Annotated in this window: 107 protein-coding genes, 1 tRNA gene and 2 pseudogenes (2 of these 110 running past the window's edge); 34 read left to right on the plus strand and 76 right to left on the minus strand. The window is 57.7% G+C overall.

Annotation, left to right across the window (positions count from 1 at the left end; all coding sequences use genetic code 11):
* Nucleotides 1-41: the 5' portion of a hypothetical protein gene (locus SIAM614_RS10915; protein ID WP_006934491.1), read on the minus strand. 688 nt of this gene lie to the left of the window's left edge; 41 of the gene's 729 nt are visible here — the first part of the coding sequence; it begins with the start codon at nt 39-41; the stop codon falls past the left edge of the window.
* Nucleotides 42-355: 314 nt separating this feature from the next.
* On the opposite strand from SIAM614_RS10915, the gene SIAM614_RS10920 reads away from it, so the two are divergent.
* Nucleotides 356-1,780 carry an ISNCY family transposase gene (locus SIAM614_RS10920; protein ID WP_040439895.1) on the plus strand — a complete coding sequence of 475 codons (1,425 nt, stop codon included), beginning with the start codon at nt 356-358 and terminating at the stop codon, nt 1,778-1,780.
* Nucleotides 1,781-2,064: 284 nt separating this feature from the next.
* On the opposite strand, the gene SIAM614_RS10925 is transcribed toward SIAM614_RS10920, so the two are convergent.
* Both SIAM614_RS10925 and SIAM614_RS10930 read right to left on the minus strand, forming a co-directional pair.
* Complete coding sequence (locus SIAM614_RS10925; protein WP_040439896.1) at nt 2,065-2,607, minus strand: AAA family ATPase; 543 nt, start codon at nt 2,605-2,607, stop codon at nt 2,065-2,067.
* Nucleotides 2,608-2,705: 98 nt separating this feature from the next.
* Complete coding sequence (locus tag SIAM614_RS10930) at nt 2,706-3,569, minus strand: aminoglycoside phosphotransferase family protein (RefSeq protein WP_157139797.1); 864 nt, start codon at nt 3,567-3,569, stop codon at nt 2,706-2,708.
* Nucleotides 3,570-3,775: 206 nt separating this feature from the next.
* On the opposite strand from SIAM614_RS10930, the gene SIAM614_RS10935 reads away from it, so the two are divergent.
* Nucleotides 3,776-4,276 (plus strand): GNAT family N-acetyltransferase, encoded by a 501-nt coding sequence (locus SIAM614_RS10935; RefSeq protein ID WP_006934499.1) that lies wholly within the window; start codon nt 3,776-3,778, stop codon nt 4,274-4,276.
* An 88-nt stretch (nt 4,277-4,364) separates the two neighbouring features.
* On the opposite strand, the gene SIAM614_RS10940 is transcribed toward SIAM614_RS10935, so the two are convergent.
* Nucleotides 4,365-5,186, minus strand: a complete 822-nt coding sequence (locus SIAM614_RS10940; protein ID WP_006934503.1) for a class I SAM-dependent methyltransferase — start codon at nt 5,184-5,186, stop codon at nt 4,365-4,367.
* Nucleotides 5,187-5,450: 264 nt separating this feature from the next.
* Between SIAM614_RS10940 and SIAM614_RS10945 the strand changes: the two genes are divergently transcribed.
* Nucleotides 5,451-6,527, plus strand: a complete 1,077-nt coding sequence (locus SIAM614_RS10945) for a D-alanine--D-alanine ligase family protein (protein ID WP_006934504.1) — start codon at nt 5,451-5,453, stop codon at nt 6,525-6,527.
* Between the two features lie 152 nt (nt 6,528-6,679).
* Here SIAM614_RS10945 and arfB read toward each other — a convergent pair whose 3' ends face one another.
* Both arfB and SIAM614_RS10955 read right to left on the minus strand, forming a co-directional pair.
* Complete coding sequence (gene arfB / locus SIAM614_RS10950; protein ID WP_006934505.1) at nt 6,680-7,141, minus strand: alternative ribosome rescue aminoacyl-tRNA hydrolase ArfB; 462 nt, start codon at nt 7,139-7,141, stop codon at nt 6,680-6,682.
* Nucleotides 7,138-7,818, minus strand: a complete 681-nt coding sequence (locus SIAM614_RS10955) for a TetR family transcriptional regulator C-terminal domain-containing protein (protein WP_006934506.1) — start codon at nt 7,816-7,818, stop codon at nt 7,138-7,140. The genes arfB and SIAM614_RS10955 overlap by 4 nt, the downstream gene beginning before the upstream one ends.
* A gap of 481 nt (nt 7,819-8,299) precedes the next feature.
* On the opposite strand from SIAM614_RS10955, the gene SIAM614_RS10960 reads away from it, so the two are divergent.
* The 8 genes from SIAM614_RS10960 to mazG all read left to right on the plus strand — a co-directional run bounded on the left by SIAM614_RS10960 (nt 8,300) and on the right by mazG (nt 17,355).
* Entirely contained in the window at nt 8,300-9,628 is a 1,329-nt protein-coding gene (locus SIAM614_RS10960) for an aspartate aminotransferase family protein (protein ID WP_006934507.1), read from the plus strand.
* 59 nt (nt 9,629-9,687) lie between these two features.
* Nucleotides 9,688-10,944 (plus strand): Zn-dependent hydrolase, encoded by a 1,257-nt coding sequence (locus SIAM614_RS10965; protein ID WP_006934508.1) that lies wholly within the window; start codon nt 9,688-9,690, stop codon nt 10,942-10,944.
* A gap of 100 nt (nt 10,945-11,044) precedes the next feature.
* Complete coding sequence (locus SIAM614_RS10970) at nt 11,045-11,815, plus strand: endo alpha-1,4 polygalactosaminidase (protein WP_006934509.1); 771 nt, start codon at nt 11,045-11,047, stop codon at nt 11,813-11,815.
* Nucleotides 11,816-11,883: 68 nt separating this feature from the next.
* Nucleotides 11,884-13,341 (plus strand): dihydropyrimidinase, encoded by a 1,458-nt coding sequence (gene hydA / locus SIAM614_RS10975; protein WP_006934510.1) that lies wholly within the window; start codon nt 11,884-11,886, stop codon nt 13,339-13,341.
* Between the two features lie 121 nt (nt 13,342-13,462).
* Nucleotides 13,463-14,269: an ABC transporter ATP-binding protein gene (locus SIAM614_RS10980; protein ID WP_050789371.1), complete on the plus strand. Its 807-nt coding sequence runs from the start codon at nt 13,463-13,465 to the stop codon at nt 14,267-14,269.
* Nucleotides 14,270-14,422: 153 nt separating this feature from the next.
* Complete coding sequence (locus tag SIAM614_RS10985) at nt 14,423-15,313, plus strand: ABC transporter permease (RefSeq protein WP_006934512.1); 891 nt, start codon at nt 14,423-14,425, stop codon at nt 15,311-15,313.
* Complete coding sequence (locus SIAM614_RS10990) at nt 15,310-16,455, plus strand: ABC transporter permease (RefSeq protein ID WP_006934513.1); 1,146 nt, start codon at nt 15,310-15,312, stop codon at nt 16,453-16,455. Before SIAM614_RS10985 ends, SIAM614_RS10990 begins: the two co-directional genes overlap by 4 nt.
* 78 nt (nt 16,456-16,533) lie before the next feature.
* A complete protein-coding gene (mazG, locus tag SIAM614_RS10995) occupies nt 16,534-17,355 on the plus strand; it encodes a nucleoside triphosphate pyrophosphohydrolase (RefSeq protein WP_040439963.1) in 822 nt (273 codons plus the stop codon).
* A gap of 146 nt (nt 17,356-17,501) precedes the next feature.
* Here the strand turns inward: mazG and hflX are convergent, their stop codons facing one another.
* The 9 genes from hflX to dusB all read right to left on the minus strand — a co-directional run bounded on the left by hflX (nt 17,502) and on the right by dusB (nt 29,320).
* Nucleotides 17,502-18,827 (minus strand): GTPase HflX, encoded by a 1,326-nt coding sequence (gene hflX, locus SIAM614_RS11000; protein ID WP_456153876.1) that lies wholly within the window; start codon nt 18,825-18,827, stop codon nt 17,502-17,504.
* A 75-nt stretch (nt 18,828-18,902) separates the two neighbouring features.
* The gene (hfq, locus tag SIAM614_RS11005; protein WP_173006241.1) at nt 18,903-19,160 is read right to left on the minus strand and encodes an RNA chaperone Hfq; all 258 of its coding nucleotides are present in this window, start codon (nt 19,158-19,160) and stop codon (nt 18,903-18,905) included.
* A 187-nt stretch (nt 19,161-19,347) separates the two neighbouring features.
* A complete protein-coding gene (locus SIAM614_RS11010; RefSeq protein WP_006934517.1) occupies nt 19,348-20,211 on the minus strand; it encodes a D-amino-acid transaminase in 864 nt (287 codons plus the stop codon).
* Nucleotides 20,212-20,314: 103 nt separating this feature from the next.
* A complete protein-coding gene (trkA, locus tag SIAM614_RS11015; RefSeq protein WP_006934518.1) occupies nt 20,315-21,691 on the minus strand; it encodes a Trk system potassium transporter TrkA in 1,377 nt (458 codons plus the stop codon).
* A 49-nt stretch (nt 21,692-21,740) separates the two neighbouring features.
* Nucleotides 21,741-23,108 (minus strand): nitrogen assimilation response regulator NtrX, encoded by a 1,368-nt coding sequence (gene ntrX, locus SIAM614_RS11020; RefSeq protein ID WP_006934519.1) that lies wholly within the window; start codon nt 23,106-23,108, stop codon nt 21,741-21,743.
* Entirely contained in the window at nt 23,098-25,359 is a 2,262-nt protein-coding gene (locus SIAM614_RS11025) for a sensor histidine kinase NtrY-like (RefSeq protein ID WP_006934520.1), read from the minus strand. Before SIAM614_RS11025 ends, ntrX begins: the two co-directional genes overlap by 11 nt.
* 366 nt (nt 25,360-25,725) lie before the next feature.
* A complete protein-coding gene (ntrC, locus tag SIAM614_RS11030) occupies nt 25,726-27,165 on the minus strand; it encodes a nitrogen regulation protein NR(I) (RefSeq protein ID WP_006934521.1) in 1,440 nt (479 codons plus the stop codon).
* A gap of 2 nt (nt 27,166-27,167) precedes the next feature.
* Nucleotides 27,168-28,307 (minus strand): two-component system sensor histidine kinase NtrB, encoded by a 1,140-nt coding sequence (locus SIAM614_RS11035; RefSeq protein ID WP_050789367.1) that lies wholly within the window; start codon nt 28,305-28,307, stop codon nt 27,168-27,170.
* An 8-nt stretch (nt 28,308-28,315) separates the two neighbouring features.
* Complete coding sequence (gene dusB, locus SIAM614_RS11040; protein ID WP_006934523.1) at nt 28,316-29,320, minus strand: tRNA dihydrouridine synthase DusB; 1,005 nt, start codon at nt 29,318-29,320, stop codon at nt 28,316-28,318.
* A gap of 170 nt (nt 29,321-29,490) precedes the next feature.
* Between dusB and SIAM614_RS11045 the strand changes: the two genes are divergently transcribed.
* The 5 genes from SIAM614_RS11045 (at nt 29,491) to SIAM614_RS11065 (ending at nt 33,011) form a co-directional block, all read left to right on the plus strand.
* Nucleotides 29,491-30,744, plus strand: coding sequence for a bifunctional 2-C-methyl-D-erythritol 4-phosphate cytidylyltransferase/2-C-methyl-D-erythritol 2,4-cyclodiphosphate synthase (locus tag SIAM614_RS11045; protein ID WP_006934524.1), 1,254 nt, complete (start codon nt 29,491-29,493; stop codon nt 30,742-30,744).
* Between the two features lie 6 nt (nt 30,745-30,750).
* Nucleotides 30,751-31,260: a CinA family protein gene (locus tag SIAM614_RS11050; protein WP_006934525.1), complete on the plus strand. Its 510-nt coding sequence runs from the start codon at nt 30,751-30,753 to the stop codon at nt 31,258-31,260.
* A 104-nt stretch (nt 31,261-31,364) separates the two neighbouring features.
* Nucleotides 31,365-31,829: a hypothetical protein gene (locus SIAM614_RS11055; protein WP_006934527.1), complete on the plus strand. Its 465-nt coding sequence runs from the start codon at nt 31,365-31,367 to the stop codon at nt 31,827-31,829.
* Nucleotides 31,830-32,000: 171 nt separating this feature from the next.
* Entirely contained in the window at nt 32,001-32,477 is a 477-nt protein-coding gene (locus SIAM614_RS11060) for a hypothetical protein (RefSeq protein ID WP_006934529.1), read from the plus strand.
* Between the two features lie 99 nt (nt 32,478-32,576).
* Nucleotides 32,577-33,011, plus strand: coding sequence for a hypothetical protein (locus SIAM614_RS11065; protein WP_006934535.1), 435 nt, complete (start codon nt 32,577-32,579; stop codon nt 33,009-33,011).
* Nucleotides 33,012-33,029: 18 nt separating this feature from the next.
* Here the strand turns inward: SIAM614_RS11065 and SIAM614_RS11070 are convergent, their stop codons facing one another.
* The 11 genes and pseudogenes from SIAM614_RS11070 to SIAM614_RS11115 form a co-directional block, all read right to left on the minus strand.
* Complete coding sequence (locus SIAM614_RS11070) at nt 33,030-33,482, minus strand: type II toxin-antitoxin system RatA family toxin (RefSeq protein ID WP_006934536.1); 453 nt, start codon at nt 33,480-33,482, stop codon at nt 33,030-33,032.
* A 29-nt stretch (nt 33,483-33,511) separates the two neighbouring features.
* Nucleotides 33,512-34,486 carry a lipoyl synthase gene (gene lipA, locus SIAM614_RS11075; protein ID WP_006934538.1) on the minus strand — a complete coding sequence of 325 codons (975 nt, stop codon included), beginning with the start codon at nt 34,484-34,486 and terminating at the stop codon, nt 33,512-33,514.
* A gap of 56 nt (nt 34,487-34,542) precedes the next feature.
* Nucleotides 34,543-34,983 (minus strand): acyl-CoA thioesterase, encoded by a 441-nt coding sequence (locus tag SIAM614_RS11080; RefSeq protein WP_006934539.1) that lies wholly within the window; start codon nt 34,981-34,983, stop codon nt 34,543-34,545.
* On the minus strand, nt 34,980-35,219 hold the full coding sequence (locus tag SIAM614_RS11085; RefSeq protein ID WP_006934540.1) for a GlsB/YeaQ/YmgE family stress response membrane protein: 240 nt from the start codon (nt 35,217-35,219) through the stop codon (nt 34,980-34,982). Before SIAM614_RS11085 ends, SIAM614_RS11080 begins: the two co-directional genes overlap by 4 nt.
* A 31-nt stretch (nt 35,220-35,250) precedes the next feature.
* Complete coding sequence (locus SIAM614_RS11090) at nt 35,251-35,499, minus strand: GlsB/YeaQ/YmgE family stress response membrane protein (protein ID WP_006934541.1); 249 nt, start codon at nt 35,497-35,499, stop codon at nt 35,251-35,253.
* 178 nt (nt 35,500-35,677) lie between these two features.
* Nucleotides 35,678-37,126 (minus strand): dihydrolipoyl dehydrogenase, encoded by a 1,449-nt coding sequence (gene lpdA / locus SIAM614_RS11095; protein ID WP_006934542.1) that lies wholly within the window; start codon nt 37,124-37,126, stop codon nt 35,678-35,680.
* A 72-nt stretch (nt 37,127-37,198) separates the two neighbouring features.
* Nucleotides 37,199-38,542, minus strand: a complete 1,344-nt coding sequence (locus tag SIAM614_RS11100) for a pyruvate dehydrogenase complex dihydrolipoamide acetyltransferase (protein WP_040439897.1) — start codon at nt 38,540-38,542, stop codon at nt 37,199-37,201.
* A 16-nt stretch (nt 38,543-38,558) separates the two neighbouring features.
* A pseudogene (locus tag SIAM614_RS11105) lies at nt 38,559-39,599 on the minus strand (pyruvate dehydrogenase complex E1 component subunit beta); the annotation flags it as partial.
* A 112-nt stretch (nt 39,600-39,711) separates the two neighbouring features.
* Nucleotides 39,712-39,967: pseudogene (locus tag SIAM614_RS33530) on the minus strand (biotin/lipoyl-containing protein); the annotation flags it as partial.
* 14 nt (nt 39,968-39,981) lie between these two features.
* Nucleotides 39,982-41,031, minus strand: a complete 1,050-nt coding sequence (gene pdhA / locus SIAM614_RS11110; protein ID WP_006934546.1) for a pyruvate dehydrogenase (acetyl-transferring) E1 component subunit alpha — start codon at nt 41,029-41,031, stop codon at nt 39,982-39,984.
* A 175-nt stretch (nt 41,032-41,206) separates the two neighbouring features.
* Nucleotides 41,207-41,548 (minus strand): FtsB family cell division protein, encoded by a 342-nt coding sequence (locus tag SIAM614_RS11115; protein WP_157139798.1) that lies wholly within the window; start codon nt 41,546-41,548, stop codon nt 41,207-41,209.
* A gap of 124 nt (nt 41,549-41,672) precedes the next feature.
* Here SIAM614_RS11115 and SIAM614_RS11120 point away from each other — a divergent pair, with 124 nt between their 5' ends.
* Nucleotides 41,673-42,329 (plus strand): protein-L-isoaspartate(D-aspartate) O-methyltransferase, encoded by a 657-nt coding sequence (locus SIAM614_RS11120; RefSeq protein ID WP_006934548.1) that lies wholly within the window; start codon nt 41,673-41,675, stop codon nt 42,327-42,329.
* Nucleotides 42,330-42,475: 146 nt separating this feature from the next.
* Here the strand turns inward: SIAM614_RS11120 and mfd are convergent, their stop codons facing one another.
* Complete coding sequence (gene mfd / locus SIAM614_RS11125) at nt 42,476-45,961, minus strand: transcription-repair coupling factor (protein WP_006934549.1); 3,486 nt, start codon at nt 45,959-45,961, stop codon at nt 42,476-42,478.
* Between the two features lie 17 nt (nt 45,962-45,978).
* The gene (locus tag SIAM614_RS11130; RefSeq protein ID WP_040439968.1) at nt 45,979-46,287 is read right to left on the minus strand and encodes an FAD assembly factor SdhE; all 309 of its coding nucleotides are present in this window, start codon (nt 46,285-46,287) and stop codon (nt 45,979-45,981) included.
* A gap of 238 nt (nt 46,288-46,525) precedes the next feature.
* Here SIAM614_RS11130 and recG point away from each other — a divergent pair, with 238 nt between their 5' ends.
* A complete protein-coding gene (gene recG / locus SIAM614_RS11135; RefSeq protein ID WP_006934551.1) occupies nt 46,526-48,628 on the plus strand; it encodes an ATP-dependent DNA helicase RecG in 2,103 nt (700 codons plus the stop codon).
* A gap of 175 nt (nt 48,629-48,803) precedes the next feature.
* On the opposite strand, the gene SIAM614_RS11140 is transcribed toward recG, so the two are convergent.
* On the minus strand, nt 48,804-49,541 hold the full coding sequence (locus tag SIAM614_RS11140) for a DUF502 domain-containing protein (RefSeq protein ID WP_006934552.1): 738 nt from the start codon (nt 49,539-49,541) through the stop codon (nt 48,804-48,806).
* A 143-nt stretch (nt 49,542-49,684) separates the two neighbouring features.
* Between SIAM614_RS11140 and SIAM614_RS11145 the strand changes: the two genes are divergently transcribed.
* A complete protein-coding gene (locus SIAM614_RS11145) occupies nt 49,685-50,083 on the plus strand; it encodes a YbaN family protein (RefSeq protein WP_157139799.1) in 399 nt (132 codons plus the stop codon).
* Nucleotides 50,084-50,100: 17 nt separating this feature from the next.
* On the opposite strand, the gene SIAM614_RS11150 is transcribed toward SIAM614_RS11145, so the two are convergent.
* The 3 genes from SIAM614_RS11150 to glmU all read right to left on the minus strand — a co-directional run bounded on the left by SIAM614_RS11150 (nt 50,101) and on the right by glmU (nt 53,850).
* On the minus strand, nt 50,101-50,547 hold the full coding sequence (locus SIAM614_RS11150; RefSeq protein ID WP_006934554.1) for a GNAT family acetyltransferase: 447 nt from the start codon (nt 50,545-50,547) through the stop codon (nt 50,101-50,103).
* Between the two features lie 3 nt (nt 50,548-50,550).
* Nucleotides 50,551-52,377: a glutamine--fructose-6-phosphate transaminase (isomerizing) gene (glmS, locus tag SIAM614_RS11155; protein WP_006934555.1), complete on the minus strand. Its 1,827-nt coding sequence runs from the start codon at nt 52,375-52,377 to the stop codon at nt 50,551-50,553.
* A gap of 117 nt (nt 52,378-52,494) precedes the next feature.
* Complete coding sequence (gene glmU / locus SIAM614_RS11160; protein ID WP_006934556.1) at nt 52,495-53,850, minus strand: bifunctional UDP-N-acetylglucosamine diphosphorylase/glucosamine-1-phosphate N-acetyltransferase GlmU; 1,356 nt, start codon at nt 53,848-53,850, stop codon at nt 52,495-52,497.
* An 878-nt stretch (nt 53,851-54,728) separates the two neighbouring features.
* Between glmU and SIAM614_RS31970 the strand changes: the two genes are divergently transcribed.
* Nucleotides 54,729-55,301 carry a hypothetical protein gene (locus tag SIAM614_RS31970; RefSeq protein ID WP_157139800.1) on the plus strand — a complete coding sequence of 191 codons (573 nt, stop codon included), beginning with the start codon at nt 54,729-54,731 and terminating at the stop codon, nt 55,299-55,301.
* A gap of 76 nt (nt 55,302-55,377) precedes the next feature.
* Here the strand turns inward: SIAM614_RS31970 and SIAM614_RS11170 are convergent, their stop codons facing one another.
* The 3 genes from SIAM614_RS11170 to SIAM614_RS11180 form a co-directional block, all read right to left on the minus strand.
* Nucleotides 55,378-56,118, minus strand: coding sequence for a cytochrome c biogenesis CcdA family protein (locus SIAM614_RS11170; RefSeq protein ID WP_040439898.1), 741 nt, complete (start codon nt 56,116-56,118; stop codon nt 55,378-55,380).
* Between the two features lie 126 nt (nt 56,119-56,244).
* Nucleotides 56,245-57,243, minus strand: coding sequence for a TAXI family TRAP transporter solute-binding subunit (locus SIAM614_RS11175; protein WP_006934560.1), 999 nt, complete (start codon nt 57,241-57,243; stop codon nt 56,245-56,247).
* Nucleotides 57,244-57,654: 411 nt separating this feature from the next.
* Nucleotides 57,655-57,948, minus strand: coding sequence for a hypothetical protein (locus tag SIAM614_RS11180; RefSeq protein WP_006934562.1), 294 nt, complete (start codon nt 57,946-57,948; stop codon nt 57,655-57,657).
* A 371-nt stretch (nt 57,949-58,319) separates the two neighbouring features.
* Here SIAM614_RS11180 and SIAM614_RS11185 point away from each other — a divergent pair.
* Nucleotides 58,320-58,395, plus strand: a tRNA-Lys gene (locus SIAM614_RS11185).
* Between the two features lie 240 nt (nt 58,396-58,635).
* On the opposite strand, the gene SIAM614_RS11190 is transcribed toward SIAM614_RS11185, so the two are convergent.
* From SIAM614_RS11190 to tpiA, 6 genes are all read right to left on the minus strand, one after another.
* Complete coding sequence (locus SIAM614_RS11190; protein ID WP_006934565.1) at nt 58,636-61,791, minus strand: efflux RND transporter permease subunit; 3,156 nt, start codon at nt 61,789-61,791, stop codon at nt 58,636-58,638.
* On the minus strand, nt 61,792-62,952 hold the full coding sequence (locus SIAM614_RS11195; RefSeq protein ID WP_040439899.1) for an efflux RND transporter periplasmic adaptor subunit: 1,161 nt from the start codon (nt 62,950-62,952) through the stop codon (nt 61,792-61,794).
* Nucleotides 62,953-63,237: 285 nt separating this feature from the next.
* Nucleotides 63,238-64,059 carry a VOC family protein gene (locus SIAM614_RS11200; RefSeq protein ID WP_006934570.1) on the minus strand — a complete coding sequence of 274 codons (822 nt, stop codon included), beginning with the start codon at nt 64,057-64,059 and terminating at the stop codon, nt 63,238-63,240.
* Nucleotides 64,060-64,087: 28 nt separating this feature from the next.
* The gene (locus SIAM614_RS11205) at nt 64,088-65,716 is read right to left on the minus strand and encodes a CTP synthase (protein ID WP_040439900.1); all 1,629 of its coding nucleotides are present in this window, start codon (nt 65,714-65,716) and stop codon (nt 64,088-64,090) included.
* Nucleotides 65,717-65,849: 133 nt separating this feature from the next.
* A complete protein-coding gene (gene secG / locus SIAM614_RS11210) occupies nt 65,850-66,233 on the minus strand; it encodes a preprotein translocase subunit SecG (RefSeq protein ID WP_006934575.1) in 384 nt (127 codons plus the stop codon).
* Between the two features lie 125 nt (nt 66,234-66,358).
* Entirely contained in the window at nt 66,359-67,117 is a 759-nt protein-coding gene (gene tpiA, locus SIAM614_RS11215; RefSeq protein ID WP_040439979.1) for a triose-phosphate isomerase, read from the minus strand.
* A 231-nt stretch (nt 67,118-67,348) separates the two neighbouring features.
* Between tpiA and SIAM614_RS11220 the strand changes: the two genes are divergently transcribed.
* Genes SIAM614_RS11220 through SIAM614_RS11240 form a run of 5 tightly spaced genes read left to right on the plus strand, consistent with a single transcriptional unit; the run spans nt 67,349 to nt 72,819 of the window.
* Complete coding sequence (locus tag SIAM614_RS11220) at nt 67,349-69,241, plus strand: SurA N-terminal domain-containing protein (RefSeq protein WP_006934577.1); 1,893 nt, start codon at nt 67,349-67,351, stop codon at nt 69,239-69,241.
* Nucleotides 69,242-69,265: 24 nt separating this feature from the next.
* Nucleotides 69,266-70,279 carry an anthranilate phosphoribosyltransferase gene (trpD, locus tag SIAM614_RS11225; RefSeq protein WP_006934578.1) on the plus strand — a complete coding sequence of 338 codons (1,014 nt, stop codon included), beginning with the start codon at nt 69,266-69,268 and terminating at the stop codon, nt 70,277-70,279.
* A 3-nt stretch (nt 70,280-70,282) separates the two neighbouring features.
* Entirely contained in the window at nt 70,283-71,095 is an 813-nt protein-coding gene (gene trpC, locus SIAM614_RS11230) for an indole-3-glycerol phosphate synthase TrpC (RefSeq protein ID WP_006934579.1), read from the plus strand.
* Between the two features lie 6 nt (nt 71,096-71,101).
* A complete protein-coding gene (moaC, locus tag SIAM614_RS11235; RefSeq protein ID WP_006934580.1) occupies nt 71,102-71,614 on the plus strand; it encodes a cyclic pyranopterin monophosphate synthase MoaC in 513 nt (170 codons plus the stop codon).
* Nucleotides 71,614-72,819, plus strand: a complete 1,206-nt coding sequence (locus SIAM614_RS11240) for a molybdopterin molybdotransferase MoeA (protein WP_006934581.1) — start codon at nt 71,614-71,616, stop codon at nt 72,817-72,819. Before moaC ends, SIAM614_RS11240 begins: the two co-directional genes overlap by 1 nt.
* Before the next feature lie 131 nt (nt 72,820-72,950).
* Here SIAM614_RS11240 and SIAM614_RS11245 read toward each other — a convergent pair whose 3' ends face one another.
* The 11 genes from SIAM614_RS11245 to SIAM614_RS11295 form a co-directional block, all read right to left on the minus strand.
* Nucleotides 72,951-73,748: an FAD binding domain-containing protein gene (locus SIAM614_RS11245; protein ID WP_006934582.1), complete on the minus strand. Its 798-nt coding sequence runs from the start codon at nt 73,746-73,748 to the stop codon at nt 72,951-72,953.
* Nucleotides 73,749-73,821: 73 nt separating this feature from the next.
* Nucleotides 73,822-76,182 (minus strand): xanthine dehydrogenase family protein molybdopterin-binding subunit, encoded by a 2,361-nt coding sequence (locus SIAM614_RS11250; protein ID WP_006934583.1) that lies wholly within the window; start codon nt 76,180-76,182, stop codon nt 73,822-73,824.
* 217 nt (nt 76,183-76,399) lie between these two features.
* Nucleotides 76,400-76,891, minus strand: coding sequence for a (2Fe-2S)-binding protein (locus tag SIAM614_RS11255; RefSeq protein WP_040439901.1), 492 nt, complete (start codon nt 76,889-76,891; stop codon nt 76,400-76,402).
* A gap of 234 nt (nt 76,892-77,125) precedes the next feature.
* Nucleotides 77,126-77,830, minus strand: coding sequence for an SRPBCC family protein (locus SIAM614_RS11260; protein ID WP_006934585.1), 705 nt, complete (start codon nt 77,828-77,830; stop codon nt 77,126-77,128).
* Between the two features lie 277 nt (nt 77,831-78,107).
* Complete coding sequence (locus SIAM614_RS11265) at nt 78,108-80,345, minus strand: bifunctional diguanylate cyclase/phosphodiesterase (protein WP_208983958.1); 2,238 nt, start codon at nt 80,343-80,345, stop codon at nt 78,108-78,110.
* A gap of 7 nt (nt 80,346-80,352) precedes the next feature.
* Nucleotides 80,353-81,930, minus strand: a complete 1,578-nt coding sequence (locus SIAM614_RS11270) for a sensor histidine kinase (protein ID WP_208983959.1) — start codon at nt 81,928-81,930, stop codon at nt 80,353-80,355.
* A 464-nt stretch (nt 81,931-82,394) separates the two neighbouring features.
* Nucleotides 82,395-83,168 (minus strand): response regulator transcription factor, encoded by a 774-nt coding sequence (locus tag SIAM614_RS11275; protein ID WP_006934588.1) that lies wholly within the window; start codon nt 83,166-83,168, stop codon nt 82,395-82,397.
* 328 nt (nt 83,169-83,496) lie between these two features.
* Complete coding sequence (locus SIAM614_RS11280; RefSeq protein ID WP_006934589.1) at nt 83,497-84,843, minus strand: FliI/YscN family ATPase; 1,347 nt, start codon at nt 84,841-84,843, stop codon at nt 83,497-83,499.
* Complete coding sequence (locus SIAM614_RS30535) at nt 84,812-85,603, minus strand: hypothetical protein (protein WP_006934590.1); 792 nt, start codon at nt 85,601-85,603, stop codon at nt 84,812-84,814. Before SIAM614_RS30535 ends, SIAM614_RS11280 begins: the two co-directional genes overlap by 32 nt.
* Nucleotides 85,600-86,331 carry a flagellar basal-body rod protein FlgF gene (gene flgF, locus SIAM614_RS11290; RefSeq protein WP_006934591.1) on the minus strand — a complete coding sequence of 244 codons (732 nt, stop codon included), beginning with the start codon at nt 86,329-86,331 and terminating at the stop codon, nt 85,600-85,602. Before flgF ends, SIAM614_RS30535 begins: the two co-directional genes overlap by 4 nt.
* Before the next feature lie 3 nt (nt 86,332-86,334).
* Nucleotides 86,335-87,123 (minus strand): DUF1217 domain-containing protein, encoded by a 789-nt coding sequence (locus tag SIAM614_RS11295; RefSeq protein ID WP_006934592.1) that lies wholly within the window; start codon nt 87,121-87,123, stop codon nt 86,335-86,337.
* A 184-nt stretch (nt 87,124-87,307) separates the two neighbouring features.
* Here SIAM614_RS11295 and motA point away from each other — a divergent pair, with 184 nt between their 5' ends.
* The 8 genes from motA to SIAM614_RS11335 all read left to right on the plus strand — a co-directional run bounded on the left by motA (nt 87,308) and on the right by SIAM614_RS11335 (nt 93,327).
* The gene (gene motA / locus SIAM614_RS11300; protein WP_006934595.1) at nt 87,308-88,204 is read left to right on the plus strand and encodes a flagellar motor stator protein MotA; all 897 of its coding nucleotides are present in this window, start codon (nt 87,308-87,310) and stop codon (nt 88,202-88,204) included.
* A gap of 3 nt (nt 88,205-88,207) precedes the next feature.
* A complete protein-coding gene (locus SIAM614_RS11305; protein WP_006934597.1) occupies nt 88,208-89,167 on the plus strand; it encodes a flagellar motor switch protein FliM in 960 nt (319 codons plus the stop codon).
* Nucleotides 89,148-89,717 (plus strand): hypothetical protein, encoded by a 570-nt coding sequence (locus tag SIAM614_RS11310; protein WP_006934598.1) that lies wholly within the window; start codon nt 89,148-89,150, stop codon nt 89,715-89,717. Before SIAM614_RS11305 ends, SIAM614_RS11310 begins: the two co-directional genes overlap by 20 nt.
* Nucleotides 89,717-90,109 carry a flagellar motor switch protein FliN gene (fliN, locus tag SIAM614_RS11315; RefSeq protein ID WP_006934599.1) on the plus strand — a complete coding sequence of 131 codons (393 nt, stop codon included), beginning with the start codon at nt 89,717-89,719 and terminating at the stop codon, nt 90,107-90,109. Before SIAM614_RS11310 ends, fliN begins: the two co-directional genes overlap by 1 nt.
* 68 nt (nt 90,110-90,177) lie before the next feature.
* A complete protein-coding gene (locus SIAM614_RS11320; RefSeq protein ID WP_006934600.1) occupies nt 90,178-91,242 on the plus strand; it encodes a flagellar motor switch protein FliG in 1,065 nt (354 codons plus the stop codon).
* A 52-nt stretch (nt 91,243-91,294) separates the two neighbouring features.
* Nucleotides 91,295-92,368, plus strand: a complete 1,074-nt coding sequence (gene flhB / locus SIAM614_RS11325) for a flagellar biosynthesis protein FlhB (protein WP_006934601.1) — start codon at nt 91,295-91,297, stop codon at nt 92,366-92,368.
* Between the two features lie 25 nt (nt 92,369-92,393).
* On the plus strand, nt 92,394-92,840 hold the full coding sequence (locus SIAM614_RS11330; RefSeq protein WP_157139801.1) for a hypothetical protein: 447 nt from the start codon (nt 92,394-92,396) through the stop codon (nt 92,838-92,840).
* Between the two features lie 229 nt (nt 92,841-93,069).
* Nucleotides 93,070-93,327, plus strand: a complete 258-nt coding sequence (locus SIAM614_RS11335; RefSeq protein WP_157139802.1) for a hypothetical protein — start codon at nt 93,070-93,072, stop codon at nt 93,325-93,327.
* A 75-nt stretch (nt 93,328-93,402) separates the two neighbouring features.
* Here the strand turns inward: SIAM614_RS11335 and SIAM614_RS11340 are convergent, their stop codons facing one another.
* The 24 genes from SIAM614_RS11340 to flgH all read right to left on the minus strand — a co-directional run.
* Entirely contained in the window at nt 93,403-93,627 is a 225-nt protein-coding gene (locus SIAM614_RS11340; protein ID WP_006934604.1) for a hypothetical protein, read from the minus strand.
* Between the two features lie 174 nt (nt 93,628-93,801).
* Nucleotides 93,802-94,257, minus strand: coding sequence for a hypothetical protein (locus SIAM614_RS11345; protein ID WP_006934605.1), 456 nt, complete (start codon nt 94,255-94,257; stop codon nt 93,802-93,804).
* Nucleotides 94,254-94,682 carry a hypothetical protein gene (locus tag SIAM614_RS11350; protein WP_006934606.1) on the minus strand — a complete coding sequence of 143 codons (429 nt, stop codon included), beginning with the start codon at nt 94,680-94,682 and terminating at the stop codon, nt 94,254-94,256. The genes SIAM614_RS11345 and SIAM614_RS11350 overlap by 4 nt, the downstream gene beginning before the upstream one ends.
* Entirely contained in the window at nt 94,682-95,104 is a 423-nt protein-coding gene (locus SIAM614_RS11355; protein ID WP_006934607.1) for a rod-binding protein, read from the minus strand. The genes SIAM614_RS11350 and SIAM614_RS11355 overlap by 1 nt, the downstream gene beginning before the upstream one ends.
* Nucleotides 95,105-95,285: 181 nt before the next feature.
* Nucleotides 95,286-95,666 carry a hypothetical protein gene (locus tag SIAM614_RS11360; protein ID WP_006934608.1) on the minus strand — a complete coding sequence of 127 codons (381 nt, stop codon included), beginning with the start codon at nt 95,664-95,666 and terminating at the stop codon, nt 95,286-95,288.
* Between the two features lie 30 nt (nt 95,667-95,696).
* Nucleotides 95,697-96,473 (minus strand): flagellar biosynthesis protein FliR, encoded by a 777-nt coding sequence (gene fliR, locus SIAM614_RS11365; RefSeq protein ID WP_006934609.1) that lies wholly within the window; start codon nt 96,471-96,473, stop codon nt 95,697-95,699.
* Nucleotides 96,470-98,560, minus strand: coding sequence for a flagellar biosynthesis protein FlhA (gene flhA / locus SIAM614_RS11370; protein WP_040439904.1), 2,091 nt, complete (start codon nt 98,558-98,560; stop codon nt 96,470-96,472). Before flhA ends, fliR begins: the two co-directional genes overlap by 4 nt.
* A gap of 350 nt (nt 98,561-98,910) precedes the next feature.
* Nucleotides 98,911-99,177, minus strand: a complete 267-nt coding sequence (fliQ, locus tag SIAM614_RS11375; RefSeq protein WP_006934616.1) for a flagellar biosynthesis protein FliQ — start codon at nt 99,175-99,177, stop codon at nt 98,911-98,913.
* Nucleotides 99,178-99,191: 14 nt separating this feature from the next.
* Nucleotides 99,192-99,587 (minus strand): flagellar hook assembly protein FlgD, encoded by a 396-nt coding sequence (flgD, locus tag SIAM614_RS11380; RefSeq protein ID WP_006934617.1) that lies wholly within the window; start codon nt 99,585-99,587, stop codon nt 99,192-99,194.
* A gap of 11 nt (nt 99,588-99,598) precedes the next feature.
* Nucleotides 99,599-100,072, minus strand: coding sequence for a flagellar biosynthesis repressor FlbT (flbT, locus tag SIAM614_RS11385; protein ID WP_006934619.1), 474 nt, complete (start codon nt 100,070-100,072; stop codon nt 99,599-99,601).
* Between the two features lie 4 nt (nt 100,073-100,076).
* Nucleotides 100,077-100,427: a flagellar biosynthesis regulator FlaF gene (gene flaF, locus SIAM614_RS11390; protein WP_006934621.1), complete on the minus strand. Its 351-nt coding sequence runs from the start codon at nt 100,425-100,427 to the stop codon at nt 100,077-100,079.
* A gap of 51 nt (nt 100,428-100,478) precedes the next feature.
* A complete protein-coding gene (locus tag SIAM614_RS11395) occupies nt 100,479-101,525 on the minus strand; it encodes a flagellar hook-associated family protein (protein WP_006934622.1) in 1,047 nt (348 codons plus the stop codon).
* Between the two features lie 5 nt (nt 101,526-101,530).
* Nucleotides 101,531-103,021 carry a flagellar hook-associated protein FlgK gene (gene flgK / locus SIAM614_RS11400; RefSeq protein ID WP_040439907.1) on the minus strand — a complete coding sequence of 497 codons (1,491 nt, stop codon included), beginning with the start codon at nt 103,019-103,021 and terminating at the stop codon, nt 101,531-101,533.
* Nucleotides 103,022-103,054: 33 nt separating this feature from the next.
* Nucleotides 103,055-104,329 carry a flagellar hook protein FlgE gene (locus SIAM614_RS11405; RefSeq protein ID WP_006934625.1) on the minus strand — a complete coding sequence of 425 codons (1,275 nt, stop codon included), beginning with the start codon at nt 104,327-104,329 and terminating at the stop codon, nt 103,055-103,057.
* A gap of 170 nt (nt 104,330-104,499) precedes the next feature.
* Nucleotides 104,500-105,075 carry a transglycosylase SLT domain-containing protein gene (locus SIAM614_RS11410; protein WP_081455229.1) on the minus strand — a complete coding sequence of 192 codons (576 nt, stop codon included), beginning with the start codon at nt 105,073-105,075 and terminating at the stop codon, nt 104,500-104,502.
* Nucleotides 105,029-106,318, minus strand: coding sequence for a flagellar hook-length control protein FliK (gene fliK, locus SIAM614_RS11415; RefSeq protein WP_006934627.1), 1,290 nt, complete (start codon nt 106,316-106,318; stop codon nt 105,029-105,031). Before fliK ends, SIAM614_RS11410 begins: the two co-directional genes overlap by 47 nt.
* Nucleotides 106,308-107,543 (minus strand): hypothetical protein, encoded by a 1,236-nt coding sequence (locus SIAM614_RS11420; RefSeq protein WP_006934628.1) that lies wholly within the window; start codon nt 107,541-107,543, stop codon nt 106,308-106,310. Before SIAM614_RS11420 ends, fliK begins: the two co-directional genes overlap by 11 nt.
* A complete protein-coding gene (locus tag SIAM614_RS11425) occupies nt 107,543-109,045 on the minus strand; it encodes a MotB family protein (protein ID WP_006934629.1) in 1,503 nt (500 codons plus the stop codon). Before SIAM614_RS11425 ends, SIAM614_RS11420 begins: the two co-directional genes overlap by 1 nt.
* Nucleotides 109,045-109,683, minus strand: a complete 639-nt coding sequence (locus tag SIAM614_RS11430) for a hypothetical protein (RefSeq protein ID WP_006934630.1) — start codon at nt 109,681-109,683, stop codon at nt 109,045-109,047. The genes SIAM614_RS11425 and SIAM614_RS11430 overlap by 1 nt, the downstream gene beginning before the upstream one ends.
* On the minus strand, nt 109,683-111,329 hold the full coding sequence (fliF, locus tag SIAM614_RS11435) for a flagellar basal-body MS-ring/collar protein FliF (RefSeq protein ID WP_006934631.1): 1,647 nt from the start codon (nt 111,327-111,329) through the stop codon (nt 109,683-109,685). The genes SIAM614_RS11430 and fliF overlap by 1 nt, the downstream gene beginning before the upstream one ends.
* Nucleotides 111,330-111,495: 166 nt before the next feature.
* Nucleotides 111,496-112,398 carry a flagellin N-terminal helical domain-containing protein gene (locus tag SIAM614_RS11440; protein ID WP_040439908.1) on the minus strand — a complete coding sequence of 301 codons (903 nt, stop codon included), beginning with the start codon at nt 112,396-112,398 and terminating at the stop codon, nt 111,496-111,498.
* A gap of 309 nt (nt 112,399-112,707) precedes the next feature.
* Complete coding sequence (gene fliP, locus SIAM614_RS11445; protein ID WP_006934633.1) at nt 112,708-113,451, minus strand: flagellar type III secretion system pore protein FliP; 744 nt, start codon at nt 113,449-113,451, stop codon at nt 112,708-112,710.
* Nucleotides 113,448-113,948: a flagellar basal body-associated FliL family protein gene (locus SIAM614_RS11450; protein ID WP_006934634.1), complete on the minus strand. Its 501-nt coding sequence runs from the start codon at nt 113,946-113,948 to the stop codon at nt 113,448-113,450. The genes fliP and SIAM614_RS11450 overlap by 4 nt, the downstream gene beginning before the upstream one ends.
* A 30-nt stretch (nt 113,949-113,978) precedes the next feature.
* Nucleotides 113,979-114,357: the 3' portion of a flagellar basal body L-ring protein FlgH gene (flgH, locus tag SIAM614_RS11455; RefSeq protein WP_040439910.1), read on the minus strand. It continues 326 nt past the right edge of the window; the window shows 379 of its 705 coding nt (coding positions 327-705); its start codon lies beyond the right edge, outside the window — the gene reads right to left on this strand; its stop codon occupies nt 113,979-113,981.

A 114,357-nucleotide genomic window follows, 5' to 3' on the forward strand; every position in this document is an offset into this window, starting at 1 on the left:
GCGAGATCAATATCTGAGCGCAGGGAGATCATTGGGTCCATGGCATCACGCTAGGGTGCCCAGAAGCTCCAATCAATCCCCTGCCCGCAAGGCTTCCCCGACCTGCGATATGTGGGGTCTCCGGGCGGTCAGCCTTGCTCCTGCCCTGCCCGGTTCACCGCCCTGTTTGTGACCGTTCTGCCCGGCACAAATCGTGACCATTCTCGCTAGTGACAACAACATGTATAGCAGCCATTTAGTAATGCGACACTTGGGCCAGTTAGAGATGCGACACTTCCCGTCCGTCTAACGCTGGTCAATGTCAACGTTGGGAGGAAGACTGGCCCCGACACGCCTGAGTGCTGACGGAGCCGCCATGTCTTTGATCACCATGTCGCAACATGAATTGAACCGGCTGGAAGCCATCCAGAAGATCCGCAATCGAAGATTGAGTGTCGTTGACGCTGCCAGGCTGCTGAGCCTCAGTCGAAGCCAGGTTCATCGTCTCTTGCAGGCTTACGAGCGTGACGGTGCCGCTGGTCTTGTTTCCGGCAAGCGTGGTCGACCCAGCAACCGGCGTCACAGTGAAGAGTTTCGCAATGCCGTCCTTGATCTGGTGCGAGAGCGGTATCACGACTTCGGTCCGACTCTGGCCCGTGAGAAGCTGCTCGAGCTTCATCAGATTGCCGTCGGCAAAGAGACCTTGCGCCAATGGATGACCGAAGCCGGTATTTGGACATCGCGGCGCGAACGCAAGCAGCGGCTCTTTCAGCCACGCGGCCGGCGTGATTGCTTCGGCGAGCTGATCCAGATCGATGGTTCGCATCACTGGTGGTTCGAGAACCGCGGTCCCAAATGTGCCTTGCTCGTCTACATCGACGACGCGACCGGCAAGCTGCTACATCTGCGGTTTGCGTTATCCGAGAACACCTTCGACTACCTCCAGGCAACCAAGGCCTATCTGGAACAATGGGGAAAGCCGCTTGCATTCTACAGCGACAAGCATGGGGTTTTCCGGACTACACATGCATCCGAGACGGACCGGACGAGCGGGCTGACGCAATTCGGCCGTGCGCTTTACGAACTCAACATCGACATCATCTGCGCCAATACCCCGCAGGCCAAAGGCCGGGTCGAGCGCGCCAACCGGACCCTTCAGGACCGGCTGGTGAAGGAACTGCGATTGCGCGGTATCAACATGCTTGAAGAGGCCAACGCTTTCGCACCGGAGTTCATTGCGGATTTCAATGGCCGTTTTGGCAAGGAACCGCGCAATCCCAAGGACATGCACCGGCCCTTGGCTGCTCATGAGAACCTGGATGGTGCAATGTGTCGGAAGGAGGTCCGCACGGTGTCGCAGGCCCTGACGCTGCGCTATGAGAAGGTGATTTTCATTCTGGATCCTACGGATTACGCCAAGACGCTGCCCCGCCAGAAGGTGATCGTCTGTGACTATCCCGATGGCCGCCTGGAGATCGTGCACGAAGGCACCCTTCTGCCATACAGAACCTTCGATACCTTGCGCTCCGTTCACAGAACCAGAGTGGTTGAGAACAAGCGATTGGGCGACATCCTGTCGGTCGTGGCGGCGATGCAGGAAGGCCGGGAGCAGAACCGGCGTCGGCACGGCCCTTCTCGTGCCGGTCAGAAGGATCACATGTTCGGCATCCCGGACGGCAGCGTGAGCAACGGATATCAGAAGCGCGGCCGCAAGCCCGGACGCCGAACGGATTTCACCAACGACCCTGAAGTGAACGCAAGACGGCAGAAAGCGCTCGCTAGGATGCAGGCTGCTGAATAATCCGGATGTGGCATAAACCCGCCCCCTCACCTCCCTTGCAACCCGGCCCAGCCGGTCGGATCGGGTGCTGACCGCTTCAGCGAGCGGCAAAGTCTGAGTGTCGCATTTCTATCGGGCCGACGATGTCGCGTCCCTAATCAGCTTTGACAACATGTGAGCAACCGACCGGATCCGTAAGTTCCCTCAGGCTTAGCGTTGGGAACACGACATCTCCGCCGGTTTTCTCAAATCCGGTGACAGGCTATGCCGACAAAAGACCGAACGCCGAATTTGAACCTCTGCAGTCAGCACAAACGTTTCAGAACGAAGTCCGCACGGCTTTTGACGTCAATCTTTGGCAAAATGATTGTGTGATAACCTAACTGCTCGAAAGCCTCGAGCAAGCGCTGATATTCTGCAAGAGCCTCGTCAAAATGATGCTGACGTTCGCTGTCCGTCTCGTAGATCTCCGGCCAAGGCGGAGTAAGAAAAACCTGGCGATGAAACCGGCCCGTTTTGCTCAGACTATCTGATGCGGCTGTCCCGGTTGCGTGCTCCAGCGCGACGGCTGCATCGATAAGGCCACGGTCGAAAAAGACCCAGCGATCCGCACTGGAAAAACGCTCCCTGTCTCGGGATGACATGTCGATAGCTCGCCGCGCGAAAGCCTCAAGATCGATCCACGGAAGCGCCTTGCCTTCGCCGCGCTGTTCTTCCGCGACAATCCTGCGGCCCGGCTCTGGGACAGTCTGAAAGCCGCGGCTGGCAAGTTCCGCCAAAAGCGTCGATTTTCCTCCACCAGAACATCCGGAAAGAACGACGTGCCGGCTGAAAGTGTAACTTTGCATCAAAATTTCCTGTTGGATAAGATCTGCCCCCACGACATCGAATTGCCGCTCAAAACACGCCTACAAGCCCTTGTTGAACAACGATCATTTATGGGGAGCTATGTGTCATTGCAGATTGCCTGCAAGGCTCTGGCTTGCGTCCCATCGGTGTCGGGACTTGAAAGACCAGACAGGCAAACCAGAGCTTTCCAGAGCGCCCACGCTCTCGCCCTCTGCCAGGTCTGCTTGTCTGTTGCGCAAGCATCTCGGAAGGCTTTTCGGCCCTCGTCCCCGAAATAGGTCCAGGCCATAACGAAGTCACAGGCCGGGTCGCCAATGCCGCAGCATCCGAAATCTATGAGCGCTTTAACGGAGTTATCGGCGACGATGACATTGCCAACCGCAACGTCTCCATGAAACCAGACCGGCCTGTCTGTCCAGGCCGATGTCATACCCTGTTGCCAGATGTCGAGGCATCTCGCCTTGTCGACTTTTCCTTCAAGGATGTCCAGGCTCTGTTGCACTTCGTCTCCATAGACGCTTGGGTGGCACCCTCGATAAAACGAGTGCCTCCCCGCAAGCGGGCCATTCCCTGCCTCGATGGCTCTCAATTCACAAAGAACGCGGCCGAGAGACGTCGCAAACGCCTCCTGATCTACGTCTTCGGCGGATTCCAGGGTTTCTCCGACGATCCAACGCCGGATCGACCAAGGCAGGGGAAAAGCGTCGGACGGCGCACCGACAGCAACCACACTCGGCACTTCTGCAGACAGATGATCGCCGAGAACCGCCAAGGCTTCTGCTTCCTTCCTCACGGCAACGGCATAGGACGCATTGCTCGGCAAGCGCACAGAAAGCGCTTCGCCAAGCCTGAAGGTGACATTGTCCCAGCCCTGCTTCCTGACGGGCTCAATCGGTAAATGGCTCAGATGAGGAAACTGCTGATGAAGGAGCTTCGCCACCGTGTTTTCGTCAATTTCCATTTGCGTTTCCAGCACCGGCATTCAAGACGTCACCTCACGGAAAACCTGGCGGTGCTCCAATGCCCTATGACACGTGCCTCGCGAACATCCTCAAGTTATTGTTCTTGAATTGCAGTTGCATCACACAGCTTGGACTTCGGGAAAGTTGCGCGATGTGACGGGCACAAAGCCGTCCTGCATCGGTAATCATATGATATGTAACGTCCATGTCTGAGACTGATCGCTACGCTTTCCGAAAGGTGACTCCAGCCGATTTTGGTCTGCTGACCGGGTGGCAGTCCCAGCCGCATGTGCGGAAATGGTGGGACACGGTTGAGCCCTACACCGAGCAAAAACTCAAAGACCCGCGGGTAAGACGATGGATTGTCTCTATCGCTGAGCGCCCCTTTGCCTACATTCAGGACTACATGGTCCATGGTTGGGAAGATCATCATTTTTACGAGCTTCCAAAAGGCGCTCGTGGCATCGACCAGTATATTGGAGAGCCTGACCTGACCGGCAATGGTCATGGCCCGGCTTTCATTTCGCAGCACTTGAGGACACTGTTTGAAGAAGGCGCCCCGGTCGTTGCAACCGATCCTCACCCGGATAACTCTCGTGCCATCTCGGCGTACAGGAAGGCAGGATTTCGGGAGTTCGGGCAGCCTCAGGAAACACCTTGGGGCCTGATACGCCCCATGATGATAGGTGCGAAACACTCAGCATAGTGTTTTCCAGAGCCCCCCCTCTCCTCCCGGTCCGTTCCAGGTTGAACTGGCGTTACAAAACGCGTCTGTTGTGTCTGCCGGTACACAATCAGTCGGTTCGTGGCATCTGTCCCTTTGCAGCAACCAGACTGTATGTCATGGGCACCTGAGCCTCGCGGTTTTCATAAAGGTCGTATTCCGGCTCACGAATTGAATGCCCGCATTCTTTCAATTCAATGATTTGCAGCCCGGACACTGCGGCGGCACTGACAATTTCACCGAGTGAATGAATGAACCAATAACCGGTTTCCCCCTTGCCGTGGTTCTTGCCATCGTAACTGATGGCGTCGGATACCGGTTGAGGCCGACGGTCGAAATAACTGAATGCAGGTTCGTATGGCGTCTTGCTGTCCGGATCGAACATTTCGAGAAACGGATGCGTCTCGTAGATCACCAGTGCCCCACCAGGTGTCAGGAGATCGGCCAAAATGCGGAAAAAGCCAATTAGATCAGGCATCCAGTTCAATACACCGATGGTGATAAGGGCCAAATCGTAACTGCCAACATCTTCCGGTAAATCGTAGATATCGGCTTCCAGGAAGCGAGGTGCCAAATCGGCTGCGGCAGCGAGCTGGCGGGCTTGCGCCAGAAACTCACCGGATTGATCAATCCCCAGTACCGGCCGAATGCCAAGGGACGCAAGTGACAACAACTCGCGGGCGTTGTTGCAACCAATTTGAACGGCTGTTTTTCCTCTCGGATCCAAACGTTTCAAAGTCGCTGTCAGGTGCTCGTCCAGCAGGTTGAACCCGGGTTTCGAAGCCTTCTCCAGCAAAAGGTTCCAATGCTCTCCACTGCCGTGAAGCGATGCTGAAGCATTCCAGGCCGCCTTGTTTGCTGAGGTATATGTTTTACGAAGATCGGTTTTCATTTCACGAATTTCTTGAGAAGATTTTTGGTGTCAGAAGGTCTGATTCAAAGACCGTGACAGCATGACTATTGAATCGATTCAAAAGCAACGGATGCGAAACAACCAATACCATACGGTCAACATCCGACATTCATTTCCACCGCGAGCAGCATCCAGCCTGGTAAAATCCTTGCATCAGCGGACGTCAGACTTTGCGGCACCATATTATCGCGCTATCGCTGATGAGAAGTTCAATTTTCTTATGCGATTCTACTGGAGACGTTTTTGGCCCCTCAATCTCAGAAGCTCCGTGTTGCCATCCTCTTCGGTGGCCGCTCTGCCGAACACGAAGTCTCGGTTCTTTCCGCCACCAACGTCATGCATGCGCTTGATCCTTCCAAGTACGATGCCGTGCCCATCTATGTCACCCTGGAGGGGCAATGGCTGGTGAGCCGGTTTGAAAATGGAAAGCTGACCCGGCCCTCTACTGGCACTGAAATCTGCCTTGTTCCGGGCGGCATGGGTCGGGTGGTTGCACTGGACGAAGGTGGCCGCTCCCATGATCTTGCAAACCTCGATGCACTGTTTCCGGTTCTCCACGGTCTCCACGGTGAAGATGGCGCGGTTCAAGGGCTTGCTGAGGTGGCACGGGTGCCTCTTGTTGGATGCGGTATTGCCGGGTCGGCGAACGCGCTCGACAAGGATCTGGCCAAACGGCTCCTGATCGAGGCCGGCCTCCCGGCTGCCCGGTCGATAACCATCCACCCGCATGAAGTTCCCGCTTTCGAGACTCTGAAGAAGGACCTTGGCCTGCCGATTTTCATCAAGCCTGCACGGCAGGGCTCCTCGGTGGGTGTCAGCAAGGTTATGACCGCGGCCGACTTTAAGGCCGCCGTACAGGAAGGGTTCAAGCACGACAACAAGCTTCTGGCCGAGGAATTTGTCCTTGGGAGAGAGATCGAGTTTGCGGTTCTGGAAGAATGCGATGGTACGCTGTTTGTCTCCCGGCCTGGAGAAATCGTACCTGCCGAAAGCCACGGCTTTTATACCTACGACGCAAAATATGTCGACGAGGACGGCGCAGCCTTGAAAGTGCCGGCGGAACTGCCCGGCGAGGTAGAGAACCGGATGAAAGATCTCGCGGCAAAAGCCTTTCGGGCGCTCGGTTGCGATGGAATGGCCCGTGTGGATTTTTTCCTGACGCAGGACATGAATGTCCTCATCAACGAACTCAACACCATCCCGGGCTTCACGAATATCAGCATGTACTCCAAAGCGATGGCGGCAAGCGGTATCAACTATCCGGAAATCATCGATCGCCTGATTGCCCATGGCATCGCTCGATCCAGGCGGGATATCTGAGAGACTACCAGCACGCGTTCAAGGCAGAGATAGGCGCTCTATCTTGTCCTAAATGAAATGAAACACGAGCGGATATGAAGCACGTTCAGCAGCGCATATGCATATCTGTTGCAATGAGTGGTGCCGCTGAAGAAGCAATCAGTTCAGGCTTGCTAACCGTCGTAACCCGCTGAACGGCCGCGCATCTTCTTGATCTGGCCACGCTGTTTCTTGGCATCAAGACGGCGTTTTTTGGACCCGAGGGTTGGTTTCGTCGCCTTGCGCGGCTTGGGTTTTTCCGTCGCCTTTCGAAGCAAGTCCAGCAGACGCTCCAGCGCGTCTTCCCGGTTCCGTTCGCGTGTCCGGAACCGGTCTGCCTGCAAGACAATCTCGCCGCCGAGTGTCAACCGGCTTCCGGCAAGCCTTGCAGCCCGCGCCTTGACGTCCTCAGGCAGCGTGTCATTACCAGCAAGGTCAAACCGGAGCTGAACGGCCGTCGACACCTTGTTGACGTTCTGCCCACCTGGCCCGGACGCGCGTATGAAATCTTCGGTGAGATCCTCCTTGAGGATGAACAGCCGTCCGGTCACCGCAATCTTTGATGCAGCATAAGGATCATCAGTCCTGTCGCTCATGCCGCCGAACCGCCTTCAGTTGGCAAACTCAGGCCGACACCGTTCAGGATAAGCGTCGTCACAGCGGTTTCCGTTTCGGCCTGGAAGTCTGCGTCCGAGAGATCCTTTCCGGTCAGCGCCTTTATCTGTACCGAAAAATCGGCGTAATGCTGCGTGGTCGCCCAGATCGTGAAAATGAGATGCACGGGATCGACACTGCGCATCTTGCCCGCCGCAATCCAGTCTTCGATCACCTGGCTTTTCTCGGCAACAAGTCGCTTGAGGTCCGTTTGCAGGATCGGCAAAATCTGTGGTGCACCCTGCATCACCTCGTTGGCGAACAGCCGCGATGCCTCTGGAAATCTCGCCGACATCTCAATCTTCTGACGGATATAGGCAGCCAGTTCCTGCGCCGGCTCTCCGTCCGGATTAAGCGTCTTCAGGGGCGCCAGCCACACTTCCAGAATATGAGCCAGTGTCGCGTTGTAGATCGCTTCCTTGGACGAGAAATAATAAAGCAGATTGGACTTGGACATCCCCGCATCCGCGGCAATCCGCTCAACCGTCGCACCGGAAAATCCCTTCATGGAAAACTCGCCGAGAGCGGCCTCCAGAATCAGGGACCGGTTCTTTTCCTGGATCCGGCTCAGTCCGCCTGATTTAAAAGATGCCTGTGATTGCCCGCCCAAATCCGCCATCTACCGTTCCGCTTCCTGCCCCGAAGGATCCCAGCCCTGTTACCAGTTCATATCGGCATAATTTCTTGAAATTAAGCCGCTTCAACGCTTGGCAAGTGCGGCATCGGAAGGAATGACCAGAAATTAGTCATGACGACCGGATTTGCATCTTGACCATTTGGTCAAATCCCTCCTAGGGTAAATTGACCAGATGGTCAGAAGGCTAGTCGATTGATCCGTCCCTCGCAATGGGGATGTCTTGAACAAACGGCAGCCTCCGGCCACTCCATAAATCCGGGCAAACCCGGACAGGCTGCAAGGCCAGACAGAGGATTACGGCGCACGGGAAAGAGGCAAAAGCCCATCCGGAACGCCAGGGAACAGTGTGGGGAGAGGACCAGCGCAGTCAGCACTGCCGTTGACGCAGTGCGCGTGCTATTCCTTCCATCACAAATTAGCAACAGTCGGCCGCTTCCATCACGAAGGGTCGCAAGGAGGACGTATGTCAGCATCGAGCCAGGCTGCCACCAATAATCTCGAAGCTTTCTGGATGCCGTTCACGGCCAACCGGCAGTTCAAACAGGCCCCGCGCATGTTCGTTTCGGCCAAGGACATGCACTACACCACCGCCGACGGCCGCCAGGTGCTCGACGGCACGGCGGGTCTCTGGTGCTGCAATGCCGGGCACTCTCGGCCCAAGGTGGTTGAAGCGGTCCAGAAGCAGATTGCCGAGCTTGATTATGCGCCCGCTTTTCAGATGGGTCATCCCAAGGCCTTTGAACTGGCAGCCCGTCTCGCGGCGATGATGCCCTCTCCGCTGGATCATGTCTTTTTCACCAACTCCGGGTCGGAAAGTGTCGACACCGCACTGAAGATCGCGCTCGCCTATCAGCGCGCCATCGGTCAGGGCACCCGTACCCGGTTGATTGGCCGCGAGCGCGGGTATCATGGTGTCGGCTTTGGCGGCATCTCGGTCGGCGGCATCGTTTCCAACCGCAAGACCTTCGGCACAATGCTCACCGGCGTTGACCACATGCGCCACACGCACGATCCCGAGCGCAACGCATTCTCCCGCGGCATGCCGGAAAACGGCGCCGAATATGCCGAAGAGCTGATCCGCATCATCCAGCTCCACGACCCGTCGACAATCGCCGCAGTCATCGTCGAACCCGTTGCCGGTTCGACCGGCGTTCTGATTCCGCCGAAGGGGTATCTGGAGCGCCTGCGCGAAATCTGCTCGCAGCACGGCATTCTGCTGATTTTCGATGAGGTCATCACCGGTTTCGGCCGTCTGGGATCGCCATTCGCGACAGATTTCTTCGGCGTCACACCAGATCTCGTCACCACGGCGAAGGGCCTGACCTCCGGCGTCGTTCCCATGGGAGCCGTGTTCTGTACCTCGGACATCTATCATACGTTCATGACCGGTCCGGAACATATTATCGAACTGTTCCACGGCTACACCTACTCCGCGCATCCCCTCGCCTGCGCCGCTGCACTTGCCACGCTCGACACCTATGAGGAAGAAGGCCTGCTGACACGCGCCGCCGACCTTGCACAATACTGGGAAGACGGCCTGCATTCGCTGAAGGATTGTCCGAATGTCATCGACATTCGCAATCTCGGCCTGATTGGCGCAATCGAGCTGACACCGATTGCCGGCGAGCCGACCAAGCGGGCGTTCTCGGCCTTCCTGAAGGCTTATGACGACGGACTGTTGATCCGGACCACCGGCGATATCATCGCCCTGTCCCCGCCCCTGATTATTTCGAAGGAACAGATCGACGAACTGTTCGGCAAGCTGCGCAGCGTGCTGAACGCCATCGACTGATATGCGGGACTGATATCCGGCAAGACCAGAGACAAAGACACGTTTTAGGAGACACAAACATGGCAGCCCCCGGCGAAAACCTGAGGATCAACGCAGAACGCCTCTGGGACAGTCTGATGGAGATGGCCAAGGTCGGCCCGGGTGTTGCCGGCGGTAACAATCGCCAGACCCTGACGGACGCCGACGCCGAGGGCCGCAAGCTGTTCCAGAAATGGTGCGAGGAAGCCGGCATGACCATGGCTGTCGACACCATGGGCAACATGTTCATGACGCGTCCGGGAACAGACCCGGACGCCCTGCCTGTCTATGTCGGCTCCCACCTCGATACACAGCCGACCGGCGGTAAATACGACGGCGTTCTGGGCGTGCTCGGCGGGTTGGAAGTCATCCGCACCATGAATGACCTCGGCATCAAGACAAAGCACCCGATCGTGGTCACCAACTGGACCAACGAGGAAGGCACCCGCTTTGCTCCGGCAATGCTTGCGTCCGGTGTCTTCGCCGGAGTTCACACCCAGGATTGGGCCTATGACCGGACCGACCACGAAGGCCTGAAATTCGGCGATGAACTGAAACGCATCGGCTGGGTTGGTGATGAAGAGGTCGGTGCCCGCAAGACCAAGATGCACGCCATGTTCGAACTGCACATCGAGCAGGGCCCGATCCTGGAAGCCGAAGGCAAGGACATCGGCGTTGTAACCCATGGCCAGGGCCTCTCCTGGACCCAGGTGACGGTTACGGGCAAGGATAGCCATACAGGCTCCACACCTATGCCCATGCGCAAGAATGCCGGCCTCGGCATGGCCCGCATCCTGCAGCTGGTCGACGAGATCGCCTGGTCGCACGCGCCGCATGCGGTTGGCGCTGCCGGTCATATCGACGTTTACCCGAACTCTCGAAACGTGATCCCCGGCAAGGTCGTCTTTACAGTAGATTTCCGCTCTCCCGACATTGCCGTCATCAAGGATATGGAAGACCGCCTGAAGACAGGCGCCCAGAAAATCTGCGACGACATGGGACTGGAGGTCGAGTTCGAAAAAGTCGGAGGGTTCGACCCTGTAGAATTCGACAAGGGGTGCGTCGAAGCCGTCCGCAACGCAGCTGAGCGCCTTGGCTATTCCCACCAGAACATCATTTCCGGTGCCGGACACGACGCCTGCTGGATCAACAAGGTCGCACCGACCGCGATGATCATGTGCCCCTGCGTCGACGGCCTGTCACACAACGAGGCGGAAGAGATCTCCAGGGATTGGGCAAAAGCCGGTGCGGACGTCCTGTTCCATGCGGTCGTCGAGACGGCAGAGATCGTGGAATAACAACAGATCGGCAGACCAGCGTCAGATGACCGCCGATCCTGCCCAGGTACCAAGCTGTCCCGAACAGGTCCCGGGACCAAAACCAAGGAATGGCAAATAGATGCAGGCAAACGGAAAGGCATTGGCAATGTTCTGCGGCCAGTTCTTGGTCGCGGCACCTGCCTGTGCCTTCTCTGTTGGCGACACCTGGGATTGGCAGCTCACCGAACCGGTCGATCTCGACAGACAGGTCAGGGTAATGGACCTGCATCCCGATCTGGTGACATCGGAAGACCTGGCTGCTCTCAGGCAGAGGGGTGTCCGCACCATATGCTACGTCAGCATCGGCACGCTGGAAAAAGGCTCCGCGGATACCAGGGCATTTCCGGACGACGTGCTGGGCAAGACGTATGAGGACTGGCCAGACGAGCGATTTCTGGATGTCCGCCGTCTCGATATCCTGCTTCCGATCATGAAGGCGCGGTTCGAAGCCTGCAAGGACCAGGGTTTCGACGCTATCGAGCCCGACAACATGGACGTTCATGATAACGACAGCGGGTTTCCGATTACCGCGGACGACATCGTTGCCTATGTCGCACGGTTGGCGGCCATCGCACATTCTCTCGATCTCGCCATAGGGCAGAAGAACGTACCCGATCTGACAGCCGACCTGATCGGACACATGGACTTCCTGATCGCCGAAAGCTGTTATCAGGACAAATGGTGCGCGGATGTCGGCGCCTATGTCCGCGAAGACAAACCAATTTTCGATGCTGAGTACACGGACCGGCCAATAGACTTTCCAGAAGCCTGCAAGGCCGCCGCTCAACAGAACATCACCATGATCCTGAAAGACAGGGATCTGACGGCGCCGGTAGAATTTTGTCCGTGAGGCGGGCGACCGCCAAGGTTTCGGGCAATTACCGCCGGGCAAGTGAACAAACCAGAAGGGGACCACAAATGGCCAGCAAAGTGATCAAGGGCGGAACGGTTGTCACCGCCGATCTGTCCTACGAAGCCGATGTGAAAATCGAAGACGGCAGGATTGTCGAAATCGGACCCAACCTGTCCGGCGACGAAACCCTGGATGCGACCGGCTGTTACATCATGCCGGGCGGTATCGATCCGCACACGCACCTGGAAATGCCCTTCATGGGCACCTTCTCTTCAGACAATTTCGACAGCGGTACGCGCGCAGCGCTGGCAGGCGGCACCACCATGGTCGTCGATTTTGCCCTGCCCTCGCCCGGCCAGTCCCTGCTGGAAGCTTTGCAGATGTGGGACAACAAGTCGTCGATGGCCCACTGCGACTATTCCTTCCACATGGCGATCACCTGGTGGGGCGAACAGGTCTTCAATGACATGCAGACCGTCGTCCAGCAAAAGGGCATCAACACCTTCAAGCACTTCATGGCCTACAAGGGCGCGCTGATGGTGAATGATGACGAAATGTTCGCTTCGTTCTCGCGCTGTGCCGAACTCGGCGCTCTGCCGCTGGTACACGCGGAAAACGGCGATGTGGTCGCCACTTTGCAGCAAAAGCTGCTTGCGGAAGGCAACAACGGCCCGGAAGCCCATGCCTATTCCCGTCCGCCGGAAGTGGAAGGCGAAGCCACCAACCGTGCAATCATGATCGCGGACATGGCCGGCGTGCCGGTCTATATCGTTCATACGTCTTCCGAGCAGGCACATGAAGCCATTCGCCGAGCCCGCCAGAATGGCATCCGGGCCTATGGTGAACCGCTTATCCAGCACCTGACGCTCGATGACAGCGAATACAAGCACGCCGATTGGGACCACGCTGCCCGCCGGGTGATGTCGCCTCCCTTCCGCGACAAGAAACACCAGGACAGTCTCTGGGCAGGTCTTGCCTCCGGCTCGCTGCAAGTGGTTGCGACCGACCATTGCGCCTTCACGACTGATCAGAAACGCACCGGTGTCGGCGATTTCACCAAGATCCCGAACGGCACCGGTGGTCTGGAAGACCGCATGCCGATGCTGTGGACCTATGGGGTGAACACTGGCCGGTTGACGCCGAACGAGTTCGTCGCGGTGACTTCAACCAATATCGCAAAGATCCTGAATATCTATCCGAAAAAAGGTGCAATTCTGGTTGGAGCAGATGCGGATCTTGTTGTCTGGGACCCGGAGAAATCCAAAACCATCTCCGCGTCCAGCCAGCAGTCGGCCATCGACTACAACGTCTTCGAAGGCAAGGCCGTCAAAGGGCTGCCGCGCTATACGCTGACCCGTGGCCGCGTGGCCGTGGAAGATGGCACGGTCAATCACAGCCAGGGACACGGCGAGTTCGTCGCGCGCAAACCCTATCAGGCCGTCAACAAGGCGCTTAGCACGTGGAAGGAACTGACGGCACCGCGTAAAGTGGAACGCACCGGCATTCCCGCGAGCGGCGTCTGATCCAATCCGCCCCCGCCCGTCAGACGGGCGGGGGCTTTCAAGAAACGAATGTGTCGAACCGGACGTGACTCGTGCCGCGAGGAACTTGATGACTGCACTTGCCAGCGCAAAGGACACCGAAATGGTGGTAAACAAACAAAGCGCCAGCCCGAACCGGGTGATCGATATCGAGAACCTCTCGCTGACCTTCGAGACCAACGACGGACCGGTTAACGCGCTTTCGGACATCGATCTGAAGATCGAGGAAGGCGATTTCGTTTCCTTCATCGGACCGTCGGGTTGTGGCAAGACCACCTTGCTCAGGGTCATCGCCGATCTTGAAAAACCGACAGCCGGCTCCATCTCGGTCAACGGTGTCTCTCCGGAACAGGCCCGTCTCAACCGGGCTTATGGCTATGTCTTCCAGGCTGCAGCCCTTTACCCCTGGCGAACGATTGCCAAGAATGTCGCGTTGCCACTCGAAATCATGGGGCTTTCGAAAGCCGAGCAGCAACAGCGCATTTCCCGCAACATGGAGCTGGTGAACCTGACCGGCTTTGAAAAGAAGTATCCCTGGCAGCTCTCCGGCGGCATGCAGCAGCGCGCGTCCATCGCCCGTGCCCTTGCGGTCGAGCCGGATCTGCTCCTGATGGACGAGCCATTCGGCGCTCTCGACGAGATCGTCCGTGACCACCTCAACGAGCAACTCCTGCAGCTCTGGGCCAAGACCAACAAGACCGTGGTTTTCGTTACCCACTCGATCCCCGAGGCCGTGTTCCTGTCGACAAAGATCGTCGTGCTGTGTCCTCGCCCCGGGCGTATCTACGACGTGATCGAAAGCGACCTTCCGCGCGAACGCAGTCTTGATATCCGCGAAACGCCAGAGTTCCTCAAGGTCGCACACCGGGTCCGCGAAGGCCTGAAGGCGGGGCACTCCTATGAAGACTAGAAGGAACCGACCTGCGACATTTGTAGACCTCGCGCCCGACCAAGCACTCCATGTCTTTGATGGGTCTCACAGCCAGGTCTGGGCAATGCCTGAGCGCCACAACGGGAAAGGCACGGATACATGACCGACGCCTCTCTATCACAGACCCGTAGCATGAACCCCTTTGCCGGCCTGATGTCCGGCACCATCGGCCCGGTCACCGTGGTGGTGCTGGCCATCATAGCGCTTTGGTACATCTCCGCCGTCGCACTCAACACGCAGTTCCAGCAGGACATATACGCGCGCGCCGGACAAAGCGATGTCAGCTTTTCACAGCTTGTCACGGACACGCTTTTCCAGGAACGCCCGGTCCTGCCTGCACCGCACCAGGTGCTCGTCGAAATCTGGGACACGACGGTCAACAAGAAGATCACATCCAAACGGTCGCTGGTCTACCATACCGGCATCACGCTCTCCTCAACGCTCCTCGGGTTTCTGATCGGCACAACGCTCGGCATTCTCCTGGCGATTGGCATCGTGCATTCACGTGTGCTCGACAAGTCATTGATGCCGTGGGTGATTTCCTCGCAGACCATCCCCATTCTCGCCATCGCCCCCATGATCATCGTGGTCCTGAACGCGGTCGGCATCTCCGGCTTGCTGCCGAAAGCCATGATTTCCACCTACCTGTCCTTTTTCCCCGTCACGGTTGGCATGGTGAAAGGATTGCGGTCGCCGGAAGTCATCCACATGGACCTGATGCACACCTATTCGGCAACGCGCATCCAGGCCTTCTGGAAATTGCGCCTGCCCTATGCGGTCCCCTATCTTTTCACCTCCATGAAAATCGGCATGGCGGCCTCCCTTGTTGGCGCCATCGTCGGTGAATTGCCGACAGGTGCCGTTGCCGGTCTCGGCGCGCGACTGCTTGCCGGGTCCTACTATGGCCAGACCGTGCAGATCTGGTCGGCCCTTCTGATGGCCGCCTTCCTGGCAGGGTCTCTGGTTGCGCTGATTGGCGTGATCGAAAAGCGCACGCTGAAACGCATGGGGATGGCCGGATGAGCACCATGACAGAGAAAAAAAGCCGCCTGGATATGCCGGCTCTGTTGGCCTGGTTCATCGTCGCCATGGTGGTCGTCGGCCTGTTCAGCCCGATCTTTGGCCCTGACTACGGCGTCATGGACGTTCCACGGCTCGCCCTTTGCCTCGTTATCCTGGCGATTGCCGGGGTGCGCTACGAGCTTGGCTTCATGCGCAATCCCCTGGGCGATATTATCCTGGGTATCGTCACCGCGATCGCCGCCTGGCTTCTGATCGCGACCTCTTCCCAACATGCCGGACAAGCCACGCTCGGTTTCTGGGCTCTTGTAGCGGCAACCTGGGCGGCGTCCTGGCTGTTCGTCGAACGGCTTGCCACGTGGCGCCACCTGTCGCCACTCGCGACCAGGCTCATCAATCTCGCCATTCCGGCACTCTTTGGGATTACCCTCCTGGCGCTATGGCAGGTCATCGTGACCGGCGCCGGCATTCCGAAGGTTCTGCTGCCGGCACCTTCCGAAATCTGGGTTCGCCTGACCAATTCCGGTCCAACGCTGTGGGCTGATTTCCGCCAGACGTTCCTGAAGGCCGTTCTGGCCGGCTATGCCATCGGCTGCGGTTCTGCCTTCATCACCGCAATTCTGGTGGACCGGGTGCCGTTCCTGCGCCGGGGCCTGCTGCCGATCGGCAATCTGGTGTCCGCCCTGCCGATCATCGGCGTTGCCCCCATCATGGTGATGTGGTTTGGCTTCGACTGGCCGTCCAAGGCCGCTGTCGTGATCATCATGACCTTCTTCCCGATGCTGGTGAACACCGTCTCTGGTCTCGCCGCGTCAGATGCCATGCAACGCGACCTGATGCGCACCTACGCCTCCAACTACTGGCAGACGCTCTTCAAGCTGCGCTTGCCGATGGCCATGCCCTTCATCTTCAACGCGCTGAAGATCAATTCGACGCTGGCCCTGATCGGGGCCATTGTGGCCGAATTTTTCGGGACGCCAATCGTCGGCATGGGCTTCCGCATTTCCACGGAAGTCGGCCGGATGAACGTTGATATGGTCTGGGCGGAAATCGCCGTCGCGGCCCTCGCCGGCTCGCTCTTCTACGGCCTCGTCGCACTTCTGGAACGCGCAGTCACTTTCTGGCATCCGTCTGTCAGGGGGTGAATTCTCTCTCCACTTGTGATCCTGGATATGCCAAAAGGCGTCATCCAGGATCACAAGAAGACAGGATGCTTTCCCTCCATGACTCCCAGCCGAGATATCTCCCGCCTGATTGAAATCATGGCCGCGCTCAGAACGCCTGTGACCGGTTGCCCCTGGGATCTGGAACAGACCTTCGCAACCATCGCGCCCTATACGCTGGAAGAGGCCTACGAAGTCGCGGATGCCATCGCCAAGAACGATCTGGTGGAGCTTCGCGAGGAGCTCGGCGATCTGCTGCTGCAGGTGGTCTACCATGCACGGATGGCGGAAGAAGAAGACCACTTTGACTTTGGCGATGTGGTGCAAGCCATCACGAAAAAACTGATCCGCCGGCACCCTCATGTTTTTGGTGACGAGAATGGTGAGAAGGCGGAGCATGTCAAAGGGATCTGGGAACGAATCAAGGCCGAAGAACGGGCAGAAAAGCGCGCAGCCAAGCAGGCACTCGGTATTGAGGAAGAACAACAGGGCTTTCTCGATGACATACCAACTGCCTTCCCTGCCCTTCAGGAGGCCGAAAAGCTGCAGCGGCGCGCGTCAAAGGTAGGTTTCGACTGGAACGACGCCAGACTTGTCCTCGACAAGATCCGAGAAGAAACACACGAGTTGGACGAGGAACTCGCCAAGCCCTCCCCAGACAAGGACCGGATCTCCGATGAACTCGGCGATACGTTGTTTGCCCTCGCCAACCTTGCCCGGCACCTGGACATTGATCCGGAAGAAGCTCTTCGCCGCACCAACCGGAAGTTCCGCAAGCGCTTTGCGGCCATTGAAGACCAAGCGGTACAGACGGGCACAACGCTTGCAGCGATGATGCTGGACGAAATGGAAGCGGCCTGGCAAGCCGCGAAGACCAAATAATCCTCCCGGCTCATACCGATTTTGACCGCTTTTGCCTGACGAGAGCATGTCGCATTTTATCGGATTCACTTTTCATCGTCTGAAATCAGAGATTTCAGCGCAAAAACCGATAAAAGATTTATTCACTTAAACGCGACACGCTCTGGCTAAAGATAAGCCGCATAAAGCTCGCGGAACGGGCCGCGCTGCTTGTCGGAAACGCGCACTTCCGCCGTCACGAAGTCCTCGGCATCTGTGCGTTCCAGCACTTCGGCCATCTGATAGAGTTTCGCCAGCAGCGCGCCGTCAGCCACAGGTATCTTCACGGTCAGAATGTCGTCATGCTGCGCCATGAAGGTATCGACACGGGTATAAAGCTGCTCTATGCCCTCGCCCGTCAACGCGGAAAGGGCGATCGGCCCCTCATCGCCCGCGTCCTCCAGCAACTTTTCGCGGTAGGCCGGATCGAGACAATCGATCTTGTTCCACACTTCGATGATCGGCGCGCCCGTCAAGGCATCGACACCAAGATCCGTCAGCGTCTTCTTGACGTCCTCGGCCTGTGCTTCAGTATCTGGATGCGAAATGTCCCGCACATGCAGAATGAGATCCGCTTCCAGAACCTCTTCCAGTGTCGCCCGGAAAGCAGCCACCAGATGGGTCGGAAGGTCAGAAATGAAGCCGACCGTGTCCGACAGGATAATTTCCTTGCCATGGGGCAAGGCGACCTTGCGCAACGTCGGATCGAGCGTCGCAAACAGGAGATCCTTGGCAAAAACGTCGGACTCGGTCATCCGGTTGAACAGCGTCGATTTTCCGGCGTTGGTATAACCAACCAGCGCGACAACCGGCTGCGGGATCTTCTTGCGCTTCTTGCGGTGCAGGTCACGCGTCCGGCGAACCTGTTCAAGCTGCTTCTGCAGCGCAATGATACGATCCTGAATCTGGCGGCGGTCAGCCTCGATCTGAGTTTCGCCGGGACCGCCCATGAACCCTGCCCCGCCACGCTGACGTTCAAGGTGGGTCCAGGACCGCACGAGACGGCTTTTCTGCCAGGTCAGATGCGCGAGATCGACCTGAAGCCGACCTTCCTTGGTGCGCGCCCGGTCACCGAAGATTTCCAGGATCAGACCGGTGCGGTCGATCACTTTCGTCTTGAGACGGCGTTCAAGGTTGCGCTGCTGAACAGGAGTGAGAGGATGGTCGATGACGACGAGATCGAGATCCTCGCTCGCGACGATACCGGCGAGTTCGGCGACCTTGCCGTCTCCGAACAGCGTCGCAGGCTTGGGGCTATTGACCCGGACAACACCGGAATGGGCGATATTGAGATTGATGGCGGCGCTCAGACCGAGCGCTTCTTCCAGACGTGCTTCCGGACTGCGGTTACCACGAAGGTCTGCCTGGCTGGATTCGCCACGCAGTTGTAGAACCGGCTCCAAAATCATTGCACGAAAGGGCTGGGGCAGACGGTCAACCCCAGTATCCTTTATCCGTAGCGATTTCTGGCCAGGTTCTTCGGAACCATTGGATTTAGAAAAATCGTCTGCGCGAGACTTCGGTTTCAATCAGCTTGCCTTTTCAGCGTTTTCCTCTGCCTGATCGAACAGTTGAACAGGTCCGTTTGGCATAATTGTGGAAATCGCATGTTTGTAAACAAGCTGGGAGTGCCCATCACGACGCAGCAGAACGCAGAAGTTGTCGAACCATGTCACGACACCCTGCAACTTCACACCGTTGATCAGAAAAATCGTCAGAGGAGTCTTTTGCTTGCGAACGTGATTTAGAAAAGTGTCTTGAAGATTTTGTGCGCGCTCAGCCATCAGTCTTTTTATCCTATTTGCCCCGGATGCGGCCGAGCATCCGGCGTTTCAGCAGCATACCGTCAAAAGCCGTTCAGTATCAAAGGCTAAGGTTTGACGCACCGCCCGCTTTTCGTGTAGCCCACCAGTCAAGACCGTCTGCCTCGGTCTGAAACAGTTTCGAATTTTCGGCCCAATGAGGCCAATCGACTCATACCGCCTGCAAATCAGTAGCAGTATGGAACAATTCGCGCAATCGGGTTGCAACGTATCCAGGATGACCGTTTCCGATAATCTTGCCATCCAAACGTGTCACCGGCATCACGACAGTAGTGGCCGCCGTAACGAAGGCCTCCTTCGCGTCGAACGCTTCCTCTAGGCTAAACGGCCTTTCCTCAAACGTCAGCCCTTCCTTTTGTATGAGATCCAGAATCACTGCGCGGGTTATTCCCCGAAGGATGCCGCTTTCAGCCGGCCGGGTAACCAGAACGCCCTCCTTGGTGACGATCCAGGCGTTGGTCGATCCGCCCTCGGTGACATTGCCATCGGCGTCCACATACCAGGCTTCCTTGCCACCGTGTTCCTTGGCGTTCTGCTTCGCCAGCACGTTCGGCAAAAGAGCGACCGTCTTGATATCGACGCGCGGCCACCGGTTTTCAGGATAGCTGACAACCGAAATACCCTGTTCCGCCTGCGCTTGCGCAGCGGCTGGGCTGGACGAACGGGCCGTCACGACGATCGACGGCGCCACATGTGCAGGCGGGAAGAAATGATCACGCTTGGAAACACCGCGCGTCACCTGAATATAGACCAGTCCGTTGCGGACAAGGTTCCGACGAACCACCTGATGAAGCACGAACTCCACGGCCTTGCGCGCCATCGGCCAGTCGATACGCAGCTCGCTCAGGGATCTGCCGAGGCGATCCAAATGCCGTGGCACGTCGACAATCTTGCCTTGCCAGACTTCACAGACTTCATAAACGCCATCGGCAAATTGATATCCGCGGTCTTCAACATGCACCGCAGCATCGGCGTGACGAACATATTGGCCGTTGACATAGGCAATCCGGCTCATGGTTCCTCCAGGACAGGACGGTTCGAAACGAACCGATTGGTATTTTTGAAAGTTTTGGCCTTTTGATCACACAAAAGCAAGGTCAGAAAGAAGCCAGTCAGCCTTAAAAGAAGTCAAGACTCACACGGAACATTTGTTCGACCTGACGCACACGGTTCGCAACTGCGAAGATCACGATACGATCCTGTGCCTGGATTTGAAGGTCTCCGTTGGGCGTAAGCACCTCACCACCGCGGAAAACCGCACCAATGCGGATGCCGGACGGAAGATCAATGACCCGAAGCGGCTTGCCGACCAGCGGCGACGTATCAAGCGCCTCCGCCTCTACAATCTCAGCAGCACCGTTCTGAAGCGAATGAACGCCCCGGATGCGGCCACGACGTACGTGTTGCAGAATACGCGAGATTGTAACGGCGCGCGGATTGATGAACGCATCGATCCCCAAGGCATTGGCAAAAGCCGGGTAGCTCGGGTTGTTCAGAAGCGACAAGGACCGCTTGCAGCCAAGTTTCTTCGCCATGACAGACGACAGAATATTGACTTCATCCTCGTTGGTAAGAGCCACGATCGTATCGGCGTCGCCGGCATCGGCTTCATTCAGGATCGTCTGATCCAGCGCACTGCCATGCAGGATGACCGATCGCTTCAGCTCATCGGCAACGGCCATCGCCCGCTCCCGCGACGCTTCGATCAGCTTGATCTTCGTGCCGGATTGACGCTGTTCGAGTGCTTTGGCGACATAAAGCCCGATATTGCCCCCGCCGCAAATCACGACACGGGCCGCTTCCGGCTCCTCGTGCCCGAAAATGCTCAGCGTCCTGCGCACCTGGTCGCGGCGGGCAACCACATAGGCAAGGTCTCCGGTCAGGATGGAATCGCTGCTCTTGGGAACAAACAGTCTGTTGTTGCGGTAAAGGCCGACGACAACGGCGCCGAGGTCCGGAAAGAGCTCGGTAAGCTGCCGCAAGGGCGTGTCCACGACCGGGCAGTCTTCCTCGCACATGATACCGACAACAACGACCTGATCATCGGCAAACCGGACTGTCTCAACGGCGCCCGGAAGAGCCAGACGGCGCAGAACCATCTCACCAACTTCAATTTCCGGGGAAATGATCACGTCGATCGGCATGTGGTCGCGCGAGAACAGATTGCGCCACCGCCCCTGCAGGTAGGACTGCGCCCGGATCCGCGCGACCTTTGTCGGCACGTTGAAAAGCGAATGCGCCACCTGACAGGCCACCATGTTGACCTCGTCATAAAGCGTGACGGCAACGATCATATCGGCTTCTTCGGCACCGGCCTGCGCCAGAACGTCCGGATGCGCACCGTGTCCGACGAAGCCACGCACGTCGAGCTGATCGCCAATCGCGTTGATCAGTTGCGGCGAAGAATCGATCACAGACACGTCGTTCTGTTCCGCAGCGAGTCGCTCGGCAATGCCGTAGCCCACCTGTCCCGCGCCACAAATCACGATTTTCATGGAAAGATCCCTTCCCGCCTTGCCGTTACCTATCGCTTCCCGAAGAGACTCAGGTCATGCCCAGGGTTTTCAACTTCCGGTGAAGCGCAGACCGTTCCATACCGACAAATTCGGCAGTCCGCGAGATGTTACCGTCAAATCTCTTGATCTGTGCCTGCAGATATTCACGTTCGAAGATCTCACGCGCTTCGCGCAACGGCACAGACATCAGGTGTTCACCCGTCCCGGAGCTGGGCAGGCTCGGCAGCGTTTCGCCAATCTCGGCGGGCAGAAGATCCGCGGTGATGGTGCTGTCTGGATCGCCGCGGCTCAGAATCATCAGGCGTTCGACATTGTTGCGCAACTGGCGCACGTTGCCCGGCCAGTCGTGCGTTTGCAGAACTGCCATCGCATCATCGCCAATCGGTCTTTGCGGAATACCCGAAGCGCCGGAGATCTGGGTCATGAAATGCTGCACCAGAACTGGAATGTCTTCCCGCCGTTCGGCAAGCCCCGGCACGCGCAGCGGGACCACGCTCAGCCGGTGATAAAGATCCTGACGGAACAGACCGGAGGCTATGTGTTCTTCGAGGTTCTTGGAGGTCGAGGACAGGATACGAATATCGACCTGAACCTTCTGCGTGCCCCCGACGCGGGCAAAGCTCTGTTCAACGAGTACCCGCAGGATCTTTCCCTGCGTCTCGGCGGGCATATCGGCGACCTCGTCGAGGTAAAGCGTGCCGCCGTGCGCTTCTTCGAGCGCGCCGATCTTGCGCAGATTGCCGCTCTCGTCCTCGATCCCGAAGAGTTCCTCTTCCATGCGTGAGGGCGTAATCGTCGCGGCGTTCAGCACCACAAACGGGCTTTTGGCGCGCGGCGACATGTCGTGGATCATCCGGGCCGCGCGTTCCTTGCCGGCCCCGGAAGGTCCAACGATCAGGATACGGCTGTTCGTCCCGGCAATCTTTTGAATGGTCTGTCGCAGATTGTGCGCAGCAGAGGAGTTGCCGATGATTTCGCTGGTCTCACCGCTGCGCTGCTTCAGGTCGCGAATTTCCCGCTTCATGCTGGAGGCTTCAAGGGCCCTCTCGACGATATGGACCAGGCGATCGGCCTTGAACGGCTTCTCGATGTAATCGTAGGCGCCGCGCTTGATCGCGGAAACAGCCGTTTCGATGTTGCCGTGGCCGGAGATGATCACGACAGGCATTTCAGGATCTGTTTCACGGAAGATATCGAGCAGCGCCAAGCCGTCGAGACGGCTTCCCATCAACCAGATATCCAGGATCACCAGTGAAGGTTTGCGCTCCTTCACTGCGGCCAGGGCGCTGTCGGAATCGTGTGCGGTCCGCGTTCCGTAGCCGTCATCATCAAGGATGCCGGCGATCATCTCGCGAATATCGGTTTCGTCGTCTACGACAAGAATATCATGCGCCATGGGCAGTCACAGTCTGGTGTTGCAGGTCGGTCTCCGCCTCGATCTCGGCATGAGCTGCCAATGTCAGTCGAACGAGCGTGCCCGTGTCCTCAGGTTTGGTTTTGGGGGCATCGAGCAATTCGATGCCACCGCCGTGGTCTTCCAGGATCTTGCGGACGATGGCCAGGCCAAGGCCCGTCCCCTTCTCCCGGGTTGTCATATAGGGTTCCAAAAGCCGGCTGCGATTTTCTTCCGGCAGACCGATGCCATTGTCGATGACGTCTATCACGATCCGGCCGCCTCCTTCGGCTTCGCCGCGCAGATGTACCGTCACCTTGCCCTTGGGCAGATTGTCGCCGGTGCGCGCGCTCACTGCTTCCGCCGCGTTCTTGACCACATTGGTCAGGGCCTGTCCAACCAGACGGGCGTCGAAAACGGCCTTTACGGGGCTGGAGGGCACATCGGCGGAAATGCTGATTTCCGGATTTGCCACCGACTGCATGAAAGCTGCGTCCCGCACAGCCTCTCGCAGGTCACCCGGCATTTTCTTCGGTTTGCGCATCCTGGCAAAAGAAGAAAACTCGTCCACCATCTGACCGATATCGCCAACCTGCCGCACAATCGTATCGATACATTGATCGAAGACCTCCCGGTCCTCCTCGATACGCTTGCCGTATCGGCGGCGAATTCGCTCGGCGGACAACTGGATAGGTGTCAGCGGGTTCTTGATTTCATGGGCAATACGCCGGGCAACGTCAGCCCAGGCCGAATTCCGCTGCGCCGAAACCAGATCGGTAATATCGTCCAGCGTCACCACGAACCCATGCTCGCGCCGGGTCGATTGTTCCCGGGTGATGCGGACGTTGATGGTGCGCAGGCGCCCGCCCCGCGTAATCTCGATCTGCGTTTCGGGAACCCTGTCTGTCTCATTTTTCAGGACATCCGAAATGCACTCGTCAAGTTCCGGCACCACTTCAACCAGCGACTTGTTGAGGATCTGGACCTCGTCAAGCTGCAGCAACTCCAGCGCGGAGCGGTTGATCAGCATGATCGAGGCTTCGTCGTCAACGCCGATAACACCGGTGGAGACGCCCGACAGCACGGCTTCATTGAAGCGGCGGCGGCGGTCGATCTGTTCGTTGGCAGCCAGCAGCGCGTCGCGTTGTCCAAGGAGCTGCCCGGTCATCTTGTTGAAGGTCTCGCCCAGGTTGGCAAGGTCTCCGCCGGACTTCTCTGTTGGCACCTTGACGATGAGATTGCCTCTGGACACCTCGTCTGCCGCCGATATCAGCGTTCGGATCGGGGAGACGAGCCGGTTGGCAAATCCGAACCCGATCCAGATTGCCGACAACAGCAGAACCAGTGCCACCCCCAGATAAACGAGCGCGAAGGCAACCTGAACGCCGAAGCGACTGTTCTCCATCTGCTGGTACTGGGAAGCTCCCGTTTCGGCCAGACGGAGATATTCGACCACACGCGGGTCAATGGCACGCACGGCATAAAGATAGAAATTGTCATAGGCCGACAATTTCATGACCCCACCGACCAGATTCGAACTACCAGGCGCAATCAGGATCGGATCTCCGGATTTTGCCTTGAAGAAACTGTCGGCCGGCGGAAGCGGCACTTCTGCCTTGGGATCGATGACGATACGGGTGACGACCTCACCATTCTCGTTGAGAATGAACGCCGCAAGAATACCGCGAAGCGAAACCTGCGTTGCGAAGAACTGATCGAAACGGGTCGGCTCGAATTCGTAAACTGCCTTTGCCCGGTCAATGTCATTGGTCATGGCGATCAGGTCACCGCGCAGAACCCTGGCATGTTCCTGAAGATAGGCCTGAGCAACGGTCAGCGCATTGTCGATGATCTGGCGGGTCCGATCCTCGAACCAGCGGTCAAGGCCACGATCCAGCGTAATCGCCGCCAGAATGGCCATAAGTACGGCGGGAACCGCCGCAACGACACTGAAAAGAGCCACGACCCGAACGTGAAGACGCGCAGCGGCCCGTCCACGCCGGCGCGCCTGCCAGAGCTTCAGGATCTCGAAGGCAATAACACCCAGTAGGATCGCTGCAAGCGCACCGTTGATCGTCATCGCGACCGTGATGACATCCCGGGTGGGATCGATGGACGTCAAGCCCATCAGGATGACGAAGGTGACCCCGATGGAAACAAGAGCAAGCAGAATGATCGCAAGCCCCACCCGCCGCCAGAACTTTCCTGCGGCGCTTGATTGCGCGACGGGCTCTTGTACAGCTTCCAGTATCATACGGTCTCAATTGCCTTACGCCCGCAAAAAGCGAGCTGTCATGCTTAATTTGCGGCAAACTTATCACACAATGTTGCGAAATTGCGACAGACGCAAAGTGACGTCAGAAAATTGCGGTGGACAGACCATCACTTTATCGTAGAGATCTGATTTCATATGTCTTTTTAAAGCAATATGTCGCCCCTCACCGTTGATCCGCATTGGGGTCCGACAGCAGTTTTGTCCCGTGAGACCGGCAGGTCTTACGGTTTCACCGAAGGTCTCGAACTGATTCACTCAGATGCCAGACGCGGCGTCATCGCTAAAAAAAATTGCGGCCAGACCTTCCGGTCTGACCGCTGTGTCATTCGGTCTTGTCTCGACAGGCTATCGGGTGGACCGCATCACCTGAATGTCGAGATCTCGTATCTTCTTGCGCAGCGTGTTCCGGTTAACGCCGAGAAGTTCCGCCGCCTTGATCTGGTTGCCCCTGGTGGCCGCCAGGGCCGCGCTGATCAGCGGATACTCAACCTCCCGCAGAATGCGGTGATAGAGGCCCGGAGGCGGCAAGGCGTCGCCGAACGTGTCGAAATACCCGGAAAGATAGCGTTCGACCGACCCGCCGAGATTGATCGTCTCCTGGGTCTCCTCTTCCATCGGTGAGACCGACGGCTGGCTCAGTTCCTGCTCCAGCAGGTTTTCGCTGATTACATCCTGCGGATAGAGCGCGGCCAGACGGCGAACGAGGTTTTCAAGCTCGCGTACGTTGCCAGGCCAGCGATACCGGCGCAGCAGATTGAGCGCACCCTGGTCAATCTGTTTGGCCGGCAGGCCTTCCTTTTCCACGAGCGCAAAGAAGTGCCGCACCAGATCCGGAATGTCCTCAACGCGTTCGCGCAGCGGCGGAAGGCGGATAGGAACAACATTCAGGCGGAAATAAAGATCTTCGCGGAAAAGACCCTGATTGATCAGGTGTCTCAAGTCCTTGTTGGTGGCGGCGATGATCCGGACGTCAGTCTTGATCGGCGTACGACCGCCAACGGTGGTATATTCACCCTGCTGCAAGACGCGCAGCAACCGGGTCTGGGCTTCCATCGGCATGTCGCCGATTTCGTCCAGAAACAGCGTGCCGCCGTCGGCCTGTTCGAACCGGCCGGAACTGCGGTTCTGGGCACCGGTAAAGGCCCCTTTCTCATGGCCGAACAACTCGGCCTCAATGAGATCTCTTGGAATGGCTGCCATATTGATCGCCACAAACGGGCCATTGCGCCGCTTGCCGTAGTCATGAAGGGCACGCGCGACAAGCTCCTTGCCCGTACCGGATTCGCCGTTGATCATGACCGTCAGGTCGGTTTGCATAAGCCGCGCGAGAACCCGGTAGATCTCCTGCATGGCGGGAGAACGCCCGACCAGAGGCATGCCCTCGCCGGCATCATCCAGGTCGACCGCCGGCCGTTTCTTCGGCTCTTCCAGGGCGCGCTGGACAATGCTGGTCAACTCCTTCAGGTCGAAGGGCTTGGGCAAATATTCATAAGCCCCCTTCTCCGAGGCCTTGATGGCCGTCATGAAGGTGTTCTGCGCGCTCATGACCAGGACCGGCAACTCCGGCCGCATCTTTTTCATGCGCGGCAGAACATCGAAGATATTCTCATCCGGCATGACCACATCGGTGATCACAAGGTCGCCATCGCCGGAAGAAACCCATCTCCAGAGCGTTGAGGCATTGGAGGTCAGCCGCACCGTATAGCCAGCCCTCGAGAGGGCCTGGTTGAGAACGGTTCGGATGGCTGCGTCGTCGTCTGCAACTAAAATCGTGCCCGTCGGCATGGTTACTCGGTCCCTCTGCTGGTCCGGTCGGACGAAGCCGTGCTGTCGCCCGTGAAAGCGGGCATCAGAATGCGGAAAACGGTCTTCTGGCGTTGGCTGTCACACTCGATGACACCGCCGTGGTCGCCGATGATCTTGGCAACAAGCGCAAGACCCAGGCCCGAGCCGTTGGTCTTGGTCGTGATAAACGGTTCAAACAAATGGGGAAGCAGATCTTCCGGAACCCCCGGTCCATTGTCCTGGACACAGAATTCCAGCGGCAGGCTGACCTTTTCGTCAGTACCGGGTACAGACAACCGAACCCCCGGACGAAACGCTGTCGTGACACGAATTTCGCCGTCAGGATCATCGCCTATTGCTTCACTGGCATTCTTGATGAGATTCAGGAACACCTGAATAAGCTGGTCCTTGTTGGCATAGACAGGCGGCAAGGAAGGATCGTAGATCTCGACGATGCGTTTGCCGCGGGCAAAACCTGAATCCGACAGGCGCTTCACGTGGTCCAGAACCACATGAATATTGACGGGTTCTCTCTCGATCGGCCGCTCGTCGGAAAAAACCTCCATCCGGTCGACGAGTTTCACGATCCGGTCAGTCTCATCCATGATAAGACGTGTCAGCGCCCGGTCTTCGGCAGGAACCGATTGCTCAATCAACTGAGCTGCACCGCGAATGCCGGACAGCGGATTCTTGATCTCGTGCGCAAGCATCGCGGCAAGGCCGGTTACCGTGCGGGCAGCTCCCCGGGAGGTCAGTTGTCGGTCGATCTTCTCGGCCATGGTGCGTTCCTGGAACATCAGCACCACCGCGCCCGGCCGCTCGGCAACCGGAGCTGCGTTGATGTCCACCACCTTGGGCGCTCCGATACGCGGTGAACCGATGTCGACCTTGTATTCATTCACCGGTGCACTGCGCTCGCGCACCTGGTCTATCAGGGTCAACAAAGGGCTGCCGAAGGGAACAAAATCACTGATCGGATGGCGGCGGAGCACAGACACGCTGGACCGCATGAAAATTTCTGCGGCCATGTTGGCCGACTCGATCACACCATCAGGTGCAACCAGAAGCACAGGGTGTGGCAAGGCATCCAGTATTGTCGGCCCGTCACTGGCAAGCGCGGCCGTACGGCCTGTCTGAGACATGGTGTCCTTCAAGCTGCTGTCCGTATGTTCGAGGAAGAAAGCCAATCGTTTGCGAGCCGGATAACTTCCGACGGCTGATTGGACGTCATGAGGGTCTTGCGGACAGGTCCGGGAATATCCGCATTGCCAGCGGTCACCGCCTCGTCCAGATACCAGCCGAGGTGCTTGCGCGCGATGCGAACGCCTTGCCGCTCGCCATAATGGCTCAAGACCGCCTCGTAGTGCTCTGCCACCAGTTCAGCCAGCTCAGCTCCCCTGGGCGCTTCCAACTTTTCGCCAGTTGCGAGAAAGTGACCGATATGACCGGGCAACCACGGGCGCCCATACGCGCCCCGGCCGATCATCACGCCATCTGCACCGGAAAGCTCCAGCATGCGCAAGGCATTTTCAAAACCCTTGCAATCGCCATTTGCGATCAGGGGAACGGAGATTGCTTCCTTCACGGCAGCAATCGCCCGCCAGTCTGCATTGCCCTTGTAGAACTGGCAGCGTGTCCGCCCATGAACGGTGATCAGCTTTATTCCGGCCGCCTCGGCACGGCGCGCCAGTTCCGGCGCGTTGAGGCTCTTGTCATCCCACCCCAAACGCATCTTGAGCGTGACCGGAATGTCGACCGCTGCAACGGTGGCCTCAATCAGCGTCAAGGCATGATCCAGGTCCCGCATCAGTGCAGACCCGGAGTATCCGGACGTGACCTTCTTGGCGGGACAACCCATGTTGATATCGATTACATCAGCACCAAGACCCGCAACAACTTTAGCAGCTTCGCCCATCCATCGAGCCTCGCGGCCGGCGAGCTGAACAACGTGAAGTCCCTTGTCCTGCGCTTCCGCACGCATCTGCGTTTCGGCATCGCCTTTGACAAAGGATTCGCTTGCGACCATTTCACTGACGACCATGCCGGCGCCATATCGGGCAGCAAGCCGGCGGAAAGGAAGATCGGTCACGCCGGACATCGGCGCGAGCATTGCCGGGTTTGCGAGTTGATACCGGCCAATCGTGAGCATTTTCATAGACGGCGACACAGCGTCTCTTTTCTGCTTATTGACTGTGCAGATTCATAATTGCCTATATTGTAGACAAGTTTCGCAATGCAACAAGTCAAAATTTGCGGTTCGAGCAGGTTCATAGGTAAAGACGGTTCAAAGCTGACGGTTTGATGCAGAGCATGAGGAGCCCGTTAATGACAAAAACCGCTGCCGCCCTAGTCGTTGCCGCAGGGCGTGGCACCCGTCTTGCGGGCTCCGGCGATGCGTTACCCAAGCAATACAGGCCGCTGGCTGGCCGTCCGGTGCTGACCCATACACTGAATGCACTTGGGAATCACCCCCGGATCTGCCGTGTCGTAACCGCGATTCACCCCGACGATGTGAGCCATTTTTCTGAAGCGGCCGCAGGTGTTGATCCAGGTTGTGCCCGCAAGATTGGGCCCGCTGTCTTTGGAGGGGCGACCAGACAACAATCGGTTCTGGCCGGATTGAAGGCACTCGCTCTTGAGGGATTTGATTTCGTCCTGATCCACGACGCAGCAAGACCGTTTCTTCCTGCCGCCGTGATCGACCGCTTGCTTGAACGCCTGGATGCCGGAGATGAGGGCGTTCTCGCGGCCTTGCCGGTTGCCGACACTTTGAAAAAGGCGGACCCAACCGGCCGCTCGATTGAAACTGTCGACAGAACAGGGCTCTGGGCAGCACAGACACCCCAGGCATTTTCCCTGCAGCGCATTTTGACGGCACACGAAAAGGCCCTAGCAGCCGGTAAAACCGATTTCACCGACGACACGGGCCTTGCGGAATGGGACGGGATGACCATTGTCCTGACAGAGGGCGATCCAGCCGCGTTCAAAATCACAACCGCCGCTGACCTGCGGCGCGCAGAACAACAAGCCGAGTTACAAATGTTGTCCACCATTTCCGCCTCGCCCTTGCCGCTCTCGGCTCTTGCCGATGTCAGAACCGGGATCGGCTACGACGTTCATGCCTTTGAGGACGGCGACGCCGTCATATTGGGCGGAGTGGCCATTCCGCATACGCAAAAACTCAAAGGCCATTCCGACGCAGATGTTGTTCTGCACGCCATCACCGACGCAACGTTGGGCGCCATCGGTGATGGAGATATCGGTCAGCACTTTCCACCAAGCGATCCGCAATGGAAAGGCGCGTCTTCCGACAGGTTTCAACAGGACGCGATGCGCCGCCTGTCCGAGCGTGGCGGAAGGCTGGCCCACATAGACGTCACCATCGTATGTGAAGAACCGAAGATAGGTCCGCACCGCGAGGAAATCCGCGCATCGATTGCCCGGGTCTGCTCCGTGCCAGTCTCCAGGGTTTCGGTCAAGGCGACGACGTCGGAACGCCTCGGTTTCACAGGCCGCAAGGAAGGCATCGCAGCCCTGGCTAGCGTGACGGTTCGCCTGCCTTTTCAGGATGAGGACTAGACACTAATGACTGAGACATCCCCAAAAAGTCTGGAGGAGCTCGCACCTCTGACAATCGCCGTGCTCGACGGGCTGATAGCGGCCGGAAAAATGGTGGCGACTGCTGAATCCTGTACTGGTGGGCTTATCTGCGGAGCACTCACGGAAATCGCCGGGTCCTCAGCGGCTGTGGACCGAGGCTTCGTGACCTATTCCAATGAAGCAAAGACCGAAATGCTCGGAGTGCCAAAGGTCCTCATCGACACCCACGGTGCCGTCAGCAAGGAAGTCGCCATCGCAATGGCCGAAGGTGCACTTGCCCGCTCCAATGCGGATGTCGCGGTCTCCGTAACCGGCATCGCGGGGCCTGGTGGCGGCAGCGCCCAAAAACCTGTCGGCACAGTTCATGTTGCGGTCGCGGCAAAGGATCGACCGACGGATCATGTCCACTGCTGGTTTGCGGACAATGGCCGGCAATCGATCCGGCTGGCGACGGTCAGGACTGCACTCACATCGATTTTAAATGCAATTTCCTGAGTAAACGCTCATTAACGCTCGCCGAAGTTCGCGCTGGGCAACCAATTGGTCATATGTATATTTCGGGGAACTTGACCTCAACGTAACTCAAGATCCGAACCTATATGTTGAAACCAGCGACCATTCTGGCTGCATTTTTGTGCGCAGGCTCCACCGCATTGGCAGGTGCCATTCCTCAGCCCGGCGATTTCTACCTGATTTCACGTGACCGCGGCGGCCACTTCGTCGGCAGCCACAAGCTTTTTACCGATTACGCCCACGGACTGAACAAGGTCTCTTATTGTGAGCGCAGCTATTTCGTGCGCAGTCACTCCGTCGCCTGGACACAGGTTGAATCGGAACGTGGAAACACCGTTCAGGTGGAATTCAACTTCGGCCGCGGCTGGCGCCCTATCTGCGGCAACCCCGAGCAACAGGTAAAGCTTGAGGATATCGGCATCACGGTTAGCGCACGCGATCTGCTTGCCGAGTCGGACGAACCTTCTGCGCCGCAAAGCCGCCTTTCCGCGATCGGGGCAATGTTCAGCAATACTTCCGAGGAAGGGCACGCCACCTATCACACGCACTGAAACCTGGCCTCTCGGCGCCTTTTTTCAGAAAATTACCTAAAGAAATCAGCAGCTTTCAAATTTTAGTAAAACTCATTTCCTCCACGAAATCTCTTTTATAAACACTTGCCGTATAGTCACCATAAGCAAGAACCAACGCGCGAAATGATTTCGCGGTAAAGGGAACGGGATATGTCAATCCAGCGTGCGCTTCTTGCAGGAGGTGCCTTCGTCCTTGCTTGCGCAACTGCGCAGGCCGGCAGCACGACGCCGAAGCCGGGCGACACTTATATAATTTCACGCGACGGCAACAAGCTGTTCCGCGGTTCCCACCGTATCTATGACCGGATGGCGGACGGATTGGTGCAAGTTCAGTATTGCGGCAGATCCTACTGGGTGCGCTATGCAACCGTTGCCTGGACGCAGCTTGAAGTGCAGCAGGAATACGAAGTTCGCGTGGAGTTCAACCGGGGCAAGGGCTGGCGCCCGATTTGCGATCACCCTGAAGAGCAGGTAACGCTCGAAGACCTCGGCGTACAGGACGATCCGCGGCTTGTCGTTCAAAACGACGGCAGCACCGTTAATCGGGTAAACCGTTTTTCCGTCATCCGCGAAGCCTTCAAGACAACGAGCGGCGACAGCGCTGCCAAGTCGTATCACGGCAACTGATAAAAGCCGGCACCCGGCCGGTAAGGCTCGGGTAAGCTGGTCAGCTTAGACTTTCAACAAGAACAGGTGACAAGACGCGCAGAAAAAAAGGACCCAGACATGAAACGCGCTCTCGCGTTCTTCGCAACTCTGATCGCTGCTGGTAGCACGTTGACCGGCAACGCATACGCTCAGAGTGATTTTTATATCAGGTCCCAATACTCAAATGGCACGTTCACCGGTTTTCATGAAATCCTGACCAAACCCAAAGAAGGCTACTACAAGGCCAGCTATTGCGACCGCACGTTCTGGGTCTCCTCCAACACGGTCATCTGGACGGAAGAAGAGGCTGCCGCAGGCCGGGACCTTGTCGTGGAAGAGAATGTCGGCTCCAGCCGCACGCCTGTCTGTACCGATTACACCTCCTTCGCAACGCTAGAAAGCCTTGGTCTGAAGAAGAAGGAAATTGAGCAGATCCGCCGCAAGGCGGAACCGCTCGACATGCAGTCCAGCCGTATCCGCATCATTCGCGACGCCTTCAAACAGTTCAAGTAAATCGGCAGGAACCAGACCTCAGGTACCGTAAACCTGATCTGCCCTGGCTTCAAAGGCGCTGGAAAACTTCCTGAAAGCTTTCTCGAACATGACACCCATGAGAGAGCCGAGTGTCTTGCTGCGGAATTCATAGGAAATATAGAAGCCAACGGTGCAGGCGTCCTCACCTGCGTCCTCGAAGGTCCACCTGTTTTCCAGGTGCTTGAACGGCCCATCAAGATATTCCACCAGGATCGTCCGCTCCTGCGGACGCAGTTCAACGCGGCTGGTGAAGGTTTCCTTGAACAGCTTGTAGGCAACCGTCATGTCGGCCACCAGCACCGTTCGCCCGCCATCCAACTCCTTGCGTCCACGAACATGCAGATCCTGGCACAGTGGTACGAATTCGGGATATCGCTCAACGTCGGCAACAAGGCGGAACATTTCCTCCGCCTTGTGGTTGACCTTATGGTCGGATGAAAAACTGGGCATACGGTGTCCAGTGTCCTGTTGCTTTGGCGTTAGTGGCCGAGCTTTGCTTTACGGGCTGCGCGAAGATCCGCGAAATCCTCACCAGCATGGTGTGACGACCGCGTCAACGGGCTGGCCGACACCTTCAGAAAACCTTTCGCATAGGCAATGCGTTCATAGCCCTTGAATTCCTCCGGTGTCACAAAGGACACGACCGGATGGTGCTTTTTCGAAGGTTGCAAATACTGCCCGACCGTCAGGAAATCGACATCGGCGGCTCTCAGGTCGTCCATCAACTGAAGCACTTCGTTCCGCACCTCACCCAGCCCGACCATTATGCCAGACTTGGTGAACATCTCCGGGTCCAGCTCCTTGACCTTCTGAAGAAGGCGGATCGAGTGGAAGTACCGAGCCCCCGGTCGTACAGTCAGATATTTCGACGGTACGGTTTCGAGGTTGTGGTTGAAGACGTCGGGCTTAGCCGCAACGACAATCTCCAGTGCGCCGTCCTTGCGCAGGAAATCGGGCGTCAGAACCTCAATGGTGGTCGACGGCGCAGTCTTGCGAATGGCAGCGATCACATCGGCGAAATGCTGCGCGCCGCCATCGTCCAGATCGTCCCGATCGACAGAGGTGATCACCACATGCTCAAGCCCCATGGCAGCAACGGCATCCGCTACGCCCTGGGCTTCCTTGGGGTCGACAGGACCCGGCATGCCGGTGCGCACGTTGCAAAAGGCGCAGGCGCGAGTGCAGGTATCGCCGAGGATCATGAAGCTGGCGTGTTTCTTGGACCAGCATTCACCGATGTTCGGGCATCCCGCCTCTTCGCAAACCGTGACAAGATTGTTCTCGCGAACGACGTTCTGCGTTTCGCGATACACCGGAGACGTCGGCGCTTTGACGCGAATCCATTGCGGCTTGCGCTGGATCGGATTGTCCGGACGGTGAGCCTTTTCCGGATGGCGCGGGCGCGCTTCGGATTGCTGCTGCGGGCGATTGAGCGTGTCGACGATCGTAACCATGGACCTTAAGTGTCGTTATTCAGGTGAAAGGTCAAGACGGATTAGCGTTAAGCCAGCTATGTGCTGAACGCAGGTCCGGTCAGTTCATGAAGCCGCTTCCTGGCGCGTTCGGAAAGCGGCTGGGACTTGCGCGTCTCCTCGTTCATCTGGACGATGACCGTTACGGCCTGTGCGACCGGTTTTCCATCCTGAAAAACCTTCTGGAACAGCTTGAACGAACTGCGCCCGACGTCAACAACGACAGTGCCGATCTCCACGTCACCCGGCCAGTTGATTTCCGCAAGAAAGTCCAGTTCCAGACGCGCGATCACGAAAGCCGCGTTTTCTTCCGCCAATGCCTCGTTGTAAAGCAACTCGACACGGCCGGTCTCCAGAAATGTTGCGAAAACGGCGTTGTTGACGTGTCCCTGCCGGTCCGTATCACCGTAGCGAAGCTTGTCCCCCGCCGTCAGAGCAAAATCGTCCAGACTATCGAATTTGTCCTGCCCTGCGTTCACTTGAAAACCTTCTTCCAGATGAACAGGAACAGGATAGAGCCCAGAACGGCGATAATCAGCCGATCCAGAATGCCGCCTGTCATATGCAGATTGAAGAGATGCGCCAGCTCACCGCCGACAAGCGCTCCGACGAGACCGACGACAAGACTGCCGATAAAACCACCACGGCTGTTCAGCACCCGGTGAGCAACGGCGCCCGCAATCAGGCCGATGATGATTGTGATGATCCACCCCATCGCGGGCTCCTAGTTCAGAAAATTCGTTTGGTCAGGCGATCAGTCGCGCCAGAAGAACAACGACAATCGCTCCAATGGCAGCCACGACGATTTCATTGACGTAGACATTGCCCAGATTGACGTTGATACCCGCAAGCTTGAACAGGAAACCGCCGACAAACGCGCCGATGAGACCGCTCACGAGGTATCGGATCAGACCACCGCCGCCAACGACGACGCTTGCAAGCCAGCCGGCAATAATGCCGATTGCGACCCAGATCAGAATTGTTTTTACATCCATGACTGACGGCTCCTTTCAGCCTTTACCCAAACGGCCTCACGTTACCCATTTCAGAAGACGCGTCCAGCAATGATGTCTCGATTGGCCTTCAGGCCCGCGAAACCCCTTCGACTGTTTTCTGATTTGGGGGGCAGCAAAAGGAAGATGGCCCCGGCAACTTTTCCGGGGCCGACTGGGATCAGGCGTTCAGCACTCTGCCGTACGCGTCGAGCACCGATTCCTTCATCATTTCCGACAAGGTCGGATGCGGGAAGATCGTGTGCATCAGTTCTTCTTCGGTCGTCTCGAGGTTCATGGCGACAACGAAACCCTGGATGAGTTCGGTAACCTCGGCGCCGCACATGTGCGCGCCGAGAAGTTCACCGGACTTCTTGTCGAAAATGACCTTGATCATGCCATTGTCCTCGCCAAGCGCGATTGCCTTGCCGTTGGCATTGAACATGTAACGCCCGACACGGATTTCGCGGCCCTGTTCCTTGGCTTTTGCTTCGGTGAGACCGACGGAGGCGACCTGCGGGTTGCAGTAGGTACAGCCCGGTATCTTGCGATGATCCATCGCGTGAACGCCCGGAACTTCTGCAATCTTCTCGATGCAGATCACACCTTCATGTTCAGCCTTGTGGGCCAGCATCGGCGGACCGGCGACATCGCCAATGGCATAGATTCCGGGAACGTTGGTACGGCCGTATTCATCGATGACAACACAGCCACGATCGGTCTTCACGCCAAGCGCTTCCAGACCGATGTTTTCGATATTGCCCTGAACGCCGACGGCGGAAATCAGGTGGTCAGCCGTAATCTGGCTCACCTTGCCGTCCTTGGTCTCCACATGGGCGGTAATAGAATTTGCCGCCTTGTCAACCTTCGTCACCTTGGCTTCGGTAATGATCTTCAGGCCGCGTTTCTCAAGAGCCTTACGGGCGAACTTCGAGATTTCCTCGTCCTCGACCGGCATCACGTTGGCCATGAGTTCGACAACGGTCACGTCAACGCCCATGGAACGGTAGAAGGACGCGAACTCGATACCGATCGCGCCGGAGCCCATGACGACCAGCGACTTCGGCATCTTGGCGGGTTTCATGGCCTCGAAATAGGTCCAGATCAGCTTACCATCCGGTTCGATGCCCGGCAGCGAGCGTGGACGGGCACCGGTCGCGACGATAATATGCTTGGCCGTGTAGGTGCCTTCGCCCTTCACGCCTTTCGGGATCGGGTTCTGCGGCTCGACAACAGGCTTGGAAGATTTTCCGACTTTGACTTCGCCCGGTTTGGTGAGCTTGGCTTCCCCCCAGATCACGTCGATCTTGTTTTTCTTCATCAGAAAGCCGACGCCGCCGTTCAGCCGAGCGGACACGCCGCGTGAACGCGCGACGACATCCTTGACGTCGGCCTTCATGGTGCCTTCCAGGGTCAGGCCAAAACTCTTGGCATGGTTGGCATGGTCCAGGATTTCGGCAGAGCGCAGCAGAGCCTTTGTCGGAATGCAGCCCCAGTTGAGGCAGATACCCCCCAGGTGCTCGCGTTCGACAATCGCGGTCTTGAAGCCCAACTGGGCGGAACGGATAGCGGTCACATAACCACCCGGCCCCGAGCCGATGATGATCACGTCGTAATTGGTATCAGCCATGGTGTTGTTCCCCGGCGATTGAAGTCATCGATTGAAAACGGCGCGGCGTTGCCGCCGCGCCTGAGATGAGGCTTAGACAAGCATGCTCATCGGGTTTTCGATGTAGCCCTTGAAGGCGGCGAGCAGTTCGGCGCCGAGCGCACCGTCCACGCAGCGGTGGTCGGTGGAAAGCGTGACGCTCATCACCGTGGCAACCGCCAGTTCGCCGTTCTTCACCACAGGGCGTTTTTCGCCGGCGCCGACGGCCAGAATGGTCGCGTGCGGCGGATTGACGACGGCCGAGAAGTTCTTCACGCCCATCATGCCCATGTTGGAGACCGCAGTGGTGCCACCCTGGTACTCTTCCGGCTTCAGCTTCCGCTCTTTCGCCCGCTTGCCGTAATCCTTCATTTCGTTGGAAATGACGGAAAGCGGCTTTTCTTCCGCGCGGCGAATGATCGGCGTGATCAGGCCGCCCGGGATGGAGACAGCGACACCGACATCGGCATGCTTGTGCATGACCATGTTTTCGTCGGTCCAGGAGACATTCGCGTTTGGAACATCGCGAAGGGCCAGGGCCAGAGCCTTGATCGTCATGTCGTTGACAGACAGCTTGTAGGCCGGCTTGCCTTCCTTGTCCTTCGCGGCAGCATCGTTGAGCTGTGTACGAAGTGCCAGAAGCGCGTCGAGTTCACAGTCCACCGACACATAGAAGTGCGGAATGGTCTGCTTGGACTCGGTGAGACGCTTGGCGATGGTCTTGCGCATGCCATCATGCGGCACGAGTTCGTAGCTGTCCTTGTCGAACAGTTTGAGCACCTGATCCGCAGACGGCCCGGCTGCCGGTGCCGATGCGGCAGCCGCAGCCTTGGGAGCTTCTGCAGCAGCAGGAGCTGCCTTGCCCGTGCCGGCAGCAAGGGCTTCTTCGATGTCGCGCTTGACGATCCGGCCATGAGGACCGGAACCGGAAAGCGCTTTCAGGTCGAGACCATTCAGCTTGGCAAGGCGCCGGGCAAGCGGCGACGAGAAGATGCGGTCGCCATCGGCGTTCTTGGGAGCCGGAACCGGATCCGTGGCTGCCTTGGCTCCAACTTCGATCGCCGACGAGCTTTCCGGAACAGCTGGCACCTTGTCGCCACCGGACTTTTCTGCCGGAGCAGAACCACCCGAAGTGTCGATGGCACTGGCATCCTCACCGTCTTCCAGAAGAACGGCAATCAGCTCATTGACCTTCACGCCTGCGGTTCCCGCAGGCACGACGATCTTGCCGACCGTTCCTTCATCAACGGCTTCCACTTCCATGGTCGCCTTGTCGGTTTCAATCTCGGCGATCACATCGCCTGCCGAAACCTGATCGCCTTCCTTGACCAGCCATTTGGCCAGGTTGCCCTCCTCCATGGTTGGAGAAAGGGCCGGCATGGTAATATTGATTGGCATGTCCGTCTCCCTGGCCTCAGGCGGTGTAGGTTACGGCTTTAACCGCATCGATGACTTCGCCAACATTTGGCAGAGCCAGCTTTTCCAGGTTTGCGGCGTACGGCATTGGAACGTCCTTGCCGGTTACGCGAAGGATCGGGGCGTCGAGATAGTCGAACGCCTTTTCCTGAACCTGGTAGGCGATTTCCGATGAGACAGAGCACATCGGGAAGGCTTCTTCGATCGTCACTATCCGGCCCGTCTTGCGCACGGATGCCAGCACGGTGTCGATGTCCAGCGGACGGATGGTGCGCAGGTTGATGACTTCGGCGGAGATGCCCATGCCGGCCAGCTCTTCCGCCGCCTTCATGGTGTAGGTCATGCCGATGCCCCAGGAAACAAGTGTCACGTCCGTTCCGCCACGTTCCACCTTGGCCTTGCCGATCGGCAGGACGAAGTCGTCCATGTCCGGAACTTCGAACGAATGGCCGTAAAGGATCTCGTTCTCCAGGAAGATAACCGGGTTCGGGTCGCGAATGGCCGCTTTCAACAGACCTTTTGCGTCCGCTGCCGAGTAGGGCTGAATAACCTTCAGGCCAGGCACATGAGCATACCAGGAGGCATAATCCTGTGAGTGCTGAGCTCCGACGCGAGCCGCAGCGCCATTCGGACCACGGAACACGATCGGCGCGCCCATCTGGCCGCCGGACATGTATAGCGTCTTGGCTGCGGAGTTGATGATCTGGTCAATCGCCTGCATGGCGAAGTTGAAGGTCATGAACTCGACAATGGGCTTCAGACCGGCCATCGCAGCGCCAACACCAAGACCGGCAAAGCCATGTTCAGTGATCGGCGTATCGATGACGCGTTTGGCGGAAAACTCGTCAAGCAGGCCCTGGGTGATCTTGTAGGCACCCTGGTACTCGGCAACCTCTTCCCCCATGACGAAGACGTCGGGATCGCGGCGCATTTCCTCTGCCATGGCATCGCGCAGAGCTTCGCGCACGGTGGAGGACTTCATCTTTGTGCCTTCCGGAACTTCCGGATCGTCGGCAGTCTCCGGCGCAGGTGCAGCCGGTGTTGGCGCGGACGCGACAGCCGGAGCGCTCGAGGAACTCGAAGCGCTGAAGCTTCAGCCTCGGCAGGAGCCGGCTTTTCTTCGGCAGGCTTCTCCCCGCTGGCGTTGATGGCACTGGCGTCTTCGCCCTCAGCCAGGAGAACGGCAATCTTGGCGTTCACCTTGACGTTGTCGGTGCCTTCGGCAACCAGAATCTTTCCAAGCGTGCCTTCATCGACCGCCTCGACCTCCATGGTGGCCTTGTCGGTCTCGATTTCGGCGATCACATCGCCTGCGGAGATGGTGTCGCCCTCGGCCTTGAGCCACTTGGCGAGCTTGCCTTCTTCCATTGTCGGCGAAAGCGCCGGCATCAAAATGTCAATCGGCATGTTGTCCCCCGGCCTTAGAGCAGAATGTCGGTGTAAAGTTCAGACGCATCCGGTTCCGGATCGGTCTGGGCAAATTCGGCGGCTTCCGCGACCCGGGCACGCACTTCCTTGTCGATCGCCTTCAGATCGTCTTCGGAAGCCCATCCCTTGTCCATGAGGCGTGCACGCACCTGCTCGATCGGGTCGTGTTCGGTCCGCATCTTCTGGACTTCGTCCTTGGAGCGGTATTTCGCCGGATCCGACATGGAGTGTCCACGGTAGCGGTAGGTGATCATTTCGAGAATGAACGGTCCCTTGCCTTCACGGCACCATTCCAGGGCCTCTTCAGAGGCTGCCTTGACGGCGCGAACATCCATCCCGTCGACCTGTTTGCCCGGAATGTTGAAAGAGGCACCGCGCTGGGAGAGGTCGGTTGTGGCGGATGCGCGGGCAACGCTGGTGCCCATGCCGTACTTGTTGTTCTCGACCACATAAACGACCGGCAGCTTCCACAGTTCGGCCATGTTGAAGCTCTCGTAGACCTGGCCCTGGTTGGACGCACCGTCGCCGAAGAAGGCCATCGCCACGTTTCCGTTCTCACGGTACTTGTTGGCAAAGCCGAGACCGGTGCCGAGGGACACCTGGGCGCCGACGATGCCATGGCCGCCATAGAAATGTTTCTCCTTGGAGAACATGTGCATGGAGCCGCCCTTGCCTTTCGACAAGCCACCGCGACGACCGGTCAATTCCGCCATCACGCCTTTTGGATCGAGGTCCATCGCCAGCATGTGGCCGTGGTCCCGATAGCCGGTGATCATCTGATCGCCGTCTTTCTTGGCCATCTGCATACCGACGACGACAGCTTCCTGTCCAATATACAGATGACAAAATCCACCGATCAGGCCCATACCGTACAATTGTCCGGCTTTTTCCTCAAAACGGCGGATCAGAAGCATTTCGCGGTAAGCGTGAAGTTCTTCGTCCTTATCGAACTCGGCGATTGCAGGCTGCGCCTTCTTGGCGGAGCCGCGTGTCCGGCTGGTGCTCTTCGAGCTAGCGGAAGTGGTCTTTGATGCTGTGGCCATAACCCTCATCTCGGCGTGACGTTTCCCCTAAGATAGGTAGGAGCAACTTATCCGGTTGGGTCTGTCAATCCAATCCATGCATCTCGCACTGCAACAATTGAACGAAGTTCATGTTATTGCAGGAGAATATTTGATTTAACTGATTTATTGTTAATCTGGAAGAATGAACCAAAAATCAGTTCATGCTGTAACGATGTCCCGGACGCAGTACAACCAGCTCGTCAGGATGGACCAGATTGAGATTGAGCCTTGCGCGCTCATCCAGCATGTCCGGATCGAGGCTCTCCGGCCGAAGCAGGCTGACCTTGGCAACCAGCTCCTGACGCTGCGCGGTCAGGACGGCCAATTCCGATTCAAGTTCCGACACCTGTCGCTCGATCATGGCACGACCAACCATGCCAAGTTCGCCGCTCATGGCATGGAAGCCAAAATAGCCGAGCGCCGCAATAGCGATTGCGGGCGTGATCAACCGGCGGAGAAAGGATTGTTTTCGCTGACGGGTAGCTGCTCGGGGCACTCTTTGGACCTTAACGCTGATACACTGGCCTCTTGGTTCTCCCAATATGCGGTCTTAGGTTTAATAGAGTCTTGAGACAGCCAATCAAATGCACGGTAAATTTGTACCCGGCAGGAGCAGCCTTATGGATCAATTCGCGTCCGCGCGCGCAGAAATGATCGAACAACAGCTACGGATTCGCGGTATTCGCGATGAGAGGGTCCTTGCTGCCATGGCCAATGTACCGCGTCACCTGTTCGTTCCCGAGGACCAGAAAAGCCAGGCTTATCGGGATGGCCCGCTCTCAATCGGCCAAGGCCAAACCATTTCCCAACCCTATGTGGTGGCCCTCACCTGTGAACTCCTGGAAATCGCCAAAAACGGCAAGGTTCTTGAAGTTGGAGCGGGGTCGGGCTACGCGGCAGCCGTGCTTGCTCAGTTGGCACAAAAGGTCATCGCGCTCGAGCGCCTTCCGGACCTTGCCCGGCTGGCCCGGAAAAATCTGGCGAAGGCCGGTTGCAGCAATGTCGAGGTCCTGTGCACCGACGGAACTCTAGGCTGCCCCTCCGAAGCGCCTTTTGACGCTATCGCTGTTGCCGCAGGCGCGCCAACGGTTCCAGACTCTCTCAAAAAACAACTCAAGGTTGGTGGGCGACTTGTAATTCCGGTTGGCCGGTCAAGACGGCAACAGGATCTGATACGGGTGCAACGGCTCTCTGAAACAGAGTGGAAAACGGACAATCTCGGTGCAGTCGCCTACGTGCCGCTGGTTGGCGCCGAAGGCTGGTCGACTGGAGATTGACGCGTGGCGGCGTTCTTCCTTCCAGCATTAGCTGCCTCTACCCGCACGTCTTCTCCACATGTCATTCCAGAGAAGTTTGGCTAAGCAGCTTGCTGATCGAGCCCCCTGAGACCAGCATGAGATTTGGAAGGGAACCAAGCACGGCCTCAAGCAGCAGCGAGCCGCGCCAACTTCGTCAGCACCGTTGCGGTGCCTTTCAGACGCGCGTCGGTTTTCTCCCAGTCGCGTGTCAAAACCACCTTCTGATCCGGCCTGATCTTCGCAAGCACACCCTGTTCGGCAATATAGGAAACGAGCCCCGCCGGATTGGAGAATTCGCTGTTGCGGAACGTGATGACGATCCCCTTTGGACCGGCATCGACCTTTTCGACATTGGCCTTGCGGCAAAGCCCCTTGATGAAGACGATCTTGAGGAGATGCTGCACTTCTTCCGGTAGCGGCCCAAAGCGGTCGATCAGCTCTGCACCAAAGGAGTCGATTTCCTCCGACTCGGTGACATCGCCCAAACGGCGATAAAGCTGAAGGCGCAGTTGCAGGTCGGCGACGTAATCCTCCGGGATAAGAACCGGTGTGCCGATGTTGATTTGCGGCGACCATTGCTCGTCGCCGAAATCCGCTCCGCCATCCTTGAGCTGGGCAACCGCCTCTTCCAGCATCTGCTGGTAAAGTTCGAAGCCGACTTCCTTGATGTGGCCGGACTGCTCTTCCCCAAGCAGGTTCCCTGCCCCGCGAATGTCGAGATCGTGGCTTGCCAACTGGAAGCCCGCACCGAGCGTTTCCAGAGACTGCAGAACCTTCAGCCGTCTCTCGGCGGTTGCCGTCAACGTCTTGTTGGCCGGAACCGTGAAGAGCGCATAGGCACGGGTCTTGGACCGGCCGACACGGCCCCGCAACTGATAGAGCTGCGCAAGTCCGAACATATCGGCCCGGTGCACGATCAATGTGTTGGCCGTCGGGATATCCAACCCGGATTCCACGATCGTCGTGGACAGCAGAACGTTATACTTGCCCTCATAAAAGGCATTCATGACGTCTTCCAGCTCGCCCGGAGGCATCTGGCCATGGGCGACCGCTACCTTCAGTTCGGGCACCTGATTTTCCAGGAACTCAAGACGCTCGGCGATATCCGCCAGGCGCGGACACACATAGAAGCTTTGCCCACCACGATAATGCTCACGCAGAAGTGCTTCGCGAACCACCAGCGGGTCGAAGGGTGAGACGAACGTCCGCACCGCCAGACGGTCGACCGGCGGCGTTGCGATCAGCGACAGTTCGCGCACACCTGTCAGTGCAAGCTGCAGTGTCCGCGGAATCGGCGTTGCCGAAAGCGTCAGCACGTGAACGTCCGACTTCAGCTCCTTCAGCCGTTCCTTGTGCTTCACGCCGAAATGCTGTTCCTCGTCGATGATCAGAAGGCCCAGGTCACGAAACTCGATGGACTTGCCCAGCAAGGCATGGGTGCCGACGACAATATCGACGGACCCATCGGCGATGCCCTTCTTGGTGAGGTTCAGTTGCTTGGTCGGCACCAGGCGTGAAGCATGGGCGACATTGATCGGCAGGCCGTGAAAGCGCTCTGAGAAGGTCTTGAAGTGTTGACGCGCCAGAAGGGTCGTGGGAACCACCACCGCCACCTGCCGGCCGGACATGGCGGCAATGAATGCGGCACGCAGCGCAACTTCCGTCTTGCCGAAGCCGACGTCACCACACACAAGCCGGTCCATCGGCCGGCCAGACGACAGGTCCTCGAAAACGGCATCAATGGCCGTGAGCTGATCGTCTGTTTCCTCGTACGGGAACCTTGTTGCGAACTCGTCGTAGACGCCTTCCGGCGTTTCCACCACCGGCGCGGTCTTGAGCGCACGCTGCGCCGCCGTCTTGATCAGCCCGTCGGCAATTTCCAGAATGCGCTTCTTGAGCTTGGCCTTTCGTGCCTGCCAGGCACCGCCACCAAGCTTGTCGAGCTGCGCTTCCTGATCTTCCGAACCATAGCGGGACAGAAGCTCGATGTTTTCGACCGGAAGATAGAGTTTGTCGCCGCCGGCGTATTGCAGTTCAAGGCAGTCGTGCGGCGCACCGACCGCTTCGATGGTCTTGAGGCCGATGAATCGGCCAATACCGTGGTCGACGTGAACGACAAGATCGCCTTCCGAAAGGCCTGTCGCCTCGGTGATGACATTGGCGCCCTTGGCCTTGCGGCGTGACTTGCGCACCAGCCTGTCGCCAAGGATATCCTGCTCGCCAATGAAGACCACGTCTTTGAGCTCGAAACCGTGCTCGATGCCAAGAACGCAAAGCGCTGTCGTTTTTGCTGGAAGGTCCTCAATGTCCTTCAGCGTGTCCGCGTTCTTGACCCCTCCAAGACCATGATCTTCGAGGATCTGACCAAGACGGTCCCGCGAGCCTTCCGACCAGCAGGCAATCACCGTGCGTTTGCCCTGCTTTTGCAGGTCGCGCACATGGGTTGTCAGCGCGTCGAAAATATTGATGTCGCCCGCAGCCCGCTCGGCTGCGAAACTGCGTCCCTGGCGCCCGCCCAGTTCGACAATCTTCTTGCCGGTGCCTGGCGGCGGCGTAAAGGGATCAAGCGCGGCGCTTGCCCTGTCGGCAACAGCTGCCCGCCATTCCTCTTCGGTGAAATAGAGACTGGCGGGCTCCACCGGCATGTAAGGCACCGTTCCGGCGCTTGTCCCCATTTCACGCGCTTCCTGGCGCGCGCGATAATATTCGTTGACCTGATCGACCCGCTCCCGCACCGCATCGCTCATGCTGGTGTCGAGCACGACAGGTGTGTCACCGATGTAATCGAACAGGGTTTCCAGCCGGTCATGGAACAGCGGCAGCCAGTGCTCCATGCCTGCGTACCGGCGGCCGTCGCTGATCGATTGATAGAGCACGTCCTCGCGGCTGGCCGCACCGAAATTCGCCAGGTAGGAACGACGGAAGCGCGAGATCGCTTCCTCTGACAGGACGACCTCGCTCATCGGAACCAGATCGAGCCGCTTGAGCTGCTTGGAGGTCCGTTGCGTTTCTGAATTGAAGGACCGGATCGACTCCAGCGTATCGCCGAAGAAATCGAGCCTCACCGGCTCTTCCGCACCGGGCGCAAACAAATCGACAATGCCGCCACGCACCGCATATTCGCCGGTTTCACGCACCGTTGGAGTGCGCGAAAAGCCGTTCATTTCCAGCCAGGCCGAAATCGCCGCCATGTCCACCCGGTTTCCCGGTGCCATGGAAAAGGTCTGGTCGGCCATGAAGGAGCGCTCGGGAACGCGCTGTAAAGCCGCGTTGAGCGTTGTCATCAGGACGGTTTTCTTGCCGTCCTTGATGCCACGTGCAAGTTGGCCGAGCGCCAGCAGACGGCGCGCGCTGATGGCCGGATTAGGTGAGACGCGGTCGTATGGCAGGCAGTCCCAGGCGGGAAGCTGCAGGATTTCGACTGACGGGTCGAAAAACTGAAGCGCTTCACTGACCATGGCCATGCGCGTGGCATCGCGCGCGACGAACACCAGGGCAAGGCCCTGCGCGCCGGTTTCGGCAAGCAGCCTTGCAAGTGCGTAGCTTTCAGCGCCATCCGGAACGCCGGCAAGCGTCACGTTGGCCTGATCCTTCAGCAGGCTGTCAAACACGGCTGGTGTCCTTGTTGTTATTTAACGAACCCGGCCGGACCGGCCGCTTCGTGGTAGGCGATGATGCGTCGGTAAAGCGGCCCATCCCACTCCTGCGGCAAGGGTTTGCGCCCGGTCATCCAGGCGTAAAGATCCTGGTCATGCGCAGTCAGCAGATGTTCGAGTTCTCGCAGCTCTTCTTCCGACAGGCTGTCGATCTTGGCATCGGCAAAGCCGCCCAACAGCAGGTCCATCTCTTTCATGCCCCGATGCCAGCACCGAAACAGTATTTTCTTGCGCCGGGAATCCCGTTCGCCGCCATTGGTATCGACTTGCGTGCCGGACATTTCGGACATGTGAAACAGACCTATATGAAGTGAACCGGCTTGCGGCGAAGGCAGATCTGCTTTCAGCGGGCAAGCCGGACGTGTGAATTCGTGCCGGTTATATAACGCCAGAGTTCGAGCTTGTCAGCGCCCAGTTCACAGAATGTTCTATTTGTTGCGCAGCGCTCCGCCTTCGTGGCAAAACAGGGGTCCCTGACGCCTGACGTCCTGCCACCTTTCAAAGGTTTACACGCCAAACATGCGCCCGCCGGTCCTCGATCCCCTGTTTGCCCCGGTTTCGACCCTGCCCGGAATCGGGCCGAAGATCGAGAAACTCGTTTCGGGCCTTGTCGGCAGCCAGCCGGACCGCGACGCGACGGTTGCAGACCTGCTCTTTCATATTCCCCACAGCCTGATCGATCGGCGCCACCGCCCGGGCATCGCCTATTCGGAAAATGGCGACATCGTTACACTGGACGTCACCATTGGTCGGCACATGGCACCGCCCCGGCATTCAAAGGCGCCTTACCGGATCAACGCATTCGATGAGACCGGGCAGATCACCTTCGTATTCTTTCACCCGCGCCGCGATTGGCTGGAAAAAACCTTTCCCGAAGGCGAGCGCAGAATCGTTTCCGGCAAGGTTGAATGGTTCAACGAACGACCACAGATGGTGCATCCGGACTATTCGCTGAAACCTGAAGAAGCGGAAGAAATGCCGGCAATCGAGCCGGTCTATCCCCTCACTGCCGGATTGGCCTCCAAAACCCTGCAAAAGGCTGTTCGAGCCGCAGTCGACCGTATTCCGGTTCTTCCGGAATGGTTGAATGAGGCACATCTTCACCAGACAGGCTGGCCGGACTTTGGTGAAGCCCTGAAAACGCTGCACGCCCCCCATGAACGCAGCGACCTCGAGCCTGCCTCACCTTACATGCAGCGCCTCGCCTATGACGAATTGCTCGCCAGCCAACTGGCCCTTGCCATGGTGCGCGCGCATATGCGCACGCTTGGCGGCATTGCCCGCAAACCGAAAGGAGATTTGCAAAAAGCGGTTATCGCGGCCCTTCCCTTTCAATTGACCGGCAGTCAGGCAAAGGCAATTGAGGAAATAAACGAAGACCTCGCCAAACCTGTGCGCATGTTACGGCTCTTGCAAGGCGACGTCGGTGCCGGCAAGACCGTGGTTGCGCTCGCTGCCCTGGCACAGGTGATCGAAACCGGTGCCCAAGGAGCCCTGATGGCACCGACTGAAATCCTCGCCCGCCAGCACTATGCGTCGATGTTGCCGCTATGCCAAAAGGCCGGCATTCGCCTTGCCCTGATGACCGGAAAGGACAGCCAGAAGGAACGTCGCATCCGGCAGGAGCAGCTTGACGCCGGAGAGATTGACCTCGTGGTCGGCACCCACGCCCTTTTCCAGGGGAGTGTAACCTTCCGCAACCTCGCCATGGTCGTCGTCGATGAACAGCATCGCTTCGGTGTCCATCAGAGGCTCGCTCTTTCCGCCAAGGGAAATGGCGTCGATGTTCTGGTAATGACCGCGACCCCGATCCCGCGAACACTGGTGCTGACCGGCTTCGGCGACATGGATGTCTCGCGCCTGACGGACAAGCCGGCGGGCCGAAAGCCGATCACAACCGTCTCGGTCTCATTGGACCGCCTGGACGAAATCATCGGCCGGGTCGGCGCAGCGGTCGCCGACGGGCAGAAGGTCTACTGGGTGTGTCCGCTGGTGGAAGAGTCCGAAAAGATAGATCTCGCCGCTGTCGAAAAACGCCACCGCGTTCTGGAACATGCTCTCAGACAGCGGGTTTCGCTGGTCCACGGACGCATGAATGCCGACGAGAAGGACGCCGCGATGGCGGACTTCAAGTCGGGAGTAACCAAGGTGCTGGTGGCAACCACCGTCATCGAAGTCGGCGTCGATGTGCCTGATGCCACGATCATCGTTATCGAACACGCCGAACGCTTCGGCCTGGCCCAATTGCATCAGTTGCGCGGCCGGGTTGGCCGCGGCGACAAGCCTTCCTCCTGCGTCCTTCTTTACAAGGGACCGCTTGGTGAAACGGCCGGCGCACGGCTCAACATCATGCGTCAGACCAACGACGGCTTCCTGATCGCCGAAGAAGACCTGAAGCTCCGCGGCGGTGGTGAAATTCTCGGCACACGCCAGTCGGGAACACCAGGTTTTCGCATTGCGCGAGCCGATGAACACGCCGACCTTATGGAAGTTGCCCGCGACGATGCCCGGCTGATCCTTGAACTTGATCCCGATCTGAAAACAAAACGCGGCGAAGCCCTGCGGTGCCTGCTGTATCTGTTCGGACGGGACGCTGCCATCAGGCTGCTTCGGGCAGGATGACTGGTTTCAGAATGCTGTAAACCCCGAAACGAGTCCTGGAGAAAACCACCCAGCTTGCATCGGTCAAAACATCGCTCGCGCTGAGTAACGTAGCGCGTCGAACCATTCCCATTCCATTCGGAAAAGGAACCTGTCAACAAGGGGTAAAACTGGCTGATCACGCAGGAAAAAACACTCAGGCGTCTTCGGACGTTCTCACCCGTTCCAGTTGGACGGGATCGACGATATCGTCTGCCAGTATTTCCGGGTATTTCGGATTGACCAGGCCGGCCGAGATCACGAGCTTAGCGGCGTCCTCGACGCTCATGTCCAGCTCGATGATATCTTCCTTCGGCACAAACAGCAGAAATCCCGACGTCGGGTTCGGCGTTGTCGGCAGGAACACGGAAAGCGTATCGGCCTTGTCCTTGAGCCTGCGTTCCACTTCGCCCTTCGTGTCGGTGGAAATGAACACGATTGCCCAAAGGCCGCGACGTGGATATTCGATGAGCGCAGCCGTTGTAAAGCTGCTTCCACGTTCATCAAGAACTGTCTCAAAAATCTGCTTCAAGCCACTGTAAATATTCCGAACAAGCGGCATTCGGCCAACGATCTTCTCGCCAACCGAAATGAAACTGCGGCCAAGAAAGTTGGCCGCTAGAAACCCGACCATCGTCAGCACGAAGACTGCGACGATGAGCCCGAAACCGGGTATCGGAAACGGCAGATAGGTGTCCGGATTGTAGAGTTTGGGCACGAATGGTTTGACCCAACCGTCAACCCATTTGATGAAGGTCCAGGTCAGCCACAGGGTGATGCCGATAGGGCCGGCGATGACCAGGCCCGTCAGGAAGTAGTTACGAATACGCGTTGTGGCACGCGTCCGATGGCCTATCTTGTTGGCCTCTTCTGTTTTATGTTTGTATCGGCTCATGGGTTAAACCAGAAACTTCCCTGTCTGTGCTCGTCTTTTAAACTGACCTGCACTTAGATAAGCATCTTTATCGCAGCGCGGTATCTTTCGCTCGATTTATTTTTCAGCGATATATTCAAATTGTGCCGGATTTGGAGGCAGTGTTGCGGCGGACCACGTTCAAACTTCTGGGAACCGGATGCGTCGGCCTCGGGATTGTCGGCGCATTTTTACCTATCCTGCCAAGCACCATCTTTTTCATTCTGGCCGCAGCCTGCTTTGCCAGGTCATCTCCCGCGCTCGAAGCCCGTATACTCAAGCACCCCATTTTCGGGCCACCCGTAGTCGCTTGGCGTGAGCATGGAGCTATCCCGCCCAAAGCAAAGATCTTCGCCGTTTCCGGCATGACCTTCGGCTACTTCGTCTTCTATCTGTCAGCCCATCCTGGCCTATGGCTTGCGATAGGTGTCGGACTGTTCATGATCGGCTGCGCCGCCTACGTTCTGTCGCGTCCATCCGGACCAGGCAGCACTCCGCCTGACGGCTGCAAGGATCCGTCCTGATCTTTAGGGTGTAGACCCTAGGGCTGGGTGTCCGGAATGAGCCTCTTGCCCAAGGATACGGCTTTTTCTTCCGCATACCCCAGTTGTTCGTAGAACCGCAGAACCTTTTCATTGCCCTGACGCACCATCAGGTTGATCTTCGGGCACCCACGCGCGGTCAGGAAGGCCTCACAGCGGCTCATCAGCATCTTGCCTAGTCCTGCCGTCTGGTAATCAGGATCGACAGAAAGATAGTTAATCGACCCGCGATGGCCGTCATACCCGGCCATGACGGATCCAATCAGCCTGTCTCCGCGCAGCAGCACGAAAAAAGCACCGTTTTCGTCAGTCAACTTGCGGTCGATGTCCTTGTCCGGATCGTTCCAGGGACGCGTCAGACCGCACTTCTCCCAAAGCGCGATCACTTCGCTCCTGAACCGCTCTTCGAACGGCAGAACCCGGTCGTCTCTGCTTGCGCCATCCATGGATCATTCGACCGTTACGGATTTTGCCAGGTTCCGCGGCTGGTCGACATCTGTGCCCATGAACACAGCTGTATGATAGGCAATAAGCTGAACGGGAAGTGCGTAGATGATCGGCGCGACAATGTCGGACATGTCCGGCAGGATGACCGTGTTTTCAGCAGCATTGCCGCATTCCGTCGCGCCGCGTCTGTCGGTGATCAGCACGATCCGTCCGCCGCGTGCGGCCACTTCCTGCATGTTGGAAACGGTCTTCTCGTAAATCGCGTCAAAGGGTGCAATCACGAAAACCGGCATGTTTTCGTCGATCAGCGCAATCGGCCCATGCTTCAGTTCTCCTGCGGCATATCCTTCTGCGTGGATGTAGGAGAGTTCCTTGAGCTTGAGCGCCCCTTCCAGCGCAAGCGGGAAATTGGTTGCCCTGCCAAGATAAAGCGCGTTGCTCGCCTTGGAGAGCGGATGCGCCAGCTTCTCGATGTCGCTCTCGCAGGCCAGAGCCTTGAGTGCGAGGCTCGGAACTTCCGTCAACTCGGCGACCAGCTCCTGTTCCCGCTCGGGCGTCAGGACGCCGCGTTCCCGTCCGGCCTGCAGGGCGAGCGCGGCCAGCACTGCAAGCTGACAGGTGAAAGCCTTGGTCGAGGCAACGCCGATCTCCGGTCCCGCAATAGTCTGGAAAACCCTGTCGGCTTCCCGGGCAATCGTGCTTTCCGGTACGTTGACGATTGCACCGATCGTGGCACCATTCGCCTTGCAATACCGCAGCGAGGCCAGAGTGTCGGCGGTTTCACCGGACTGGGAGATCACCAGCGCCGTGTCCTTGTCGCTGACAGGCGTTTCCCGGTAGCGGAACTCGCTGGCAATGTCGATTTCCACCGGCAGGCGGGCGTATTTCTCGAACCAGTATTTGGACACCAGACCAGCAAGGTAAGCCGTTCCGCAGGCAGTGATGATCAGCCGCGACAGGTCCTTGAACTTCAGCTCTTCGGCCCCTTCGACCCTTGCACGTTTTGTCGTGTAATCGAAATAGCGGGACAGCGTATGGCCAAGAACTTCAGGCTGCTCGTGGATCTCCTTGGCCATGAAATGCTTGTAATTGCCCTTGTCCATCAGGCTGGAAGTGACAGACGACTTGGCCTCAGGGCGGCTGACGGGCTGGTTGTCCTGATCGAAGATCTGAACACCCGACCTCGTGATGACTGCCCAGTCTCCTTCATCGAGATAGGTAATCCGGTCGGTAAACGGCGACAGGGCGATGGCATCCGAGCCGAAGAACATTTCGCCGTCACCATGACCAACCGCAAGCGGTGAACCCTTGCGGGCTCCGATGAGAAGATCGTCTTCACCGGAAAACAGCATTGCGAGTGCGAAAGCGCCCTTCAGGCTCGGCAGAACTTCTGCGACGGCATCCTTCGGTGACAGTCCTTTTGCCATCGCCAGGTTGACCAGATGGGCCACGACTTCAGTATCTGTTTCCGTATCCAGCACCGCGCCGGCGGCAACGATTTCCTCACGCAGTTCCAGATAATTTTCGATGATGCCGTTATGAACGACAGCAACCGAGCCGGCCTGATGCGGATGGGCATTGGCTACCGTCGGCGCACCATGTGTGGCCCACCGCGTGTGCCCGATGCCGGACATGCCCATCAGAGGTGATTTTTCCAGAACCGCTTCCAGGTTGCGGAGCTTGCCTTCAGCCCTGCGGCGCACGATGGCCCCGTCCACCAGAGTGGCAACGCCAGCAGAATCGTAGCCCCGGTATTCCAGACGCTTGAGCGAATCCACAATCCGCGGCGCCGCATCAACCGTTCCCAACACGCCAACAATGCCACACATGCATTAAGCCCTTTAAAAATGGATCTACTGGACCGCACTGCTTTAGACGAGAGTGCCAATCAATCAGAAATCAATCCCTGTTTCAGAAAATGACAGGGGTCAAAAATTGTTTAAACGTCAGGATTTGGCGCTCTTGGCCGCCTGCAGCCGTTCGCGCAACTCCTTTGCCCTGCCTTCCTTCACGGTCTGGCGCGCCCGCCCGAAAGCCATGGAATCCGGTCCCACATTGTCCGTGATGACACTTCCCGCAGCAACAAACGTGCCATCGCCGAGGGTTACTGGCGCAACGAGTGTTGAGTTGGATCCGACAAAGCTGCCGGCTCCGATGTCCGTGCGGTGTTTCAGGTACCCATCGTAATTGCAGGTGATCGTGCCCGCGCCGATGTTCGACTTGGAACCGACGCTGGCATCCCCGATATAGCTGAGATGATTGGCCTTGGCGCCGTCGCCGAACGTTGCGTTTTTCACTTCCACGAAATTGCCGACGCGGGTATCGGCTCCAAGGACCGCGCCAGGCCGCAATCGCGCATAGGGACCAACAACACTGTTTTCACCGACGCTTGCACCTTCCAGGTGACTGAAGGCCCTGATTCTTGCTCCGGCAGCAACCTTCACCCCCGGGCCGAAGACCACGTTTTGCTCAATGACACAATCCGCTTCCAGAACCGTGTCGTGAGAAAAGAAAACCGTGTGCGGCGCCAGCATCGTACAGCCGTTTTCCAACGCAGCTTGGCGCATTCGGTCCTGGAAATCCGCTTCACAAGCAGCCAGTTGCGCACGCGTGTTGATGCCTTGCGTTTCTACTTCCGAAGCGGAAACCGCGACAACTTTCAAACCCCGAATGTTGGCGATTTCAACCGCATCCGTCAGGTAGAATTCGCTCTTGGCATTGGCATTGCCTATCGCATCCAGCAGCGAGAGTGCATGTTTGCCTGAAAAGCCCATGATGCCGGAATTGCAGAATGTGATCTTCCGCTCGTCGTCCGAAGCATCCTTTTCTTCCCGAATGGCAATCAGCCAGCCGTTTTCAGTCACCAGCCGCCCGTAACCGAACGGGTGACGGGCTTCAAACCCGAGCACGGCAACATCCGCGCCTTCTGCCAAAGCGTGGCGGACTTTTCCAATCGTCTCCGAGGTTACCAGCGGTGTATCGCCAAACAGGATCAGAACATCATCGGAGGTCGTATTCAGCGCAAAACGCGCGGCAAGAGCCGCATGTGCCGTCCCCAGCCGCTCGTGTTGAACGTGGCAAGTCGCCTCTGGCGCCAAAACCCGCACCAGCGTTTCAAGCTCAGGCATGTCTGGCCCGGTCACCACTGAGATCCTCTCGGATCCAGCTTGCTTCAACGCCTTGACCACATGCCCGACCAAAGGCAAGCCGCCAATCTCGTGCATGACCTTGGGCAGGTTGGATTTCATCCGGGTGCCGAGCCCGGCGGCCAGAACAATCGAAAGGCAAGAACGGGAAGTCATCAATGGTCCACTGTCAAATATCCGGGCATCGCCCACATGTGTCGGCCTCTATATGCCCCGATCCACAGAACATTGAAAGATCTGACTTCCGGAGTGTTCGAGTTTGCTTTTCATTAACCATAATACACACCTGATGGGGTATCTTCTTTGAGATTCGGTTTCAGGTGCGGAAAGCAGGACTTTTGGCAAAGCGGAAGGCACAAAAATCTGTTCGGGACATTGTCCGGGATACATTCACGCCTTCGCGTGTCGGCCTGCTTTCGTGGGCGTTTGCCGCCGTTAGCATGGGCACTGTCGGACTTGCGTCCTACCAGTTCAGCAACGCTCCGGAGCAGTTCACCCCGAAATTCGACTTTCCTACTGGCTTGCCCCTTCCTCCGATGGGAGGCGTCGGAACGACGGCCTCCATCTCAACGTCTTCAGGCAGAGAATTGCCGATTGAGGTCATGCAGTTGCCTGATGGGGGCAAAGACGCTCCCCTGCCCGACCTGAGCCAAAGCCAGATAGAAGTGCTGCAAAAGGAAATCGTCGGATTGCGCCGGCGCCTTAGCGCATTAGCCGAACAAAATGTCGCGTATTCGCGGCGCATCGCGGCGCTGGAAAAGGAAGCGGCCGTTTCGAACTCGTTCGGATCAGGCACCACAGTCATGAACAGTGGTGAACCGCCAGAACCGGGTCCCGGCATAGTTCGCACTGAATCGGCGACGGCGAACCCGAAGGCGTCAATCCCCGTTCCACCCGCGTCTCCTAAAATGAAAGTTGAAGTAATCAAGCCGGTTCCGGCAGCTCCTGCGGCTCAAGATCAAGCGAGCCGGAAGGATCCATCTCCGGAACGCGAGCCGGAGGCTTCCAGGGTCCCGCCGAGGATGATCAGCATCGTGACCGGAACAGATCCGTCCATTGCACCTTCTGAAGATTTCAATCCGGCCGAACCTGTCCGGATCGTTGAGCTGCCTCGGGTCAACCTGCCAGCCCCGGGTGAGGCACCAGAGGCAACTGGATCCATCCCCCTGACGGCGGAGGAAAACACGCCTTCTCCTCTGCCAACTCCGGATGCGTTCGATGCAACGCCGACTCAAACGACCAGCAGACCGACGGTGGTCATACCTTCAAGACCGGCCGGACGGCTGAGCGGTGGCGGCGACAGCAAACTGAAGCGTAGCGATTTCGGGGCGATCATCGGCCACTACAGCTCCACGGCTGCTGCCGCGAAAGCCTGGGCTGATTTCAAGAATCAAAACGCGGAACGTATGCGCGACCTTCGCCCGCTTCTGATGGAACGGACCACGCCAAAAGGCGGCATCGCCTTGATGGTGGGCCCCTTTGCAAATGCGGCAGATGCCGCCGTTGCATGCCTTCAGCTCCTGGATGTCACGGAACTCTGCCACCCGGCCCTGTTCGCGGGCGACCCGCTTGTGACCGCGGCTGAGTTTCGCGACACGGCGTTTTAAGCCTGCTCAATCCCCGGTGCCTGATTTGACGCGCCAAAGCGCCAAATCTCTTCCGTGCTGTTAGTAAATGACTGCGTTACCCGATCGTCTGAAGCGCGGGAAACGTCTCCAGCAGCCAGTAGGACAAAACTGCCATCTGTCCGGTCAGGAACATGACCCCAGTCAGAACAAGCACTCCGCCCATGGTTTTTTCAACCGCGCCCATATGTTTGCGGAACTTCCGCATGAATTTGAGAAACGGCGACGCGAAAAGCGCAGCAATCAAGAACGGGACACCGAGGCCAAGCGCATAGGCACTCAGGAGAAGAGCCCCCTGCCCGACAGTTTCCTTGCCGCCCGCGACAAACAGAATGGCAGCCAGAATGGGACCGACACATGGCGTCCAGCCAAACCCGAAGGCCAGGCCGATCACATAGGCACCGAGCGGCCCCGCAGGCTTTTTCTCCACATGAACACGCGCTTCCTTGTAGAGCATGCCGATACGGAAAACGCCCAGGAAGTGAAGCCCCATGACGATGATTGCAGCCCCTGCAATGTAGCTCAGATAGTCCAGATAGGCGCGAATGAACTGGCCCAGGAAACTGGCCGTCGCCCCCAACAGGACGAACACCGTTGAAAAACCGAGCACAAAAAACAGCGCGCTGAGAAAAACGCGTCGCGAAGCTGCGTTGCTATCTTCGGCTTCACCAGTCAGTTGCTCCAGCGACACGCCGGCCAGGAAGCCGAGATAGGGCGGCACGAGTGGCAAAACGCATGGCGAGATAAAAGATAGAACGCCGGCAAGCGCAGCGCCTATGATGGTGACTTCCTGGATCATTCGACATTCCGGTTATTTTGGCGGCCCGGCAGGTATTCCGGTGAGGCTTGGGGCGACCTTCTTAGCCGCTTACCAAGGTTGACCAAAGACACAAGTGCTCACCATTTGGAGAGCACGTTCGCCCGGTCAGTCTTCCTGCGCCGGCGCGGTTACGGGCACTAGGCCTTTTTCCTGGAAATAGGTCAATGCGCCAGGATGTAGCGGCGCAGGCATCTTGTAGGCCACCAGGTCCGTTTCGGTCAGGCCACCCAAAGCCGGGTGCAGCCGCTTGAAGCTGTCAAAATTCTCAAACACAGCTTTCACGAGTGTCGTGACGATCTCTTTCGGCATGCGCGCAGATGTCACGAAGGTCGCGACAACACCGAAAGACTCAACTGGTTGAGCAAGGCCATAAAGGCCTGCTGGTATCTCGGCGGGCATATAGTAAGGGGCCTCCACCACAAGCGCATCGATTGCCTTGCCTTCTATTCCGATCAGGCGAATGTCGCAGCGCGCCTGCGTTTCCTCGATCAAGGCCGCCGGATGGCCGATAAGTTCGAAATAGGCATCGATCCTTCCAGAACACAGCGCTTCCGACAGTTCGGAAGTCTTGAGTTCCTGAAGGCCCTCCTGATCGGCCTCCGTCCAGCCCAGCCTGCTGATAAGGGCATTCCAGGAAGCCGCCGATCCGGATCCTTTGCTGCCGATATTTACTCTCGCTTCTTTCAGATCATCGAATTCCCGATAAGAAGAGCCCTCGCGAACGGCAATGGTCGCGACCTCGGCATGGAGGGAGAAAATGGAGCGCAGCTCCTCGAAAGGTCCGTCTTTTTCGAAGGCCGATGTTCCCAGATAGGCATGGTGCTGCCAGTCGGACTGGACATAGCCGAAATCGATTTCACCGGAGTGAATTTTCCCGATATTGGCAATGGAGCCGAGTGTGGTTTCGACAGAGCAACGAACACCGTGCCCAGCTCGGGTCATATTGACAATTTTGCACGTTGCGCCGCCGGACGGATAGTAGACGCCTGTCACGCCGCCGGTGCCGATTGTAATGAAATGCTGTTCGCCTGCCTTGGCAACTCCAAGCGCACCACCAACAAACAGCAAACCTGCGCCAAGGATAGTTGAAAGTCGGGTGTGCATTGGATTGAAACCAGGCAACTGGCGCCTCAAACAATTCTTTGAAAAAACGCTCTCCAGTAGCTTTGCCAAATGTTCCGCCCTTCTGCCACTCACCAGAAGCGGCATCCCTCTCCAACTGACCAGCGCAGCGAAAGCTACCAGGGCATTTGGGAACCCGCATCGTGTTTCCAATCAACCTATGGCGCTGTTTACGCACCAAACGCGATATCCAAGGAGTAGCAAAGGTGACAAGGGAACACCAGTTGGCACCAACCGGTTCAAAAACAAGTTACCGGAACAGATGAACAGGACCGGTAATGCCTAATATTTCAAAAGGGAATTCTCTCAGTTCAAACAGGTTTCGTTTCATCATAGCCGCGCAATGAAATATGCCACGGCCCCCTACCCTGGGCCGGCCATATTGCAGCAAAATCAGTTGGTACGCCCTCCCCTGATAACTTCAAAAAGCTTGCCTTTAAGCTCAGCTTCTTCATCTCCGTCGCGGAGCCCCTGGCGCCACTGATCGAGGATCAGACGCAACCCGAGCGTTTCCCGGCTATGCGGCAGATCCCCGATAAACGACGCGAAAAACAGGTCTAGCCGTTCCCGGTCGATCAAGCCCTGGTCGATCAACCCGTGAATCAGCGTCATCGTCGCTGCGATGTGCCCTTTCACGAAATCGAACTCGACGGAGCTCGTATGGGTGTCGATTGTCGTAGTGTGCATGTAACCTCTCATGTATCCGAGAACGTTACCTCACCTGACTTTATTGCGCTACCTGACAGTTTTCGCAGGAGAATGATCGTTATTTTCTTGGAGGCGAAACTCCGCAACTATACTTTTCAGTATTAAATCGTATTACGCAGGATAATACTAACAGGACCGAGTCTAACACTTCCCAAAAGAGGTATCTCAGTTCATCACTATGCGAATTTGGCAGGGTGTATCCAGCAACGGTCAGCCAACAACACCGATTTTTCCTAGCCTGTTGAAAAAATCGATTTTGCCTCTTGCATTGTCCTCAAGCTCGGCCTAAACACACGCCACCAACGCGGTCGCGCTGCAACAACGCACTGAACCGCTTCGGAAATTGGTGAGAGCCGATAGCTCAGCTGGTAGAGCAACTGACTTTTAATCAGTAGGTCCAGGGTTCGAACCCCTGTCGGCTCACCAATATTTCCAAAGTCTTAGCCCTAAAAATTTTAAGCTTGCAATATCTGCTGCTATGCTGAATCAGCAGCGAACTAATTCTGCTGTTTGCATTGACCGCGGAGCACCACTCTGGGTTCTTATCTTCCCCGCCTCTGATCCAAAATATAAAACCGGGCAATCCGTTCGGATCACCCGGCTTCAGTTACCTAACGTAATTTCCAAACAACGCAAACCGCTTTGCGAATTGAAAATATTGTACGATCAGGACGTGACAGGTTCCTGTGTGGCCTGCCCTTTTCCTTTCCCGCCGAACCAGCCTTTGACCGTTTCACGCATGGTCTGCATGTTCACGTATAGAATCGGGATCATCAGAATACCGATGCACGTTGCAAACAGCATTCCGCCGAACACCGCGAAGCCGATGGCTTTCTGACTGGCAGCACCAGCGCTCGAGGCCGTCATGAGCGGCACGACTCCCAGCAGGAACGAAAGAGCCGTCATCATCACGGCCCTGAAGCGAAGATGCGCCGCTTCAACGGCAGCATCCCTGATGGTCTTGCCGTCATCCCGCTGTTCCATCGCGAATTCCACGATCAGGATGGCATTCTTCGCGCCCATCCCCACCAGCATGATCATTCCGATCTGCGTGTAGAGATTGACATCCCCTCCTGTCACGAACACCGCCACAAGCGCACCGAGGATCGCGAATGAAACCGACATCAAGATCGCAATCGGCATTGTCCAGCTTTCGTACTGGGCGACCAGAAACAGATAGGTGAACAGGATCGACAGGAGCAGGATGAAAAGGACAATCTGCCCCGATCCCAGCTGCTGCAAGGCTGTTCCCGTCCATTCGAGCGTATAGCCGGACGGAAGGGCCTGAGCCCCGGCGGCATTGACTTCGTTGATCACCACCCCGGTGGATGCGCCAGGTGCCGGATCCGCCATCACAGCGGCCGCCCTGAACATGTTGTACCGGGTCAGGATCTGAGGCCCGAGCACATTCTGCGTCGTAAGAATGCTGCGCATGGGCACCATGGTACCGTCGCTGGCGCGTACATACAGCGCTCCAATATCCTCCACCCGATCGCGGAACTTGCCCTCTGCCTGGATCATGACCTTGTAGACGCGGCCAAAGATGTTGAAGTCGTTGATGTAATAAGACCCCAGATAGGCCTGCAGCGTGGTGAAGACGTCCGAAACGTTGACGCCAAGCGTCTTGGCTTTTTCGCGATCGAGATCGACGAAAACCTGCGGCACATTGGCCCGGAAGGTCGAATAGGCTCGGCCCACTTCTGCGCTCTGGTTGGCAGAGTAGATCATCGAACCAAGCGCTGATGCCAGATCCTGCGGCGAACCGCCCCCGGTCTGTTGCAACATCACCTGAACACCGCCAGTCGTACCAAGGCCCGGAATCGGCGGGGGATTGAAGGCGATGATATTTGCGCCAGGAATGGTCGAGAATTCCGCCCAGAATTTCGCAAGGATCGCGTTGATACGCAGATCCGGCGCCTGACGGTCTTCCCAGTTCTTCATGGTGGCAATCACCAGCGCCGCATTGGAGGACGTAGCGCCGTTCAGGATCGAGTAGCCGTTCACGATGACAACGTCTTCGACACCCGCCGTCTTGGATGCCAGTTCAACCACCTGTTTGGTGACGGTTTCAGTCCGCTGCAGCGAGGCTCCGTCCGGAAGCTGAACGTCGACCATCAGGTACCCCTGATCTTCCGAAGGCAGAAAGCCTTGCGGCAAAGATCCGCCAAGCGTGACGATCAGAGCAACCGCACCGGCAACAACAACCAAGCCTACGATGGCGAAACGGACGAGACGGCGAATGACGGCGGTATAGCCATTTCGGACCGACGTGATCCCCCGGTCGAACAGCCCCATGATGCCGCGCGGCGGGCCGGAGCGTGCCTTGAGGATCAGTCCGCAAAGTGCCGGCGACAGCGTCAACGCGTTGATCGAGGAAATGAGCACCGAGACCGAGATCGTCACTGCGAACTGCGAATAGAGACGACCCGTGATGCCCGGCATGAAGATTGTCGGAACGAACACCGCCAGAAGCACCAGCGTGGTGGCGATCACCGGGCTGGTGATCTGTTCCATGGCCTTGGTGGTGGCTTCCTTCGGTGACAAACCTTCATCTGAAATGATGCGTTCCACGTTCTCCACGACAACGATCGCATCATCCACCACGATACCGATCGCCAGCACGAGAGCGAACAGCGAAATCGTATTGAGCGTCATGCCGAGTGCGAGCAGCACGGCAAAAGTACCGATCAGCGACACCGGAATAGCGACAGTGGGGATGATCGTTGCCCGCCAGTTCCCAAGGAAGATGAACACCACCGAGACCACCAGAAGGAAGGTCAGGAACAGGGTGGTGATAACGTCGTTGAGGGAGGCTTGAACGAAATCCGTGGTGTTGAAGGGAACGCCGTATTCCATGTCCGGCGGAAAGTTCTTGGCCAGATCGTCGAGACGTGCGAGCACGTTTTGCGAAACCTGAAGCGCGTTTGCGCCAGGGGCCTGATAGATCGCCAGAACGGTGGACGGCTTGCTGTTGTATTCGCCCGAGGCATTGTAAACCTGCGCGCCGAGTTCCACCCGGGCAACGTCGCCAATCGTTACAACGGCGCCATCAGCCCCCGTCCGCAAGACGATCTGCTCGAACTCTTCCGGCGACGACAAGCGCCCTTTCGCCTTGATGGTGTATTGGAACTGCTGCCCGTCCGGGACGGGAGGCGCACCAATCTGACCGGCAGCCACCTGAATGTTCTGGTCGCGCACGGCAGTAATGAAATCGGTCGGCGTCATGCCAAGGCTGGCAAGCCTGTCCGGATCGAGCCAGATGCGCATGCCATAGGAAAAGTCGGTCATCACGTCCGCACGACCGACACCTGGGACGCGGGCAAGCGAGTCCTTCAGGTTGATCGAGGCGTAGTTCGACAGGAAAACCGGATCGTAACTGCCATTTGGCGAAAACAGCGTGATCACCAGCAGCATGTTCGTGCTGGCCTTTTGCACCGTCACACCGTTGTTGGTCACATCGCTCGGCAACTGGCTGTTGGCCTGGCTGACCCTGTTCTGCGTGTTGACCGTGGCAATGTCCGGGTCTGTTCCGACCGCAAAAGTGACGTTGAGAGAATAGTTGCCGCTGTCGTTACTCGTCGACTGCATATAGATCATGTCGTCGACGCCGTTCACCTGCCCCTCGATGGGGGCGGCTACGGTTTCTTCCAGCACTTCAGCGTTTGCGCCGGTGTACGTCGCGGAAACGTTGACGACCGGCGGCGTAATATTCGGAAACTGTTCGACTGGAAGCGACAGATAGCCGAGCACACCGGCAATCGTGATCACAATGGAAATGACCAGCGCGAATTTCGGCCGGTAGATAAAAAAGCGTGAAAACATTTAGCTTTTCTCCGCCGGCTTGGAAGCAAGGACCGGGTTGACGACGACACCGGGGCGCACTTTCTGCAAGCCTTCGACGATGACCTCGTCGCCTTCTTTCAGACCCTTGGAGACAACGAAATTCGTGCCCTCCTGCTGACCCAGTGTCACATAGCGCTGTTCGACTTTTTTGTCCGGTGTGATTGCGAGCGCGAACGCCCCTTCCTGATCCCGCTGAATTGCAGCCTGCGGAACAACAAGAGCGGTTTCTGTCTTCGGGGCTTCAAGGACCACGGTGACATATGTCCCGGAAATCAGCCGGATGTCCTTGTTGGCGAACTGACCGCGGAACGAAATCGTTCCCGTTGCCGTGTCGACCTGATTGTCGATGAAAACGATCTTGCCTTTTTCGTCATAGTTTTGGCCGTTGGGCAGCACCAGCCTGAGATCTGGAGATTCCTCCGGCGTGATATCGGCCGGATTGATGCCGTGGGTCTTGACCGCGTTCAGATATTGCGACTCGCTGACGGAAAAATTGACGTAAACGGGCGCCAGGCTGATCAGGCTACCAAGAGAGCTGGTCCCTGGCCCGACAACCTCGCCAACGCTATAGGTGGTCTTTCCGAGTTGCCCGTCGAACGGGGCGGAAATGTCGGTATAGCTGAGGTTGAGTTCGGCCTCCTGAAGAGACGACTGTGCCGCTTCAACCGATGCTTCCGCCTGTTGCTTCTGAGCCAGGGTCGCTTCATACGCTGCCTCGGAAAGGTGTCCCTTGTCTCTCAGGTCCCTGTCACGCTTTTCATCTGCCGCCTTCAGCGCCGCGTCAGCCTTTGCGCTTGCAAGATCCGCCTTGGCCTTAGTCAAAGCCGCCTGATACTGCGCCTTTTCAATGGTGAACAAGAGGTCGCCCTTCTTGACGACGGAGCCGTCGGCAACGGCCTTCTCTTCCAGGAACCCCTTGACGCGCGCCATCAGATCGACCTTGTCGATGGCAGCAACCTGTCCGACGAAGCGGGCACTTTGACGAATATCCTGAGACTCGATCTTGGCAACGCTTACCGATGGTGGTGGCGCTGCCGGGGCAGCCTTTTGCTTGTCGTCAGAGCAGCCGGCCAACAGCACCGAAGTGGCAGCAACCAGTGCAAGCGTGCGAGGGAGAGAGGCAAAAGGCATAAAAGTCATTCGTGAACTCCGCAGTCCGACCATCAGGTCAAGGCGCATAATTTGGAGATCACTATAAAAGGACTGGTTGATTCAACAAGAGAATAGTGCCCAAACCGTGTGGTCTCGGGGGATTAATTACTCAACGTTTTCAAAGTCGGCGCAGCGTCACGCGTTTAGAGAGCCGGGAATGGCAATCTGGCGTTCAAGGAGCTGGAACGTTTGACGATGCGATAGACCTTGATGCGTCCCATGGCAATGAACGACACCCGATCATGCCTCGCGAGCAACGGCCTTCGGCAGGGATTATTGGGGGGACAGAATCAAGGTCAGCCCGTTCAAATGGTTCGCCGGGACTGTCTTTCGCTCAGCCAGACCCTTGCAGCCTATTTCCAGAGCCACGATTTGCGGCAGCGGTCCGGTAATCTGGGCAGCCGCGTCTGCCCCGACCAGAGACGCATAGGCCGACGGCGTCAGCACAGATATCGTACCGCGAGCTGTTTTCACTTCCAGACCGAGACTGGTTGCGCGCATTTCTCGCTGACCAGTAAACCCGCCAAAAAACTCGTGATGGTCTGACGGATCACCTGCGACGAGATAAACCGCCCTGACCGTCGACGCACCGTTGGCGTGGCTCTGAAAGGCATCTTTCCAGAAGTTCTGCGGAAACCTGTTACGGCACGTGAAGTAGCCTATCTCAGGAGCAAGCGGATCACTGAGGAATGTCAGATCGAAGGCGACCTGCACCTTGCTGCCGTCTGATAAATTGGCGGTGCGCTCAAAGGAAAACGGTTCGTAGAGTTTCAGTCCAGCTTTACGAAAATCGTCCCTGTCCTTCTGTGGATCCGCGCTGTCCAGCACCAGCATGCTGGTCCCTTCCCGCCTGGTCAGAAAATCTCGATTGAAGGCTCCGAACGAAAAAACCTCTTCAGAACCTTCGAAAATGAGATCCTGATCAGCGACACCCAGCAATTCCACGAAGAAACCGTCGAGCTGCACCAACCGGTTGGCAGTTCCCCAGGAATGCCGATTTTCAGGGGTAACCGTGAAACCGAGATCGCTCCAGGCCTGGCCCGCGGACTCCAGATCCTTGACCGCAACAACGATATGATCGAGCCCGCGAACCATGTTTCCTACCCCTTCCCGCTAAGGCCGATCAGACCAGACGGCCCTGATGGATCGCCGCGCTGATGAAGGATGCGAACAGCGGATGCGGATCGAATGGACGCGACTTCAGTTCTGGATGGTACTGAACGCCGACAAACCACGGATGATCCGCGATTTCGACTGTCTCCGGCAGAACACCGTCAGGCGATGTCCCGGCGAAGATCAGCCCGCATTTCTCGAGCTTGTCGCGATAACCGATATTGACTTCATACCGGTGACGATGACGCTCGGAAATGCTGGTCGTTCCGTAGATTTCAGCAATCTTCGAACCAGCCTTGAGCGCTGCGGGATACGCCCCAAGGCGCATCGTTCCGCCCAGATCGCCCTCTGCGTCACGCACTTCCTTGCTGTTGCCCTTTGTCCACTCGGTCATCAGGCCAACAACAGGTTCCTTCGCCGGACCGAACTCGGTTGAATTAGCATCCGCAATACCGGCAAGATTACGGGCAGCTTCGAGAACCGCCATCTGCATGCCGAAACAAATGCCGAAATAAGGGATCTTTCGGGTACGCGCGAAGTGCGCCGCTGCGATCTTGCCCTCGGCACCACGCTCCCCGAAACCTCCGGGAACCAGAATGCCGTGAACGCCTTCCAGATAGGGGCTCGGGTCTTCCTTCTCGAAGGTTTCCGATTCGATCCATTCCAGATTCACTTTGACCCGGTTTGCGATGCCGCCGTGGACCAGTGCCTCGATCAACGACTTGTAGGCATCCTTCAGAACCGTGTACTTGCCGACGATCGCAATCTTGACCTCGCCTTCCGGATTGGCAACCGCCTCCGAAATGCCATTCCAGCGGTCAAGAACCGGCGCCGGTGCGCCCTTTATGCCAAAGGCCGCCAGAACTTCGTCGTCCAGGCCTTCCTTGTGGTAGGCAATCGGCACATCGTAGATGGACTTCACGTCATAAGCCGGAATGACCGCACTTTCACGCACGTTACAGAACAGCGACAGCTTCCGTTTTTCCGTTTCCGGAATCGCGCGGTCGCAGCGGATCATCAGTATATCCGGCTGAATACCAATGGACCGCAGCTCCTTCACCGAGTGCTGTGTCGGCTTGGTCTTCATTTCGCCGGCACTTGGGATGTACGGCATCAAGGTCAGATGCACATAGACGACGTCGCCACGCGGAAGATCGTTGCCAAGCTGGCGGATCGCTTCGAAGAACGGCAGCCCCTCTATGTCGCCGACCGTGCCGCCGATCTCCACGAGGACGAAATCGTAGCCCTCGTTGCCGGTCAGAACGAAATTCTTGATTGCGTCGGTCACATGCGGAATGACCTGGACGGTTCCGCCCAGATAATCGCCGCGCCGTTCCTTGGCAATGATGTCCTGATAGATCCGTCCGGTGGTTATGTTGTCCTGCTGGTTGGCAGGACGGCCGGTGAACCGTTCGTAGTGGCCGAGATCGAGGTCTGTTTCCGCACCGTCATCGGTTACAAAGCATTCGCCATGCTGATACGGGCTCATGGTGCCCGGATCGACGTTCAGGTAGGGATCGAGTTTGCGGAGTCGGACCTTGTATCCACGTGCCTGGAGCAATGCGCCCAGTGCCGCAGAAGCAAGACCTTTTCCAAGCGAGGAGACCACGCCGCCAGTGATGAAAATATATCGCGCCATGGACCAATACCATATCCTTGCCGAGGGCGCCTTGGCCACTCGGGAGTTGCGTTCTCAACACATAAAAATGCCCTGCGAGATAAGCCGCAGGGCATATGTCGGGTGAATGGGCCAAAAGGCCCGTTTGGCCGCCTTACTGTGCGGCCGGGACTTGAGGTCCTGAAGGTTGTTGCTGATTGAGCTGTTTCAGCGAATCGAGAACACCACCTGAACCGCCTTCGGTCGTGCCGTCCGTCGTGGCCGGCACTTCCTGGGTCGCCGTCGGCACGGCATCAAGAATCGAACCAGGGCGGTCCTGATTCTTGGCGATCAGGCTAAGGGTCAGGGAAGTAGCAAAGAAAGCCACTGCCAAAACAGCAGTCGCGCGCGTCAGAATGTTCGCAGTTCCACGGCTGGACATCAGACCACCGCCCCCGCCACCAATGCCAAGCGCGCCGCCTTCGGAACGCTGCAGGAGGACAACAAGCACAAGGGCCAGGACGACCATCAAGTGGATTACGATGACTACGGTTTCCATCGAACGCCATTCTTCATTGAATTCAAGATTGGCGGCCTTCTACACCAGACGCCGCCAGCTTTCCACCCTTCAATTGCGCCTTCGTCACAGAACCTTCAAGGCCGGGCACAATATAAACGGTGCTGTCAAGAATAAGCCGCCAGGATGCCGAGGAAGTCGTCAGCCTTCAAACTGGCCCCGCCAACCAGCGCTCCATCGACATTGGCAACCGCCATCAACTCGCGTGCGTTGGCCGGTTTTACCGAACCGCCGTAGAGAAGACGCACGGATGCTCCTTCAGAGCCGAACCTTGCGGAAAGGTTGTCCCGCATGGCCTTGTGCATTTCTTCCACGTCGCCTGTCGTCGGCGTCAGGCCTGTGCCGATCGCCCAGACAGGTTCGTAAGCAATGACGCAATTTTCGGCGGTCGCTCTGTCCGGCACGGACCCGTTCAACTGACGCTCGACAATTGCGAGCGCCTGCCCTGCCTTCCGTTCAGCTTCCGTTTCCCCGACGCAAATGATGGCGACAAGGCCTGCCCGCCAGGCGGCGCGGGCCTTCTCATTGACATCGACATCGGTTTCGCCGTGATCGGTCCGGCGCTCGGAATGGCCGACGATGACAGCTTTTGCGCCGGCGTCCGCGAGCATTTCAGCGGAAATATCACCTGTATGGGCACCCGAAACGGCAGTATGGCAATCCTGGCCGCCCACTGACAAAACGCCATTTCCCGCCTTCTCGGCAATTGCAGCAATCAGCGTTGCAGGCGCGCAGATCATCGCATCGACCGAATCCGCCAGGTCGTCGCCGATCCCGGCGATCATCTTGTAGATTTCAGCCTGGTTTGCCTTCAGGCCGTTCATTTTCCAGTTACCGGCCACCAGCGGCTTGATCGCTGCGCTCATATTCAGTTTCTCCCGCGGCATGATCCAAGATTTGCCGCCTATAGAGCAGAAGCGCCCAAGCGTTGCAATCACCCTGAGGACGGGAAAACCCAAATCGCTTCCGAAGTTTGTAAAAGGCTGCCTTGCGGCGGCGCCGCCGCGTCTTTATGATCCGCCCGCTCCGGCCAAGGCCGGTCCTGAATTCAGCCGGCAATACCGGCTGCCGGAAAGAAGAAGATTACGGGAGTCGTCATGCTTGACGCGCTGCGCAAGGGCGCTGGCACCTGGGTTGCCAAACTGTTTATTGCTCTGTTGATCATGAGCTTCGCCGTCTGGGGCATTAGCGGTTTTCTGACCGGTGTCGGACAGAACACTGCTGCGAAGGTCGGTGACACGGAAGTCTCCCTGTTCGACTTCGATAGGGCCTACAGGCAAGACTTGGGGCGGCTGGCACAACAATTCGGCCGCCAGTTGACACCGGCAGAAGGTGCAGCTCTCGGTGTGCCGCAACAAACGCTCGGCAAACTTGTTGCCGAAGCGGCCATGAACAACACGGCACAGAACATGAAGCTGGGTGTCTCTGACGAACGTCTGGCGACGATCATCCAGAGCGACCCCGCGTTCCAGGGACCCGGCGGACGGTACGACAAGAACCGGCTGCAACAGGTTCTCAGGGCAAGTGGTTACCGGGAAGACGAATATGTCGTCGAACGCCGCAAGGTTGCCGAGCGTGCACAGCTTGCGGAAGGTATTGCCGGAAGCATGAAGGCACCGATGACCTATCTGGAAGTGCTGGACACCTATCAGGGAGAAACGCGCAGCGCCGATTACCTGATGGTCACACCGGAATTCATCGGAGAGATAGAGGATCCCGCCGAAGACGTTCTGACGACCTACTTCGAAGAGAAGAAGGAAGACTTCCGAGCTCCCGAGTTCCGTGAAATCAAATATGTCACCCTGACACCAGCTTCGCTGGCCCGTCCGGACGACATCTCCGATGACGACGCGCGCGCAGAATACGAACGGCGGTCGGAAGATTTCTTCCAACCCGAACGGCGCAAGATCCGTCAGATGTCATTCCCGTCTCAGCAAGCTGCGGAAGAAGCGGCTCAGGAACTTGCAAACGGCAAGACTTTCGACGAGCTCATGGGCGAACGGAATCTGACCGACAACGACGTCACTCTGGGCGTTATGGCAAAAGCCGATTTTCTGGATGAAGCCATTGGCGACGCGGCGTTCAGCCAGGAAGAAGGCGCAACGAGCGGCGCGGTTGAGGGCCGTTTCTCGACAGTCATTGTCAATGTCGAGGAAATCCTTCCGGAAAGCACCAAACCTTTTGAGGACGTGAAGGACGAGATCGTCCAGAGCCTCGCCAAGGAACAGGCTGAACGGGAAATTCTCGATCTTCTTGATGAAGTCGAGGACGCCCGTGCAGGCGGAGCTCTGCTGGATGAAGTCGGTGAACGCTTCTCGCTGACTGTGGAAACACCGGCCGCTTTTGACGCTTCCGGAAACGGGGAAGACGGAAAGCCCGCTGCCCTGCCCGAAGCCGAAGGCCTGGTGGCTGGCACTTTCGACAGCGATATCGGTATCGAGAACGACGTTCTTCAGTTCGGAGAACAGGGTTTTCTCTGGTACGACGTTGTCAAGGTCATCCCGTCGCGCGAACGCACGCTCGACGAAGTCCGGGCAGACGTGATCGCAGCCTGGAAAAAGGATGAACTTGCAAAACGCTTGAGCGATACCGCAGCGGACCTTCTGGCCAAAACGGAAGGCGGGACGCCGTTCATCGCCCTTTCAGCGGAAACCGGACTTGAAGTGAAATCTGCCACTGAGTTGAAGCGCAACACACCTGCCGGTGACTTTGGCCGGGATGCGGTATCGGCTGTCTTCAGCGGCCCCATCGGAACGACCGCAATCGCCGAAGCCAATGACGGAGAAGGCCGTGTCGTGCTGAAAGTCACCGGTTCGAACGTCCCGGAATTCCAGAAAGATGCGCCGCAGGTTGCGGCCCTCGGGCAGCAGCTTTCCCAGCAGATTCAGGATACGTTGCTCGGCCAGTTCATTTCCGACCGGGAAACCAAGGCAGGCGTTGAGATAAACAATGCTGGGATTGCCCAGATGATCGGGCTGGACCAGAACTGATCCATTTGAAAGTGGAATGACGACATGAGCACATTCAAGGACTTCATAGGCAAGGTTTCTGACGGCCATTCCTTGAGCCCCGAAGAAGCCCGCGAAGCCTTTGAGGTGATCTTGTCGGGCTCTGCAACACCGTCTCAGCTTGGCGGCTTTCTGATGGCGTTGCGTGTGCGCGGCGAAAGCATCGCCGAGGTGACCGGCGCTGTCGCGACCATGCGGTCCAAGATGATCCCGGTGAAGGCCCCGGCCAACGCCATCGATATCGTGGGAACTGGCGGCGACAATTCCGGCAGCTACAACATCTCCACCTGCACCGCACTGGTTGTCGCAGGTTGCGGTGTGCCGGTGGCAAAACACGGCAACAGGTCGCTGTCTTCCAAGTCCGGCGCGGCGGAAGCGCTCGCCGAACTTGGCGTCAACATCGATATCGATGCCAAGAAGATTTCTGACTGCATAAACAGGGCGGGAATCGGTTTCATGTTTGCGCCACTACACCATGCCGCCATGAAGCATGTGGGGCCAACTCGCATGGAACTTGGAACACGCACCATCTTCAATCTGCTCGGCCCGCTGACCAATCCTGCGGGCGTAAAACGCCAGATGGTAGGTGTCTTTGCCCGCAAATGGGTAGAGCCTCTGGCAGAAGCCCTTCGTGAACTTGGCTCGGAAAAAGCCTGGGTGGTCCACGGCTCTGACGGTATGGACGAAATCACCACGACAGGGCCTACATTCGTCAGCGAGCTCAGCAACGAGACGATCCGTTCCTTCGAAATTTCTCCGGAAGACGTTGGTCTTGCCGTTTCCGATCCGAAAGATCTCAAGGGCGGGCTACCTTCCGAAAATGCGAAAGCCCTGCGCGACGTTCTTGCCGGGGCTCAAAACGCCTACCGTGATGTGGTTCTGTTCAATGCGGCAGCTTCGCTGCTGGTGGCAGACAAGGTGCAAACCTTGGAGGACGGTGTAGAGATGGCGGCTCAATCCATTGACAGCGGCTCGGCAGCCGACACACTGGAAAAGCTGGTTGCAGCGTCGAACGGATAAGAAATGGCTGATATTCTTCAAAAAATCGAAGCCTACAAGCGAGAGGAAATCGCCGCAGCCAAGGTCTCTGTGTCGCTTGACGATCTCAAGTCGCGCATAAGTGACGTGAGCGCTCCGCGAGGGTTCCTCAAGGCGATCGAAAGCAAACACGCCGCAGGCGAATACGCCCTTATTGCGGAAATCAAGAAGGCCAGCCCCTCGAAGGGGCTCATCCGCGAGGATTTCGATCCGCCGCTTCTGGCCAAGGCTTATGAAGAAGGCGGCGCAGCTTGTCTCTCCGTGTTGACGGACGCGCCATCCTTTCAGGGAAAACCTGAGTTTCTGACTGCCGCACGTGACGCAGTAGCCCTGCCCGCGCTGCGCAAGGACTTCCTCTATGATCCATACCAGGTGTATGAAGCCAGAGCCTGGGGTGGTGATTGCATCTTGATCATTCTGGCCGCCGTCGATGACGACATGGCCAAAAAGCTGGAAGACACCGCGTTCGAACTCGGAATGGATGTCTTGCTCGAAGTGCATAACGCTGAAGAGCTGGAGCGTGCTCTCAAGTTGTCTTCCCGTCTGCTCGGCATCAACAACCGAAATCTCAAAACCTTCGAGACCAAACTGGAAACCAGTGAAGAACTCGCGCCCGGAATTCCGGACGACAGGATCATTGTCGGAGAAAGCGGACTGTTCACCCCGGCAGATCTCTCCCGCATGAACAAGGTTGGCATTTCGACCTTCCTGATCGGCGAAAGCCTGATGCGCCAGCAAGATGTTGCGTCAGCCACCAGAACGCTTCTCGCCCGCCCGGCACTCTCCGAAGCGGTTTAGGCGGACATGACCGATCAGGACCCAAAACTGACTCATCTGGATGCGGCAGGGTCTGCCAACATGGTGGACGTCTCCGAAAAGTCGGTTACGCATCGGATTGCCGTTGCGCGCGGGACCGTCACCATGCGCCCTGAAACGCTGGATGTCATCCGCTCCGGCAACGCCAAAAAAGGCGACGTCATCGGCACGGCCCGGATAGCCGGTATTCTGGCGGCCAAAAAAACGCACGAGCTGATCCCGCTCTGCCATCCGCTGATGTTGTCAAAGGTCTCCATCGACATTGACCCGGACGACGCTCTGCCCGGCCTGGTGGTCACGGCGACAACCAAGGTCAGCGGACAGACCGGTGTCGAAATGGAAGCCTTGACCGCCTGCTCCCTCGCCTGCCTGACAATCTACGATATGGCCAAGGCCGTCGACAGGGGCATGGTCATCGGCGATATCCGCCTTGTCGAAAAGTCCGGAGGCAAGTCCGGCCACTGGACACTCGACAAAGACGGCAGCTTGGGTGGCACCTGATGAGCCTGATGCCTGTCTCGGAAGCATTGGCGAAGCTGCTTTGCGCGGTGGAGCCCCTGGAAACGGAGTTCGTTTCGCTTGAGAACGCCAACGGCAGGTACCTGTCCGAGCCTCTTGTCTCCACGCGTACGCAACCGCCGTTCGCTGCCTCTGCGATGGACGGATACGCCATTCGTCACGATGACCTGACAGCCGATGGCACCACCTTGACCATTATTGGCGAGGCACCTGCCGGCCATGGATACTCCGGAACGGTTGGTGCGGGCGAAACGGTAAGGATCTTTACCGGGGCACCGGTACCGGCCGGGGCAGACACCATCCTGATACAGGAAGACGCGGCGCGTGACGGCGAGCAGATAACGGTTTTGGAAAACCCTGCCAAAGGCGCATATGTGCGACCTGCCGGGCTGGATTTCGCGGAAGGTGACGTGCTTCTAAAGCCGCCGCTAAAACTTGCCTACAGGCACCTTGCCCTCGCCGCTGCCATGAACCACGCGCTGCTGCCCGTACATCGTCGCCCAAAGGTCGCAATCCTGGCAACCGGTGACGAACTCGTTCGACCGGGGACGGAACCAGGACCAGATCAGATCATCGCTTCGAACCACGCCGGAATCGCGGCTCTGGTCGAAGATTGTGGCGGTGAACCGCTGGATCTTGGAATATCGCCCGACGAGCCGGTAGCGCTCGCAAACCACGTAAGGCGCGCAATCAGGGAAAAGGCAGATATCCTGGTTACTCTCGGCGGCGCATCGGTTGGCGACCATGATCTCGTTCAGGACATTCTTGGACAGGAAGGCATGGATCTGGCGTTCTGGCGAATTGCAATGCGTCCGGGAAAACCGTTGATGGCCGGCCGACTTGGCGGCACCAAGGTGCTCGGTCTGCCGGGAAACCCGGTTTCCAGCCTTGTCTGCGGCCTGCTCTTCCTGAAACCCCTCATTGAGGCGATGCTCGGCCAGACGCAGGAAAGCTCCGCCCCGCAACGCGCCACCCTGGCAGGCCCCCTTCCAGAAAACGACCGCAGGCAGGACTATGTCCGGGCAACGCTTTCGACGGCGGAAGACGGCCAGCTCTTGGTAACGCCCTTTTCCCGGCAGGACAGTTCCATGCTGAACCTCCTGGCGAAATCCGGCGCACTCGTGGTCCGTCCGCCCCATGCACCGGCGCTGGAAGCTGGAGCCGAAGTGCCTATTCTGGTTCTCTGAAAAAACCTCAACCTGCAGAGCGACAGTGCCCGTTCCGGTCCGGATGCAGGAACAGACATCAAGCCACCCCGACAAGCAAAACCCGGCCGAGTGCCGGCCGGGTTTTCATTCTCTGGTCAGATCGACGTCCGTTAAGCCTTCTGGACAGCCCGCTTTGCCATGACGGTTACAAGGTTCGCGCGATACGCCGCGGATCCGTGAATGTCGGACAGAAGATCGTTTGCATCTGGCGCAATACCGGCGACTGCATCTGGTGAGAAATTGCCGGCAAGTGCCGTTTCCATGTCAGACATGCGGAACACGCCGTTCTGCCCGGCCCCTGTCACGGCAACCTTTACAGAACCATCGCTGCCCTTGGCGACGAAAACGCCTGCCATGGCATAACGCGATGCCGGGTTAGGGTACTTGGCATAAGCACTGGCGGCAGCCCCCGGAAACTTGACGGCGACGACGATTTCATCTTCATCGAGCGCGGTTTCGAACATGCCCGTGAAGAAGTCTTCCGCAGCCAGCTCCCGTTTGCTGGTGACAACGGTCGCCCCAAGGGCTACCAGCGCGGCAGGATAGTCTGCGGCAGGATCATTGTTCGCAATCGACCCGCCAATGGTGCCCATGTGACGAACCGCGGGGTCGCCAATACCGCCGGCAAGAGAAGCCAGCCCAGGAAGCTTCTGCTTCACCAGATCGGACGTTGAGACCTCGAAATGGGTCGTCGCTGCGCCGATGGTCACTCCGTCACCGTTGGCGCTGATCCCCTTCATGTCCGCAATCTTGGTGACATCGACCAGATCGCTGGGGGCGGCAAGCCGCTGTTTCATGGTTGGCAGCAATGTCTGGCCGCCACCAAGGAACTTGCCGTCATCGGCATTGGCCATCAGTGAAGCGGCTTCCGATACCGATCCGGCCTTGTGATACGTTGTTTCATACATGCTGGGTCTCCCCGGATTTAAAACGTGTGCAATGGCGGGCGGGTTACCCCGCCCGTAAATCCCGATCTTGGCGTTATTCGGCCGCCTGCTTCAGACCTGCGTGGTAAAGCGCCCAGACCTTTTCCGGAGACGCGGGCATCGACAGGTTGTTGTCCCCGATCGCGTCCGTAATGGCGTTGATGACAGCCGGCGGAGAACCGATGGCACCGGCTTCGCCGCAGCCCTTCATGCCAAGCGGATTGCCCGGGCATGCCGTGACATGTGTCGACAGGTTGTAGGACGGTACGTCATCGGCTCGCGGCATGCAGTAATCCATGTAGGACGCTGTCAGAAGCTGGCCGTTTTCGTCGTAGGACGCATTTTCCAGCAATGCCTGACCGATGCCCTGCGTGATGCCGCCATGCACCTGACCTTCAACGATCATCGGGTTGATGATGTTGCCGAAATCGTCAGCCGCGACGAAGTTGACAACTTCCGTCTTGCCCGTATCCGGATCCACTTCGACTTCGCAGACATAGGTACCTGCCGGGAAGGTGAAGTTGGTCGGATCGTAGAAGGCGCCTTCCTTCAGGCCCGGCTCCATGCCTTCCGGCAGGTTGTGCGCCGTGTAGGCCGCAAGAGCCACCTCGGTGAAAGTCAACTTCTTGTCGGTACCGGCTACTTTCAGCTCGCCGCCCTCGATCTGGATGTCGCCTTCCGAGGCTTCCATCAGGTGAGCTGCGATCTTCTTCGCCTTGGCTTCAACCTTGTCGAGCGCCTTGACGATTGCAGACATGCCGACCGCGCCGGAACGCGAACCGTAAGTCCCCATGCCGAACTGAACCTTGTCGGTATCGCCATGCACGATGGATACCGCATTGGTATCCAGGCCAAAACGTTCGCTGATGAGCTGGGCAAACGTGGTCTCGTGTCCCTGACCATGGCTGTGAGAGCCGGTCAGAACCTCAATCGACCCGACGGGATTGACCCGCACTTCGGCAGATTCCCAAAGACCGACACCGGCCCCAAGCGAACCAACCGCAGCAGACGGTGCAATGCCGCACGCCTCGATGTAGCAGGACAAACCGATACCGCGAAGCTTGCCGCGGGAAGCAGCTTCCGCCTTGCGGGCAGCAAAGCCATCATAATCCGCGGCCTTCAGCGCTGCGTCCAGCGTTGCGTCATAATCACCTGCGTCGTAGCACATGATCACCGGTGTTTGATGAGGGAACGAACGTATGAAGTTCTTGCGGCGGAACTCAGCCGGCGACAAGCCAACTTCACGGGCTGCCGTCTCCATGATCCGCTCCAGAAGATAGGTCGCCTCCGGCCGGCCGGCACCGCGATAGGCGTCCACCGGTGTGGTGTTGGTGTATACCGTCTTCACATTGGCGTGGATCGCCGGAATGTCGTACTGACCCGACAGCAGCGTGGCGTAGAGATAGGTCGGCACGGACGACGAGAACAATGACATGTAAGCGCCGAGATTGGCGACGGTCTTGACCCTGAGGCCAAGGATCTTGTTATCGGCATCAAGCGCGAGTTCCGCTTCCGACCGGTGGTCGCGGCCATGTGCATCCGTCAGAAACGCTTCGGTCCGGTCAGACACCCACTTGATCGGGCGGCCGACACGTTTGGATGCCCACAGGCAGACCATTTCTTCCGGGTAGATGTAGATCTTCGAACCAAAGCCACCGCCGACATCAGGTGCGATCACGCGCAACTTGTTTTCAGGGGCAACGTTGTAGAAGGCCGACAACACCAGCCTGGCCACATGCGGGTTCTGCGAAGTGGTGTAGAGCGTGTAATGCTCCTCAGCCGCATCGTATCCGGCAAGGGCTGCACGCGGCTCCATCGCGTTCGGAACGAGGCGGTTGTTGTGGATTTCCATGCGCGTGACATGGGCCGCCTTTTCAAAGGCTGCGTTTGTGGCAGCCTCATCGCCGATTTCCCAATCGTAGATCAGGTTTCCTTCAGCCTCCGGATGGATCTGGGGTGCACCAGCCTCAAGCGCCGCCAGCGGATCGATGACAGCAGGCAGTTCCTCATAGTCGACGACCACCGCATCGGCCGCATCGCGCGCCTGAGCCTGCGTATCGGCCACGACCACGGCAACTGCCTGGCCAACATGGCGGACGATTTCCGGCTCAAGGGCACGCCAGCCCCCCATCTTCATGGGCGAACCATCCTTGGAATGGATCATCCAGCCGCAGATCAGGTTGCCGATGCCGTTACCGACGAGCTGGTCGCCCGTCAGAACCGCGTCCACACCTGGCATTTCCAGAGCAGCGCTGGCGTCAATGCCCTTGACCTTTGCGTGTGCATGCGGCGAGCGAACGAAGGCGGCATAGCCCATGCCCGGCATGGTCATATCGTCGGTGTATTTGCCTTTGCCGGTAATGAAGCGCTTGTCTTCCTTACGCAGGGCACGAGCGCCAATCCCCTCAACTGCCATTTCTTCTCTCCCGAATATCTGCTCCGGCTCCGCCAGTACCGGACATCCTCCACACGCCGGACAATCCGGCTGCTGCTGTCAGGCAGCTATCTCTCAAGACCCGGCGGTCAATCCGAAGATGCCTGTTCCTCCCGGCATCACGTTCGGTTGATTGGTCTTGTCGTCCTGCTGCGCGAACGGATCCGCGCATCACATTTTGGGAGTTCGGCCCGTGCCGTTACTCGGCAGCTTGAGCCATGCCGGCCATTTGATCGGAGGCGGCTTTGATTGCCTTGACGATGTTGTGGTAGCCAGTGCAGCGGCAGATGTTGCCTTCCAGCTCGTGGCGGATGGTCGCCTCATCGAGGTTGCCTGCACCGTGACGGTTGATCATGTCGACGGCCGTCATGATCATGCCAGGGGTACAGAAACCGCACTGAAGCCCGTGATGTTCACGGAAGGCGGCCTGAACAGGATGCAGGTTGTCAGCCGTGCCGATCCCTTCCAGCGTCACCACGTCCGCGCCATCGGCCTGGGCTGCCAGCATGGTGCAGGATTTAACGGCCTTGCCGTTGACATGCACAACACAGGCCCCGCATTGCGAGGTGTCGCAGCCGACGTGCGTGCCAGTCAACCCGCGCACATCCCGGATAAACGATACGAGCAGCGTCCGGTCTTCGACATCAGCCGAAACCGTCTTGCCGTTCAATACCATCGATACTTTCGACATGAATTCCTCTCCCTCATGAAAATCCCTGAGCCGTGACTCTCGAGACCTCCTATCTGCAAGCAATGACAGACAAGCTCTTCCGAAAGTCCGGTCCAGACCAGCGAATGGAAAAACAATCTGATCGGATTGTTCCTCACTGACCCAATTTCCCGGCTTGTCACCGTGTTTTGTGCTGGGGCTCTGGCGCGTCCTGAATTGTCAGAGCCCGATCATTTCAAGATTTATACGGCCCGGTCAACTTGCAAGTGCAAGCACGACAATCACGGCTGCGAGCAACACGAGCCCCCAGACCATGGGGCCGCCGAAAACGTTGCGTCCTGCGGCTGCTTCAATATTTTGTTCCGCCTGGTGGATTTTTTCCTCAACCGCATGCTCTGCATCCTCGATTGCATGCATGACTTCGCCGGGAGCTTCCTCAATCGCGATCCGCTTGGCTTCTTCCGCCACTCCCGGATCCAGATCGTCACTTGCAGCGGCTGCAGGTTCATCCTGTCCGGCCGGTGACCCCACCATCTCGGAAAACTTCGTGAAGAATTCTTCCGCCATTTTCTTGGCGGTGGAATCGATCAGCCGGCTGCCGAGCTGGGCAAGTTTGCCGCCGACCTGTGCCTTGGCTTCGTAGGTAAGGATTGTCTCGTCACCCTCCTCCGTCAGCTTCACATCCGCGGAGCCTTTGGCGAAACCGGCGACGCCGCCCTTGCCTTCTCCGGTTATCGTATAGCTTTCCGGGGGGTTCATGTTTTCAAGGGTAACTTCCCCTTTGAACTTTGCTTTGACAGGCCCGATTTTCGATGTGACCGCAGCGGTCATTTCGGTGTCCGAGGTCTTTTCGAGGCTTTCGCAGCCAGGAATGCAGGCCCGAAGGACGTCCGGATCGTTCAAGGCTTGCCAGACGGTTTCCCGTTTGGCCGGGATCCGGCGGGAGCCGCTCATATCCATGTGTTTTCTCCCCAAGTCGCGCTTTGGCGCGTTTTTGCAAAGGTCCAGTCGGCATTCAACGCGATTGGAGCGTTCGTCGCAAACACGTTTTCCCGCATGAGAGCGTGTTTCGTACAAATTTTCAATCGCTTATCTGAACAGAATTGCAGAACACAATTCCGGGAAGCTCATGTGTGACCCCGCCAGCATATGAACTGGCCGGCGCAGTCTGCGCCGTTGAAACGTTCTAGTCCTGACAGTTCCGGCCAGATTTGAACAAGCCGTCTGGCAATCCATTTTAACCGAAGGCGACGCCTGGTTCGACGGTTTTCTGGATGAACCCGGTCAGATCACTGGCCGCCAAAGGCTTGGCGTAGAGATATCCTTGCAGGTAGTCACACTGAAGCTCCTGCATGATGTCTCTCTGGGCAACCGTTTCGACACCTTCGGCGGTGACATTCAGATCCAACGCCTGCGCAACGGCGATGATCGATTTCACAACGGCATGCGCGTCGGCGTCCTGATCCATGTTCATGGTGAAGCTTCGATCGATCTTGATACCGTCCACGGGCAGTTTGCGAAGATAACTGAACGAGGAATACCCTGTACCGAAATCGTCAATGACAACACGCGCACCTTTGTCACGGAGCCACGTGAGCAAGGCCAGTGTCACCCGATCATTGCTCAAGAACAGCCCTTCCGTCACCTCGAAAACCAGGCGATCTAGCGGCAACCCGGCGGCAGTCACCGCATCCTCGATATCTTTGTAAAGCCGATTGGCCTGAACCTGCTTGGGAGACAGGTTCACATTCAATCGAACGTCATCGGATATCCCGGTCAAGTTGCTGAATTCGGCAAACGATGTCTTGAACATCCATGCGCCGATTTCGGTAATGAGACCGCTGGCTTCGGCGGCTTCGATCATGCGTGCCGTATTGAGGAAGGTCCCGTTTGGCGTGCGGAAACGCATCAGGGCTTCAAACGACGCCAGACTTTCGTCCCGGGCCCGCATGATGGGCTGATAGCTCAGCGAGAACTTCGTCTGATTGCTGGAACCGGTCAGGAGCGAGGCGAGCCGCAGACGCTCGAAGGCCGCTTCCTGCATCAACGGATGAAAGACAGCGTGATTCGTCACGCCCTTCTGCCTCACGTCGTTGAGTGCGATGGAAGCAAAACGAACGAGTTGTTCCGCGCTCTGAGCTTCCGTATCGGTTGACGCGAAACCCAACCGAAGCCGCAGGCTGATCTGATTGTCCTCCAGCGTGATCGGTTGCTGAAAGGCATCCTCGACGCGAGCAACCACATCCTGAATGGTGTTCCCCTCGCCGCCTTTAAGAAGGATCAGAAACTCGTCCTTTTCCTTCCGGGCAATGGTGAGCGCATCCGGGAACGTCTGCGACAGGCGGTGGCCGGTCCGCTTCAGAACTGCGCCTGCCTTTTCGTCACCAATCCCATCGACAATGACCCGAAAGCGATGGATGTCGCAATGGACGACCAGAAGCTTCGATCCATTGGCCGCGTGCCGCTGAAAGGTTTCGAGAAACCCTGAAAAGGTCGACAGGCCGGTGACGCGATCGACATAGGCCAGGTTACGGATATGCTCCAACAGACCGGTTTTCTCATATCCGAGCGCAACATTGGAAACGAAGAGTTGCACCACTTCGGAGCCAACGAGCTCTTCGAGAAGTTCCTCGGAAATGCCAAGATAGAGCGCGCCTGTCATGCCATTGCGGGTAATGAGCGGCAGCGCCAGTCCTTTGGGCGACGCACACGTCGCCTGGCTTTCGACACATCCTGAGACCGCGTTGCGGATGGCGTCATCACTGATGACTTCCACCGGCAGGTCGATCTTGTCTTCGAAGTTTCCGGTGGCGGCCAATACCCGGATGTTGGACTTGTCGAACGAGCCGTAGTCCGGAAGCGTCTCCAGACCGCACAAAAGACTATCGACAGGCTGACCGACCAGAACCGTAAAATGCTTCAATACGGCGGCGGCAAATTCACTCAGAGCGTTCTTTTCGACAATCGCAGCAAAATGCTCGTTCAACTGCTTGAGCTTCTTGCGATTGGTCTCAAGCGACATGACCAGTTTGTAGCCACGCAGACCGGTAACAATTGCCGTGATCAGCTTAGTTCGAGACAGCTCGGCTTTTTCGGTATAGCCGTCGATATCGAACTTCATGATCACGTCGGTCTGCGGTGCATATCCGGGCTGACCCGTACGCAGGATCAGCCGCGTGAAACGATTGCCGAGTTCCGAACGGATCCAGCTCACGAGCCCAAGACCGGCCGTGTCGCTTTCCATGACAACATCGACAAGCGCCACGGCGATATCCGCGTGCTTTAACAGGATTTGCCGGGCTTCCTGGGCAGAAAGGGCATGCAGCAGTTCAAACGGGCGGTTTTCGAACACGCATCCGCCAACAGCGATCTTGGTGACCTCATGCACATCGGGATCGTCATCGACAATCAGGATCTTCCAGGGCGCCTTGGCAGGCTTCTTCACTTCCGGCGCTGAAGGGGCAAGAAAGTCCATCACCATCTCAATGCACCTTCTGCCCGAGCCGCTTCCGGGTATCCTGAACAGCAACGGCGGAGAACTCGATTGTGAATTCCGTTCCGGAGCCGACATTCGATGACACGGCGATGGTTCCGCTCAGGGCTTCCGTAACCAGTTGGTAGCAAATCGCCATCCCTAAGCCGGATCCTCCTTTGCCGAACTTCGTCGTGAAGAACGGCTCGAAAACTTTTTTCAGATTCTTCTCCGGGATGCCTACACCGAAATCCTGACATTTGAAGATAATCTTGCATTCGTTCGAATTGCCGCGGCCCATGTCACTGGCATGGACTAACTGAGAAGACAATTTGATCAACCCCTCGCTGCGACCTTCGTATCCGTGTTTTATCGCGTTTTCGACCAAATTCGAAACGAGCTGACTGACGGCCCCCGGATAGCTGTCGATAATCTCATCCGCATGGAGATCCAGTTCGATCTTGAAGGGTGTTTTCTTCAGCGTTGGCTGCAACGTCGCCAGGGTCTCGCGAATGATGTGATCAAAATTGAAAGCCCGTTTTTTCTCGCTCTGCCGGTCGACCGCAACCTGGCGGAAATTACCCACCAGTTCGCGCGCCCGGCCAAGTGTTTTCTCGATTATATGGGCGGTATCGGAAATACGCTCGATTTCGTTTTCCAGAGCATCCTTGCTCAGTTTCTGCTCTTCCAGCTCACTGCGCAAGTAACCGGTTGAATCCTTTATGGTGGTCGCCGCCATCAAGGCATTTCCCAAAGGCGTATTCAATTCATGAGACACACCGGCGACAAGCGCGCCGAGTGCAGCAAGATTGTCGGCCTGGATAAGCTCTTCCTGCACCAGCTTGAGCTGTTCCGTCCGATGGGCCACCAAATCCTCAAGGTTGGTCTGATATTCCTGGATTTTCTGCAAATCCAGATGCCGCCGCTGAACCATGGATTGCAGACTGGCCGCAAGAATGCCGATCTCGTCCACACGTCCGGGCATGAGTTCGGCTTTGGGCGGATCCTCGATCAGCCGCGGTGTCGAAAGATAGTGCACGATTGCAGACAACGGCTGCCCGATAAGACGGCGGAAAACGGTCCTGATAACAATTGCCAGCAGCAGCAGATAGACGATGATTGCGGTGACGATAAAACCCACTGTGGAAACAATCTCATAGGAGATCGTATTCCTGTCTATAAGAATGAAGACCTGACCGATTGCATCCTTGTGCAGAATTGTACTTGGCGAATTGAGAGTATAGGTGAGCGCTTCAGCGGCACGAGGCCCGGTGACAGGCTCGCCGAAATTGCCGGTATCGGGTGTCTCGACCCAAACCTTCTCGACAACCTCGAGACTTTCCAACCCTCGGATGAGCTGCAAGGTCGCGTCGGCATTCACCGTCCAGATGGCGCGTTCGAACGGCCGCTTTGTTGCCTGAAAAAAGGCCTCGGTGACACGAATGGCACGGGCGTGAGACGCATCCCAGGTTATCTTGGTGAGAATGCCGATGAAAATGACGCCAAGTACGGCGAACAGACCCAGCGTATAGAGAATGAACGTCCGGGACAGGCTGGCCCGGCCCATCTCCTTGGATGAATTTGGCAACGACGTACCGCCGTTAAGAGTCAAGACGCCCACCTCAATTCATGGTGTCCGTTCCAGCTCATGTAATTCCGGAATAACCCGGCTCACATGGCTCCGCTCAAGAACGAAAACTGAACCGCTTTTGCGGACCGTCTCTTCAATACTTGATTCACAGACACATCGATATTGCCCCTCGCCTGATCAACGCCCCTTATAGTGGACTTCATTTGATCAAAGCGCCAATGTATCGTCTATCTTCGGCAGGTTTTCTAAATTTTCCATAAAAATCAATTGTAAATTGAAACAGCCCTCGTTCCACATCGAAATGGCTAGTCTTGAATCTACAAAATTATGAATTCCAGATATTTGAGCGGCATCGCATCATGCAATTGTTTCCGGCAAAACTCTCATGCCAGTCCGCTCGGTTGTTGCCTTTGCAAACAGCGTGTCGATGCAAGGGCTCCAGATTCTAGAGTTTATCCCACTCAGGCATTGACCACAGACAAGAACGGCTTGTTTGCAGTGCGGGTTTCGACCGGAGCTTCTACTGCGTGGCTTGTTGCCGGCGAAGGCTGAACGTGACGCCGGGTATCCGCAACCTTTTGCTTGGGTGCCGTCGCGTCCTTCAGCATATAGCCGATATAACGTGTCGACTCGATTGCATCGTATCCCAGTTTCTTCTTCAGTTTCTTGCGCAGCTTGGAAATGTGGCTTTCGACGACACACTCATCCACGCCGTCATTCATGACACCGTAAACGGCATTGAAGATTTGTGTCTTGGTGACACGCCGCCCCTTGTTCTTGACGAGATATTCAAGAATACGGCGCTCGCGTCGCGGCAATTCCATGACATCGCCGCCGACCACAGGATCGCGGCCGTCGAAGAAGACCTCGATTGCGCCGGTGCCTGCGGAATTGTTGCGAGACGTGATCCGGCGACGGAAGGCTCCGACGCGGGCGATGATCTCCCGAACATGCACCGGCTTCTTCAGAACGTCGTCCATACCCGCAGAGAACAGATCAAGCGTACTCTCCAGGTTGGCCGTGTCTTCCAGAGCCACGATCTGGGCTTCCGGACACCGGCTGCGGATCGACGCGACGTAACCGCATCTTTCCTCACACTCTCCCAACAGGATGGCGTCAACCGATCCGAGGTCCTGGGCGCATGTGATTTCCAGCCAGTCCAGAAGTTCCGATGGATGAAGTTCCAGGGAGGCGTAGCCTTCCCGGTCGAATGCCGAGGCATAGCCTGCGGTCACTATCTCTCTTGAGTCTACAATTATGAACATATCAGCCCCTTGGATTTTACCAATGTAGAATCCGTAATTTTGGAGCTTCACAAGGTCAACGTTTCTTCCCTATCCGGACAATTATTTCAGAATTTATAGTGGTGGAAGTTCTTATATCCACATAGAAAACTAAATAAAAAATCGCGGACATTACGAATAAACTGAGAGAAAAATTTATTAAAATGATGGATATCGCGTTTTTCCGCGATCCTTAATAAGATGTAACAGTGATATATACAAAAATCGCCGCCAGACAAGGCGGCAATTTCATATTTATACTGGAGATGTGGAAAATAGTTTACGTATCGGCAGCTAGAGCCTGTGCCAGGTCTGCAAATGGATCGGAGGGCGCCACCTGGTCTGAACGCTGTCTCAGCGCCTCGTAAATCCTGGGAACGAGACGGCAGGCCTTTTCGAGTTTTTCGTCCCCCGCAGTCTGAAAGCCGCCCATAAGACGCAGGTCCTTCGTATCTTCATAATAGGAAATCAGTCCCTTGATACGGTGGATCAGATCCTGCTGATCCTGCGTCCAGGCCCGGTCCGCCAAGCGCGAGGTGGATTTCAAAACGCTGACTGGTGGATAGTGGCCGGACTCTGCAATCTGCCGATCCAGGACGATGTGACCGTCCAGCAGGCCTCGTATTGCATCGGAAACCGGATCGTTGTGGTCATCTCCGTCAACAAGAACGGAGAATATTCCTGTAATCGACCCCTCGCCACTACTGCCGGGGCCTGCGCGCTCAATAAGGCGGGCGAGATCGGCAAAGACGCTTGGCGGGAAACCCCGGGCAACCGGTGGTTCTCCGGCTGCCAATGCCACATCCCGCGCGGCATGGGCAAAGCGGGTGGCTGAATCCAGAATGAGCAACACCTTGTGGCCTTGAGCGCGAAAATACTCGGCAACACTCATTGCCGTCTTGGGCGCCAGGCGGCGCTGCATGGCACTTTCGTCGCCGGTCGAAGCGACAACGACGGAATGCGCCAACGTCTCGCCAAGAATGTCGTCGATGAACTCGCGCACTTCACGTCCGCGTTCGCCGACAAGACCGACAACAACCGTGTCGAAATCCCCAAACCCGGCAAGCATGCCGAGAAGAGTGGATTTGCCGACACCGGAACCTGCGAAAACACCGACGCGCTGACCGACACAGAGCGGTGTGAACAGGTCGATCACCCGTACGCCGGTCCGAACGCCTTCGGAAATCTTGCTCCTGTTCATCGCCGGTGGAGGAGCTCGGTCCAGAAGAAAGGCCTCGACACCGTGGGCAAGTGGCCCTGCCCCGTCTATCGGTTCGCCAAGTGCATTTACAATCCGTCCGCGCCAGCTCATGTCCGGATGGATGGCAAGCCCACCCATTACGGATGCAACGCTGCCGATGCCGATGTCGGTCACCCGTTCGAGCGGTTTGATCACCACGTCCTTCTGGTCGAGCCGGATGATTTCGCCCTGTCGCACGCCGGAACGCCCCTCGAACTGCACCAGATCGCCCAGGCAAACTACGCGGGACAGACCGGAGACACGAATGGACTCGGAGGAAACCTGGGTCACTCGTCCGCTGAGTTTGACGGGCCCGATTTCCGTTTCAAGGGCCGCCAGCGACGCGGAGATTTGGTCAAGTGCGTTCAGATGCGGAGCGTTCGGCATGGCGTTCCTGAAGAGCTTTCAAGACATCGAGAGGCAGATGGTTGGATTTGTGCGACGCCAGCCGGTCGAGCCCCTGCTGGTCGGGCAAGACCGGTCCGGATTGCGTCGCACTTTCCGGCAAGTCGACATACGAAACGGATGAAGCGTAACCAGTCGCAGACTTTTCGGAGGATGTAGTCGCTCCTGAAGCCGGCCCCTGCGTTGCGTCAGCGCCATCGATGAAGTCAACGAGAGCTGAAGGCGGCGTATCCCTGCGACCGGTCGATGCCACGGCTTCTCCAAGAACTGCCGAGGCCGCTGCCTGATCTACGCCGGTTGCCGCTGGCGCAACGACTGGCTTGCGGAGGGGCACCGGAACATCGGTGGCAGGTGCCGGTTCAGTGGCCGGTGCCGCTTCGGCAACTTCGACAGGTTGTGAGTTTGGGGTTTCCGAACCACTGTTCAGGCGATCACCAACCTCGTTATAGGCAAGCATGGCCCCAAGCCCTACAGGGCCACCAAGCGCAAACCCGTAAAGAGCATTGCCGGCCTTGCGGGCATTGTCTGAGATTTCGTCGTTCGTGACGGACCTGTAAAGTTCAGCAATCCCAGGGATATGCTGCAACGGATTGATCACGTCGATGAAGTCACCAAAGCTGAAAGCGGAGTTTTCAGTCTTGGACGAAAGACCAGACCGTGTGGCCTTGTTGGGTGAACCATCCATAACCACACCAAGGTCCAGCGGCTTGCCCACCGCCTGTGTTGCGTCCACCGCCGTCATGAGGTTGCCCCCAGTTCGCGAATGGCCTTCTCCTGGCTCTCGTTGCTGGTGTCAATCATCTTCGTCGCACTCTCAAAGGCACGAGAGATCATGATCATTTTGGTCATTTCCCGAACGGGATTGATGTTCGAACCTTCGACATATCCCTGGCGAACCCCGTTCGTGTCATAGGTCTGCACCGGAATAACCGGCTTGTCCGGGATAACGGCCGAATTCTCGGCGCGCGTGAGCTGGGCATCGTCCGGGATCAGAAACAGGCCAACCTGACCGATGATTCCGACATCGTTCTGGGAAATCTCACCAGACTGCGTGATCAAGGGTGTTCCGGCATCCGGGTCAAGCGAAATCGGCTGCCCGCCGGCTCCGAGGATCTGCTGCCCCGTCAAGGTGCGCAAGGTGCCGTCATTACCGATCTGAAGGCGGCCGTCTCTTGTGTAGGACAGGTTGCCGTTGGCGTCGCGGATCGCAAACCAGGCCTCACCTTCGACGGCAAGATCGAGCGGATTGTCGGTCTTGTTCAGACTGCCGTACTGGCGCGAAATGTACTTCTCGCCACCGGTCGAGAAACTGACCTTGTCCTGGCCCGCCTTGGAAACCAGCTCGGCGAACTTGACTTCGTCCGCCCGATAGCCGGCTGTGTTCATGTTGGCGACGTTACGGGCCACCGTTTCCAGACGGTTGGACAGGGCGACCTGCGCGGAGAGCGCTACGTAGAGAGCGGATTCCATGGATCAAAAGCCTCCGAGGCGGAAATTCTGAAGACTGGCCAGCAGCCCCTGCCCCATCTGAATGACACCCGGGCCATTGCCGAACAGCGCCAGTGTCGGCGACATGCTGCCAGTCGGGCCGTTGGAAAGGTCATAAAGGGCCGAGAACCTGTTCAGGAATTTAGCCAGGTAATCCGCATCACCGAACTTGCTGAAATCCAGACGTTCTTCCAGATAGGCTGCCTGCTTGTCGATGTCGGTCATCGCAAATTCCTGCGGCAGGCCGAGCGAGGTATAAACGGCCTCGGCGAGCGCGCGGTCAGCCAGGACGTCGTAAGCGTTGGTGATATCCGGCGCTCTGCGCTCGAAATAGAGCGCCAGACGGACACCCTGGTTCTGTTCGCCCTCACGTACCTCCAGCGTTTGCCGATGGTATTTCTGGACAATCGCTTCCTGCGTGCGGGCAAATGACGTCGTCGTCTCGCCATAGCGCTTGAAATTGAAGGTCTCGGCGAAATTCTTGTACTTGGTATCAGCAAGCTGATTGGCAAATGCCCCGCGATCATCCGTGCCTTCTTCCAGCACCTTTCGAATGAACGCCTTGGCGTAGATCATGTCCTCCAGCCCCATGGCGGTCATCGCGTAGTTGAAGATCCGGTCGTCCCCCAGAAATTCATCGATGGTTTTAATATCGCGGATGTTTTCGCGATAATATTCGGTCTGACGTTCGACCATCGGGTCCGCGGCAACCGTCTTCAGCGAGCGTTCCATGTTGGTTCTGACGAGCTGAACCTGGCTCAATGTATTGATCATGGTTTTATCCCCGTTGCGGGCCCATGGCGGGCAGGCTTTCGGGAAACACTCACCTGCAAAGCTTACGCCAGGCTGACGGTCGGCAATGAATTTCAAAAGCTTTTTCGCGTCAGCTTCAGGCAAGTCTCGGCCGCTAGCGTCCTCCCAATCAGAGTTGCAATCCACACCAGTTGGGAGCTGTTAGGTGACTATTCTTATCGGCCTGATCATAGCGGGCGCGTCCCTTATCGGCGGCTTTGCCGCACTCGGAGGCAAGGTCTCCGTCCTCTGGCAGCCGTGGGAGCTCGTCATTATTCTCGGCGTGGCTATCGGTGCCTTCGTCGTTGCCAATCCAATGAAGGTCATCAAGGGAACGCTGGTTGCCGTTTCGGATGCGCTGCGCAACGCCGTGCCCAACAAGCGGGAATACCTCGATGTTCTGGCACTGCTGTATGGACTGATGCGCGAGTTGCGCGCCAAGGGCCGCAACCAGGTTGAGCCGCACATCGAAGACCCGAATACTTCACCGATTTTCCAGAAGTATCCGTCGGTTCTGCGCAATGCCAGCCTGACCACCTTTATCTGCGACTATTTCCGTCTGATCATCGTCGGCAATGCCCGCGCTCATGAGATCGAAGCTCTGGTCGACGAAGAACTGCAAACGATCCACCGCGACCAGATGAAGCCGTACCATGCCATGAGCAGCATCGCCGACGCGCTTCCCGCCATCGGCATCATCGCGGCCGTCCTCGGTGTCATCAAGGCCATGGGTGCCATCGACCAGTCTCCCCAGTTGCTGGGCAGCCTGATCGGCGCCGCGCTGGTGGGTACATTTGTCGGCATCTTCTTCTCATACTCGCTGTTCGGCCCGATTGCCTCGAAGATCCGCAACGTCCGCGAGAACCGCCTTCGTACCTACATCGTTGTCAAGCAGACCCTGCTTGCCTTCATGAACGGCGCCGATCCTCAGATCGCCCTTGAGCACGGCCGCAAGACCATCTCCGACTACGACCGTCCAACCATCGACGAAGTTGAAAACGAGACCATGAGTGCCGGTGGCGCTGGTGCCGACAACGTCCAGGACCTGCAGGGAGCCGCCTAAGCCATGATCGAAGCAGCGACCGCAAGCTCCAACGCTTCCAGCTCCGAACGCGCGATGATCGCCGACCGTCTGCTGGATGCCGCCGGAATTTCCGTCGACCGCCTGCCGATGCTTCCGGTGGTGTTCGACCGCATGGCCCGCCTGATGGCTGACGCCATGCGCCAGAAGTCCCCCTCTCCGTCCTACATTTCGGTGAGCTACGTTGAAAACAACCGCATTGGCGACGTACTCGACGAATTCGAATCCAACGCCCTCGTGGCCGTGCTCTATTCTCCGGAATGGGACGCCCGTGTCCTCGTCGGCTTTGACCGGGACTTCATCTTCACACTGGTGGACGTTCTGTTCGGTGCTGACGGCACGGAACCGCCCATCGATGACGAACGGCCCTTTTCGAACATCGAAACGCGCATTGCGCGCACCATGTTCGAGGTCGCGGCCAAGGCCCTCGCCGAGAGCTTTGCACCAATCGCCGAGACCACGCTTAAGATCGAGCGGATCGAAAGCCGGATGGACTTTGCGGTAGTCGGTCGGAGGAACAACCCGGCCGTGGTTGCCCGCTTGCTGCAACAGGCCATCGGACGCGGCGGTGAAGTGTTCATCGTCATGCCGCACTCGACACTCAACCCGTTGCGCCAGCGCCTGTCCCAGGTCCTGTCCGGCGAAATGTCGAGCCGCGACAAGCAATGGACACAGCACTTCCACAACGAGATCCAGCGCACAGAAGTCAAGCTGGAAGCCATTCTGGAAGAACGTGAAATGTCGCTCGGCGACCTTGCCAACCTGAGGGTCGGACAGGTGATCGAACTTCAGGCGACAGCGCGCTCTCCCGTCACACTCGCCTGCAACGACCAACCCGTCTTCACCTGCCAGCTTGGGCAGTTGAACGGATCCTACACGTTGCAGATCGATGAACTCATCCATGAGGAAGAAAAGGATCTGTTCGATGATCTCCGCAATCGTTGATGGCGTCCTCCTGCTCGCGCTGGTCGCGACCACGGTCCGGATGCTCACCATGCACCGGGAGCTGCGCCGTCTGGGCAGCTACCACGAAGATTACCAGCGCATCTTCGATCAGACCGCACTCGCGCTCGACGGCATCGAGGTGTCGATCCAGGAGATCAACGTCAAGGGTGCCCAGATCCTGAATGCGCTCGGCAACCGGATGGACGATGCCCGCGAGCTGATCGCGGAAATCGACGGTCTGACCCGTGAGGCGAAACGCCAGCAGTCTGTGCTTCGGGCAGAGCTGAAAGAACTGTCCAAGGCGACCGCTGTCCTGCACGACCCGAAGCGTTTTGCACCTGCCCGCGACGACATCGACATTTTCGCAGAGGACACAGCTGGTGAACGGGCACTTGCCTCAGCCACTCCCACACCTGCTGGCGGGCGCAAGGAAACGACCATTCATCGCGGCCAGGCCGTTCAACCGGCCCCCACCCGCGTCCACCGTATCGACAATTCGCTGCAAAGCCCGTTCCGCACGGTCTCCATGAACCAGAAGGATAAGATGTAATGTCCGAAACCATCGTAGATCACATCGAAGCTGAAAAAGGCCCGAAAACCCGTCCGGCTGACGCCGCGAGTTTCGCCAAGGTCGAAACACCGGAAAGAAACTCAGGTAGCGACACCATCGGTGACGACCGCAATCTCGACACCATCCTGGGAATTCCGGTCAACATCCAGGTGGTTCTCGGATCGGCAACCATGCTGGTTTCCAATCTCCTGAAACTTGGCCGGGGCGCGGTCATCCCGCTCAATCACCGTGTCGGCGAACCGATTGACATCGTCGTCAACGGCCGTGTCATCGCCCGCGGCGAAGTGGTGGTTGTTGAAGACGACAACTCCCGTTTCGGGGTCTCGCTGACGGAGATCATCAGCGCCCAGGCCGGCGGCCTGGAAATCTGAGGCCGGCTCTCTCCGGTCTTGCCTTCTCCGGTCTGCCCAAGGCTGTTTTCTCAGGATTGAAGTGACACATGATGACTTCCGCGAACGCTTCCGCCGCAACCGCTGCCAACCTTGCAAAGCCGCCGGCGCCGCCTGCCCGCCGTATGAACGGAACCCAACGCGTGGCCGCACTGCTGCTGTCCCTGGGCAAGACCAGTTCACAGAAGCTGCTCCGGCATTTCGATCAGGAAGAAATCCGGATGATCACCGTTTCCGCCGCACAGCTCGGCACGGTGGCGTCGGAAGAACTCGACCGGTTGGCGGAGGAATTCATCGAGCAATTCTCTCACGGCACAACGCTTTACGGCTCCGCCAACGAAGTGGAAAAGATGCTGGAAGGCGTTCTGCCGGACGATCAGCTGGCCGACATCATGTCGGACGTGCTCGGCAACTCCAACCGGTCGATCTGGGACCGGTTGACGACGGTTTCAGAAACAGTGTTTGCGAATTATCTCTTGAAAGAGCACCCGCAAACCGCCGCCCTCATCCTTACAAAGATCAAGCCGAGCGCTGCCGCGAAAGTGCTTGGCCAGATCAACAATCAGACGCGCAACTCGCTTGTCCGACGCATGCTGTCCATCAAGGCGGTGGTGCCGGAAATCATGCGCGATGTCGAAAAGACGATGCATGAAGATTTCATGCTCAACCTGTCCGGCACCCTGGAAGCCGACTCCCATGCGCGTATGGCGGATATCCTCAACAAGATGGACCGTGAGCACATGGAGGACGCACTGGAGAACCTCAATGAAGTGAAACCGAAAACGGCCGAACTTCTGAAGGGTCTACTCTTCACCTTCGACGATATCACCAACCTCAACGCCCGCACGCGTATGGCAATATTCGATCAGATCCCGACGGACCGGATCGTGTTGGCACTGAAGGGAACGAATGCCCAGTTCCGCGAAGTGATCCTGTCGTCCCTGACATCACGTGCACGCCGTATCGCCGAACACGAACTGGCGGCCGGCGAACCGGCGGCGCAGCGCGATGTTCTGGACGCGCGCAGTGCGATCACCAACCTCGCGCTGGAAATGGCATCCCGCGGTGAAATCGAGCTCAACCCGAAGCAGGACGAAGGTGCATTCTTTGCATAAGTGTCCTTGCAAGCGGTCCGAAGAGCTCTGAGCCGGAACGGCAGGTGGCTGGATGTCGGAAGAAGACAAGGATTCAAAAACAGAGGAACCGACCGAGAAAAAGATCAGCGATGCCATAGAAAAGGGCAACACCCCGGTCTCACGGGAAGCCCCTGTTCTGGCAACATTCATCGCCACCCTCTTGATCGGCAGTTTCGTAATAACCTCGGCATCGCGTCAGCTCATCCAAATGCTGACGCATCTTCTGGACCTTTCGGGAGGAGTGGATCTTGGAAACAGCGCCGACGCATTGTTGCTCACCCATGCGGTATCGATCGAGGTACTGGTTTTCCTCGCACCGATTGTCGCCCTGCTTGCTGCATCCGGCCTTGCGTCGGCCTTTCTGCAGAACACTCCCAGCATCGTTTTTCACCGCATCAAGCCGGACGCCTCCAAACTGTCGCTTGCGAAGGGCTGGAGCCGCATATTCGGAGCCCAGGGCCTTGTCGAGTTCCTCAAGGCCGTCTTCAAGTTCTCCACGGTCAGCGCCATTGTCTACGGCCAGTTCCGGGCGAATGAAGCGGAACTGATCAACGCCATGTTCACAGATCCAAGCGCATTGCCCGAAGCGATCCTTCAGATTTCAATGAAGCTGATCGCCGGCGTCTGCATCGTTACCATTCTGCTTGTCACGGTCGACATTCTCTGGTCGCGCTCGCACTGGCGCAAGAACCTGCGCATGAGCAAGCAGGAAATCAAGGACGAGCACAAGCAGATGGAGGGCGACCCGATCGTCAAGGCCCGCCAGCGTTCGCTCGCGCGCGACAGGGCACGAAACCGCATGATGTCGGCCGTGCCGCAGGCAACGCTGATTGTTGCCAACCCCACACACTTCGCCGTTGCCTTGCGCTACGATGGGGACCAAAATCCAGCGCCGGTGGTTGTCGCAAAGGGCCAGGATCTGATCGCACTTAAAATCAGGGAGATCGCGGAAGCGAACAATATTCCCGTGATCGAAGACCGGCAACTTGCCCGGTCCCTCTACGCCGCCACAGAAGTTGAAAGGATGATCCCGCCGGAATTCTACAGAGCAGTTGCGGAAATCATTTGCTACGTGTACTCACGCCAGACCAAAACTGCTGTATAATTTAATGTATTTGGAGGTCCGGGGAATGCACGACATGCCTGAAGGCAACGGCAATAAAGTGTCGCCGCTGGAATGCGACCGGCTGCGCCAGCAAGCGATTGCTTCAGCTCTGACCGAGTTCATCGAGGACCTGAAGCTGGTGGATGTGGTCGACTTCATCGCCTATATCCGGACCGATCAGCACGGCAATATCGAAGAATTGATCAAGACATCGGCCGAACTCTTCTTCAAGGAAGGCTCCTTGCGCTATTCCATGGCTGCACAAGCCGAGGTCGAATGGGAAACCACCCCGCGCATCTCGCTCGATCTGGAATTCTTCAACAAGGGTGTCTGGATCTATTTCACGGCCGTACTCGCCTGGCCAGACAATGCCGTCAACGTTTCCTACGTCGAAGTGCCGGATGCCGGCGGAAACAAGGAAAAAGAGACGGAACTGCTGCTTGAAGCCCTGAAGGATGCCCGGTTGCGATAATGAGACCCTGACGTTTCACGGTTTACCATTCAGCTGATACTCGCGGCGATTGTTTCTATGCCAGCGTTCTCGCCTCATTGTGACTTGCCACTTTGAGTACCTTGCCCAGGCGGATTTCCTCACCGAGCTTAAAAACAGTCCTAAACGCACCATATTCGGTTCACCTGGACGCTCGTTTCCGGTCTACCAGCCCGGAAGCCCCTCACCTGAAACCAAAGAAGCAGTGCTTATGAAAAAAATCCAGATCCCGGAGGATCCCGCACACATGGTGACGGCTATCGTCGCCTATGCCGGGATCGCCAAGCGCTTGCATGTCGAACTTTCTAATCGGCCGGAGAATGCGGGTGTTGATCTGGAGGCCATCAAGGCCGATCTGATTGCCGAAGCAAAACGGGCGATCCCCCACGGCGACTTCGCCAAAGATGAAATCGGTGTCTACAAGACCATCTTCCAGGCGATCGACACGATTTTCGAACCGGATGCATGACACAGTGCCCCCGAGGTGATGACGAAACGTCGGCAATCACCAGGAACGTGTGCCGCAGTCAACCTTATGCCAGGTTCACTCTCCCAGAAGGGTCGACAAACGCTCCATAATTTCGTGCAGGCTTTTGCCTGTCAGCCGCATTTCTCTTGCCTGCTCGCCCTCGACAACGTCGGAAAAGAGCAGAACTTCGACGGCATTTTCCAGAACCTGAATATCCTCCGACGTCAGAACGATTGCGCCGTTGTCGCTTGTCACGGTCGCCTTTTTGACGGAACTCTCATCCAGAAACGTATCAGGCATTTGGCTCGCTCCAGGTTGCGGGATGTCCCTCAGGGTTCCTGATTAGCGCCCTTCAGGCAAGGACGGAAAAACCGGTACGTCTTTTTGCGAAAAAAAGCGCCCAGCCGAAGCTGGACGCAAATTGCCTGGGAGGCGGCAAAAGCAGGTTTTCATGACAAGGCTCGGATCCGGTCGCTAGTGCGTGATCACGTCCGCCTTGTCGAAATAGTTAAACTCCTCCACCAGCACGTCATGCACCACGGACCGGCCGAGGCGGGCATTGGTAGATTTCTTGAGCCGCTCGGTGAAGGCTTCGAGGTCGTAGCGTTCCAGGCTACGGAAATCGAGGGTTTCGTCGGAATAAAGAACCCGGAAGGCTTCATCCACCAGGAAGGGGTGTGGCGGCACCGGCAGGCGGCGCAGCGTGTCGCCATCTGCTGTGAAGACCATCTTGATCACCACATAGCCTTGCAGCGTGCCTTCAAACAGGATCGGCACGTTGACCGGGTTCACGGTCTCATAATCCAGCCCGACAAATGCCGGTTCATCGTCGCCGACCCGTTTCTGCGCTGCCAGATACTGCGTGGTTCCGTATCCGGACGCCAGCATGGTGGCAGACATCCACAGACCGGCAACGAGGATCTTGATCATCGTGCCCTCTCCGGAAACGGTGCCTCATAGGTGCCGTCGGATTCATAGTCGATCATGGTCCTGGACATCATGCCGACAACTTCCGACACCGCATTCATGTGAAGTTGCAATAGGCCGATGTTCTCATCAAGCACGTCCTTGAAGTCAGCGAGGTCCTCACGCAGCTCATGCGAATAGAACGCCGGCGGCACGAGCGACCGCGCTCTGGCAAGATCCAGAAGGGCCTGGCTCTTGCCGTATTCGAAAATTTTCAGATCCGCTGTCGGGTTCGCCCGAAGTGCCCGGGTTTCGTCTAGCACCGCCCCAATGGCACGGCGAACCGCAACCACCAGCGGCATCGACCGCACCGGATCGGGCGTGAGTTCCTGAGGTGCGAGATCGGTCACGGCAACGTCCGCAAAGTCGACATCGTTGGCGGCGTCCATCAGGCTTTAACTCCCTTTTCAAGCGTCTCTGAAATCAGGCCCGCGATGCCGACACCGCCACTGGCGGCAAGCTGGTTCGCGACCTGTTCGGCAAGCATCGATTTCCAGATTTCTCCGGCGGTTCCCGAGCCGAACACCGCCTCCGAGTCGTCCGGAAGCATGGTTTCGACAAATTGGCCGAGGATCATCGCTTCGAATTTCTCGGCAGGAGACTTTTCGGAAGGGCCTTCGTAACCGGCGGTCCGGAAAGCGCCTTCCGAAGCCCCTGCCCGGTTCGTTGCACCGGCATAGGCAAGCGCGAAGCCGTCCCCCGACCCGCCCGCGGAAATGGACCTGAGACGGTTCGTGGCCTCTGCAAGGTTCACCGGGTCGGCAGCCCTGGAAACATCCAGGATCAGATCTGAAGGTGGCGAAATCGCCATGCTGGGCTCCTCGAAATACGTAAGGTGCAAACAAGGCCCGGCAGGCGACAGGGCAAGGCAAGCAATTCACTTGAACCGAACCTTGTTTGCGTCCTCAGGTATAGCTCATGCAGCTTGTGGGAGGCTTGCGCCGTGGTGCTTCTCGCCAGCGGGTGTTCTTGCCGTTTGTACCAATCGGTCTTCACCCGTATCTGCGGTCGAGCAGATCCATCAGGTCCCGTTCCTCTTCGGCGCGCTGTTCCTCACCCCGCATTTTGGCGAGACGCTCGGCCATGAGTTTGAGCATCATCCGCTGGCGGTCGTATTCGGAATTCACCTTTGCGCGCGCTTCGCTGAGCCTTGACATCTCCTCGATGATACGTCTCAGCCGCTCTGCTGCGTTGGCGATGAAGCGGTCGTGCTGCGCCAGATCGCCGTTCGACAGGGCCAGCAGAATGCGCCGCTCCTTTTCGTTGAGCTGGTAGACCTGGGCATCAAGTTTCTGCAGCAGCCATGACGAAAACAGGAAAATCTGCTTCTGCATCCGGAACAAACGTTCGATATCCTGACTTTTGCGTGCCATCGAACAGGAACCTTTCACGGTCAGGCGTGCCTAACCTATCTGGAGCCAAGTGAAGTAGCCGTCGAGGAAGATCATGATGGCCTCCGCGATGACGAGATAGAGAAAGTAGAGACCGCCTGCGATCACGAACGGCATGGAGATGAAGTAGACCGGGATCTGCGGTGTCAGCTTGTTGACAAGGCCAACGGCAAAGTTGACCACCACCGTGTAGACGATGAACGGACTGCATACCCGCAGCGCCAGGAGGAAGGTTTTGGCCAACTGTTCTGCGAACTGCTCGAGACCTGTCACTGCCGCCAGCGGCTGTCCGACAGGGATCGCCTCGTAGGAAGCAGCCAGCCCACGTAGAATTTCCCAATGCTGGTTGGTGATGAAGACCATTGCAGTTGCCGTAACCGTGAAAAGGTTTGCCACTGGCGGCAGGGAATCCACACCGTCGATCGGCATGCCCGGCATGTTCGACAGGCCGATTGCCATGGAGACCAGTGTCGTCAGCGTTTCCAGGGCAGCCAGGAAGATCCGCCCAAGAAATCCGATGAAGGCACCGGTCAGCAATTCCGCCCCGATGAACCCGGCAACGGTCCCGAGTTGCTCATCCGGCAAGGACGCCTGTACGCCAGGTGCCAGCAGCGGCGACAAGGCCAACGCGACGGAAAGCGCGATGAACAGACGAACGTGCACCGGCACCCGGTTGCTGCCGAACCCCGGGATCACCATCAGGCACGCCCCTATCCGGCAGAACAGCAGGAAGACCGCCAGAAGCAGCGACGAGCTGAAGGTGCTGAAAAAGAGGCCGCCGGAAATCACGAGACACTTCCGAGCGAGGCAACGTCAACGCCGCGGGCAATTTCAAGATGCGACAGGACCGGCAGGGTCGGGAACATCCGTTCCACGATCATGCGTACATATGGCCGGGCATCCGGCGCTGCCACCACCGCAAAGCGGCTGCCGTCCTTCATGTGCCTCTTGACGGCCTCCGACATCTGCGTGCCGAATTCTTCCACCAGTTGCGGCTCGATATCGAACTCGATGACATCGCCCTTCCCGTCCCGTTTGAGAGCGTTGTGGAAGGCAAGATCCCAGCGGTTGCCCAGACGCAGCACCTTCAAAGGTCCGCCTTCGGCAAGGTCGCCGCAGATCTGCTGGGCGATGCGCATGCGTACGTGCTCCACCACCTGCTCCGATCTGCGCACATGCGGCACGATCTCGGCAACGGCTTCCAGGATCAGGTTGAGGTTCCGGATCGAAACCCGCTCTGCCAGAAGAAGTTTGAGAACAGCCTGCAGGCCCGAGAAGGACGTGTGTGCCGGACAGATATCGTCGAGAAGCTTCTGGTATTCCGGGTCCAGCCTGTCGAACAGCTTGCGCATGTCCTTGTAGGACAGGAGCTGCGGCAGGTTGTTGCGGATCACTTCGCTCAGATGCGTAAGGATGACGGTGATGTTCTCGGCAGGTGTCATGCCGCGGCGTTTGAGTTCGTCCTTGTAGGCTTGCGGAACCCAATAGGCCTGCATCCCGAATGCGGGTTCGCGCGTCTGGTCCGCCGGCACCGGCAATGCCTCGTCATTGTGCGGAATGACCAGAAGCTCTCCGACTTTCAGGTGCTGTGAGGCGATGATCGTGCCGTGGATCTTGATCTGATAGCTCTTCGGATCAAGCGTCAGACTGTCGGTGACACGAATGTCGGGCACGACAAAACCATATTGCTCGGCAAACTTCCGGCGCATCTTGGCAACGCGGCGCGACAGCTCGCCGGTCCGCGTCAACAGTTCTGCCGAGAGCTGCTTGCCGAGAACCAGCTCGACTTCCGCGGACTTGAGCGTTTCCTTGACGGAATCCTTTTCCTCCAGCTTCGCCTGCTCCTCGGCCGCGCGCTTCTTGTCGTCCTCGACCTTTTTCGCCGCTGCAAGACGCCTTGGAATGGCATAGCCGATGAACCCCATCAGGCAGGCAAGCAGCAGGAACGGCAACATGGGCAGCCCGGGCATCAAGGCAAAGATTGCCATCAGGATCGCGGCCACGAACAGCGCGCGCGGATACCCTCCGAGTTGGCCGAGAACCGCCTTGTCGGTCGAACCTCTGGTCCCGCCCTTGGAGACAAGCAGACCCGCCGCCAGAGAAACGATCAGTGCCGGGATCTGGGAGACAAGACCATCGCCGACGGAGAGCTTGGTGAAAACGTCAGCCGCGTTGGACACCGTCATGTCATACCGCGTAACACCGATAACGATGCCACCCAGGATATTGACAGCCGTAATGATGAGGCCGGCGATTGCGTCGCCGCGGACGAATTTGGAGGCACCGTCCATGGCACCGAAAAAGGAGCTTTCCTCTTCTAGCTCCTTGCGCCGGCGTTGCGCTTCCTTGTCGTCGATGAGACCGGCGGATAGATCCGCGTCGATTGCCATCTGCTTGCCCGGGATCGCATCCAGGGTGAAGCGGGCGCCAACTTCCGCGATACGCGTCGCGCCCTTGGTGATGACCATGAAGTTGACGATGACGAGGATCGCAAACACGATCAGACCAATGACGAAGTCACCGCTCATGACGAATTGCGAAAAGCCGTTGATCACGTAGCCTGCCGCATTCAGTCCTTCATGACCGTTGGCGAGGATCATGCGCGTCGTCGAGATGTTGAGCGACAGCCGCAGCATGGTGGCAATCAGCAGAATTGTCGGGAAGGACGAAAAATCCAGCGGCCGCTGAATCCACAGCGAGACCATCAGGATCAGCACCGACAGTGCGATTGACATGGCCAGGCCGATATCGATCAGGAACGTCGGGATCGGCAGAAAAAGAACGGCCAGGATGAGGACGATGCCGATGGCAAAGCCGACGTCGCGGCGGCTGTCCGGCGCACCGCCGGCAGCCGGCGAAAGGGAGGTGTCTGTCATGCCTTCTCTCTGCTGCAGGTCTGATACCTGGCAACCTCGCCCTTGAAGCTTGCGCGAGGCTTTTTCGAAGAAGAAATTCGGACAGCTCGCTCGGGAAACTTCGTGCGCCCCGACCGAAGTTGATTGTTCCGGCATCGGGAGAAAACATTCAGCGCATTTAAAGCAGGACGCGCTTCAAGTCGGCACAGATGCGAAAAATGCATCTTCCTTGTCATCCCGGCGACGGCCGGGATCCAGTGACCACCTGCGCTACCGCTTTCCAGAACACCGACGACTGAGAAAACTGGATCCCGGTCTTGGCGCTAATGCGCCAAACCGGGATGACACAATATTGTCAGTAGGTTGAGTTGTTAGAACCCGGTCTCGATCCGATTGTAGATCAGGGTTGTCAACGAGTAAATCTGGCCGCCGATGAAGGGTCCGGCGACCACGATCATGACAAGGATGGCCACGATCTTCGGAATGAAGGTGAGCGTGATTTCCTGAACCTGGGTCAAAGCCTGCAACAACGCAATGACGATACCGACAATCATAGCCGGTACGATCGCGGGGGCAGATCCGACGAGGATCGTCCAGATGGCAGTCCGGACCAGGTCCAGGGCATCAACTTCATTCATGTCGTTTCATCCGCTCAGGATATGGTTACACCCGGGCCAAGCAGGATGCCTTTACCGTTGTCGAGCGCGAGCACGGTCCCGTCGGAATAGACCTCGACCTTTTCCACGACACCGGTCGTGCCGTTGGCGTCGGTTACAGTCCGCCCGATAAGATCGTCTACCTGACCGAAGGAAAGATTTGTCAGGAGGGTTTCAAGCTTGGCGTTCGTCTGAATAGATTGCTCAACTTGGCTGAAGCTTGCGAGCTGCGCGAGCTGTTCGGACGCATCCATGGGGTTGGTCGGATCCTGGTTCTGCATCTGCGCCATCATCAGATGCAGGAAGGTATCGTAGTCGACAGTTAGCTGCTTTTGTGCGGTTGCCGGCGAGGCAGCTCCCTCGGTGGCGCTGACGCCTTGAACACTGGTCATCTTCTCACTCCTTAAACGACGGCCAGCCGGGGGCCGTAGTGAAAATTTTCCGCTTCCGCCTTCCTCGGGGGAGCTTGGCGGGCTTCCTGCGTGCGCCGGTTCTTTTCAGCGAGCATCAGATTTGCCTCCAGCGGATAGAGCGCCCGCACCACCTTCATCGCTTCAAACCAACGATCCGTCTTCGCAAGTTCCTCGACCTTGTCGAGATGCATCAGCACTTCCTTGTTGGAGAACGCCGACTTCACGGACCCGAGCACAAGATGGAACATGTCCTGAACCGCACCGGCCGCCGCCGGATCGATGATCATGGTCTGGAGAATGAAGTAGAGCTGGCGAAGCGGTGTCGTGGCCTCTTCGGGCTGCAGCACATGGGCTTCGAGCAGGAACACGGCATCGTTCAGGAGTTCGATGTTGGTCTTCCGTTCGGCCCGGATCACCGCACCGTTGATGAACAGGCGTTCGCCCGCTTTCAAACCGATTTTCATGAGTTTAACCGTCCAGGCTGTCGCGGATGATGGAATTGATCTGGATGATGTCCGAGAAGTCTTCCTGCTCCCACTGGCGCAGCGCCTCGACTTCTTTCAGAACCCAGATGCCAACGGATATCAGGTTGGCCCTTGTCTCGATGGGCAACTCGTTGGCCTCGTCCGCCAGGTGTTCAAGGAAGTAGCTCCAAAGGCGCCGTGTGTAGAACAGCGCATCGACGGCTTCGGGAGACTTGACGCCGCGCTCCTTGGCGACGTTGAGCTTGCCGATCACGATCGTCATAGCCTCATGTTCGTTAAGCCGCTGGTCAGAGCAAAGATCGTCCATAACCTCAGCGTAAGACAGATTATACATGGGCCCTCTCAAGGTTGAGTTTTTTGCGAAAAATCAGACATTTGGCTTCGATCAAAGGTAGTTGAGGATGCTGAGACGCTGCATGCGGGAGGTGACCGCATAGGTGGTCTCCAGCTGTGTCAGAGCCGTGTTGAGACGGACGGCCGTTTCCTCCGGATCAACGTTTTCCAGGTCGTTGATGCGCCGGTTCAAGATGTCGGTCTGAACCTTCAACCGCTCACTCGCCAGCTTGACCTGCTCCTGCACATTGCCGAGTTGGCCCATCTGGCTGGTGATCTCGGCAATGCCGGTGCCGAGCTTCTCGATGGCCTTGTTGACCACCACCTTCAAAGTTTCCGGATCAAGGTCCTCGTTCCCGAGATCGGACATCATGGTGTACGCCGCGGCCAGGTCCCGGAACGCCTGCTCATTGGCGCTGACAGAACTTGAAACGGTTTCGCTCGCCGAAATACGGCTCACCATCACGCTGTCGGTTGCACTGGACCAGGAGGTTCCCCAGGCGGGGTCCTGGAACATCAGATCGAAAGCACCGTTGAGATAAGTCGACATTGCCGCCGGCGTGATGCCGGAAACGCCCGGGTTGGTCTGTGCGATCCCGAATTCGGTCAGGAACGCCGCATCTGCGGCCAATTTGTTCGGCGCGCCCGGATCGGAATAATCCACGAAGGGTTCCTGATCCGTGTTTATGCCTGCAAACACGAAGTTGCCGTTGAGCTGCGTGTTCAGGCGTGACGTCAGGAGTTCCAGATTGCCGACGGCATCCGCCTTAACGATGTCGGCGGTGCCGCTGTTCTCGCGCAGAGCCACCAGCGTCGACAGAAAATCCTGCGCATCCTTCAGAACGTCGCCCATCGCCGCCTGGCTGACATCAAGCCGCGACGCGGTGAGCGCGTTGGTATCGGTAATGCCGTTCAGAAAATGGAACTCGGAGCGAAGCGAAACGCTTTCGCCCGTTTTGGTGCCGAGATCCAGTCCGACATCGTATTTGCGCCCGGACGACACTTCGATGCTCAGTCTCTGAACGAGGCTGGCCTGGTTCTGGATCTGCCGCCGTGAGGCGTCGGCAAGTGTGATCGTAGAGATGTAGGTGGTTTTCATGGCTGTTACCTCGCAGCGGCCAGAAGATCTTCCAGCATGGCGTCGACGGCGCTGATGAGCCGCGTCGCTGCCGAATAGGAGCGCTCGATTTCCAGAAGCAGCGTCATTTCTTCGTCGATGTTGACGCCTGTCTTGTTGTTGAGGTTCTCAGCCGTCCGGCTGAGGATGACTGTCTGCACCTCGACGTTGCTCGTCATCGTCTTTCGGCCGGCTTCCAGCCAGCTTACGGAGGAAGCGGCAAAACCGGACAAGGAGTCGGTCGCATCGAGCTCGACGCCACTATCGAAAACGGTGTCCTTGTCGAAGGCAGATACGAGTTCCTGCAGGCGGTCGGAGAACCCGGCAGCGCCGGACGGGTTGTAGTTGTAATTCGGATCCAAGGGATCGGAGATACCCCCGTCGCGCAACCTGTCCAGATCGCCGCCCTGGTCCGGGTCGGCGTTGGCATTGACGGCGATTTCCGCGGCAAGACCAGTCACCAGAGTACCGGATGCAGGCACTGCCGGAGCGCCGGACCATGTGAACAGACCCGCCTGATCCGGGTTACCGCCCCCGCTTTGATCACTTTCAGCGAAAGCTTCGATCAAGCCGCGAGCGATCTCGTCGAGCTGGCTCTGATAGGTCACCGCAACTTCGTCGCGCAGCTCCGCAAGACCTTGAAGCCTCCCGGACTTGATCTCCATGAGAGCCCCAGGCCCTGCCACGGGAACGTCATCCACCATCACGGAATTGCCCGTGGTCGCAGCACCATAAACAATGGTCGGCTCGAAGGTGACTGATCTGGCCTTGGTTTCAAACAGCGTCACACCACTGTCGGTGTAGACGACGATGTCCCCATTGCTGCGGTTCAGAGTGGTAATGCCGATTTCCTCGGACAGCTTGAGCAGAACCTGGTCACGGCTGTCATGAGCATCGGTTACATCGGCCCCGGACTGCGTACCCCGGACGATGACCGAATTGAGATCCTCCAGTTGCTTCAGGAGCGTGTTGATCTCGCGCACGGAGGTTGCCATGTCCGCATCCGCCTTGGTGCGTACATCCTGAACCAGCTCCGATCCGGACTGGAGCGTGCGCACCATGTCCTTGGACGCTTGCAGCACATCCTGAGCCTGAATCGCGTTGCTGGGGTCGGATGCATAACTTTGAAGCGACAGCTTCAACGCACCAAGTTTTGCCGCAGCAGACATCTGGTTCTGTGTATCACCCGTGGTTTCAGCCAGACGGATCAGACCCGCCAGAACCGCTTCCTGGGACGAACCAGTCGACGTGGAGGACAGGAGCGACGAATACAGCGCACTGTCCGTCACCCGGCCTATACCGTCGACCTTGAGGCCGCCGGCCTGGCCGCTGTCGGTATAGGTCTGGCTCAACAGAACGGATTTTCGCGAGTAGCCGGGGTCCTGCGCTCCGGCAATGTTTCGCGAAACCACGGAGGATTCTGTCTGCCTAGCGGCCAGCGCGGACTGGGCGACTTTGAGGGCTACAGACAAACTCATGACAATAACTTTCCGGTTGGCGGGGAAGCCGCGTTAGCGGACCAGATTCACGAGCTGCTCGAGCAGGTCGGAACCGGCCTTGAACACCTGAGAGTTGGCCGTATAGGTGCGCTGGGATTCGATCATTGAGGTCAGCTCGTTGCCGAGATCGACGTTGGAGTCTTCAAGTCCGCCAACCTTGATGGCGCCCATGCCCCCCTCGCCCGCAAAGCCGACCCGCACATCACCGGAATCGAAGGACGTGCTGTAGACGTTGCCGGACCTGTTGGAGAGCCGGTCCGGGCTTGGCACGTTCGCCAGCGGGATCTTGTAGATCGCCCGGCGGTCACCGTTGGCGTAGACCGCAAACAGGGTGCCATCGTCGGCAAATTCGACGTTCTTCACCGCGCTTGGTGCGTTCCCGTCCGCATCAACATTGGTGACGGTGAAGTCGGCATTCAGGTAGGTCGACTGATCGAGATCCAGATCGAAGGTACCGCCGTTGGGAACGGCAATATTGATCGAGGTCGCGCTGGCGCCGGTAAGATTGCCGGTGGTGACGTCGAAGGTCAGCGTCTGGGTGTTCAACGCAGGTGCGGTATAGGGAAATCCGCCACCGGGCGCTGCATCTGCCGCGTTGTAAATCGTGACTTCCCAGTCGCTATCCGTCCCCGTTTCCGTAACCTTGGAATAGTAGACATCCAGTTTCACCTCGTTGCCGAGGTTGTCGTAAACGATCATCGACGTCTTGTGGGAATAGCTCGCGGTTGCCGCGTTGGCTGATGGCAGATCAGCAGCCGGAACAATCGCCGCATCTTCGCTCACGTTCACACGCAGGAAGGCTTCACTGGTGGGCGTGGCCTCAAGCTGGTTCTGAGTGATGTTGATCCGTTCCAGGCCGCCAAGACCATTGGCAACGGTAGTCGGCGCGGTGTTGCCCGTGATCGGATAACCCTGGAGATAATAACCGGCCGTGTTCAGGAGGTATCCGTCTCCGTCAGGAACGAAATGACCGGCGCGGGTCAGGAAGCTTTCACCTGCCTCGTTACCGACAACGAAAAAGCCATTGCCATCTATCGCGAGGTCGAGCTTTGACGTCGTAAAGCTGAGATTGCCCTTCTTGGTGATCTCATATTGGGTGTGGGCCTCAACGCCGCCCGAGTTGAACGAGCCGGCCCCTTGTGAAACCACCAGTGACGAAAATTCCGACTTGGCCCGCTTATACCCTGTTGTACTCGAGTTCATAATGTTCTCGGCAACTGTGCCAAGCTTGCTCGACTGCGCATTCATGCCGGAAACGCCGGATCGCATAACTCCGAAAAGGCCCATGGCAGGTCTCCTGTGTCCAAATCAACTGGAGACAGTCAAACCGACCTAACTTGCGCGAGGCTGTTGTTGGAAAATAATTATTCTTTCCATTCATATACTTAGTTATCTAAAATTTTAACTTTCAAGCAACGTGAGAGCACCGGACGGGGACGTCCGATGCTTTTAAAAGTTCAAGCGTCGCAGAATTGCTTGGACTTCTTTGTCCAATTGCCGAAACCGGAAGCAACCATGTTGCGGATCACGGTACAGACATACCGCTTTTGTGCAGGATCATTGTTCGGACCTGCATGATAGCGGGCAACGGCCATCGTCCAGGACCCCTGGCGCTGCTTCAGGTTCTTCAGGAATCTTGCGGCATATTGCACATTCGCACGCGGTTCCAGCATCTGGTCCACGGAGCGGAACTGGTCACCATGATAATGATGGTTTATCTGCATGCAGCCGATGTCGATCAGTTTCTTGCCATGCAACCTGGCATCCATCACGTCCTGTTTCGCGGCTTGCCGACTTGGCGGAAACACCGACTTTCCCTCGATATTGAGGGCATAGGGATACAGCGAATTACGCCGCCCGGTTTCCGTCAGGCCGACCGCGTAAAGCACGCCGAGCGGAACGTTGTATTTTCGCGCGGCAGCGATCATCTCGCGTTCGCAAACGTTCTGTGTCTCGGCAGCCGCTGGCAGACTAACGGCGAGCGCACTAAAGATAGATGCCGTCAGAAAGGCTGACGTCAGAACCTTCCTCATGACCTGTTCCTCTTGTAGTTTCGGAAGCCTGATACGCGTCTTCTCTGGAGTTTTGTCCCGGACGCCCGTTCTGCTGTCCGGCACCATTGCCGGAACTCTGCGGTTGGCCGTCAAACGGATTGCCACCGGCAGCACCATTCTGGTTCTGCGCCTGCGGGCCGGAAGCGTTGCCTCCCGCCTGAACCTGGATCCGGTCGTCGCTGGCCTGGATCGTGATGGCATCAGCCTTGAACCCCGTTGCTCTCAGCATCTGATCAAGCATTTGCCTGTCGTGCTTCAGGAGTTCGGCTGTTTGTGCCCTGCTGGTTACAAGCGACACTTCCACCGTATCACCGACCATCCTGAGGGACACTTTCACGGTGCCCAGCTCATGCGGTGTAAGCTGGATATCCAGTGTTTTCAGCACCGGTCCTTCCGCCTTGGCAGATATGCCACCGTCAGGAGATACGGGCCTGGACGCCATGTCCTTCACTGCTGTGGTGATCTGGTCGCCAACCTGCTGAGCAGGAGAGAGGCGCATATTTGGTGCAAAGTGGGTTTCCTGACGCAGAACCTTGACGGTACCGGCGGCTTCCTCCGGCAACATGGACCGGCCAATCACCCCGCGCCCCTCACCTTCGGAAATTGCTTCAGGTTCCACCCCGAACTGCGCGAACAGCGAAGATGTGCCGGTCTGAGCCGGTCCATCGGGATCACCTGCCGGCAATCCGTTAGCCTGCCCTTGCAAGACCGCAGGCATCCGAGCCGCTACGGGTTGTGTCTGTGCCTGCGCCGAAGAAACCTTTCCGGTCTTGCCGGCAAGAACTGCATTCAATGACAGGCCCACATGTGCGGATGCGCTCTGCAACATGGTTTCAGCCTTCGGATCCGTTTGGCCCTCAGACACTCCATCGAAGCCTTCGCCGTCCTTCGCCTTGCGCGACAGAGCATTCTGAGACGCCTGACGCAGAGCGTCGACCAGGTTACTGGTCGAAAACGCCACCGGACCTGGTGTCTGCTCTTTGCCTGCCCCGGTCTTGCCGTTGGCATCGCCGGCAGTTCCATCCACCTGGTCAGCAGTTTCAGACGCTGGTTTTCCAGACGGCTCCTCTGCGGCATCGCCTTTTTTCATGTTCTGCATCACGGCTTGAAACGCGGCCGCGGCATCCTTGGAAGAGGTGTGTCCGCGCTCGCCCGTTCCCGCGTCCGCGGACTTGCCAGCCTTCGGCGCAGTTGGAACGAATGCCTGAGTGTTAACGCTCATCCTGTTCTCCCAATTGAGCGAGGGATTTTCCCGTCCGGCGCAACAGAACATCCGCAAGTTCCATGTCCGCGGTGATCCAGCTCTGGTCTTCCGGAGCGTCCATGTTGCTTGCCACGTTGAATTCGCCGATCACATTCGGCGGCGGCTCCGGAAAATGCCGGACCGAGTTGAGCACGACGTAGACGCCATCGAGCATCGCCAGGTCCTGCGCCGTCAGGATCGACTTGTCGATGGACCACAGGAGATCGCGGTTGGCGGTGATGAATTCCGGATCGAGGCGCGTTGCAGCGAGATAGATCTTCAGGATTTCGTTTTCCTTGGTGCCTTCGACGGTCAGGGTCAACGCTTCTCCCGTTGCCTTTCGCGCGACATTCAGATGACCGGCCAACAGGGCGGACCTGGCCAAGCGCAGATAAAGACCGCGCCTGCTGTCGGCATCGAATTCGTGCAGGACATCATCCAGAAGCGCGAATTTGTCCTCGCTTTTGACGAAACCGAGCGTGTCCAGTGAAAGCGCGAACCGTCTGCGGAAGTCACCCGAATATACTGACGCCCTGAACCGGCGCAGATACCGGATGCTGAGTACGCGAAACCGGTCAACATTGGCTGTCATGCCGGCAAGGAACACTTCCCGGCGAAGAGCCGCTTCCTCGACGAGGGTTCCAGGCATCAACAGACTGGCGACCTGAAGCAATTCCATCGCCTTTTCCGGGTCCGTCCGGATGTAGGGCGCCGCCTTTACCAGCGCGACATGGCCACCAAGGCTGGCCGGCAATTCCAGCGGATCGATATCCGCGAGAAGGACTTGCATTTCCTCCTCACGCCCCTCGACATATGCGAGCGAAGCTTCCATGAGCTTGCGGTCGACTGCAGGCGCCGGATCGAGAGACAAAAGGTACCGCATCACGTCCGGGTGCCCGCCGCTCAGAAGATGGACAACGGCAGCACGAGCATTGCGCGGTTCCTGCCAGACCTCGGCCTGCAGCACCACAAAATGGGCATCCATCTTTGTCAGCAAGGCCCTCTGCGCCTGCAGCGCATGGGTGTTGCCCTGGGAGATCTGTTCCTGCAGCGACTGGAGCGACCGGATCATTTCATAAGGTTGCGGAACCGAAGTCTCTTTGCCGACCTGCTGCGCCCAGCCTGCCGACACGGAGGCGACCGCAGCCACCAAGGCAATCAGCAGACCCGAAAAAGAAGTCTTCTTGAGAAAAAGGCGACGCATTACCGAGCCCCTTCCAGAAGGTAGATCTCGATCCGGCGATTGGAGGCAGCAAAAGGATCGGACGGAACTTTCAGGTCTTTGTCGGCATATCCTTCAACCCGGTTGAACCTGTCCTTGCCGACACCACCACGCGAGAGCATGTAGAGAGCCATGTGAGCGCGGGCAGACGACAAGCGCCAATTGTCATAGGTCTTGCTCCGGAACGGGCGCGCATCCGTGTGGCCCTTGATGACGATCTGACCCGGTGTGTCTGCAACGATCTTTCCAATCCGCTCAAGCAATTTGACCAGTTCCGGCCGCGGCTCAGCGGAACCGATGGCAAACATACCGAAGTTCTGGTCGTCGGTGAGGCTGATCAAGGCGCCCTCGCCTTCTCTCGTCACCGTAATCTGGCTGGCGGTTTCCTCAAGGACGGTCCCCTCAGTTTGAGCGAGGACTTCCGAAAGGCGGGCGACCAGCACCTCAGCGCTGCTTTCTGTGAAATCTTCTTCGTAAGTGCCCTCGCCTTCACCGGCTCCGGTTCCAACGACCGTTTCAGTCTCACTTTCGAAGACAACCTCGCCAGAAGACTGCTCCAGTGATTTGCCGAGAACGTGGGCGACAACTGGATCCGTCGTTTCTCCGTTGTCGGGAAGAGTGCCGGTGCCGACAAATTCAAATGACGTCGTTCCGGCTTTTTCCGCCATGTAGTCGCCTTTCTTCGCCCCTTTGCCAGGAGCAGCGTTTCCGTTCTGCTGTGCAATGCCGGTCTCCGATTGCGTGCCTTCGTCAAATGGAGCGGCATAGGCGAAGTCGCCCGCCATCGCATGAGAGGACGGCGCGGTACCATCGCCCGGCAGGCTCACGTCAGGCGCGGCTTCGGCACTTGCCACACCGCGGCCTGGACGGAATTGCCAGAACATCGGATCGAAAGGATCCCGATAGGCCTGACCACCCTGAACACCTTCATTTTTCTGAAGCCCGGTACCGATACCTTTGGGATTATCTTCACGCACATCAGCGACACGAATTTTCTGCGAAAGGGTGTCGAGAACAGCATAGGGATCCGTGAACAGGATCGATTCCGAATGGGTCTGGGTAAACTGCCCCGAAGCCGGCGCACCGCCCATTTCCGGCGTCTCGATCACTTCCTCCAGCTTATGCCCTTCATCCAGGCCATCGCCGAAATTCTCGTCCTGATCGACCGGCGCATCCGAGCCGCCCAATTTGCCCGTAAACAGTTTGGTGCCTGCCTCGTTGGTTTCGCCGTTGATCTCTGGATCATTCAGCCCCTTACGATTGGGGGCCGTGGAGGCAAGCTTGACCGGGTTGAAATACTGCGCCACGCCGCGGCGTACGCTGTCGTCGGTCACGTTGATCAGCCACATGACCAGAAAGAAGGCCATCAAAGCGGTCATGAAATCGGCATAAGCGATTTTCCAGACGCCATGTGGCGTTTGATCGTCTTCCCAGCTGTTCTTGCGCCGGACAATTACGATTTCATTCGGGACGCCGTCCAACATCAGTCTGCCTCCCCTTTCAAAGCATCAAGCTGGCCCAGCCATTGTCCGAGCCGAGTCTCGATGGTCGTCTCATCCAGCAGAGCCACCAGCTCGACCTGGTCTGCGTGCTGCACATCGATCCGGTCTCGCAAGGTGGGCAACTGTTCCAGCACACGGCTGACCAGCGTCTCCGACCCGCGCAGCCTAATCATCTTGCCCTCTGTTTCCTCGGTCAGTTGCCGAAGATTGCCGGCAAAGGCCTCCACAAGCTGATCGACGATCTTCTCGGTCAGGAAAGGTTGCAGCAGCTTGGCCAGCGAATAGGAAATCCGCTGTTCCATCACATTGAGAAAGCCTTCGATCGAAGCACTGACGTTGGCCGCTTCCCGCATGTCGAAGCGGTCCCGCTCTTCGTTGAGGCGTTTTGCGTGTTCTTCGCGTTCCTGTTCCAGCAAAGCCTGGAAATGGGCCATCGTGCTGTTGCTACCTTCGGCCAGGCCGCGCTCGTATTCGGCCTGAAGCTTTTCTTCCAGGCTCGGCTCGGGCGCAGTTTCCTCGCAAGGTTCCAGAACATCCACGAGCGCGGGATCGAACGCCGCAAAGGATTTGAATCTGGATGCTGACAGGACGGGAATATGGGAAGCGATTGACGTGGGCATTAGATGCGCTCCGATTCATAAAGCCACTGGCGCAGGATCGCGGCGGACTGTTCCTCATTGAATTCCAGCAAGGATTCCAGCTTCCGAAGCGCGGATTTGTTGCGCCTGCTGTTGAGGTCTTGCAGCATGTCGGAATGATCCGGCGGCATCAGGAAGGTCTGTTCTCCATCGACGGCCTCCACAGTTCCTTCCGCCGTTTCGGGCGTCATGCCGAGTTCGGCCATTTCAACCTGTGGCTTGGCTATTTGCGGCACCAGGGCAGCAACGGCAGGCCGCAGACCGAACCAGATCACCAGCATCGATACAGTCAGGATCGCAAGCGCATTGATGATGTTGCCGGACTGGCGCATCAGATATTCGGTGATGCTGATCGGCGGGATTGGCTCCATCGCCCGGCCGCCGTCTACAAAGTCAACGACCGCGACCTTTACCAGGTCCCCGCGCTCCTTCTCGATACCTGCGGAAGAGGCGACCAGCGCTTCGATCTCGGTGAGTTGTTCCTGCATCTGAGCCTGGGTCGGCTCACCTCCGAGAGACTGAGCAAGGCGGGATTTGTCGACCAGAACCGCGATGGACAGCCGGTCGACCCGATACCCGTCCTGCGACGTCTCGATGCGCTTTGAGGAGATCTCGTAGTTGACGGTTTCCTCACGGCGCTCATTTTCTTCGCTGGAACGCTCGCCGTTGTCCGCAGACACGTCCTCTTCGGGAAGGTTCTGCTCCACCGTTGTCGGTGCCGATACGCTGGAGTTCTGCGCGTTCTCGTTTTCGCGAATGGTCCGGATGGATCGTTCGGTCCGCGAGTCCGGATCGAAAATCGTCTCGGCAATCGTCTTGCGGTCGGTGTTGAGCTCCGCCGCGACACTGACCTGGAAATTGTCGAGGCCGAGATAGGGCGTCAGGGTCTTTCGGATATTTTCCTGGATCCGGTTGCTAACGGCCGTTTCAAGGCTGGCGAGCTGGCCTGCAGAAGCCTTTGTCGGGTCCTTTCCGGCCGCCAGAATGCCACCTGACGTGTCGAGCACCGTGACCTTGTCGGCCTGCATGCCTGGAACCCCGGCCGCAACCAGATGACGGATGGCATCGGCGGTTCGTACGTCATCTGGAACGTCGGACCGGATGACGACAGAGGCAGACGGCGGCTGCTGGTCGCGTCGGAATGATCCTTTTTCCGGCAGCACGATATGAACGCGGGCAGCACGAATACCCTTCATGAGCTGAATGGTGCGGGCAAGTTCGCCTTCCAGCGCACGCACCCGAGTCACTTCCTGCATGAAGGAGGTCAGCCCGAGAGACCCCAGCTCGTCAAAGAGCTCGTAGCCAGAGTTTGCGCCTCGAGGCAGGCCTTTTTCAGCAAGAAGCATGCGCGCTTTCGCAGTCTGCGCATGACTGACCATAACGGCAGTGCCTTCCGAATTGATGTCGAAAGGAATACCGGCATCCCGCAACGCGGAGCCGATGCGAGTGACATCTTCACCATCGAGACCCGTGTAAAGGACGGTCTGTTCCGGCCGGCTCAGATAATATGCTCCCGCGCCGACGGTCGCGATTGTAGCGAGCCCGATCAAGGCGAGCGCGACAAGTCTGCGCACTCCCAGTTCCATCAGGTTTGCCCATAGTTTTTCGGCGTGTTCACGGCCCGGCATGCATAACCCCTTCATGCACGTAACGTTCTGTTTGACCCACTATCGGAACTGGACCTTGCGCGAGCCTGTTACCCGGGGCTGCGGACGGAAGATCCGGGCGAAAAAAAACCGCGCCCCGAAGGGCGCGGTCCTCTTGCCTGGTAATCCGGCCAGATAACTGGATGGATTAACGGAACAGGGACAGAATGTTCTGCGAACCCTGGTTGGCGATCGACAGCGCCTGGATACCGAGCTGCTGCTGTGTCTGCAGAGCCTGGAGGCGGGTCGATTCCTTGTTCATGTCAGCATCCACGAGCTGGCCGACACCACGGTCGATCGAGTCGATCAGTGCGGACACGAAGTCCTTCTGCAGGTCAACGCGCTTCTTGGTGGAACCGAGCAGGGTTGCGGAGTCTGTGATGAGGCCGAGAGCTTCGTCGACGTCCGAGATCATGCCTTCCAGAGTGGTCAGGTCGGCTGCGGCATCCGTCAGGCCGGAAATGTCGATGGTATCGACAACGTTACCGTTCGTCAGAGCACGATCAAGGATACCGGAACCACCACCAGTGGTGTCATAGAGCTGGGTAGCGGTGATATCGACCGTGGTCGTCAGAACGGAAACCGCACCACCGACGCGGGTGAAGGAGCTGACGATTTCCTTCGACGTCACCGTGGAGACGTCGGAAGACAGCCAGTTTTCACCGTTGAAGACAGCGGATTCGGCAGTTGACTTAAGCTGGTTCTGCAGTTCGTTGATGTCGGACTGGATCTTGCCGCGGTCAACACCCGGAGTACGGGCGGCAACAAGCTTGGATTTGATCTCGTTCATGACATCAACAGTGCTGTCCATAGCAGTGTACATGACGTCGACGGTCGCAGCACCCAGACCCAGAGAGTCTTCAACGGCGCTGAGAGCCATGTTGTCGGAACGCATGGTGGTTGCGATGGACCAATAGGCAGCGTTGTCTTCCGCGCCGGCAACGCGATAACCGGTAGAGATGCGGTTTTGCGTCTCTGCCAGGTTGGCGCTGGTGTTCCGCAGAGTCTGCAGAGCGGTCATTGCGGAAGCGTTCGTCATCAAGCTAGACATGATATGTCCCTTCAATGTGTCAGTGTGTTACTGGATTGGATTGGGACATGCCGGGTTTTCACCGGCACAGCAGGAGCAGCGTCATGCTTTTGAACCGTGGGTAGGATTGAGGTTCAACCTGCTGTGAAAACGACCCTAGCGGCTCAATCTTGCGCGAAGCTTACGTCGATGCGGGCAATTTGATCTTTTTGGTATTTCGGCGGGACCCAACTCCACGACAAAAAATCTAATCGCTCACGATCATATCGTAGAAAGCAAAAAAGGCGGAGCCTGCCGGCCCCGCCCTTTTGCGCCCCGACGCCCCGTCGGTTACAGGAATGATCGCACAAGACTGCCGACCAGAAGGTTCCATCCATCGATCAACACGAAGAACAAGGCCTTGAAAGGCAATGATATGACCGTTGGCGGCAGCATCATCATGCCCATGGACATGGTGATCGTTGCAACGATCATATCGATCACGAGAAAAGGCAACGCGATCAAAAAGCCGATTTCGAAACCCCGTCGCAATTCGGAAATCATGAAAGCCGGGATCAAGACGCGCAAATCGACTTCTTCCGCCGAGGCAGCCTCGTTATCCGTCACCCGGCCGGCAGCAAGGTCATCGAAAAGAACAAGATCTTCTTCGCGTACCTGGCTCAGCATGAAATCCCGGAATGGAGTCGTGATCCGCACATAGGCCTCTTCCTCGGAAATCTCGTTGTTCATGAGCGGCTGAACACCCTGCTCCCAGGCTTTGTCGAAAGTCGGCGCCATGACGTAGAACGTCATGAAAAGTGCCAGCGAAATGAGGATCAAATTGCCCGGAGTGGTCTGAAGGCCGATACCGGACCTCAGGAACGAGAAAGCAATCACGAAGCGGGTGAAGCTCGTCACCATGATGAGGATGCCCGGCGCCAGAGAGAGCACCGTCAGCAGCGCAATCATCTGGATGATACGGCCGCTGGCACTACCCTCTCCGGCAGGCAGCAATGCTGACAGATCCGGCACCTGGGCAGCAGCAGCCCCCGTCATCGCGACCAGTACGAGGCCAGCAACAAGAAGACGGCTCATTGAATGACCACCGATTCCAGAATGACCTCACTCACCTGACCTCTGGTGCGGGTCTGGGCGCGCTCGGTAAGATCTTCTCGAAGATGCTGCAAACCGATCCCGCCTTCCAGATGAGACAGGGTAAGCGTGCGCATATAGCCGAGAAAATCGTCCTCGACCTTTTTCTTGAGAACACCAGCATCGCCATCCGGGTCGTCTTCGAGGAGAATTGAAGCCTGCACCCGGATCCATGCATCTTGCGGCGATGCCAGGTTTGTCACCAGCGGCTCGAGCCTTTGCAGACGCGTCGAAGGAGAAAACGGCAGCGTGTCGGTGAAGCTCTGCTGCTGGCGGAGCCGCCCGTGAACTTCCTCTTCGGTGTAGTCTGCGACATATTTCGCAAGACCCGCTCCAGCACCGCCGCCAATCAGTGTCAGCAACACCATTGCCGCGACGAAGCCGGAGCTTCGCTGTTGCTCCTGCGCACCTTCAAAGGGAACTTCGATGATATTTGGCATTTCGGTCTTTCCGATATTTTCAGGAAGGGCTCAGAAGGGCGTCACGATGTCGTAGATCTGCTGCCCCCAGGCCGGTTGCTGAACCTCGGTGATCCTGCCGCGGCCGCCATAGGAGACCCGCGCTTCGGCAATCTTGTCGTAAGGAATGGTGTTGTTGGCCTGAATGTCGCGGGGACGTACAATGCCGGCGATCTGCAGAATGCGCATTTCGAAGTTCACACGCATTTCCTGAGATCCGGAGATCACGAGGTTGCCGTTCGGCAGACGATCCGTGACCACAGCAGCAACGGAAAGCTGAATTTCCTCCGACCGGTCGATGGAACCGGAGCCTGCAGAGCCTGAGCCGGAGTCGACACCCAGATTGCCACTTCCGCCATGGCCGATGCCGTCCCAGTCGTAGTCCATCGTG

The sequence above is a fragment of the Roseibium aggregatum IAM 12614 genome, from assembly GCF_000168975.1.
Taxonomy (GTDB): domain Bacteria; phylum Pseudomonadota; class Alphaproteobacteria; order Rhizobiales; family Stappiaceae; genus Roseibium; species Roseibium aggregatum.

Excerpts from the sequence above, each read along its gene's own strand:
- SIAM614_RS10920 (WP_040439895.1), top strand. The coding sequence starts at position 356 with ATGTCTTTGATCACCATGTCGCAACATGAATTGAACCGGCTGGAAGCC.
- SIAM614_RS10925 (WP_040439896.1), bottom strand. The coding sequence starts at position 2,607 with ATGCAAAGTTACACTTTCAGCCGGCACGTCGTTCTTTCCGGATGTTCT.
- SIAM614_RS10930 (WP_157139797.1), bottom strand. The coding sequence starts at position 3,569 with ATGGAAATTGACGAAAACACGGTGGCGAAGCTCCTTCATCAGCAGTTT.
- SIAM614_RS10935 (WP_006934499.1), top strand. The coding sequence starts at position 3,776 with ATGTCTGAGACTGATCGCTACGCTTTCCGAAAGGTGACTCCAGCCGAT.
- SIAM614_RS10940 (WP_006934503.1), bottom strand. The coding sequence starts at position 5,186 with ATGAAAACCGATCTTCGTAAAACATATACCTCAGCAAACAAGGCGGCC.
- arfB (WP_006934505.1), bottom strand. The coding sequence starts at position 7,141 with ATGAGCGACAGGACTGATGATCCTTATGCTGCATCAAAGATTGCGGTG.
- SIAM614_RS10955 (WP_006934506.1), bottom strand. The coding sequence starts at position 7,818 with ATGGCGGATTTGGGCGGGCAATCACAGGCATCTTTTAAATCAGGCGGA.
- SIAM614_RS10960 (WP_006934507.1), top strand. The coding sequence starts at position 8,300 with ATGTCAGCATCGAGCCAGGCTGCCACCAATAATCTCGAAGCTTTCTGG.
- SIAM614_RS10965 (WP_006934508.1), top strand. The coding sequence starts at position 9,688 with ATGGCAGCCCCCGGCGAAAACCTGAGGATCAACGCAGAACGCCTCTGG.
- SIAM614_RS10970 (WP_006934509.1), top strand. The coding sequence starts at position 11,045 with ATGCAGGCAAACGGAAAGGCATTGGCAATGTTCTGCGGCCAGTTCTTG.
- hydA (WP_006934510.1), top strand. The coding sequence starts at position 11,884 with ATGGCCAGCAAAGTGATCAAGGGCGGAACGGTTGTCACCGCCGATCTG.
- SIAM614_RS10980 (WP_050789371.1), top strand. The coding sequence starts at position 13,463 with ATGGTGGTAAACAAACAAAGCGCCAGCCCGAACCGGGTGATCGATATC.
- SIAM614_RS10985 (WP_006934512.1), top strand. The coding sequence starts at position 14,423 with ATGAACCCCTTTGCCGGCCTGATGTCCGGCACCATCGGCCCGGTCACC.
- SIAM614_RS10990 (WP_006934513.1), top strand. The coding sequence starts at position 15,310 with ATGAGCACCATGACAGAGAAAAAAAGCCGCCTGGATATGCCGGCTCTG.
- mazG (WP_040439963.1), top strand. The coding sequence starts at position 16,534 with ATGACTCCCAGCCGAGATATCTCCCGCCTGATTGAAATCATGGCCGCG.
- SIAM614_RS11010 (WP_006934517.1), bottom strand. The coding sequence starts at position 20,211 with ATGAGCCGGATTGCCTATGTCAACGGCCAATATGTTCGTCACGCCGAT.
- trkA (WP_006934518.1), bottom strand. The coding sequence starts at position 21,691 with ATGAAAATCGTGATTTGTGGCGCGGGACAGGTGGGCTACGGCATTGCC.
- ntrX (WP_006934519.1), bottom strand. The coding sequence starts at position 23,108 with ATGGCGCATGATATTCTTGTCGTAGACGACGAAACCGATATTCGCGAG.
- SIAM614_RS11025 (WP_006934520.1), bottom strand. The coding sequence starts at position 25,359 with ATGATACTGGAAGCTGTACAAGAGCCCGTCGCGCAATCAAGCGCCGCA.
- ntrC (WP_006934521.1), bottom strand. The coding sequence starts at position 27,165 with ATGCCGACGGGCACGATTTTAGTTGCAGACGACGACGCAGCCATCCGA.
- SIAM614_RS11035 (WP_050789367.1), bottom strand. The coding sequence starts at position 28,307 with ATGTCTCAGACAGGCCGTACGGCCGCGCTTGCCAGTGACGGGCCGACA.
- dusB (WP_006934523.1), bottom strand. The coding sequence starts at position 29,320 with ATGAAAATGCTCACGATTGGCCGGTATCAACTCGCAAACCCGGCAATG.
- SIAM614_RS11045 (WP_006934524.1), top strand. The coding sequence starts at position 29,491 with ATGACAAAAACCGCTGCCGCCCTAGTCGTTGCCGCAGGGCGTGGCACC.
- SIAM614_RS11050 (WP_006934525.1), top strand. The coding sequence starts at position 30,751 with ATGACTGAGACATCCCCAAAAAGTCTGGAGGAGCTCGCACCTCTGACA.
- SIAM614_RS11055 (WP_006934527.1), top strand. The coding sequence starts at position 31,365 with ATGTTGAAACCAGCGACCATTCTGGCTGCATTTTTGTGCGCAGGCTCC.
- SIAM614_RS11060 (WP_006934529.1), top strand. The coding sequence starts at position 32,001 with ATGTCAATCCAGCGTGCGCTTCTTGCAGGAGGTGCCTTCGTCCTTGCT.
- SIAM614_RS11065 (WP_006934535.1), top strand. The coding sequence starts at position 32,577 with ATGAAACGCGCTCTCGCGTTCTTCGCAACTCTGATCGCTGCTGGTAGC.
- SIAM614_RS11070 (WP_006934536.1), bottom strand. The coding sequence starts at position 33,482 with ATGCCCAGTTTTTCATCCGACCATAAGGTCAACCACAAGGCGGAGGAA.
- lipA (WP_006934538.1), bottom strand. The coding sequence starts at position 34,486 with ATGGTTACGATCGTCGACACGCTCAATCGCCCGCAGCAGCAATCCGAA.
- SIAM614_RS11085 (WP_006934540.1), bottom strand. The coding sequence starts at position 35,219 with ATGGGGTGGATCATCACAATCATCATCGGCCTGATTGCGGGCGCCGTT.
- SIAM614_RS11090 (WP_006934541.1), bottom strand. The coding sequence starts at position 35,499 with ATGGATGTAAAAACAATTCTGATCTGGGTCGCAATCGGCATTATTGCC.
- lpdA (WP_006934542.1), bottom strand. The coding sequence starts at position 37,126 with ATGGCTGATACCAATTACGACGTGATCATCATCGGCTCGGGGCCGGGT.
- SIAM614_RS11100 (WP_040439897.1), bottom strand. The coding sequence starts at position 38,542 with ATGCCAATCAATATTACCATGCCGGCCCTTTCTCCAACCATGGAGGAG.
- pdhA (WP_006934546.1), bottom strand. The coding sequence starts at position 41,031 with ATGGCCACAGCATCAAAGACCACTTCCGCTAGCTCGAAGAGCACCAGC.
- SIAM614_RS11120 (WP_006934548.1), top strand. The coding sequence starts at position 41,673 with ATGGATCAATTCGCGTCCGCGCGCGCAGAAATGATCGAACAACAGCTA.
- SIAM614_RS11130 (WP_040439968.1), bottom strand. The coding sequence starts at position 46,287 with ATGTCCGGCACGCAAGTCGATACCAATGGCGGCGAACGGGATTCCCGG.
- recG (WP_006934551.1), top strand. The coding sequence starts at position 46,526 with ATGCGCCCGCCGGTCCTCGATCCCCTGTTTGCCCCGGTTTCGACCCTG.
- SIAM614_RS11140 (WP_006934552.1), bottom strand. The coding sequence starts at position 49,541 with ATGAGCCGATACAAACATAAAACAGAAGAGGCCAACAAGATAGGCCAT.
- SIAM614_RS11150 (WP_006934554.1), bottom strand. The coding sequence starts at position 50,547 with ATGGATGGCGCAAGCAGAGACGACCGGGTTCTGCCGTTCGAAGAGCGG.
- glmS (WP_006934555.1), bottom strand. The coding sequence starts at position 52,377 with ATGTGTGGCATTGTTGGCGTGTTGGGAACGGTTGATGCGGCGCCGCGG.
- glmU (WP_006934556.1), bottom strand. The coding sequence starts at position 53,850 with ATGACTTCCCGTTCTTGCCTTTCGATTGTTCTGGCCGCCGGGCTCGGC.
- SIAM614_RS11170 (WP_040439898.1), bottom strand. The coding sequence starts at position 56,118 with ATGATCCAGGAAGTCACCATCATAGGCGCTGCGCTTGCCGGCGTTCTA.
- SIAM614_RS11175 (WP_006934560.1), bottom strand. The coding sequence starts at position 57,243 with ATGCACACCCGACTTTCAACTATCCTTGGCGCAGGTTTGCTGTTTGTT.
- SIAM614_RS11180 (WP_006934562.1), bottom strand. The coding sequence starts at position 57,948 with ATGCACACTACGACAATCGACACCCATACGAGCTCCGTCGAGTTCGAT.
- SIAM614_RS11190 (WP_006934565.1), bottom strand. The coding sequence starts at position 61,791 with ATGTTTTCACGCTTTTTTATCTACCGGCCGAAATTCGCGCTGGTCATT.
- SIAM614_RS11195 (WP_040439899.1), bottom strand. The coding sequence starts at position 62,952 with ATGACTTTTATGCCTTTTGCCTCTCTCCCTCGCACGCTTGCACTGGTT.
- SIAM614_RS11200 (WP_006934570.1), bottom strand. The coding sequence starts at position 64,059 with ATGGTTCGCGGGCTCGATCATATCGTTGTTGCGGTCAAGGATCTGGAG.
- SIAM614_RS11205 (WP_040439900.1), bottom strand. The coding sequence starts at position 65,716 with ATGGCGCGATATATTTTCATCACTGGCGGCGTGGTCTCCTCGCTTGGA.
- secG (WP_006934575.1), bottom strand. The coding sequence starts at position 66,233 with ATGGAAACCGTAGTCATCGTAATCCACTTGATGGTCGTCCTGGCCCTT.
- tpiA (WP_040439979.1), bottom strand. The coding sequence starts at position 67,117 with ATGAGCGCAGCGATCAAGCCGCTGGTGGCCGGTAACTGGAAAATGAAC.
- SIAM614_RS11220 (WP_006934577.1), top strand. The coding sequence starts at position 67,349 with ATGCTTGACGCGCTGCGCAAGGGCGCTGGCACCTGGGTTGCCAAACTG.
- trpD (WP_006934578.1), top strand. The coding sequence starts at position 69,266 with ATGAGCACATTCAAGGACTTCATAGGCAAGGTTTCTGACGGCCATTCC.
- trpC (WP_006934579.1), top strand. The coding sequence starts at position 70,283 with ATGGCTGATATTCTTCAAAAAATCGAAGCCTACAAGCGAGAGGAAATC.
- moaC (WP_006934580.1), top strand. The coding sequence starts at position 71,102 with ATGACCGATCAGGACCCAAAACTGACTCATCTGGATGCGGCAGGGTCT.
- SIAM614_RS11240 (WP_006934581.1), top strand. The coding sequence starts at position 71,614 with ATGAGCCTGATGCCTGTCTCGGAAGCATTGGCGAAGCTGCTTTGCGCG.
- SIAM614_RS11245 (WP_006934582.1), bottom strand. The coding sequence starts at position 73,748 with ATGTATGAAACAACGTATCACAAGGCCGGATCGGTATCGGAAGCCGCT.
- SIAM614_RS11250 (WP_006934583.1), bottom strand. The coding sequence starts at position 76,182 with ATGGCAGTTGAGGGGATTGGCGCTCGTGCCCTGCGTAAGGAAGACAAG.
- SIAM614_RS11255 (WP_040439901.1), bottom strand. The coding sequence starts at position 76,891 with ATGTCGAAAGTATCGATGGTATTGAACGGCAAGACGGTTTCGGCTGAT.
- SIAM614_RS11260 (WP_006934585.1), bottom strand. The coding sequence starts at position 77,830 with ATGGATATGAGCGGCTCCCGCCGGATCCCGGCCAAACGGGAAACCGTC.
- SIAM614_RS11265 (WP_208983958.1), bottom strand. The coding sequence starts at position 80,345 with ATGGACTTTCTTGCCCCTTCAGCGCCGGAAGTGAAGAAGCCTGCCAAG.
- SIAM614_RS11280 (WP_006934589.1), bottom strand. The coding sequence starts at position 84,843 with ATGCCGAACGCTCCGCATCTGAACGCACTTGACCAAATCTCCGCGTCG.
- SIAM614_RS30535 (WP_006934590.1), bottom strand. The coding sequence starts at position 85,603 with ATGACGGCGGTGGACGCAACACAGGCGGTGGGCAAGCCGCTGGACCTT.
- flgF (WP_006934591.1), bottom strand. The coding sequence starts at position 86,331 with ATGGAATCCGCTCTCTACGTAGCGCTCTCCGCGCAGGTCGCCCTGTCC.
- SIAM614_RS11295 (WP_006934592.1), bottom strand. The coding sequence starts at position 87,123 with ATGATCAATACATTGAGCCAGGTTCAGCTCGTCAGAACCAACATGGAA.
- SIAM614_RS11305 (WP_006934597.1), top strand. The coding sequence starts at position 88,208 with ATGATCGAAGCAGCGACCGCAAGCTCCAACGCTTCCAGCTCCGAACGC.
- SIAM614_RS11310 (WP_006934598.1), top strand. The coding sequence starts at position 89,148 with ATGATCTCCGCAATCGTTGATGGCGTCCTCCTGCTCGCGCTGGTCGCG.
- fliN (WP_006934599.1), top strand. The coding sequence starts at position 89,717 with ATGTCCGAAACCATCGTAGATCACATCGAAGCTGAAAAAGGCCCGAAA.
- SIAM614_RS11320 (WP_006934600.1), top strand. The coding sequence starts at position 90,178 with ATGATGACTTCCGCGAACGCTTCCGCCGCAACCGCTGCCAACCTTGCA.
- flhB (WP_006934601.1), top strand. The coding sequence starts at position 91,295 with ATGTCGGAAGAAGACAAGGATTCAAAAACAGAGGAACCGACCGAGAAA.
- SIAM614_RS11330 (WP_157139801.1), top strand. The coding sequence starts at position 92,394 with ATGCACGACATGCCTGAAGGCAACGGCAATAAAGTGTCGCCGCTGGAA.
- SIAM614_RS11335 (WP_157139802.1), top strand. The coding sequence starts at position 93,070 with ATGAAAAAAATCCAGATCCCGGAGGATCCCGCACACATGGTGACGGCT.
- SIAM614_RS11340 (WP_006934604.1), bottom strand. The coding sequence starts at position 93,627 with ATGCCTGATACGTTTCTGGATGAGAGTTCCGTCAAAAAGGCGACCGTG.
- SIAM614_RS11345 (WP_006934605.1), bottom strand. The coding sequence starts at position 94,257 with ATGATCAAGATCCTCGTTGCCGGTCTGTGGATGTCTGCCACCATGCTG.
- SIAM614_RS11350 (WP_006934606.1), bottom strand. The coding sequence starts at position 94,682 with ATGGACGCCGCCAACGATGTCGACTTTGCGGACGTTGCCGTGACCGAT.
- SIAM614_RS11355 (WP_006934607.1), bottom strand. The coding sequence starts at position 95,104 with ATGGCGATTTCGCCACCTTCAGATCTGATCCTGGATGTTTCCAGGGCT.
- SIAM614_RS11360 (WP_006934608.1), bottom strand. The coding sequence starts at position 95,666 with ATGGCACGCAAAAGTCAGGATATCGAACGTTTGTTCCGGATGCAGAAG.
- flhA (WP_040439904.1), bottom strand. The coding sequence starts at position 98,560 with ATGACAGACACCTCCCTTTCGCCGGCTGCCGGCGGTGCGCCGGACAGC.
- fliQ (WP_006934616.1), bottom strand. The coding sequence starts at position 99,177 with ATGAATGAAGTTGATGCCCTGGACCTGGTCCGGACTGCCATCTGGACG.
- flgD (WP_006934617.1), bottom strand. The coding sequence starts at position 99,587 with ATGACCAGTGTTCAAGGCGTCAGCGCCACCGAGGGAGCTGCCTCGCCG.
- flbT (WP_006934619.1), bottom strand. The coding sequence starts at position 100,072 with ATGAAAATCGGTTTGAAAGCGGGCGAACGCCTGTTCATCAACGGTGCG.
- flaF (WP_006934621.1), bottom strand. The coding sequence starts at position 100,427 with ATGTATAATCTGTCTTACGCTGAGGTTATGGACGATCTTTGCTCTGAC.
- SIAM614_RS11395 (WP_006934622.1), bottom strand. The coding sequence starts at position 101,525 with ATGAAAACCACCTACATCTCTACGATCACACTTGCCGACGCCTCACGG.
- flgK (WP_040439907.1), bottom strand. The coding sequence starts at position 103,021 with ATGAGTTTGTCTGTAGCCCTCAAAGTCGCCCAGTCCGCGCTGGCCGCT.
- SIAM614_RS11405 (WP_006934625.1), bottom strand. The coding sequence starts at position 104,329 with ATGGGCCTTTTCGGAGTTATGCGATCCGGCGTTTCCGGCATGAATGCG.
- SIAM614_RS11410 (WP_081455229.1), bottom strand. The coding sequence starts at position 105,075 with ATGAGGAAGGTTCTGACGTCAGCCTTTCTGACGGCATCTATCTTTAGT.
- fliK (WP_006934627.1), bottom strand. The coding sequence starts at position 106,318 with ATGAGCGTTAACACTCAGGCATTCGTTCCAACTGCGCCGAAGGCTGGC.
- SIAM614_RS11420 (WP_006934628.1), bottom strand. The coding sequence starts at position 107,543 with ATGCGTCGCCTTTTTCTCAAGAAGACTTCTTTTTCGGGTCTGCTGATT.
- SIAM614_RS11425 (WP_006934629.1), bottom strand. The coding sequence starts at position 109,045 with ATGTTGGACGGCGTCCCGAATGAAATCGTAATTGTCCGGCGCAAGAAC.
- SIAM614_RS11430 (WP_006934630.1), bottom strand. The coding sequence starts at position 109,683 with ATGCCCACGTCAATCGCTTCCCATATTCCCGTCCTGTCAGCATCCAGA.
- fliF (WP_006934631.1), bottom strand. The coding sequence starts at position 111,329 with ATGCCGGGCCGTGAACACGCCGAAAAACTATGGGCAAACCTGATGGAA.
- SIAM614_RS11440 (WP_040439908.1), bottom strand. The coding sequence starts at position 112,398 with ATGTCTAGCTTGATGACGAACGCTTCCGCAATGACCGCTCTGCAGACT.
- fliP (WP_006934633.1), bottom strand. The coding sequence starts at position 113,451 with ATGAGCCGTCTTCTTGTTGCTGGCCTCGTACTGGTCGCGATGACGGGG.
- SIAM614_RS11450 (WP_006934634.1), bottom strand. The coding sequence starts at position 113,948 with ATGCCAAATATCATCGAAGTTCCCTTTGAAGGTGCGCAGGAGCAACAG.